Origin of the sequence: Acinetobacter sp. TG2027 (genome assembly GCF_000302435.1) — a bacterium.
In the GTDB taxonomy this organism is placed as follows: domain Bacteria; phylum Pseudomonadota; class Gammaproteobacteria; order Pseudomonadales; family Moraxellaceae; genus Acinetobacter; species Acinetobacter pittii.
Window position 1 is genome coordinate 173,014 of the sequence record NZ_AMJN01000040.1, and the last position, 115,343, is coordinate 288,356.

A 115,343-nucleotide genomic window follows, 5' to 3' on the forward strand; every position below is an offset into this window, starting at 1 on the left:
AAAACCTATCGATAGAAAAAATTGAAAACGGTGAAGTGTTATGAAAATTGCCATTATTGGTTCGGGTATATCTGGACTTTACGCAGCTTGGAGATTGTCAGAACAACATCAAGTCACTGTGTATGAAAAAAATAACTATTTTGGCGGTCATACTGACACTCATGAGCTAGAGATAGAAGGCACTAAAGTCGCGGTAGATAGTGGTTTTATTGTGTTTAATGACTATAACTATCCGTTATTTACCGACATGCTTAAAAAATTAGGTGTAGAAACTCAAAGCAGCGATATGAGTTTTTCGGTGAATAATCTGGTCAGTGGACTTCAATATAACCCTTCAAAAAAATGGTCGCTTTTTGCCCGTCCGCAGAACTTTTTAAACCGAAAATTTCTGCAAATGCTCTCAGATTTGCTGCGTTTTTATGATGACAATAAAGATATAGATGTGGCGGATATCGATCCTAATTTATCGATTGAAGAGTATTTGGACCTTCACAAATATAGTCATGAGTTTCGTTATGAACATCTTTACCCGATGTGCGGTGCCTTATGGTCGGCACCCGTTGAGCAGGTAGGCCAAATTCCATATCGATTTGTCGTGAGCTTTTTTCAGCATCATCGCATGTTGCAGTTAAAAGAGCGGCCGCAATGGCAAACGGTTAAACATGGTTCAGCAAGCTATATTCGTGCTATTCAAAAGAATTGCCGATCCATTGAGTGGAAATTTGCAGAAGTAAAAGCTGTGAGCCGTTCACCAGAAACAGTTCTAATCGAAACCGTTGAAGGGCAAGAGCAATATGACTGGGTGATTTTTGCGAGCCATGCTGACGATAGCCTAAGTTTAATTAAAGATGCGTCGGAGCTTGAACAAGAAATATTAAGCCAATTTGGTTATCAAGATAATCGAATGGTGGTTCACCGTGATCTTTCAATTATGCCAAAAAGCCGTTTGCAGTGGGCAAGCTGGCATGTACATGTAACACCAAAATCTCAAGTTCAAAACGATGAGTCCGACATACATTATGGTTTTACCTACTGGATGAACAATTTGCAGAATTTATCCTGCGCTACTCAGGTTTTTTGCACTTTAAATCCGAATATGAAAATCAAAGCCGAAGACATTTTGGTTGAGCGGCAATACCGACATCCCGTATTTGATGCAAAAGCGATTCAAGCTCAATCTCGTTGGCACGAAATTAATGGGCAAAATCGGACTTCGTTTTGTGGAGCATATTGGGGCTGGGGCTTTCATGAAGATGGTGCCCGTAGTGCAGCACGTGTTGTTGAGCAACTCTTAGTGTTATAAGAATAAGTAAGGAGCTTTCAAATGTTATTAAATAAACTTGCTATCGCTCCTGCACTTATTCGTCATCGGCGTTATAGCCCTAAACCACATGAGTTTAGATCGACCTTAAATTATTTATGGTTCGATCCAGATCAATTAGTTGATATTACAAAAGATTGTTCACTCTGGTCGACGGATCATTGGAATGTATTAAAGCTATCTAAAAATGATTTTTTAAATATGTATAGCGGTTCTATAAGGGATAGAGTAGAGAAAGCGATACTGCAAAATAATCACTTACATCTTCGGCCAGACTGGCAAATTCGAGTCTTGGCTTTGCCTCGTTGTTTAGGTTTTCGGTTTAATTCGGTCGTATTTTATTTTGTTTTAAATAAAGCCGGAAAACCGCTCTTTATTCTTAGTGAAATTACCAACACTCCATGGAATGAACGAAAACTCTATATACATGACTGTATAAAACAACAAAGTCAGGTGGGTGATTATCAGAGTTTTGATTTTAACTTTGAAAAATCATTTCATGTTTCGCCGTTCATGCCCATGCAGTTAACTTACCGTTGGCGATTTAGTTTTTCAGATCAGCAGAATGTCATTCACATGCAACTTTTTGAAGAGCAAAAACAAGTCTTTGATGCCACTATGCGCTTTGAGCTTGTGCCCATCACATTTCCTTCACAGCAATATCGATATGCTCTTATAAACAGCCTAGCGCCTTTTAAAATGTTGTTTTCAATATATTTAGAGGCATTTAAGTTGTGGCGAAAAAAAGTTCCATTTTATCGTCATCCTAAAAAGATCAAGGTAGATAAGACATGATAAAAACATTTCTTTATGGTGAAGATGACTCACTACCGTTACTGCTCAAGAGTCTTCTCAAACTACGTCATGGACAGATCACTTTTCAGGGCGCGTGGAATGGGACGGTCGGTGAAGTTTCAGACTTACATGCTGTGATTGAAGTTCACAATCCTTTATTGATGGATCTCATTTTAAAAAATGGTGTTTTGGGAGCAGCAGAAGGCTACATCCGTGGTGACTGGAGCAGCGAGCACCTTGTCGAGTTGATTCAGATCTTGGCACGTAATCGAGCTGTATTGGACCAAATCAACCAGAATGTTATTGTTCAAGCGAGCCAGTTTTTTCTTAAAGCGTGGTATCAAAATCGAAAGAACTCTATAAGTGGTAGCCGTAAAAATATTGCCGAGCACTACGACTTAAGCAACGACTTTTTTAAATTATTTTTAGATCCGTCTTTAATGTATTCGAGCGCCGTTTTTGAAAATGAAAACATGACTCTCGAAGAAGCATCTGATTTAAAAAAAGAGATCATTTGTAAAAAGTTAGATTTAAAACCGCTAGATCATTTGGTTGAAATTGGAAGTGGGTGGGGTGGTTTTGCCATTTATGCAGCTCAACATTATGGCTGTAGAGTAACCACCATTACCATTTCACAAGCTCAATATGATGAAGCCATTACTCGTGTAAATGAAGCTGGCTTGGCACATCGAATTGATGTGCAACTTAAAGACTACCGTTTGCTCGAAGGTAAGTTCGATAAGCTGGTTTCAATTGAGATGGTTGAGGCGGTTGGTGCGCAATATTTATCGACATACTTTGATCAATGTAAAGCACTCTTAAAACCGAAAGGTTTGGCATTTATTCAAGCCATTACCATTGAAGATTTCCGATATAAAAAAGCATTAAATACAGTTGATTATATTAAGCGCTATATTTTCCCGGGTAGCTTCATTCCTAGCATAAGTGTATTAACTCAAACCGCCTCTGAGAGTGGTTTAAGGTTAAAACATTTAAATGATATTGGTTTAAGTTATGCACAAACACTTCATCACTGGCGAGCGCGTTTTTTAGCAGCGCGGGAACAAGTATTGGCTCTAGGTTTTGATGAAAACTTCATTCGCATGTGGGATTTTTATTTATGTTATTGCGAAGGTGGTTTTAAAGAAGGCGTGATAAGCAATGTTCACTTGTTGTTTGAAAGTACCAGCTACTAAATCAAACAGCTCAAGTAAGGAGACTGCTCATGTTTTGGAATTTACTGATTCTAGATTTAATGATCATGTTGCTGAGCTGGCTACTTGCCACTCTAAATGGCAGAGCTGGAATTGTAGATGCTGCATGGAGTTTCTGTCTGGCAGTAAACATTATTGTGTCTTCTTTACTCATTTCAGTTGCCCCAGTTGAAGTGCGTCTTTTTATCGGTATTTTTAGCGGCTTATGGTTTTTAAGATTATTTTGGCACCTGTTAAGACGTTATCAATCTGAACAAAAAGAAGATGGACGTTACGCGAGCATGCGTAAAGCGATGGGTAAGTTTCAGCATATTGGCTTTTTATTCTTTTTTATCTTTCAAACACTTTTAGTGCTTTTGTTCTTTTTGCCGATGTGGGCGCTACTCAATGTAGAGGCAACTGAATGGAGTAGTGGATATAAAGTCGCTTTAGTAATTGCAGCTGTCATCATGGCAATTGCTTTCATTGGAGAACAACTCGCTGATCAGCAATTATACCGATTTAAATTAAATCCAGATCATCATGGCAAAACGATGGATCAGGGTTTATGGCGTTATTCACGTCACCCCAATTATTTTTTTGAATGGTTACACTGGTTTGCCTATCCAATTATTGGTTTAGCAGCAGGCCAATATGTATTGTGGATTTATCCGTTACTGATGTGGCTATTTTTATATTACGTCACGGGTATTCCATTTAGTGAAAAACAAGCAATTAAAAGTCGCGGTCAAAATTATCTTGATTATCAACAAAAAACATCAATGTTTATTCCGCGAAAACCCAAAAAATAGGTGCGCATATGGATTTTATTGTTCATCAGTCTTTGAAAATTGTTGAAAGTGGTGTGATTCCAGATCATGCAATTCGAGCTGCAATTCGTGCTTTAAGTAAAAAGCGCTTAATCCAAGAAGGCCGTTATGACCCTGAACAAGGGGCACAACGCTACATGGATGTGCATAATATGCTGAAGAAGAGCGAAATCGCCGTTGAAACGGATAAGGCAAACGAGCAGCACTATGAATTGCCGACCGAGTTTTTTCAGGCGGTGCTTGGAAAAAGATTTAAATATAGTGCGTGCTATTTCCCGACTAAAACGACAACTTTAGATGAGGCAGAAGAGTTGGCTCTTCAGCTTTATTGTGAAAGAGCACAACTTAAAAACGGTCAACAGATTTTAGAGTTAGGCTGTGGCTGGGGTTCTTTAACTTTGTGGATGGCAGAAAACTATCCACGCTCACAGATTACGGCTGTTTCAAATTCTGCAACGCAGAAAAAGCATATTCTTCGGCAAGCAGAGTTAAGGGGTTTAACCAACGTTGAAGTGCTTACCTGTGATGTGAATGTACTCGACTTAGACCAAGACACGTTTGATCGTGTTGTATCGGTTGAAATGTTTGAACACGTCCGTAATTACCAACGTCTTTTTGAAAAAATTCAGGGCTGGTTAAAGGCAGACGGCTTACTTTGGTGCCATATTTTTTGCCATCGCTTTTTACATTATCCTTTTGAAGTGAAATCAGATTATGATTGGATGTCCAAGTATTTCTTTACTGGCGGTTTAATGCCTTCGACTTCGACTTTTTTGCATTTTCAAGAGCATTTAGAGTTGGCTCAACAGTGGCAGTGGTCGGGTGAGCACTATATGAGAACGGCAAATGCTTGGCTTGATAACATGGATAATCAAGAAGTCGAACTGAAGCCCCTGTTTAAAAAAATCTATGGAAAAGATGCCAATATTTGGTGGCAACGCTGGCGTATTTTCTTCATGGCTTGTGCTGAGTTATTTGGTTTTGAGCAAGGTCAAGAATGGGTCATTGGTCACTTTTTATTTAAAAAGCGATCATAGTAATTTCTATAGCCTATCCCGGCGATAAAGATATGATAAAAAATCGACATGATGGCAAAGCGAGTCATCCATTAGCCCAAATGTTCAATCGATATTACTGGTTGCAGATTGGTCTGATTGCATTATCGATCGTGGTCGGGTTGGCTTGTAGTGCTTGGGTGATTAAGGGTTCTTTACTTAAAACCGCTTTAGAACAGGAAATGGAGCATTACTGGTTACGTATAGAACGTAACCCAAATGCAGACTTACCAGATACCAAAAATTTATATGGATATCGGTGGAATACACAGGTCGCGCCTCAACCTTTTCGGGGCATGCATTTAGAAAGTGGCGTGCACCGAGTATTCGTTGATGGTAAAGAACGAATGACGGTCTATGGTGAGCGTAATGGTCAGCATGTTCTGTTGGTATTTGGCGAAAGCAATGTTAATAAGCTGATCTGGTTATTTGGTCTTGCTCCCCTCATGTTCAGCTTATCTGTTTTATATAGCTTTTTGTGGTGGTCAAACCGAAGAGCAAGACGCTATTTTTCCCCGATTACGCGCTTAGCGAATGCTTTAGAAAATATTGATTGGGCACATCAAGATACTCAGGCATCTCCTTTTAGAGATATTAATACCAATGGCAACATGGAAGCCGAATATCTCAAACAAGCTTTAGAAAAATATCATCAGGTTTTAAGTGATTTTATCCGACGCGAAAGAGAATTTACTGGAGATGTGAGTCATGAGTTACGCACTCCGCTCACGATTTTGAAAGGTAATGTGCAACTGTGTCAGGCGAAATATGGAGACGATAAATCTTTAGTCCGTCTTCATAACACAATTGAAGATATGCAGCTGCTCGTTGATACCTTACTTGCGATTGCACGTAATACGGTACAGAGCTTGCCATCTGAGAAAAATTTATTATCGAAAACGGTAAAGGATCTTGTTGAAAGTTTAGAAGCGGTAAGTGCAGGTAAAGGGATACAGATTAATATTCAACCTGATGTTTCTGAACAGCCGCGTTGGTTATATCCTTCGATGACTCAAATGGTTTTAGGTAATATTTTACGTAATGCGCTGAACTATTCTCAAGGTTCACAAATCGACATTATTCAACAAAAAAACAGCCTAATTATTGCAGATAACGGAATTGGAATTTCTTTACCTAACGATGTGAAAGTGCAAGAGCTCAGCGATTCACAACTTTCCTTAAAGGCTAAAGGTCATGGCATTGGTTTGCAATTGGTACAAAAGCTTTGCAAGCAATTAGGATGGAGAGTGGAGCTGTTTGATCGACAATATTATTTAACCACTCATCCTGAACTCGATTTGGAGCCAACCACAGGCTTAATTGTTGTGGTCTATTTAAGTTAAGTCGCGGAATCTTCCAAAGCAATTTTTAAACCGACACCTGCCACTGTATGTAATAGCTTTGGGTCAAAAGGTTTATCAACCATTTTTCTTAAGTTATAAATGTGACTGCGTAACGCATCACTTTCAGGCTCTTCGTCACCCCATAATTCCATCATCAGTTCTTGCTTGGTCACCACTTTTGGAGACTGGCGCATCAAAATTTTTAATAGTTTAAATTGAATAGGGGGTAACTCGATATTATTTCCGGCACGAACCACGGTTTGAGTTGCGCTATCAAGAATTAAGTCGTGAATTTGAATTTTATGGTGAGTAACTTCGCCAGCTGCTCTTTTTATTAATGCACGAATCCGCATTACTAGTTCATTAAAATCAAAAGGTTTTACCAAATAATCATCTGTTCCAGCAGTAAAACCTTTAAGTTTGTCATCTAAAGTATCTCTTGCTGTGAGCATAAGAACAGGAATATCAATGCCTTGTTCAGTGCGTAGCCAGTTGCATAGGTCATAACCCGAGCCATCGGGCAAATTTATATCGAGCAACAAAAGATGATAATGCTGAGATTTGAGAAAAGTTCGTGCAGCATCTAAATTACGTGCATGATCGACAACATAACCATGCACTTCAAGAAATTCGCAGACCGTTGCTGCAAGTTCAAAATGGTCCTCAACCATGAGGATAAAGTGATTACCCATGAGATTTTATTAAGCCATTAATTTAATAATTGTTGTTTTAATTTAGCATTAAACGGTTCACTACCAAACCAGATTTTAAAATATTGATTTGCATTCGGATTGTTCAAAGAACCGAGTAGCTTCTGGTTTAATTTCAGTTCTAGTTTTTGATTTTCATGTTGATAGTTGAGACTATAAAGATCTCCACTCTTAATTGGCCTATATAGTTCATTAATATGATTAAGCGGAGATTTCGCATCAAAGCCGCTAACATTTTTCTTCAAAAAGTGGGTGGCTGCGCGTTTAAATGCCCACTCGGGAATATCGCGGTTATAGCTAAAGTCCATTTTGATGCTTTGGCTTTGCCAATTTTTTTGGCAATCTTCAGCAAAGTAACTGACATTTCCCACCTTTTTACTCGTAACCATTAAAGGTGCTGAACGGCATTTTTTTAGTTCAGCCGCATTCGCTTGAGATACGATTAAGATTCCTAGAAATATCAAGATTCGACTTTTTTGAACGGCAATATCCATTTATATACTCCTCCAAATATTGGTAAAGAACGGTAGAGGCCATTCGCTGGATCCCAATAATCTTGCTGGAAAATAATTTTTTGTTGTTCATTAATCTTAATCTGACTAATTCCATAAGAAGCCATCGTTTTTGAACGACCTAGCATTTTAAAGTCATAGGACATGTACCAATGGATATAGGCTGTATCTTGGTGATGAGTTGCACTAATGAGTTTTACCGTGACATTATTCACTCGGGCATTCATGCCTTCAAAATGCTTAATCAGATCTTTCTTTTGAGAGAACTGCGAGAGTGTATCGTTGATATAGAGCTGATCAGCGTAAAGATTGCTAGCATTATTTACAAAAGAAGGAGTGCCGAGCGTATTAAATGCAGCGACAAAACGATTGCCGACATCTAGCGCCTGTTGGTCATCTAATTCTATACCAGTAATTTTTTGTTCAGCTTTGCCATAGTCACCTGAGTAACTAGGCACACTTTTACACGCCGTTAAACCTACCAAAATAATCAACCCTAGGGCTGTAGTTATAATTTTCATGTCGATATCCAAGCCAACTTTATAAGATCAAATTAAAGAGCTGGTCGTGAATTTTGCGTGAATTCTTATGTTTTATGATTTGGGTTTAATGGAGAGCGTTTTCTGTTTTGGAAATTTAATAAACTAGGTTTAATCAACTTAAAAATTTCTATCGACTTCACAGCGTTTAAGATTAATAAATAAGATAAGCAAGAAAAAATTTAAGAAAGCAATTTTATTCTAGCTGCGCTTTACCCATAAGAGATATAGATAAGTTCTGCATAAATAGAAGGGTTCAATAATGAAAACAATCGGCTTATTAGGTGGAATGAGTTGGGAATCGACAGCGCTTTATTATCAGCAAATCAATAAAATGGTTCATTGTAAATTAGGAAAATTGCACTCAGCTAAGGTCATTATTAATAGTGTTGATTTTGAAGAAATAGCAGCCTTGCAAGCGAAGGGTTTATGGCAAGAAGCTGGCGCATATTTAGCTGAGCAAGCACAAAATTTAGAAAAAGCAGGGGCAGATTGTATTTTGGTGTGCACTAACACCATGCATAAAGTTGCTGAGCAGATTGAAGATTCAATTACCATTCCTTTCTTACACATTGCTGATGCAACGGCAAAAGAAATTTTGAGTCAAAATATTGGTAAAGTTGCACTGTTAGGAACAGCTTTTACAATGGAGCAAGATTTTTATAAAGCTCGATTGCAGCATTATGGAATTGATGTTGTTATTCCAAATGAAGCCGACCGAAAGACAGTTCATCGCATTATTTATGAAGAACTTTGTTTAGGTGTGATCAACCCAGATTCTCAGCAAAAGTACATTGCTATTGTAGAAAGACTCATAACTGAAGGCGCCCAAGGCGTTATCTTGGGTTGTACTGAAATTTGTATGTTAATTGGTGAGCTTAAATTCTCGGTTCCTTTATTTGATACTACAGCCATTCATGCAAAAGAAGCAGTCAGTTTTAGCTTAAATGAAAATAAAAATTCTCATAGCACCAATTTAAATATATCTGCTGCAATTGCTGGGAATACTGTTTAGCAATATTTGGAATATCCTTTGTCATTAAACGTTAAGCTTGTGTCGTCAAATGTAAAGTGGCCCATATCCTAACTGTTGTAATTTTGGTTATTGCTTTTATAGGCACTCAATAAAAAACCAAAATATGGAATAGGACATGACGTTGACGAAAGCTATACGTTTCTATGGAACAGGAACGCCAGAAGTATTGTGCTATGAAGATGTAGAAGTAGGAGATCCAAAAGCAGGGGAAGTACGCCTACGTCATGTGGCAGTCGGTTTAAATTATGCCGATACATATTTTCGTAATGGAACTTATCAAATTCCAATGCCTAATGGCATGGGCGTCGAAGCATCTGGTGTTATCGAAGCTTTAGGTGAAGGAGTAACTCAGCTTAAAGTAGGTGATCGAGTTACCTATACAGGTTTTTTAAATACGTTAGGTGCATATAGCACCCACCGTCTAATTCCAGCAAATGCTTTAATTAAATTACCCGAAGAAATTTCTTGTGAAACAGCGGCAGCCATGACCATGCGAGGGTTGACCGCTGCTTATTTAATGCGCCGTATTTATGACTTTAAAGCGGGCGATTCAATTTTATTACATGCAGCCGCAGGTGGTGTTGGGCTGATCGTTTCTCAATGGGCTAAATTACTTGGCTTGACTGTTATTGGTACCACATCTTCAGAAGAAAAAGCTGCCGTAGCGCGAGCTCATGGTTGTGATCATGTCATTAACTACAGCCATGAAAATGTTGCTGAGCGTGTACGTGAGTTAACAGGCGGCGTGGGTGTAAATGTCGTTTTCGATAGTGTTGGCCAAGCCACTTTCATGAGTTCATTAGACTCTCTCAAACGCCGTGGTTTGTTGGTCTGCGTAGGAACAGCGTCTGGTCCAATTCCTGCTTTTGATCCGGTATTACTCGTCGTGAAAGGCTCTTTGTTTGTCACACGTCCAGCTTTAGCAGATTACATTGCAGATCCTGCTGAGAAGAAAGAACTGGCAAATGAATTATTTGATCATGTTCGACATGGACGAATAAAAATTGAAATTAATCAGCGCTATGAGCTAAAGGATGCCGTACAAGCTCATCGTGATTTGGAAGCACGTAAAACAATAGGTTCATCAATCTTTGTAATTTGAAGGGATTTCTTATGCAAATTGAACAGTTAACTTGCAATATTGGTGCAGAGCTCAGTGGCGTCAAACTTGCTGATGCGATTTATGATGATGGATTATTTGCTGAAATTCGCACACAACTACTTAAACACCGTGTGTTGTTCTTGCGAGATCAGCACTTAACCCGTCAGGATCATGTGGCATTTGCAGAAAAATTTGGACAGTTAGAAGATCATCCTGCCGTAGGCAGCCATCCTGATCATCCGGGTTTGGTGCAGATTTATAAACATCCGGAAAGTCCCGTCGATCGTTATGAAAATGCTTGGCACAGTGATGCAAGCTGGCGCAAGGTTCCACCGATGGGATGTGTGCTGCACTGTGTTGAATGCCCACCAGTGGGTGGCGATACCATGTGGACCAACATGGTGATGGCCTATGAGTCTTTACCCAACGATATTAAGGATAAGATTGCTGACTTACGCGCTTATCACAGCATAGAAGCGAGTTTTGGTGCGGCTATGCCACTTGAAAAACGCTTGGACTTAAAAGCAAAGTTTCCCGATGCTGAGCACCCAGTGGTACGTACTCATCCTGAAACTGGCGAGAAAATTTTATACGTCAACGCGTTCACAACTCACTTCAGTAACTATCACACCAAAGAGCGAGTCAGATTTGGACAAGATGCCAATCCGGGCGCAGCTGAACTACTGCGTTACTTAATTTCTCAAGCCTATATTCCTGAGTTTCAAGTGCGTTGGCGTTGGAAGCCTAACAGCATTGCCATCTGGGATAACCGTAGCACACAACATTATGCAGTCATGGATTACCCTCCTTGCCACCGAAAAATGGAACGGGCCGGCATTATTGGTGACGCAACCTATTAAGTCTATAGGTTAATAATTTTATCTAATTGAAAATTCTAAAAAATATATGAGGAGATGCACATGCAATTCTTTGACGACTCATTGCACCCAGAAAATATGGAAAAAGTGGTGATCACGGTTGCGCCGTATGGACCCGAATGGATGCCAGAAGACTTTCCCGAAGATATTCCAGTGACCATGGATGAGCAAATACAAAAAGCGGTTGAGTGCTATGAAGCAGGCGCGACAGTGCTGCATTTACATGTCCGTGAGCTTGATGGCAAAGGCTCTAAACGCTTGTCAAAATTTAACGAACTTATTGCAGGGGTTCGTGAAGCTGTGCCTGACATGATTATTCAGGTGGGTGGTTCGATTTCATTTGCACCAGAGAGTGAAGGTGAGGCAGCTCTATGGTTAAGTGATGACACCCGACATATGTTGGCTGAACTTACACCAAAGCCCGATCAGGTTACGGTGGCAATTAACACCACACAAATGAATATTATGGAATTGCTCTATCCTGAATATTTAGAAGGAACATCATTGGCATATCCAGCGACTCAAGCAGCATATGCAGAGATGACTGTGCCTGCAGGGCCTGCATGGGTTACCGAACATATTAAGCGCTTATGTAAAAATAATATTCAACCGCACTTTCAGTTAACGGGTATGCATGGGCTTGAGACGCTAGAACGTATGGTGCGTAAAGGGTTGTACATGGGGCCGTTAAACTTAACTTGGATTGGAATCGGTGGCGGTTTTGATGGTCCAAATCCATTTAATTTCTTTAATTTTATTCATCGCGTACCTGATGGATGTACTTTGACATCAGAATCTTTGCTCAAAAATGTATTACCTTTTAATACGATGTCGATGGCAATGGGTTTACATGCCCGTGTGGGTAATGAAGACACGATCATCGATCATCAAGGACGCCGTTTTTCATCTGTAGAGCAAATTAAGCAAACCGTTCGGATTGCCCATGAATTAGGCCGTGAAATTGCCTCAGGAAAAGAAGCCCGTGAAATTTATCGTATTGGGGTGCAATACAACAGTATTGAAGAAACCCTAATCGCAAATGGTATGGCACCCAATCGTAAAGCAGGGCAAAAGGGCGTGCCGCAACGTAACTAATGTGACAAGGTCTAACGGAATTTAGACCTCAAATGTAGTGCAGCTTATTCGCTTTGTTTTTAAAAGTGCGTTGCTGCACTAGCTAAATAGAAATTATAAAAAATACAAGGAGGTCGTATGAATGCCCATCAGTATTCAGATCAGATGAGCGATGTTGATACGTCAATCAGTATACCTCGTCGTTACGCATGGCTTGTTTTTGCTTTGACATTTGGTTTGCTCATTTCAGATTATATGTCACGACAAGTCTTAAACGCAGTTTTTCCTTTACTTAAAAATGAGTGGTTACTCAGCGATAGTCAGTTAGGTTTGCTCAGTGGCATTGTCGCGTTAATGGTGGGTTTATTGACTCTGCCGTTGTCATTAATGGCAGACCGTTTTGGACGAGTTAAAAGCTTGGCCATTATGGCGACGTTATGGAGTTTGGCGACTTTAGGATGTGCACTGGCTGAAAATTATGAGCAAATGTTTATTGCTCGTTTTATGGTTGGTGTGGGTGAAGCTGCTTATGGCAGCGTTGGAATCGCGGTGGTTGTGGCTGTTTTTCCACGAGAAATGCGTGCAACACTCGCCAGTGCTTTTATGGCAGGTGGCGTATTTGGCTCATTTTTGGGTGTGGCTTTAGGTGGTGTACTCGCACAGCATTTCGGTTGGCGTTGGGCATTTGGAGGAATTGCTTTATTTGGTCTCATTTTGGCCTTTCTATATCCAATTTTAGTGAAAGAAAACAGAATAAACGCAGCACCTCAAAATAAAATTCGTAGTAAAACCCAGCACATTAAAAGTCCTTTAAAAACTTTATATTCAAGTCGTTCAGTCATTGCCACTTACATTGGGAGTGGTCTGCAATTATTTGTTGGTGGCACAGTGATTGTCTGGATGCCGAGTTATCTCAATCGCTATTACGGCATGAGTACCGACAAGGCAGGCGTGATGGCAGCGGTCATTTTGCTATGTAGTGCAGTAGGCACAATTCTATGCGGCATGTTGTGTGATTATTTGGGCCGTAATTGTCCAGATCGTAAGGTCAGTTTAGCGATTACATACTGCTTGCTCGGTTGTGTTCTTTTATTAATTGCTTTTGCTATGCCTGTGGGACGTAACCAGTTACTTCTCATCTGCCTCGGAATGTTTATTGCCCTAGGAACCAATGGGCCATCTAGTGCCATGGTGGCCAATCTCACACATAACTCAGTTCATGGCTCTGCATTTGCAACACTCACCTTAGCTAACAATTTTCTTGGTTTAGCTCTTGGTCCTTTAGTGGTTGGCAAAGTATCTGATGTGATTGGTTTACATAGCGCATTTCAACTCATGCCATTGGTCAGTATTGCAGCTGCAGCCGTATTTTTTTATGCCAAACGCCATTATCACAAAGATATCTCACGCTTTGAGCAGCAAGCAATAACTGAGCTTAAAAATCATTCAGGTAACCAAATACAAAAATGCGGGATGAATAACAAATGATGATTCGGCAATTACACATTGATGTATTTTTTGACTTTATTTGTCCTTGGTGTTTGATCGGAAAACGTCAGTTACTGATCGCTATAAATAGATTTTATCAGCTTCACCCCAAAGTCAAAGTTGTCGTGCACTGGCGAGGTGTTCAGCTTATACCTGACTTAGCTGTTGAAGGGGTACCGTTTCAAACGTTTTATTTGAAACGGTTAGGTAGCTTGACAGCAGTTCGTATGAGACAAGAACAGGTCAATAAAGCTGCAAATAAAGTTGGGCTCAAGATCGATTTTGAGCAAATTAAACGAATGCCAAATACGGCCAAAGCTCATCGCTTATTTGATAAAGCTTTAAAGATAGGAACTCCTGAGCAGTGCAATGCGTTGTTAGAACAACTCTTTGCTGCATATTTTTATGATGGGTTAGACATCGGAAATACCACCACTTTATACAAAATCGCCAAACGCTGTGGTTTCCCGCGTGAACTGATCAAAGATTTGCTTATTCAAGATCATCAAGATTTTATCTCTGCAAGTACAGGAGGTAATGGCGTGCCTTACTTTATTTTTAATCGTGCTTCTGCCTTGGTGGGCGCGCAATCAGCAGATGCACTTTATCAAGCGATGCAAGAGGCAATGCTGGCACAAGGAGAGTTGATATGACCAACCGATTTCAAGTGCCTTTTGAAAAAATTCCAAATTCAGGTGAGCGGGCTTTTTTTAAAATTGGAGATAAAACTCTCGCACTATTTAACGTTGCGGCTCAATTTTATGCAATCGATGACAGTTGCCCTCATCAGGGCGCATCGCTATTTAGCGGACGTCTAGAAGGACGAGTGATTCAGTGCTGTGCCCATGGTCTACGTTTTGATTTAACAAATGGCTGTTTAGTTAATTCTTCTTTGCTCAAAGTTGCAACCTATCCCGTAGAAGTGATCGAGGACAAGATATTTATTGTGATGGGCTGTGGGGAAAATCATGAGTAGTTTAGTTTTGAAAAATTTTTCCCAGCGTACAAGAGAATTAGCACCAGGCTTTGTGGTCAGTTCGGTCGTTGCTGCGGCTGCCTGTTTTTTATCAGAGCACTATGGCGCGCCAGTCATGTTATTTGCTCTGTTACTCGGCATGAGTGTAAATTTTTTAGCGGCTGAAAGTAAATGTAAGGTTGGCATCGAGTTTACCGCACGTAGTGTGCTGCGGATGGGCATCGCGTTACTCGGCATGCGTATAACTTTAGGACAAATTACCGCACTAGGTTGGCAACCATTTGCGTTAGTTATCACTTTGGTTGTTGTCACAATTACAGTTTCTGTTATTGCCGCTAAAATTTTAGGCTTCCAAAAACTATTTGGCATGCTCACTGGTGGATCAACGGCAATCTGCGGTGCCTCAGCCGCACTGGCGCTATCCGCTGCTTTTCCAAATCATCCGCAAAAAGAAAAGGCGACTTTGTTTACCGTGATTGGCGTGTCGGCACTTTCAACCTTTGCAATGATTGTCTATCCGATGATTGCGAAGTGGCTAGAGTTATCGCCACAAGCGGCTGGTGTGTTTCTTGGTGCTACGATTCACGATGTGGCGCAAGTGGTCGGCGCTGGTTATAGCATGTCTACCCAAACGGGGGATACGGCGACTGTAGTTAAACTGATGCGTGTGGCAATGCTGCTTCCAGTAATCGTTTGTGCAGCCATGATTACCCGTATACAAGGTGCTGATTCAACTGGGGAGCGGCCACCATTACTGCCTTGGTTTGCTGTTGGCTTTCTACTACTCGCTTGTATTAACAGTACAGGATGGGTGCCTGCTATGGTTCAAAATGGAATCAATGATTTATCACGCTGGTTTTTAGTCATTGCAATTAGTGCTTTAGGAATGAAAACTCAGTTAAAAGAATTAGCATCGGTCGGCATTAAACCGATTCTTTTAATGATCGGCGAAAGCATCTTTTTAGTGGTATTGGTTCTTGGACTTATGCGCTTGTGGTTTTAATTTTACAAATTAAATTTTTAAGGAAGTTATGGAATAGTTCTCCAGCTTCCTTATGTTTTAAATGACTTTATTTGGCTTTAAATAAAGAGAAATTAATTGAGCAGGGCTTTATTGTGACTACGCCACATATTCGGTGACATACCAAATTGGCTAATGAACCAACGCGTAAAAGAACTCGGCATTGAGTAACCTAAAATATCAGACACTTGAGCAAGTGAATAATTTAGATTTTTTAAATAACGAAATACGAGATCTTTGCGTACTTCATTCATTAAATCACTAAAACTCGTCTGAGCTTCTTCTAATCGACGTTGTAAAGTCCGTACGTGAATACCATGTGTTTGAGCGACTTGATCAATCGTAGCGCGGCCCATTGGCAAAAGAAGATAAATACTTTTACGAATATCAAAAATCATGGTCGATTCATTATTATTCTGCAAAATATCTAAATAACGCTGTGCATGGTTAGCCATCGCCAGATTTGCTTGAGGGTTTGTTGTATCAAGTTCGGCCGCCGTACAAACAATACCATTAAAGTCACTACCGAACTCGAGCGCACAGCCAAAAATCCGCCGATGCAAAGTTAAATCACTGGGCGGGTTATGAGTGAAGTGTACACTTAACGGCCGCCATTTTTGCATCATGAGTGCTGCACAAAAACGATGGGTGATTCCTAAAGCAAGTTCCGTCGCTTGGCGACTATATCCGCAAGTTGTTGTTACAACTTCTTCTCGAATAACTACTGTATCGTCAATTTCTTCTATATATATTTCAAGTGAGTTATTGAGTAAATTCCTGTAACGAACAATCGTTTGCAGCGCTTCTCTCAAAGTATATTGGTAACTTAATAATAGGCTCAGTTCACCAAAATCCGCGATTTCGCGTTGCTCTGCCATATGTAAACCGAAAACATCGCAATTACTCATTTGGGCTGAGTCTTCAAGCAAGGTAATGGCTTTATCTACAGGAATACGTTGTTTAAGATCATTCAATTGAGTTTGGCTAAGCCCAACACGTGATAATAAATGGTAGGGATTTAGATCTAATTGCTGAGCAACTGCCAAATAATTTTTTAAAGAGGCGGTATGCGCAAGAGGCACCATTTTATTATCTCCTGTTCTTAATCAGCCATATTCCTTACAGCTCATATCTAGTTATAACTAAAATATCCACATTACAAAAGCTTTTATTTAAGCGCCTAATCGTGATGTCTATTTAATTTTAAACCTGTTCTTTTAATTCATTTGTAATTACAAAAACTATTTTAATTAATTTACGAACTTTTAAAAAGATGTGTCGTCAAATGAAAAGTCTGTGACGTCTTATGTACACCATTAACTGAAATGAGCCTTTATTGTGAATGGAGTTTTATAAAAATTCTTATGCATCCTAGATGGCAAAATTCACAGGCGTCGAAATGGAAAAAATACAAACCAAAGCAACAATTTTAATTATTCCGGGGTTACGCGATCATGTTCCCGAGCATTGGCAAACGATTTTAGAAACAAAGCTAGCAAAGGTTCGTTCTGTACCACCTGTGCAAACCAATAAACTCAATTGTGAAAATAGAGTTGCTGCTATTCAGGCACAACTCGAACAAATACAAGGGCCTGTCATTTTGGTCGCACACAGCGCTGGTGTGCTGATGACAATACACTGGGCTGCAAAATATCAACGACCAATTCAAGGAGCTCTACTTGTGGCTCCACCTGACTTAAACGAAAGCTGGCCAGAAAATTATCCAAGCCCAACTGTACTTCATCAAGAAGGATGGAGTCCTTTACCAGATCAAGAACTACCTTTTCCCAGCATTTTGGTTGCAAGCACCAATGACCATTTAGCTCGTTATGAAGCTGTCAGTGAAATGGCAGAAAAGTGGGGTAGTCGACTCGTAAATTTAGGTGAAGTGGGACATTTAAACCCTGCATCTGGCTTTGGCTATTGGCCTTTAGCTGAACAATTCATTCAACAGTTAGATCAGGTCGAACAACCAGCCTAGTGCAAAAAAATACCTGCTTATGTAAACCATTTAAAGCCAATGGATGGCTTTGAGTAATAAGCAATAAATAAAAAAATCATATTTATAGGGAGATAATATGATGGGTCAGTACGTCTATTTAAATCTAAGAAATAATCATGTTCTATATATTCAAAAAATAGGTGTTTCATTAAGCCTAATTTTATTCATGTCTAAAGTGAACGCAGAGAATTTTGATATTGATAAAGATTGGAAGTTCGATACAAAAACGACATTAAGCTTAGGAGCCAGTTGGAGTACGCAAGATCCATCCGTTTCATTACTTTATCGGCCTGACGCAAACAAAATAGGTAAACAAGGCGCTAGCATTGATGTGAATGGTGATGATGGGCGTATGAATTTTAGTAAATATGATGCCATTTCACAGATCATCAGAGGCATAACCGAAGTTAAGCTAAATGGAAAACAGCAGGGTGCGGTCATTAGCACTAAATACTGGTATGACCATGCCTATGAGACAGGGCACGGAGATTTTAAACCCTTTAATGATTCAGCGTGGCCAAGGCTCGCAAAGTTCAAAGGTATCGATTTATGGAATGCCTATATATGGAAAGATTTTGAATTAGACGATGGAAAAAGCATCAATTTAAAATTAGGCAAACAGACTTTAAATTGGGGGAAATCTCAGTTTTTTCAAAACGGTTTAAATTCGGTGAGTGCTTTTGATTTTGCTGCAATTAACCGACCGGGTGGTGATGCAAAAGAAAGAATCATTCCAACCGAAATGTTTTCATTCGACACAAGCATTAATAAAAATTTGAAAATAGAAGGGTTCTATCAATTTAAATTTAGACCTTCAGTTGTTGATGGTAACGGAACTTTCTTTGAGATTTCAGACTTTGTGCCCGAAAATGCAGGTCCTGTTCTGATTGCTGGAGGTGGAGATAAATTATCCGATACCGCAATTCGTTTACGTACCTATATTCCACGTGCAGAAAGTAGAAAAGCAAAGGATAACGGCCAATATGGTATTGCTTTAAAACAGACATTACCCAGTTTAAATAATACTGAGCTAGGTATTTACTACGCGAACTACCATAGCCGTAATGCAAACTTTGATGGAACGGCTGTAACAGCAGCAGGACCTGAATATTTTAATACCGCGAGTTATTTTTCTATCTATCCTGAAAATATCAAAATGTTTGGATTAAGCCTGACTGGGAAAGTTGGAACAACAACCATTTTTAGTGAATTAACCCACAAACCTAATCAACCTTTGCAGCTAAACGGCACAGACATTGTCTATGCTCAAGTGCTATCAGAAGGAACACCATTTGCGCCGCCGGGAAAAACTGTTGAATTAGGTCAATATATTCAAGGATATGTACGCTTACCAGTAACACAATTTTCGGTTGGAGCAACTGACAGCATATTCAATATTTTGGGTGCAAATTCGCTGACATGGTCTACAGAGTTTGCCTTAAACCATATTGCAGATATTGGTAATAATCGGATTGGCCGGACAGGCGCATTTGGTCGTAGTGAGCTTTCAACAGGTGCTTATAATCCTGAAACAGGTGAGTTTAAATGTACGCCGTATGGTACAGCTCATCTTACCAATGCAGAAATAGACAATTTAAATGAACGCTTTTGTAATAAAAACGGTTTTTTTAATGAATGGTCATTTGGCTACCGATTACGTGGCGCATTAAATTATCAAGATATTTTACCCTCTACCGTGATTACGCCAAGTCTTAGTTTTAGACACGATGTTTATGGATATAGCCAAAACTTTCAAGAAGGGCAAATGAGTGTAACTGCGGCTTTATCTATGACTTATCAGCAAAAATATACAACAGAGATTGCCTATAATAACTTTTTTGGTTCTAATGAATTTAGCACGATAGATGATCGAGATTTTGTATCATTAACATTTAAAGCTAATTTTTAGTTCAATTATTTTATAAAAAATATATAGAAATAATCGTTATAAAAGAGATTTAGACGTGGAGGATAACTTTTGAAATTTAAATCAAAAATTGATTGGTGGCTTTTACTCATATTTATTGTTGTCACTGCCAATATCGTTATGAAAATTTATGAAGCAAATTATCATTATTCTTTAGCTTCAAATTTTCCGCACCTCGTCATTTACAGTTTAGTCATTTTGGTTATTTGGCTTCCCATCTTTAATACCTATTATCTAGTAGAAAACAACACCTTAATTATTAGGAGTTTAGTGTTTCGATGGAAAATTAATATTAATGATATTACTCGCATAGAACCTACTCATAATCCACTTTCCTCTCCAGCATTATCGCTAGATCGGCTTAAAATTTATTATATGAAAGATGGCAGAGTGGCTACAGTAATGATCTCGCCAAAAGATAAAGAGGGTTTCTTAAATATTTTACGCAATAATCCTAACGCCAAGTATTAATGTGTAGTTGATAAATAGAGTCTTTTAAATATCTAGAAAACACTAGTTATGTATTAAAATTTTGAAAATATAGACGGTAATCCTTAGTTTGGTTAAATAAATAAACTATAAGTCTCTCTTCTAAAGCATTAATCTGTGCTTATTGCGAAAAAATAAGAAATGGAGATAAAAGATGCTTACACGTTTTTTAATGCCAATTTTAGGCACTACAGTTGTAGTTCTTGTTGCAGGATGTGCTTCATCCTCTCAATATCCAATTACTGATAGTTATGGGCCAGACCCAAAACTTCCTGAACCTAAATCAAGCCTATTACCAACTGTTAATATAGCTCCAGCAGAAGGCTGGCCGAGTGGGGTAATGCCAAAACCAGCAGAAGGTTTAAAGGTCAAAGCATTTGCCAAAGGACTTGAACACCCACGTTGGCTTTATGTATTACCAAATGGTGATGTATTGGTTGCTGAAACAGATGCTCCGCCTAAACCGGAAGACAGCAAAGGTATTAAAGGTAAAATCATGACTTTTGTGATGAGGCGTGCAGGCTCATCTCATCCGAGCGCAAACCGTATTAGTTTACTTCGTGACACCAATGGAGATGGAGTCGCTGACCAGAAAACGGTATTTCTTCAAAACTTAAATTCTCCATTTGGTATGGCATTGGTAGGTAATAACTTATATATCGCCAATACGGATGCACTAGTACGTTTTCCTTATCAAGAAGGGGAAACTCAAATTACAGCCAGTGGAACCAAAGTATTGGACTTACCGGGTGGTGCTTTAAACCACCACTGGACCAAAAATGTAATTGCTAATCGCGAAGGTACAAAGCTCTACATTACTGTCGGTTCTAACAGTAATGTTGCTGAAAATGGTTTAGATCAAGAAAAAGGTCGTGCACAAATTACAGAGTTTGATATTGCAAGTGGTCAGTCTCGACCATTTGCAACAGGACTACGTAATCCTAATGGTATGGCTTGGCAACCTCAAAGCGGTAAACTTTGGACAGTGGTTAATGAGCGCGATGAAATCGGTAGTGACCTAGTACCCGATTATATGACTTCGGTTCAAGACGGTGCTTTTTATGGTTGGCCTTATAGCTACTATGGTCAACATGTAGATGTGCGAGTAAAACCGCAAAATCCTGAAATGGTTGCTCGTGCAATTAAACCCGACTATGCACTAGGCAACCATACGGCTTCTTTAGGCCTTGCATTTTATGCAGCCGAACTGATGCCACAATTTAGAGGTGGGGCATTGATCGGTCAGCATGGTTCTTGGAACCGTAAACCTCACAGTGGTTATAAAGTCATTTTTGTACCATTTAGAAGTGGTCAGCCTTCTGGTCCACCGCAAGATATTTTGACTGGATTCCTCAGCGATAAAGGCAAAGCGTATGGTCGCCCTGTGGGTGTAGCAATTGATTTCTCAGGTGCTGTGTTAGTTGCAGATGATGTGGGCAATACGATTTGGCGCGTTTCGCCAGTTGCAGAGACAACTTATGAGAGTCCAACCCAGCAATCCATTAGTATTTCAGTGACTCAACCTTAAAAAGGTTGGACAAAATAGGTTTATTTTATGCAAATATTACGGTTATCTGATTACCCTCAATACAAAGAAATGGCTGCACAGTGGTTTTCTGAAAAATGGCAAATCCCTGTGGAAGCCTATCTTGATAGCATTCAGATTTCCATTGATCAAAAGCATGCTATTCCACAGTGGTACATTGTTTTAAATGAAGATAAGCATTTAATTGCTGGAGCAGGAGTCATTGATAATGACTTCCATGAGCGTAAAGATTTAACACCAAACTTATGTGCTTTATTTGTAGAAGAGAACTATCGAAACCAAAATATTGCAAAGCACATTTTAGATTTTATACGTGAAGACTTGAGTAATCAGGGCATCCAAACACTTTATTTAATAACAGACCATACCGAGTTTTATGAAAAATGTGGTTGGCGGTTTTTAATGTTGGTAAAGGATGAGGAAGGCGAGATGGTACGTATGTATGTAGCAGATACTTTTTAATAGAATTTAAAGAGCATCTATAAAAAAATAGCCTCTATAGAGGCTATTTTTTGTAGGCTTATTTACTTTTAAAGTTTTTAAAAATCAGAAGAAGCGCGACAAACGATAGTAAAATAATAAAACTAATATAACTATTTGCTGTACTCATCAGCCCAATTTTCCCAACAAAATAGCCAGCTAAAATTGCAGGAATACTAAATGCTAAATAACTTTCAACAAAAAATGCAGCCATAAGTCCTGCGCGTTCCTCTGGTAAAGCTAGAGGCATTACTGTGCGAATCGCACCCATAAAAGCTGTACCAAAACCCCCCCCGTAATAATAGAACCGAGAAATAAAACTACTGCACTTGTAAGATTAATTGCTAAAAATAAAATGGTTGAACCAATAGCAATTGAAAGAGTACCGGTTAATAAAATACGGTAATTTGTCGACTTTCTAAGTGTTAATATACCGGCTGCGCCTGAGAGTGCTAGCGCTATAAACATGACACCGTTTAGCCATGCCGATGAAGTATGGAAAATTTTTGCCAGTAAAGAAGGCATAAGTGATAGGAAGAAACCACTGACCATCCAAAGAGCAATATTAATCGGACTAATACTCAATAAAGCACTTTTTGTTTGTGGAGGAATAGCCATATTGGGTTTTAAAGAGGCAAGTGCACCCGATCTTTTTTGGGCTGTTTCAGGAGTAAAAAAACTTAAAATGAGTTCACAAATAAGAAGAAGACATAAAAATTCAAAAACAAGCTGTAAGGGTTGGGTAGAGAATTGCAAAATAGAACAAGTTAGAAATATACCAACAGCCATGCCGACCATTGGTGCGATACTATTAATAAGCGAACCCTGAAGCTTACTAAAATCTAAAATTGCTGCGCCTATAGCCGAGACAGCAAGCCCTGTTGCGATTCCTTGTAAGCCCCGTGCAATAAATAACATCGAAACATCTGAAGCAAATAAGAAAAAGCTCATCGAAATAATTTGCAGAAAAATGGCTGCAATAATGACAGGACGGCGTCCAATATAGTCAGACAAAGAACCAATAATCAGTAATGAACCCAGCAGAGTAAAAGCATAAGTTGCAAAAATTAAAGTCAAAGTGACAGGTGAAAATTGCCAAAGCTGTTGGTATAGACGATAAAGTGGAGTCGGTGCACTAGACGCCGCCATAAAAGTCATGAGCGTGATTGTATTAAGTGTCAATGCACTTGTACTATCTAACTGAAAAACTGATCCAGACCGTTTTGAACTTGAATTGTTCATATAAGATGAATAACATAAAAGCGAATATTTAGCTTTTATACATTATTTTCACACTAAAGCAAATCCTTAGCTTTAGTGTATTTTGTATATAGATATAAATATTTATAAATTTTTTGATCCCTTTACAGAGTTTATAAATGGCAAAAGTTGTTACTGGCTTACGTCCTGGTGGTCGTAGTGAAAGAATTCAAACTGCGGTACATCAAGCGGTAAAAGAGCTTCAAAAAACCTTAGAGCAGACCCAAATTACCATACCTATGATCGCTCATGAGGCAGGAGTAACACCTTCGACAATTTACCGCCGTTGGGGCGATATTAATCAGCTATTTTCAGATGTAGCCCTAAATGAACTTAAACCTGATAAGGAACCAAAAGATTTAGGTTCATTTCAGCTGGATATCACTGCATGGATTGAACAATATTTTGAGGAGTATTCTTCTGAAGTTGGCCAAACATTATTGCGTGATGTGCTATATACAGCCGACTCTTCAAATGCGAGAAAATGTGAAACCCTAATTATTCAACAACTTGATATTATTCAAGCCAGAGCTAAATCGCGTAATGAAATCACTATAAATAATGAAGAAATTATCGAAGCTGTTATTGCCCCTATGCTATTTCGCATCTTATTTACTGAACGTACCTTAAGCTTAGATTACGTCCATATTTTATTGGAACAGTTATTTAACGCTCCCTAATTTGAATTAATTTATCAAAGCCTATTAGTGGATTTTTTTAACAAGAACAAGACACTTTATCTTGTTAAAAAATTATATATCAATTTTTCTTATTATTTTTAAACTAAATTTTCATAATTTATAATTTACATGTTTTTTATAAAATCATTTATTTAATAAATATTGTGCCTGTATTAGATAATTAAACTTCTACAGACATTTTTGTGCATGTTTTTACTTAAAATATTAAGATTAAATAATGCTTTATAGCAAATTTTGGTTGTTTTTTTATTTTTTAAAATTAGAAAATTAAAATGATTTTATATAATTTATTGCATGATTATTGAATTTGACATTTTTTAAATTTATAACACAGGCCGTTTTTTATTCTTTACAATGGCTTTTCCTTGATAAAGCAGCTTGTGGTGCACGCTTTATATTTTATTTTTTTATCCCCATCGAAAAGGTATTTAGATAATGGATTTCAATACCCTTGACCAAGAAACGGTACAGAAAAAACAGAAGTTTCACCAAATTTTGTATGTACAGGTCATCTTTGCAATTATTTTGGGCATTTTAATTGGTCATTTTTACCCAGAACTTGGCGAAAGTTTAAAACCGCTTGGTGATGCATTCATCAAGATCGTTAAAATGATTATTGCTCCCGTCATCTTTTTAACCGTTGTTACAGGCATTGCCAGTATGACAAACATGAGCCGAGTTGGCCGTGTAACTGGTAAAGCTATGCTTTATTTCCTTACCTTCTCAAGCTTGGCGCTTGTGGTTGGTATGATTGTGGCAAATATTATCCAACCAGGTAAAGGTCTTAATATTGACCCCGCTACCTTAGTCAACGACAAAGTAAATACTTACGTTGAAAAGGCGCATGCAACAAATATTACTGACTTCTTCATGAATATTATCCCGCAAACTCTAGTTAGCCCTCTGGCAGGTGGCGAGATTTTGCAGGTTCTGTTTGTGGCGGTGTTATTTGGTATTTCTTTGGCTGCATTGGGTGACCGTGCACGTCCAATTACCGACTTCTTAAATAACTTAACAGCTCCAGTTTTTTACCTTGTTGGTATGTTAATGAAGCTGGCTCCAATCGGTGCTTTTGGTGCAATGGCTTTTACCATTGGTGCGTATGGAATCGAATCAATTGGTAATTTATTACTATTAATTATGACGTTCTATATTACAGCAGTGTTGTTTGTCATCGTGATTTTAGGAGCAGTAGCCCGTTACAATGGCTTCTCAATTATTCATTTAATCCGTTATATCAAAGATGAACTTTGGTTAGTTTTAGGAACAAGTTCTTCTGAAGCAGCTTTACCATCTTTAATGGATAAAATGCAAAAAGCAGGTTGTGAAAAATCGGTGGTAGGTTTGGTGATTCCAACAGGTTATTCATTTAACCTCGATGGTACAAATATATACATGACTATGGCGGCTCTGTTCATCGCACAAGCATGTAATGTTGACTTATCAATTAGTGAACAAATTGCATTGCTTCTTGTCGCAATGGTAAGTTCTAAAGGTGCAGCAGGGGTGACTGGTGCAGGCTTTATTACTCTGGCTGCAACTCTATCGGTTGTACCGGCGGTTCCTGTAGCAGGAATGGCTTTAATTCTTGGTATTGACCGTTTTATGTCGGAGTGCCGTGCATTAACAAATTTAGTTGGTAATGCTTGCGCAACAATTGTTGTAGCACGATGGGATAAAGCTTTAGATAAAGATCTTTTAGATAAAGCTTTAAAGAACCCTAAAGCAGAATAATCTTATAAAAAATCTGTAGCTAAGGGCAATTTGGGAGAGTAGCCCCGCTACAGATTTTTTGTTTAATATCTAAGAATATATTTTAATTAAACCATTCTAAAGTTCTGCAATATTACTTATCTTTCAAAAAAGACAATACTGTAATTAAAATCGAGCCGTAAAAAATTATGCTTTTAAGTGATCTTCAAACTCTTCACCTAATTGCATCGCTAATGAATTACCTGCTAAATCACAGGTCACTAAACCATATTCTTTTTTAAAACTAAAAGTAAAACCTTTTCCATCAGCAAGATTTTTAACTGAATACCCTAACTTTTCTAACCAAATACGAAACGCAATCAAATTTTTAGCTTTAACAACCTTTTTCACGTGAGAACTCCTTCTATCCGTGGCATTACATCTTATTTATTAATAGGGTTTTAATTAGATTTTTTAAAGGGGGAAAACTTTGTTTTATTTTGCAACTTGTAAAAAAAGTAAGATAGAGAAAGAACAGTTTTCATTTTTATAAAAATATGGAGGTGTTATGTAACTAAAAAATAAATACTTTTTATTTAGTGGATTGTTTATTGGCGTGTTTTTAAGAAAATATAAATTTGAGGGAATTTTTAAAAAGATGAATAAATATGAAGATAGTAAATGTAAAAAATAATTACGATCAACGCGCACTATGCAAAAAGATACAGTTCTTAAAATGGAACTGTATCTCTTAAAGGAGAAGCTTTAACTTTAAAAGTTATCTTTAAGTGCACGTAAATGAGCAAAGTCTTCAGCACTTTCTGCACGAAGAAAAGGATTGGTGGCTAATTCTAGTTCAATCGTACTCGGAAGGGTGATTGATCCTTTCTTACGTAGCTCACGAACTTCTTCAGCTCGTTCAGATAAGGCGTGGTTATGCGGCTCTACCGTTAAGGCAAATTCGGCATTTGAAAGCGTGTATTCATGCGTACAATAAACTTTGGTTTGTGTTGGTAGCGCTGCTAAACGACTAAGTGAGTGATACATTTGTTCAGCCGTACCTTCAAATAATCGTCCACATCCCATTGCAAACAAAGTGTCACCGCAGAATACAGCTTCTAACTCTTCAATAAAATACACAATGTGCCCTAAGGTGTGACCTGGGGTCGCGATAATCTCTACTTTTAAATCATTAAATTTTAAATGATCGTCATGTTGTAAGGGGTGAGTAATTCCCGGAATTTTTGAGAGCTCATCACGTGGACCATAGACAGTAATATTTTGGGCAGCCGTTAAATCTGCTACACCACCGATATGGTCTTTATGCCAATGAGTGAGCCAGATTTGTTTTAAAGTGAGTTGATGATTTTGACAAAATTGAGTCACAAGATCAGCTTCTGTTGGGTCAACTGCAACAGCCTCTTGGGTTTCAGTATCTTCTAAAATCCAGATATAGTTTTGGAGGGCATTCTGTACATCAATAAAATGAATTCTATAACGCATTGTTTTATCCTAAAACCAAATCCAAAGAGTAAGTAATCGCTGTTTTTGATAATAACAGAAAATGGTATTAAGCCACTCACTCAACCTTTTTATGAAAATGATGTATATAAAACAAAAAAGCCCCCATTTAGGGAGCGTTTTATATGAGTAATTTAACGGATCTTAGAGAGCCAGTTACCTAGCGTCTGTACAATCTGTACTAAGAGCAATAGAACAATTACTGTTAAAATTACAACGCTTGTATCAAAACGTTGGTAACCATAAGAGATTGCTAAGTCACCAATACCACCTGCGCCCACTGCACCAGCCATTGCTGTTGCACCAATCAAACTGATTGTCGCTGTTGTGAGGTTTAAAATGAGTGAACTGCGTGCTTCTGGCAAAATAAAGCGGTAAATAATTTGCCAAGGTGTAGCACCCATCGCCTGAGCAGATTCAATAATTCCTTCATTTACTTCGAGTAGGGAAGTTTCAATAAGACGTCCCATATATGGACCAACGTAAATTGTTAAAGGAACGATCGCTGCCCATGTACCAATTGAAGTACCTACCAACAACTTGGTAAGAGGAATCACTGCAATAAGTAAAATAATAAATGGGAGAGAGCGTAACGCATTTACAATTGGGTTGAGTAAATGATAGACGAATCTATTTGGCAAAATACCTTCTGGGCGAGTTACAAGCAGGATAACCCCTTGAATGAAACCCCAAATACCACCAAATAACAGCGCAAAAAACACCATGTGAAATGTTTCTTGTAGAGCTGTTACAAACTGGTCAATTGAAAGAGAACTGTGCCAGAAAGGTTGAGTAAGTTCAGTTAACCACTGTACGATTAAATCTCTCATACTTGATCTCCTGATTGAACTACACTCACTTCATTTTTCTCTAAAAACTCGATAGCTTGTTTAATCAACTGAGGCTCACCTAGAAGCTGTACAAACATTTGACCAATGACAGTACCGTTAATTTCAGTCATGTTAGCGAATAAGATATTTAAACTAATATCAAATTGTTTAATCAGTGACTGAATTACAGGTTCTTGAGCAGAACGGCCCAAAAACTGTAAACAGTAGATGCTATGGTGATGCTGATTTTCGAGTTGATTTAAAATATTCACAGGCAACTGTTGATGTAACACAGTTTGAATAAAGTTTTTAGTCGTCGGATGTTGAGGATTACTAAAGATATCAATCGTTGAACCTTGTTCAATGACTTTACCAGCTTCCATCACAGCTACATGATCACAAACAGTTTCAATGACATCCATTTCATGGGTCACCATAACGATTGTGATTTTTTGCTCTTGATTGATTTTCTTGAGTAACTCTAAAACAGACTTGGTTGTTTGCGGGTCTAGGGCAGAGGTTGCTTCATCACACAAAAGAATTTTTGGATGATTTGCCAAAGCACGAGCAATACCGACACGTTGCTTTTGGCCGCCAGAAAGTTCATCAGGATAAGCATCTTTTTTATGCTTAAGATCAATGAACTCCAATAACTCATTTAAGCGCTTTTCACGTTCTGCTTTATTGTAATTCAGCAGACGCATTGGCATTTCGATATTTTCAGCAACCGTTTTGGTTTGTAGCAAATTGAAGTGCTGAAAAATCATACCAATATTTGCACGTTCCTGACGTAATGAACGCGCATCCAAAGCAGTGAAGTCCTTTTGATTAATGATAACCTGACCTTCATTTGGTCGTTCAAGTAAGTTAATCAGGCGGATTAAAGTACTTTTACCTGCACCACTATAGCCAATAATACCAAAAATACTCCCTTCAGGAATTTCCAAATTAATTTGGTCCAGAGCTCGTATGGTTTGGCCTTTAAGCTGATAGTGCTTTGAAATGTTTTTAAATTGAATCATGTTGTCAAAAACTATGCTAAAAAGAAAAAACAGGCAAAGAGTCTTTGCCTGTTTCGCGTTGCAGCTATTATATTACTATTTAGCTTCCGTGAGGTAGCTGATTGGCTGATTCACGTCAACTTTTGTACCACCAAAGTGTTGTTCAACGTATTTTTTAACAGCTTCAGTGTGGTATAGCTGACCAACTTTCTGAAGAATTGGGTCATCTTTGCGAGATTCAGCTGTTGCAAGGATGTTTACATTCAGTTTAGTGCTTTGGTCAACAGGTTCATAGTAGATAGAATCTTTAAGTATGTTTAAACCACCTTCTAAAGCTAACGTATTACCCAAAACAATTGCATCAACTTCATCTTTTACGCGTACAGCTGTCGCCATTTGGATTGGTTTGATATCAATTTTTTTACTGTTATCGATAATATCGCTTGGTGTGCCTTTAGCAGGGTCGAAGTCAGCTTTAAGTTTAATTAAGCCAGCACTTTGTAATAACAATAATGCACGAGCTTCATTCGCAGCATCATTAGGAATTGCAATGCTTGCACCTTGTTGGAATTCTTCTACTTTTTTATGTTTACTTGAGTAGATCCCCATTGGCTCAAGATAAGTTGTAGCAACTGGAGCAATTTTATCTTTATTTGATGCATTGAAAGCCACCAAATATGCATAAGATTGGAATGCATTTAAGTCAACTTCTTTATTTGCTACAGCTGTATTCATTGCAACATAATCAGTGAAATTTTTCACCTCAAGCTTAACACCAGCAGCTTTAGTTTCTGGTAAAGTCGAAATATAACGCCAGATATCAGCGTCAGAACCAGTTGAGGCAATAACCACAGTTTGAAGTTGTGATGAATCACCACTCTTTCCAGCTTGTGGTTCACTTTGTTGTTTACCGCAAGCTGCAAGTAATAGCACAGACACGCTTAAAAAAAGACTGATCAGCTTTTTCATGTAAAAAAAGTCCTGATTAAGAGAGATATCAACTATTTAGTTGGCTCTCTAGAAAAGAAAATGAGTTTTGTTGTCACGTCACAAAGTTTTGAATGCTAAAAGTTATAGCTTTTAGCTCTTTTCTAATTCCTCAGATACTTGTTTTACCGTTTTTGATCTGTACTAAATAAAACTATTTTCACAACAGTTCTATCATGAGTTGACAGTCTTTAAGCGATTTCTAAAAGTATTTAATGTTAAAAATAAATATTATCCCTAACAGAATTAGATGATGAGCCTCAATATTTAAAGGCACAATAACTTTGTGGAAAGTTCCAACGCTTTATCTAATCATATCAATAAAAACATATTCAATATAGTGGACATGTTTCGATCTTATTGATTGGAAGTGAATAAAAATTGGAGTTTATATAAAATTTTCTGATAAATAAGAATGAAATATAAAAAGCCCTCTTTAATAGAGGGCTTTTTATCAGTTGAGAGTTTTTTACTCAGCTTTTTCTCGTGCAATTGCGCGATAGCCAATGTCACTACGATACTGCATACCAGTAAAGGTCACTTGTCCGCATACTTCAAGTGCATTAATTTGTGCTTCAAGCACGCTGTCGCCTAGCGCAGTTACACAAAGAACTCGACCACCAGAAGTCACGATGTGACCATCTTCACGAGTTGCAGTGCCTGCGTGGAAAATTTTAGTATCTTCAGGTGATTGTCCAATACCTGAAATTACATCACCTTTGCGTACGCTATCAGGATAGCCTTCGGCTGCAAGTACGATACCGATTGACTTACGTTCATCCCATTCAGCTTCTTTTGGTAAATTGCCAGCAATACCAGCTTCTACCAATTCAACAAGAGATGACTTTAAGCGCATCATGATTGGCTGAGTTTCAGGATCACCGAAACGACAGTTGAACTCGATCACACGCGGTTGACCTTGTTCATCAATCATTAAGCCAGCATATAAGAAACCAGTGTAGACATGTCCGTCAGCAGCCATACCTTCAACAGTCGGACGCATGATTTCAGTCATAACACGTTCGAAAATTTCAGAAGTTACCACCGGAGCAGGAGAGTAAGCACCCATACCGCCAGTATTAGGACCTTGGTCACCTTCAAAAATACGCTTGTGATCTTGTGAAGTTGCCATTGGTAAAATGTTTTTACCATCAATCATACAAATGAAAGAAGCTTCTTCACCCGCTAGGAACTGTTCAATTACAACACGTGAACCAGCATCACCGAATTTGTTGCCTGCAAGCATGTCATCAATTGCTGCAAAAGCTTCTTCGTTGGTCATTGCAACGATTACACCTTTACCAGCAGCAAGACCGTCTGCCTTAATTACAATTGGTGCACCATTTTTTTCAACATATGCTTTAGCTGCATCAACTTCCGTAAATACTTCATAAAAAGCAGTTGGAATGTTATGACGCTTTAAAAAATGTTTAGCAAATGCTTTTGAGCCTTCAAGCTGCGCAGCATATTGAGTTGGTCCCCAAATTTTTAGACCTGCTTCGCGAGCAGCATCTACCACACCATTCACTAAAGGTGCTTCTGGACCAACAATAATAAGTTCAACATTATTTTCTTTAGCAAAAGCGATAATTGCAGGGTTGTCTAAAATATCAAGCTGAACATTAACGCATTTGTCTTCAGTTGCAGTTCCCGCATTTCCCGGTGCAACGAAAACTTGAGTAACTTTGGTATCTTGCGCGATTTTCCATGCCAAAGCATGTTCACGACCACCACTACCTAAAACTAAAATATTCATTTTTAATTTGTTCCTTAACTTTAATCCTTTTCATCCCCCTCTATTCCTCAAGGTGGAGTTTAGCTCCATTATTGTGGAAAACCCTCCTGAATGAAAGGAGGGTTAGGGAGGACTAAATTTAAATTAGTGGCGGAAATGGCGCATACCAGTGAACACCATTGCAATACCAGCTTCGTCTGCTGCAGCGATTACTTCTTCATCACGCATAGAACCACCTGGTTGAATGATGCATTTAATGCCAGCTTTAGCAGCATTATCAATACCGTCACGGAACGGGAAGAATGCATCAGAAGCCATTACAGCACCTTCAACAACCAAACCAGCATGTTCAGCTTTAATGGCAGCAATACGCGCTGAGTTAACGCGACTCATTTGACCTGCACCTACACCAATAGTTTGGCGGTTTTTAGCATAAACAATTGCGTTTGATTTTACATATTTTGCAACTTTCCAAGCAAAGATAAGATCATCAATTTCTTGTTCAGTTGGCGCACGCTTAGTAACTACTTTAAGATCATCTTTAGTGATCATACCCAAGTCTTGATCTTGAACAAGTAAGCCACCATTTACGCGTTTATAGTCAAGTTGCGGTGCACGTGCATCAATAGCAGGTAACTCGCCACATACTAAAACACGTACATTTTTCTTAGCGCCAGTTACTTCAAGTACGCCATCAGCAATACTTGGAGCAATAATTACTTCAACGAATTGACGCTCTACAATTGCTTGAGCAGTTGCAACATCTAATTCACGGTTGAATGCAATAATACCGCCAAAAGCAGATTCTGGATCAGTCGCATAAGCTAAATCATAAGCAGCTTTAATGCCGTCTAAAGAAACCGCAACACCACAAGGGTTAGCATGTTTCACGATCACACAAGCTGGTTTTGCGAATGATTTAACACATTCAAGTGCAGCATCTGTATCTGCAATGTTGTTATAAGACAATTCTTTGCCTTGTAACTGTTTTGCAGTAGAAACTGATGCTTCTTTTGCATTAGCTTCGACATAGAAAGCAGCCGATTGATGTGGGTTTTCACCGTAACGTAAATCTTGTGCTTTGTTCAATTGAGTATTGAATGTACGAGGGAATAAGTCAGCTTCACCTTCGGTCTTACCAACGCGAGCGCCTAAGTAAGAAGCGATCATGCCGTCGTATTGAGCTGTATGTTCAAATGCTTTAACTGCTAAATCAAAACGTGTTTCATAAGAAAGTGAACCAGCAGTTTTTAATTCATTAATTACAGTGTCGTAATCAGAAGCATTAACTACAATACCTACTGAAGCATGGTTTTTAGCAGCTGCACGAACCATTGTAGGACCACCGATGTCGATATTTTCGATTGCATCAGGAAGAGTACAGTCAGGTTTTGCAACAGTTGCAGCAAATGGATAAAGGTTTACAACAACAAGATCAATCGGATCGATGTTGTGTTCTTCCATAACTGCTTCATCTAAACCACGACGAGCAAGAATACCGCCATGAATTTTTGGATGTAAGGTCTTAACACGACCATCCATCATTTCAGGGAAGCCAGTATGTTCAGATACTTCTACAACCGCGATATTATTATCTTTAAGCAACTTATATGTGCCGCCTGTAGATAATAGTTCTACCCCTAGAGCTGCAAGGTTTTGAGCAAATTCGACAATTCCTGTCTTATCAGATACAGAAATCAAAGCACGTTTAATAGTCATGATGTTTAATTCAACAATTTCAAGTCTACGGATTAAAACCAATAAGCATAAAAAAATGCCCACGACGTCGTGAGCATTTTATCATTTATTCACTCATTAAACCGTGAGCTTTTAACTTTTTACGTAAAGTGCCACGGTTGAGTCCAAGAATTTCTGCAGCACGCGTTTGATTACCACGTGTATATTCAAGAACTACAGATAAAAGAGGTTTCTCCATTTCTGCTAGCACCATGTCATATACCTGAGATGGTTGCTCACCTTGCAATTGTGCAAAATAATGGCGAACTGCGCGATCCACGTGGATGCGAAGAGCAACATCAGATTGTGCAGTAAAAATAGGAGATTTGCTATTCATGCGAGTTAATCCGAAAATCAAATACTAGCTTGGGTAAAGTAGTATATAAATGTGGTCTAAAAATACGGAGTCCTGTTTTAGATCCTAAAACAGTGACTCTAAAACATAAGAACAATTAGCTTGCCATATTTCTTCGTATTGAATAAAAAATAAGCGTAACAATAATTAAATATTTGTTACAGCCCCCTCAAAAACAAAAAAAGTTAGGCTATGCGCTTAAAGTAGAAAAGCACACATGCTTAACAGTATTTTTTTTGGATTGAGAGCGAGGAGTATATGAGTCAAAGCTTTCGTGGCGCGTATCATACCATTGTCTAGGAAAAAGTGAGCAAATTAACTGCATTTTTTTTATTTTTTTTTTCACTTTTTTTACATTTTAGGGGTGGACAATTTCTAATCGATAATTTACTAGCCTTTTTTTGCTTTTGTTTAGCTCAAATTCGAATCGGAAAGGGGTATTTGATGGAATACGTTGAATACCCCTTAAGTTTTCAATTAGATATTGTTGAGGAGTTAATATGATTTCCTCTGTTTTGTCTGGCTCTGTTGCAAAAATCAACTTTAGATTAGGAAGCTCAATACTTTTATCATTTTGGTTGAGCAATATGCCTGAGAACTGAGTATGGTTTGCGTCGATTTTGCGGACTTTTAACTTTTCTATATAGATAAGTTGATAAAGTTCTGCTGATTTGTTGCAGTGTAGTATTTGGCAAACGTAATTAAAAGCATGGCTAACGGTTGGGCTTGCATGCATGAGCTTAGGGTTAAACCAGAGGATTTGAAACGTAAAGACTAAAATTAAAATAAGGTTGGCAGAGCTCCAGAGCGTATAGTAAAGCCAACTATGCTTTTTATTGTTTTCTTGTTCTTGTGGGGATGCCTGCTCAGCTAAATTAAGGTTTGGTAGAGCATTAATAGGTTCGTTGTGAAAGTAATTTAAGTTGTTGAGATAAGTTAAAAGATCAATATTAGAATTTTCTACTTTTTGATCAAAGATATCTAATACATGAGAATGCGTCATATATCTTGTTTGTATTGAACCATTGGTTAGAGTCGTTGAGTTGACCATAACTGGCTGTTCAATATTGATTAGATGGGTTAAGGCATTAAAGCTTGAATTACATTTTGGGCAACAAACCATACCCTGAGCGACAGTCAATTGAGTAAGAGATACTTTATAAACTGTTAAACACTTAGGGCAGCGGGTTTGTTTTTCATTCATGAGTTAAAAATCTCAATTTATTGTTTTACGTTTTCCTGAAATGCGACACCAGTTTTCTTCGCGCTTTTCGACATCTAATATATCAAAAAATTCAGAATAAACACGTGAAACATCAGCAACTTGCTCTTCAATCACACCAGCAAGTGCGAACTCGCCCTCAGATTTGATTAAATTTGCAAATTCAGGCGCAAGCATCATTAAAGGTCCTGCTAAAATGTTTGCAACTAAAACGTCGGCTTGTTTAGGTTTGAATTCTTGATCAAACTCTTCAGGAAGACCTACATATAGTCGATCTAATACACCATTGAGCTCTGCATTTTGTTTTGTTGCTAAAACAGCTTGCGGGTCAATATCTGTGGCATATACTTTTTTTGCGCCTAATAATAAAGCTGCTACGCCTAAAATGCCTGAACCACAGCCATAATCAATCACGATTTTATCTTTAACGTCAGTTTTACCCAGCCATTGTAAGCATAGGAAGGTACTTGCGTGATTACCTGTACCAAATGCAAGACCTGGATCTAACTTAATGTTAGTTGCGTCTGCTTCTGGTGGCTCTAGCCATTCAGGCACGATCCAGAACTTTTCCCCAATCTGAATTGGCTCATAGTAATCCATCCACGCGCGTTCCCACACTTGATCTTCAAGTTCTTCATGACGCATAGGAACATCTGGAAGTTGAGCTTTTAAGAAAGCTTCTAAAGTGTCGACATCAATTGGGTCTTGTTCGTCTTGTTGATAGATGCCTGTCACAATAACTTTGTTCCATAAAGGTGTTTCACCCGGTAATGGTTCAAGTAAAGCCTGATCTTCAGCATCATCCAGCGTTACGCTTACCGCACCTAGAGACATTAAAAGTGTTTCTGTGAACTCAACTTGTTCTTGATCAACGGTAATGTGTATTTGTAACCACTTCACGAAAAGGACCTAAAAATTTTATTTAAAGGCGTATTGTAGCGGACTAGACCATTTTAAAAAAGAAAGCGGCCCATCTTTAATGGACCGTCTTTGAAAATACTGATGAGATATAGCGGAAAATAAATGACTTCTTCTATACCTATGTCAAAACAGATTAAGGAGCAGGGGCCTTAAATTGTAACTTGCCATTTTCGTTTGGTTGGCAAGTACCGTTAAAGGTTACACCGTTGTGATTGTATGAAACCCATTCACCTTGCTGTTTTTTTGCACAGACTCGAATTTGTTTTTGCGTTTCGGCTTTGCTCGTGTCAGCAGCATGGGTAAAAGTTACGCCTGAAAAACAAATTAGAGATGCAGTTAAGATTTTTAACATGGTCGTTTTCATTTTGTATTCCTTCTCGTTGCGTTAATTTTAAAGTCATAGAAGTGCTGTACATTTTTTATTCTAAGATGAATTAATTTTAAAAACATTCACTTTGTATTGAATTCATGAAACAAAATGTCAAACCATGTGGCATAGCGTAAATTATGTGAAGACAATTTTGTAATTATGTACATCAATAAGCAGATAATTTTGCTATAATGTTCCGTCTTTTTTTTCTGGTGTTTTTGTACTCATGCACTATCCTAAAGTTTATGATGTTATCGTTATCGGTGGCGGTCACGCAGGTACGGAAGCGGCCCTTGCTGCTGCGCGTATGGGACGACAGACTTTGCTTTTGACCCATAACATTGAGACTTTGGGCCAAATGAGTTGTAACCCAGCAATTGGTGGTATTGGTAAGTCTCACCTAGTCCGTGAAATTGATGCACTTGGCGGTGCAATGGCTCTGGCTGCCGATAAAGGTGGTATTCAGTTCCGTATTTTAAATTCGCGTAAAGGTGCAGCTGTGCGTGCAACACGTGCTCAAGCTGACCGTGTTCGTTACAAAGCTGCCATCCGTGATACTTTGGAAAATCAAGCAAATCTTGATATTTTCCAGCAAGCAGCTGATGACCTGATTGTTGAAGGCGATACCGTTAAAGGTGTTGTTACCCAAATGGGTATTCGCTTTGATGCTAAAACTGTTGTGTTGACTACAGGCACATTCTTGGGTGGTGTCATCCACGTTGGTTTAGAAAAATCAAGCGGTGGTCGTGCGGGAGATCCTCCTTCTATTGCACTTGCTCAACGTTTACGTGAATTAAAATTACCAGTGGGACGTTTAAAAACCGGTACTCCACCACGTATTGATGCACGTTCAGTTGATTTTTCAGTCATGATTCCGCAGCCGGGTGATTTCCCATCTCCAGTGATGTCATTCATGGGTGATGCTTCTATGCACCCTGAACAAGTAAACTGTTATATCACGCATACGAATGAAAAAACCCACGATATTATTCGTGGTGGTTTAGACCGTTCACCAATGTACACTGGTGTTATTGAAGGTGTAGGTCCGCGTTACTGTCCATCAATCGAAGATAAGATTCATCGTTTCGCTGATAAAGACTCACATCAAGTATTCTTGGAACCAGAAGGTCTAGATACACATGAGCTTTATCCAAACGGTATTTCGACTTCTTTACCGTTTGATGTTCAGTTCGAGCTTGTACGTTCAATCCGTGGTATGGAAAATGCCCATATCTTACGTCCAGGCTATGCAATTGAATATGACTATTTCAACCCGCAAGCTTTGAAATTTACACTTGAAACTAAAGCAATTAATGGCTTGTACTTTGCTGGTCAAATTAATGGTACAACAGGTTACGAAGAAGCTGGTGCCCAAGGTTTACTTGCAGGTTTAAATGCTGCGCGTCGTGCGTGGGAGCAAGAAGAATGGACGCCTAAACGTGACCAAGCTTACATGGGTGTGTTGGTTGATGACCTCATTACGTTAGGTACTAAAGAACCGTACCGTATGTTTACCTCACGTGCTGAATATCGTTTGATGTTACGTGAAGATAATGCGGATCAGCGCTTGACTTCTATTGGTCGTGAACTTGGTTTGGTTGATGATGTTCGTTGGGCTGCTTATTGCGAGAAAATGGAAGCGGTTGAGCGTGAAACCTCTCGTTTACAACATTTATGGGCAGCACCAAATAACCCTATGGGTAAAAAATTCGTTGAAATGACGGGTGCTGATTTGAGTAAGGAATGTAGTGCGATTGATTTGCTCAAGCGCCCTAATATCACCTTCGGTCAAATTGCTGAACTTACTGGTTCTGAAGTTTCAGAACAAGTGGGTGAGCAAATTGAAATTGCTGTGAAATATGAAGGTTACATTAACCGTCAGCATGAAGATGTTGCTCAATTAAAGCGTCTTGAAGAAACTAAAATTCCTGCCGATTTTGACTATGATGTCGTGTCTGGATTGTCACGTGAAATCACGCAGAAGTTAAAAACAGTTCTTCCAGAAACTTTAGCTCAAGCAAGCCGTATTCCTGGTGTTACACCAGCAGCAGTTCAACTTGTAATGATCACAATTCGTAAGAATAATATGATTAAGAAAACAGCTTAATCATTTAAATGTACAAAAAGCCCAGTTAAGACTGGGCTTTTTTATTTTCTGTTCAAAAAATATATGTAAACTTCCTAAGGAAGAAAAGAGATTTTGCTTCCTTTTTTTCTTATTTCACATATTTTAAGCCGCCAGTTATATTGAATTCACGTTCAAACAAGAGGGCTTTAACCATGACAATGAAATCAATTCGCTACAATGGATATGAAATGGCATGCCAATGCTCATGTTCAAAATAGCGCAAAAGAAAGAGCAGATCAGTTTTGATGGGGGAGAACACATTGATCTGAAAACAGTAAAAAAATAAGAACAATATAAAATTAAGAAAATTATAATTCAAAATCTAAAGAGAACCTTATGGTTCTTTTTTTTATATCTACTTACTATCAGTTTCAATTTCACGTACAGCGTTGTGTACTTGAACTGGCTCAATATGCAGTAATTTCTTGCCAAAACTACGTAGCCACCATACTAGTTGAGATGTAAAAGGTACGGTTGCTGAAACTTCTACAATATTTTCTTCAAGCGGAGTAATTGTTTGGTCTTTACTTAACTGACTTTCATAAAAGGTTTTCGCAGTTTGCTCTGTCATAGTTAGGGTGAGCTGAATTGATTCAGTTGGCTGGTTGTAGTCCACTCTAAAGCCTAAAGCCCCTGAATCAATATAATGATCAATATCAAAATTAACTGGATGCAGTGCTCGGCTGTCTAATACTTTTGCTGATTTAAAACGGTGCAGAGCAAATGTTTGCACTTCAGTTTTGTCATGTCTTGTGCAAATTAAATAAATGACTGCACCTTTTTGTACCAAAGCCAAAGGATTTAAAACATAAGTTCTGTCTTCACCCTGATTGACCCGTGCCCGATAAACACACTCAATCTGTTTGTCTTGTAGTAGACCTTCATAAATTGCCTGCTGAGCGGCACGATCCACTACAGGTGGAATAAGAGGTTGACTTGCCGGAACAATACGTACACGGTTAATCCACTGTCTCACATTATTTTGAGTAGAGAGACTACGTTTGGCCAAATCGAACCATGGTCCCATCTCATCAAGCAGGCTCGGAGGAAGGAGGTGCTTAAGGTGCTCCTCAACCATCATAAAGGTTACCGCTTGAGAACTTGTCATGTGAGGTAAGCTTTGAATAGGTGCATCTGATTGCCACCGCCAGCCTTGAGGTACGGCTTTATTGCTCTCTATCGGAAAACGCTGAGCAATTTGATTTAAGTCACGCTGAATAGTCCTTAAACTAATATCAATACCTTCACGCTCAAGCATTTCTTGCAATTCTCGAGTCCCGATCCATTTGCCGGTCGGTAGGCGAGACAAGATCTGCCATTGGCGATATAAACTATTCGAAGTTTCTTTTTCTATTACAGACATAAGCGTAATACATCTATATCCAATTGCTTTGGTGTCAACACAATAAAAAAACTTTACAGATTTAGCAAGTTTGCCAGATTCAGTTTATAGCCCATTGAGCAAACGATGATAAGATTTAGAAGAAAGTTATAACAATGATGCCGTACAAGTATTACAGATATATAAGTGGCACTGAAATTGCTTATTTAAAAATGAAATATAGATAAATGATAAGACGAGGTGGTTATGTCAGAACAAGAGCATGAATTACATTTAGACAATGATTTTTTTATACAAGAGCAGACAACAACAGCACTCATTAACTCAACCTCTTTTTTAGAACATATTTCTGTGCAAACCAATCTCTTTGAGCAACTCAAATCACAGTTCTTTAATGAGATGCTTGATGATGTAACGTCAAATGGTGCAGCTTCTAAAAAAATTGAACAATGGTTAAGCATCCGTACTTTAGATGAGTTAAAGGAGTTAAATACTCAAGCAAAACAGCATTTTCTTTATCATGGGATTACTTTTAATGTTTATGGCGATAAAGAAGGAACGGAGCGCACTATTCCTTTTGATTTAATTCCAAGAGTAATCGAGAAAAAACAATGGGAAAAAATTGCCTCAGGCTGTGCACAGCGTGTTAAAGCATTAAATTATTTCCTAGATGATATCTATCATGGACAACATATTTTAAAAGAACAAATCATTCCTGAAGAACAAATTATGGGAAATGACGCTTTCCAGCCCCATATGCTTAAACATTCTTTAAAGGGAAAAATTTATTCACAAATTAGCGGGATCGATATTATCCGTGATGGTGAAGGGGAGTTTTTTGTATTAGAAGATAATTTGAGAACACCATCTGGGGTGTCTTATATGATTGAGAGCCGAAATATTAGCCAGAAATTAATGCCTGAGCTATGTACAGCCAATAATTTACAGGGGATTGAGCATTATCCAAAACTTTTAAAAGAAATATTGCAAGAAAATTCTTCTGCAGATCAACCTTTTATTGTGGTGCTAACACCAGGGCGTTTTAACAGTGCTTATTATGAACACGCTTTTCTAGCGCGTGAAATGGATGTGCCATTGGTTACAAATCGGGATTTATTTGTAGAAAATGATCAAGTATTTGTCAAAACTATCCGTGGGCGTCAAAAAGTAGACGTAATTTACCGCCGTTTAGATGATGACTTTCTAGATCCTTTAGCATTTCGACCAGACAGTGCTTTAGGTGTAGCAGGTCTTATGTCTGCTTATTTACAAAAAAATGTTGTGATTGCAAATGCACCTGGAACAGGCGTGGCTGATGATAAATCTATCTATCCTTATGTAGATCAAATGATTCAATATTATTTAGATGAAACACCAATTCTAAAAAATGTACCCACTTATCAGTGCCGTAAAGAAGAACACTTAGACTATGTACTTTCTAATCTTGATCAATTAGTCGTTAAGGAAGCACAAGGTTCGGGCGGATATGGCATGTTGATTGGACCTAAAGCAAGCTCATGCGAAATTGATGACTTTAGAAAAAAATTGATTGCGATGCCTCATATGTATATTGCACAACCTACCTTAGCTTTATCTGTCGCTCCAACTTTAACGACAGGCGGGGTGACTGAGCGTCATATTGATTTGCGTCCATTTGTATTGAGTTCACCTTATCGTACAGAGATTGTGCCTGGAGGCTTAACACGTGTGGCCATGCAGGCGGGTTCTTTAGTTGTAAATTCGTCTCAAGGTGGCGGTATAAAAGATACATGGGTTGTTGAAACATTACATTCCTGATTGTGGGTTAAAGAGGAACTTTATGGTTTTACTCAATTCGAGTGCGCATCAAATATATTGGTTGGGTCGATATTTGATGCGAGTTAAATTTGCAGCCTCTCATTTACCCTTTACAGAAGATGAGAAAGCAATAAGATTTGCAGCAGCATTTGGTTTGGTTATAGAAAATGCTGAATTACTAAATCACTATATGTTAGACAAGAAGCAAACATTTTCATTACTGAACCAGCTCATTATTGCTAAAGATAATATTCAGGAACTAAGAGGTATTTTGTCATCACATGCTTATGCAGAATTAAATAATGTGATTAATACGCTTCAAGCTCAACCTGATGCATTGAGTAAAGCAGTCGAACAATGCACACGAATACTAGAAGCGGAACATGAAGATGTTCGTTTATTTTTGCATTTAGGCCAAAAAGTAGAGCAATTTGATATAGAACTGCGTTTTGGAGAAGATTTATCCGTTCTCATATCAGAGCTAGATACTGTGGTACAACGGCTCGCTAATTTGAATTGGGAAAATATAGATGAAAATTGGCAAGTACTAAAGCAGCAACTTACGTGGGACGTTTACTATAATTTTACACAGCAGTTGGAAAATATGTTTGAGGGCTGATTATGAAATTGATGGTTAATCATCAAACGCATTATAGCTATACTGAAACTGCTCGGAACAGCATTCAGTATATTAAAATGATGCCTCAAACATCGCCTCATCAACATGTTATGAATTGGGCAATTAGCGTGCCAGGTGATAAAACAATAAAGAGAGATATATTTAACAATGTATGGATGACGGCTAGTCAGCGTTATCCATATCAACATCTTACATTTATGGCCCAAGGAATTGTTGAGCTTCAAAATGTAGAACTAGGTTGTGTAGATCTCTCTACACCTACAAATTTGTTTTTGCAGATGACAGGTGCAACTCGATGTGATTCGGAAATGTTGGACTTTGCCAAAAATATTGTAGTGGCCAAGGACCGACAGCATATTGCGTTATTAAGCGAATATATCTTGCACAAAATACTTTATCAGCCTGAAAGTACTTCGGTTCAGACAACTGCGATTGAAGCATTTCATGCGGGTCAAGGTGTATGCCAAGATCATGCTCACATTTTAATTGCGATGTGTCGTGCGCTACAATTACCTGCACGTTATGTCTCTGGTTATCTATTTGATCAAAACTATCCGCACCTGGCCAGTCACGCTTGGGCGGAGGTATTTTTAGAAAATCAGTGGTATTGTTTTGATGTAAGCAATCAGTTGTTTACACCCAAACATCACATCTACCTTGCAGTAGGTCGTGACTATCTCGATGTGGCACCTATTCGTGGCGTAAGAGAGCAAGGTGGAGTTGAGAATATGATGTCTGTGGTTCAAGTGTTGGCATGTTGAATGTAAAGAGAATGAAATGACCTATTGTTGTGCGCTAAGATTGGAGCAAGGTTTGGTGTTTATTAGTGACACAAGAACCAATGCAGGAGTTGACCATATTTCTGTGTTCCGAAAACTGCATACTTTCGGCGTTACCGGAGAACGTTTTATCGCCTTGCAAACTGCAGGTAACTTAGCAACAACACAAGCTGTTATAGGTCATTTGCAAAATGCCCTGACTTTGCAGCAAGAGCCTAATCTATATAGTGTTAATACGATGTTTGAGGCGGCTGAACTAATTGGCAAAACCTTAAAAACTGTTTTAGAGGATATTAGTTCGGACACCCAAGAACAAATGAATTATGCCTGTAGTATTTTGGTGGGTGGGCAGATTAAGGGTGGTGACATGCAACTTTATAATGTTTATCCACAAGGCAATTTCATTTGCGCAACTACAGATACACCTTATTTTCAAATAGGTGAGAGTAAATATGGGAAGCCTATTCTGGATCGAGCTTTATATTATGCAATGCCACTAGATGATGCATTACGTTGTAGCCTGATTTCTTTTGATTCGACTTTGCGTTCAAATGTTTCGGTTGGCTTACCACTTGATGCATTGGTCTACATTAAAGATAGCTTTGTTATTCCCATGGGTAAACGAATTACCGAAGATGATCCTTATTTCTCACAGATTAGTAAACAATGGTCAGATACTCTTCGTCGGGGATTACAGGAAATGCCAAAGCCTACAGATGATTACTGGCGATAAATTTTGAATGTTTAAATAAAAAAATCCAAGCATGCTTGGATTTTTTTATATTTTATTATTTAAGTGCTTTTACGAGTGGGGCGATTACTTAAGCGACAGAGTAATTCATATCCTATCGTTCCGTTTGCATCCGCAACATCATCAACTAAGCGATGTGGACCCCAGAGTTCAACTGGAGTGCCTAATTTTACTTTCATGCCTGTCACGTCGATTGCAATCATATCCATACTCACTCGCCCTACAACCGCACAGGGTTGTGTATCAATAGCGACATAGTTTTGTTTAATATAAGCTCGTGGATAACCATCACCGTAACCTATAGAAACAATCGCGATATCCATTGCTTGCGTAGCGCAGAAAGTTGATCCATAACCGACATGTTCATTAGTTTGAATATGATTGAGTGCAATCACTTCTGCTGAAAAAGTCATCACTGGTTTTAAGTCAAGATCATAGACTGTTTGATCTGCAAAAGGCGAGGCGCCGTAAAGCATGATACCCGGACGAACATAATCAAAATGTAACTCTGGCCATTTATAAATAGCAGCAGAATTACAGCAAGAAGCTAACACTGGATCACAAGCTTGTTTAACTTGTAGAAATTGTTGTTTTTGTTGCTCGTTAAGTGGATGGTCTACATCTGCATTTGCGAAATGCATCGCAAGTACACAAGTAAATCCTTCAGATTTTAAAGTCTTAATAACTTCAATAATTTCTGGATTTTTAAAACCTAACCGGTTCATCCCACTATTAAGTTTAACCCAGACTTTTAAGCCTTGGCTGATGTATGCTTGTTTGTGTTTAATCAACCATTCAAACTGTTGTTGATGGTGAATGACACATTCAAATTTTTGTTTAATCGCAATTGGTATTTCATCTTCAGAAAATACCCCTTCAATTAAAGTAACAGGTTGTTGAAATCCGAGTTCACGGATTTCCAGACCTTCTTGTAGGCAGGCGACACCAAAGGCATCTGATGCATTTAAGGCTGCTAAACAGTCTTTGATTCCATGTCCATAAGCATTGGCTTTTACCATACTTACAATTTTTGAATTTGTTGCAAGTTGTTTGACACGGTTTAAGTTATATTGAATTGCATTGCGGTCAATATAAACTGTTGCTTGGCGCACCCTCATTTACTCCTTTGGGCTAGAGATAGAGCTTATTCTTCATCATCATATTGGCTGTAATACTCAGGAGAGAGATTACTAAATCGAGTATATTGACCTTCAAAAGCAAGACGAACTGAACCAATTGGACCGTTACGCTGCTTACCAATAATAATCTCTGCAGTGCCGGCTTCTTTTGACTCTTTGTTATAAACCTCATCACGGTAAATAAACATAATTAAGTCGGCATCCTGCTCGATCGCTCCGGATTCACGTAAGTCGGACATTACAGGGCGTTTATTTGGACGGTTTTCCAGACTTCGGTTAAGCTGGGAAAGTGCAATAACAGGACATTGCATTTCTTTCGCTAATGCTTTTAAGCTACGTGAAATTTCCGAGATCTCGCCTACACGGTTATCACCCATGCCCGGGACTTTCATGAGCTGCAAGTAATCGACCATGATGCAACCGATTTTACCATCATGCATTTTGGCAACACGACGAGCACGGGCACGAAGTTCAGTTGGAGGTAGGGCTGATGAGTCATCAATATATAAATGCATTTGCTGAAGCTGCAAAATTGTACCAGTCACCTTGGTCCATTCATCTGCATCTAAATTCCCCGAACGTAAATGTCCTTGATGGACTTTACCCATTGCGGAAATAAGACGCATCGCAATCGAGTCTGCTGGCATCTCCATTGAAAAGACCAGAGCAGGTAACTTATTATATTGCAAAACACTCTCAACCAGATTCATGGCAAAAGTAGTTTTACCCATCGATGGACGTGCAGCAACAATAATTAAGTCACCAGGTTGCATACCAGATGTTTTGTTATCAAGTTCTAAGAAGCCTGTCGTTAAACCTGTAATATTGCCATCTAATTTTGAAAGCTCATCAAGCTTACTAATTACGTCTGCGGTAACAGAACTAATAGATTTAGGACCAGCATCTTTTTTATTGTTATTGTGCTGTTCTGCTAATGAGAAAATACTTGTTTCAGCTAAGTCTAAAATTTCACTAACACCGCGGCCTTTCGTGTCATAAGCATTTTGTAAAATTTCAGTACTAACTTTAATCATGCTACGAAGCGTAGAAAATTCTTTAATTTTAGTGGCATAAGTTTCTAAGTTATAGAAACTTGAAGGTGAGTCAGCCATGAGCTGCATTAAATATTCTTCGCCACCGATAGCATCAAGTAAATTTTGTTTTAAAAGCCAGTCACTTACTAAGACAGCATCATAGGGTGAGTTTTCTTGTGCTAATTTCTCGATTGCACGAAAAATATATTTATGGCGAGTCGCGTAAAAATCATTTTCTTTGAGTACATCGTTAACTTGTTCGAAAGATTCGGCAACTGTCATCAGGGCTGCTAGAACAGCCTGTTCAATAGCTAAATTGTGTGGGGGAGTGCGAAACTCTTTAAGTTGGCCTGATTCACTCGTTTTATTTTCTGTTGGAGATGAAAGCGCTAAAGAAGTGGCATTCGCCTGAGACATAATTAGACCTGATGATAAAGAAGGGTGTACACAAAGAGGCTGTAAAGCCGAGAACTATCTTAAAACAAAATTAAATAAACTACCTAATTAAAAAACCAATTAAACTGAAGAACTGATCAGGAATTAATATATCTTATTTTAAAATTTGAAACATAAAAAAAGAGCATGCAAAAGCATGCTCTTTTTTTTGATGAGAAATTACTCAGATACGATAGTAACGAGAACTTCTGCAACAACATCATGGTGCAATTGGATTGCGATGTTGAATTCACCAGTGTGACGAAGCGCGCCATTTGGTAAACGAACTTCTGCACGGTCAACTGTAAGACCAGCATTCGTTAATGCGTCAGCGATGTCACGAGTACCGATAGAACCGAAGAGTTTACCTTCGTCACCAGCTTTAGCAGTGATAACGATGTTAACTTCATTCAATTGTTCAGCACGTGCTTGAGCAGCAGCTAAAACTTCAGCTTCTTGCTTCTCAAGTTCAGCACGACGAGCTTCAAAAGCAGCAGTGTTAGCTTCAGTAGCTGCAACTGCTTTACCTTGAGGGATAAGGAAGTTACGGCCGTAACCAGCTTTAACTGATACTTTATCGCCTAATTTACCAAGGTTCTTAATGCGTTGTAATAAGATAACGTCCACAGATCACCTCACTTATGGTTGTCAGTGTACGGAATCAAAGACAAATAGCGAGCTTGTTTGATAGCAAGTGCTAATTGACGTTGATAACGAGCTTTAGTACCAGTGATACGGCTAGGAACAATCTTGCCGTTTTCAGTGATGTACTGTTTTAAAGTGTCGATATCTTTGTAGTCGATGTACGCAACATTCTCAGCTGTAAAGCGGCAGAACTTGCGACGACGGTAAAAACGTGCCATTGATGTTCTCCTTATTCAGCTTCTTGAGCAACTTGCTGTGCTTCTTCGCGTTGAGCTTTACGCGCACGCTTTTCTTCAGCACTCTTAGCAAGCAATGACTCTTCAGTGATTGCGTGTTCACGACGGATGATAAGGTTACGAATGATCGCGTCGTTATAACGGAATAATTCTTCTAACTCATCAAGCGTAGTTTGACCACATTCAACATTCATAAGAATGTAGTGCGCTTTGTGAATTTTGTTAATTGGGTAAGCCAATTGACGACGGCCCCAATCTTCTAAACGGTGAATTTGACCTTCAGCTTCTTTGATCTGAGAGATATAGCGTTCAACCATACCTACAACTTGATCGCTTTGGTCTGGGTGTACCAAAAGTACGATTTCGTAATGACGCATTGTCAGCTCCTTACGGTTTAAACAGCCTCTAATAAAAAAATTAGAAGCAAGGAGTCATAACTTAATAAGTTATGTCGCAAAAATTGCGAAGGCTGAATTATAGGTAAAAGTTCGACTAAAAACAAATCTTTTGATCAGAAAAGTAAAACTTCTTTGCTATAAGGAGGAAATCCTCTCTTGTTTAAAAGAGAGGAAGATTTGGAGCAGGGGATTGATAGGTAAAGCTAAAGCTCAAACTTAACAGGGTAATTAATATGACCGAGTACAGGAAAAAACGTTTAGCCCACAATTGATCATTTTCGGCTTTAAATCCAATAACTGATAAATATAACCAATATGCAGTCAAAGCATTAAAAGTAATTAAAAAGAATACATTGGTATAGCCAAAACAATATAACCCATTCAAAACAGCTGCAAATAATAGGATATAGATTACACATTCAATTTTCGTACGATAAATAGAACGTGCTACAGGCAAAATTGGAATTCCCGCATTCTTGTAATCATCAAAACGATAAATTGCAATTGCCCAAGAGTGAGGCATTTGCCATAAAGCGTATGCTAAAAACAAAAGCAAGGCTGCCACATCAAATTGATGAGTTACTGCTGTATAACCAATAACAGGAGGGCTCGCTCCGGAGATACTACCAATGACGGTTTGATGGATTGAGGTGCGTTTGGTCCACAAACTATAAAAACCGACATAGACAATAAAACCAATCATTGCAAACAAAAATGCATAACCATTTACACCGAACCACAAAATGCTAAAACCAATTACTCCAAGCACTAATGCATATATCAGCGCAACAGTAGGAGAGATTGTTTTTTTAACTAGTGCGCGGTTTTGTGTGCGCTGCATCTTTGTATCAATATCTTGATCTATAACATTATTAACCACACAACCAGAAGCCACAACTAAAGTTGTCCCAAGTAGGGTGAGAAGTAATAATAAGATGTCTATAGAGCCTTGGGCGGCTAAGAAAAAGCCGCCCAAGGTGGTAATGAAATTACCGAAGAGAATTCCTGGTTTAGTCAGGAATAGATATTTTCTCAACATGACAATCAGTTTAGATCATCATATTGTAGTGAAGGTAATTCATAATCCACACAGAACCGATTAAAAGTACGGCGATACATAAGATTGTGTAGATGAATGCAATCATATTCCAACGTTGTTCAGATGATGTATTCATGTGTAGGAAGTACACAAGTTGTACAAGAACCTGAGCAACCGCAGTGATTGCAATCACTGTAACTAAAAGACCACGACTGAAACCACCCGCCATCACCATCCCGAAAGGGATGATGGTGAGGATAACAGAAAGGATAAATCCAACAGTGTATTGCTTAAAGTTACCGTGTGACGCACCAGCAGCATTATGCTCATGACTACTCATTAGAGAACTCCCAGTAAGTAAACGACGCTGAATACACAGATCCAAACGATGTCAAGGAAGTGCCAGAACAAGCTTAAGCAAGCAAGACGACGTGTATTCGGTAAAGTCAAACCTTTAGTTTTGATTTGATACATTAATACTAGCATCCACACTAAACCAGAAGTTACGTGGATACCGTGTGTACCAACCAAAGTAAAGAACGATGATAAGAATGCACTGTGAGTTGGACCATGGCCTTCATGTACAAGGTGATGGAATTCATAGACTTCCATTCCAATGAACGATGCACCAAAAAGGAATGTAATAAATAACCAAGTGATAACTTGATTTACATTCTTTTTATAAGATGCAAGTACAGCAAAACCAAAGGTTACCGATGAAATCAATAAGGCAAATGTTTCAGTTAACACGAAGCCTAATGAGTCATGGAATAGGTCATATGCGCTTGGAGTGCCTGCTGGAACATGACTGCTTAATACAGCGAACGCAATGAAGAGTGATCCGAAAAGAATCAAGTCACTCATCAAGTATGTCCAGAAACCAAAAACCGTTAAGTCGGTATCATCATGTTCATGATGACCGTCATGGCCGTGGTTGTCGTGATGAAGTACTTCAGCCATTTCCTTAGTCCTTCTTCAAGTGTTTTTCAAGTAAAGCATAGCGTTCGTTTTCAATACGCTCAACTTCAGCAGCAGGAACGTAGTAGTCAACATTCTTAGTGAATGAGCTTACGATCAAGCTAACAACAGCTGCAACGAATGAAACAACAACGAGCCACCAAATATGCCAGATGAGTGCAAAGCCAAGAAGAGTAATGAACATTGCAATGACAAAACCAGCAGCACGATCAGTCGGCATGTGGATGTCTTCATATTTAGTGTTACGTGCGTATGCTACACCATTTTCTTTGTCAGTCCAGAAACGGTCGATACCGCTTGCATCTGGTTCATGTGCAAAGTTGTAGAATGGAGCAGGGGAAGAGGTCGCCCATTCAAGCGTACGAGCATCCCATGGATCGCCAGTAAGGTCCATGTTGTCTTTGCGTTGTAAGAAACCAACGATGATTTGCATTAAGAAACATGCAATACCAATCGCAACAAGAACAGCACCAAATAATGCAATCGCAAGGTACGGATCCCATTCAGGGTTGTCATATGTATTCAAACGACGAGTCATACCCATGAAACCAAGGATATAAAGTGGCATGAATGCAAAATAGAAACCGAAGAACCAGAACCAGAACGCAGCTTTACCCCATGCTTCGTTGAGCTTCCAACCAAACATTTTTGGCCAGTAGTAAATGATGCCGGCAAACATACCAAACACCACACCACCGATAATTACGTTATGGAAGTGAGCGATCAAGAATAATGAGTTGTGTACCAAGAAGTCCGCAGGTGGAACAGCCATAAGTACACCAGTTAAACCACCGATACCGAATGTTACAAGGAAGCCAAGCGTCCATAACATTGGAGTAGTAAAGGTGATGCGACCTTTATACATGGTGAATAACCAAGAGAAGATTTTCACACCAGTAGGAATCGCAATAACCATGGTCATGATACCGAAGAACGCATTAACGTTCGCACCTGCACCCATGGTGAAGAAGTGGTGAAGCCATACAACAAACGCAAGAACAGTAATCGCGATAGTTGCATACACCATAGACTTGTAACCGAACAACGCTTTACGAGAGAAGGTTGCAACGATTTCTGAGTATAGACCAAATGCTGGTAATACCAAGATATATACTTCAGGGTGACCCCATGTCCAGATCAAGTTCACATAAAGCATTGGGCTACCGCCAAGCTCATTTGTGAAGAAATGGAAGCCGAAGTAACGGTCTAGAGTAAGCATTGCAAGTGTACCTGTTAATACAGGGAATGATGCAATGATTAATACAGCCGTACAAAGTGAAGTCCACGTGAAAATAGGCATGTCCATTAATTTCATGCCAGGTGCACGCATTTTGATGATGGTAACGAAGAAGTTAACACCAGATAAAAGCGTACCTAGACCAGAAACCTGAAGTGCCCAGATATAGTAGTCGACACCTACACCAGGAGAATATTGAATGCCAGATAGAGGAGGGTAAGCCATCCAACCAGTCGCAGCAAATTCACCTAATACAAGTGAAAGCATCATCAAACCAGCAGCACCAGCGAATAGCCAGAAGCTTAAAGAGTTCAATAATGGGAAAGCAACGTCGCGAGCACCAATCTGTAAAGGTACAGAGATGTTCATCATACCTACAACGAGGCCCATTGCTACGAAGAAGATCATGATTACACCGTGTGCGGTGAAGATCTGGTCGTAGTGGTCAGGATGTAGATAACCTTCGCCGCCGCCTTTAGCGAGGAAAAGTTGTAAACGCATCATGATCGCATCGGCGAAACCACGCAGAAGCATGACAACAGATACGATGATATACATGATACCAATTTTTTTATGGTCTACCGTAATAAACCACTCATTCCACAAATATCCCCATTTTTTGAAATAGGTGATACCGCCAAGCACTGCAATTGCACCAATTGCCATAAGGACCATGGTGACAAGTACGATTGGCTCTGTCGGGATAGAGTCCCAACCCAGTTTACCAAAAATCATATCCATGTCTTATTCCCCTTGAGCAGCGTGTTCAGCTGCAGCATGAGTGTCAGCTGTTGCGTGTTCAGCAGAGTGGTCAACACCATGATAGTTACTCATATAGTGGTTGATAATTGTTTCAAACAATTTAGGCTCAACAGTAGAGTAATAAGTCACAGGGTGTGGCTTAGTCGGGAACGGTTTCATAGCTTCAGCTTCAGCAACTGCTTTTTCATCACCAGCAGCTTTAGCACGATTTACTAAATGCTCGATCTGATGCTTAGAACGGTTACCATCACGTAAGGTTGCCAATTCAGCTTGGTCAAGCGTAGTTTTTTGAACTGCTTCTGGGTTAATGGTTGAACCATTACCTGCTTTAACCGCTGCTACCCATTCGTTGAATTGTTGCTCTGTAACACTATGCGCCTTGAAACGCATTTGAGAGAAACCGTAACCTGAGTAGTTAGAAGAGAAACCACGATATACACCAGTTTCATTTGCTAACAAATGAAGGTGAGTTTGCATACCTGCCATTGCATAAATCTGGCCGCCTAACTGTGGAATGAAGAATGAGTTCATTGTAAAGTTAGAAGTGATTTTAAAGCTTAACGGAGTTTTTTCAGGGAAACGTACTTCGTTAACTGTTGCAATGTTTTGTTCAGGATAAATAAAGATCCACTTAAACTGTTCAGCAATAACTTGAATAGTTAAAGGTGCTTTATCTGATTCTAAAGGACGGTATGGGTCATACTTGTGGGAACCCCACCAAGTTAACCAAGCTAAAATACCAATAATAATGACAGGGATACCCCATACTACAACTTCAATTGCAGTTGAGTGTGCCCATGTAGGTTTATAGTCTGCATCTTTATTTGACGCGCGATATTTCCAACCAAACCATAATGCCATGATGATTGAAGGAATCACCACAAGTAACATTAAATAGATCGCAGTCATCATAAGGTCACTTTGACCTTGACCAACTGGACCTTTAGAGTTTAGAAGTACCATATCACCACCACACCCAGTCAAAAGTGCGGCAAGCGTTGATAAAGACAATACAGCTAAAATCGTTTGTCTCATTTTACAACCTCGGTGAAGAGTCCCATTCCCTAATTAAATATGGGATAGCGATTAAAGTGTCGCATGATTGAGAACGCTAATCCTTAAATTTAGACTTCTCAATTATATGACACCGCTACGTTGTAGGGCATTATGCCTCATATCGACAAACTAAGCTATACATAAAGTAGGCTGAAATAATTGTTTTAAAACCCGATTTTTTTTGTAGGGTATCTAATTTCAATAGAGCTTTTATTTAAATATCAACTCACTATAGAAAAAAGGAGGCGGGGTGCCTCCTCTTTTTTTAGACATTAAATGAATGAGTCATTCACTATCATTTGATCACTTTTGTTCTTGCAATTTTGTCATGTAAAGCTTGTCGCTTTTGTCCTAATGCAAAAGCGTAGTCAATAATTGTACTGATCGGCATAAACAGTAAGTTTAATATGATAAAAACAATACTTCTTAATAAGAAGATGCGAGTTAAATTAACCTTGCTATTGTCCTCAGCATCTACAATTTTAATTCCAACGATTTTCTTGCCTATACTCTGACCAAACTTTGTCAAAAGAACGGCTTGAATTGCAAGCATAATTACGACGTAAAGAAGCATTGAATGCCAAGCTTCTATTGGAATTAAAGTAAAAAGTTGTTGTTGCAATTCTGCAGCTTTAGTCGATGCGACTTCGGCAGATTGCATCTGTTTTTGCAGCTCGAATAATTGCTTATATTGAGCTTCATTAAAGAAAAAAGAAGGAATTGCAGCGATTGGTAACCAAAGCAATAAATCAATAATTTTTGCTAAAGCCCGAGCCGGAATAGACGCAAGTTCATGAACTTTAGGTTCTACACGAATTTGACGAATAGTTTCATTAGTTGATGTATTCGTGTTTATTGTAGGTACAGAATAACCGATAGGTTGATATACAAGTTTACCTTGGGTTAATTCTCCTAAAGCTTTCCATTCTGTCATGCCTTCATGCCAAGCTAAATCAGTTAACAAAATTTGTTGGCTAGCCAACATTTGATTTACTTGTTCTAAAGTATAAGGCCCAGCTTGTTGATTATTACGTGCCAAGTAAATTTGCATAAATAAAAATTCTCTATTCTAAAGATGAAAAAAGACCCACGGATGGGCCTTTTTTTATAACATATTAGATTTGCTTGATTTTTTCTTCAGCAAGGAAGAACCATGTATCTAAAACTGAGTCTGGGTTAAGAGAGACAGATTCGATACCTTGTTCCATTAACCATTTTGCAAGATCTGGATGGTCTGAAGGACCCTGACCACAGATACCTACATATTTACCTGCTTTACGGCAGGCATGGATTGCCATTGAAAGAAGAGCTTTAACAGCTGCATCACGTTCATCAAATAAGTGTGAAACAATACCTGAGTCACGGTCAAGGCCTAACGTTAACTGAGTTAAGTCATTAGAACCAATAGAGAAACCATCGAAGTGCTCTAAGAATTGTTCAGCTAACAGAGCGTTAGTTGGTAATTCGCACATCATGATTACTTTTAAGCCGTTCTCACCACGTTTCAAACCATTTTGTGCAAGTAATTCAATAACACGTTTCGCTTCAGATACTGTACGTACAAAAGGAATCATGATTTGAATATTGGTTAAACCCATTTCATCACGAACTTTCTTAAGTGCGCGACATTCTAATTCGAAACAATCACGGAAGTTATCAGATACATAACGGCTTGCACCACGGAAACCGAGCATTGGGTTTTCTTCTTCAGGCTCGTATAACTTACCACCAATTAAGTTTGCGTATTCGTTTGACTTGAAGTCAGACATACGAACGATAACTGGCTTGTCACCAAATGCAGCAGCAAGAGTCGCAATACCTTCAACCAATTTTTCAACATAGAAATCTACAGGTGAAGCATAACCCGCTGTACGAGTTAAAACCGCAGCACGAGTTTCACGAGGTAGGCTGTCAATGTTGAGTAGGGCTTTAGGATGCACACCGATCATACGGTTAATGATGAACTCAAGACGAGCAAGGCCAATACCTTCGTTTGGAATTTGAGCAAAGTCAAATGCACGGTCAGGGTTACCTACGTTCATCATAATTTTGAACGAAAGCTTAGGCATAGATTCGATTGAGTTGCGTTGAACTTCAAAATCTAAAGCACCTTCGTAAATGAAACCTGTATCACCTTCAGCACAAGAAACAGTTACTTCCTGACCATCAGTTAATACTTCTGTTGCGTTACCACAACCTACAATCGCTGGTACACCAAGTTCACGTGCAATAATTGCTGCGTGACATGTACGACCACCACGGTTAGTGATAATTGCAGCAGCACGTTTCATTACCGGTTCCCAGTCAGGATCGGTCATATCTGATACAAGAACGTCGCCTTCTTGAACTTTGTCCATTTCTTTAATTGAGTTAACAATACGGACTTTACCAGAACCAATACGTTGACCAATTGAACGACCTTCACAAAGAACAGTACCTCTTTGTTTGAGAAGGTAGCGTTCCATAGTGCCTACATTTTGGCGGCTTTTTACAGTTTCAGGACGAGCTTGAACAATATAAATTTGACCGTCATCACCGTCTTTTGCCCATTCGATGTCCATTGGCGCACCGTAATGCTGCTCAATGATAAGCGCTTGTTTAGCTAACTCTTGTAACTCATGGTCATTTAAAGCGAATTGTTGACGGTCTTGTTTTTCAACATCAACCACAACAACAGATTTACCCGCAGAACCTTCTTCACCATAAATCATTTTTTGGTGTTTAGAGCCAAGGTTGCGACGTAAAACAGAATGTCTTCCTGCATTTAATAATGGTTTAGATAAGTAAAACTCATCTGGGTTAACGGCACCTTGTACAACCATTTCACCTAAACCGTAAGATGCAGTAATAAATACAACATCACGGAAACCAGATTCTGTATCAAGTGTAAACATTACACCCGCAGCGCCAGTTTCAGAACGAACCATACGCTGAACACCCGCTGAAAGTGCAACGATGTCATGATCAAAACCTTGATGCACACGGTAAGAAATTGCACGGTCATTATATAAAGAAGCAAACACTTCTTTAATCGCAATAAGTACGTTATCAATACCGCGAATATTCAAGAAAGTTTCTTGTTGACCCGCGAATGAAGCATCTGGTAAATCTTCAGCAGTTGCAGATGAACGAACGGCAACCGCGATGTCAGGGTTGCCGTTAGAAAGTGCTGTAAAAGCGGCGCGAATTTCTTGTTCTAAGGTTGCAGTGAGTGGAGTCTCTACAATCCATTGACGAATTTTAGCGCCTGTTTCTGCAAGAGCATTTACGTCATCGACGTTGAGTTGAGCAAGTTCTGCTTGAATTCGAGCGTTAAGACCACTTTGGTCTAAGAACTCACGATAGGCAGCAGCAGTAGTTGCAAAGCCACCAGGTACCGATACACCAGCATTTGATAAATGGCTGATCATTTCACCCAAAGATGAGTTTTTCCCACCTACGAGTTCGACATCGTGTTTCCCTAATTTTTCTAGACCGATTACGCGCGCTTCCAAAGTTTTCACTCCACTTTTGCAGTATTAATGTCTATCTTGGCATGAAATTATAAAAATAAAGTGCTTAGTTGAGAATTATACTAAGCGACAGTCATGTAAGATCAGTTTACTATAAAGATTATATAGCACTAAGACAAATGTTTAAGGAGAATTTTAATGTCAGAAAGTAAACAATTTAAGCGGAGTGTTTTTTTTATTTCTGATGGAACTGCAATTACTGCCGAGACTCTTGGACATTCGTTATTAGCACAATTTCCCAATGTAGATTTTGATATTCACATCATGCCGTATATTACAACTGAAGAGGCGGCAATGGATGTGGTGGTTGAGATTAATCGATGCCAAACCAAAGACGGTTGCCTACCTTTAGTATTTGATACTTTAGTCGATCCGCATGTGCGAGAGATTATTAATACGGCTAAAGCGGTTAATCTGGATGTGTTTGAAGGTTTAATTAGTAAACTTGAACAAGAACTTGGAACACCACCAACAACATTGGTCGGGCAGACTCATGCTGTAACCGATTCTGAATATTATAAAGCCCGTATCGATGCTGTTCATTTTGCGCTTGATAATGATGATGGGGCACGTACTCGTCATTATGATAAAGCGGATTTAATCCTAATTGGAGTTTCCCGTTCGGGTAAAACACCGACTTCTATTTACTTATCTCTTCAATTCGGTATTCGTGTTGCGAACTACCCATTAACTGAAGAAGATTTAGATGATAACCGTTTACCAGCAGTATTAAGAGCTCATCGTAATAAATTATTTGGTTTGATGATTGATGCTGAGCGTTTGGTCGCAATTCGTAGTGAACGTAAAGCGAATAGTCGTTATGCAAGTTTTAGCCAATGCCAAATGGAGCTAAGAGCAATTGAAGGGATTTATATTTCAGAAGGCATTAAATATTTAAACGTGACCGAAATGTCGATTGAAGAGATTTCAACTCGTATTTTACAAATGACGGGATTAAAACGTCGTATTGGTTAATTTAATCAATTGTTTATTTTAACCATTCAATTTTTGTATATTAATTTATAGCTAAGTTGAATGGTTTTTTTAATATATATCACAGAGAAGAATTAAAGTTTTATATATAAAACTAAATATTATTAAATAGTTCTTATTGGTTATAAGCCCGTAGTTATTTTGAAACTTGTTTGTAAATTTAAATAACACTATTGAAAAGAAGTGTATGTTTTTTATTACGCATAAAACTGGTAATTCTTTATTTTTTATAAATATTTTAGAAAAGCATTCATGAAAAATCCACAATTTATAAAATGTTAAATAGATCACACTTTTTTGTGTTATGTGATTGGTTTTTGATTTTAATTATAATTTCCCACCTCGATATGGGACTATCCGATTATCAAAATGCTAAAAAAATGTGTTTTTTCATTGGTATATATCTTGCCTCTTAATTTATATGCTGCTCAAGTAGATGAATTGCGAGAGCAAGCTATTCACACTTACAAAACTGGGCAAACTCAACAAGCAATATTGCAACTAGATCAATTGCTAAATAAATACCCGCATGACCAAAAATTACTAGCTGATTATTTAGTTGTCATGTCAAGTGAAAAAAGAGATTTATTAACCTTTTCTCAGCATTTAGCAAATATTAATTATGTGAATTTTCCAGAATATGGGCAGCTACCATTAATACGTAATTTTCGTGATTTTAAACACTTTAAAAATGCAATTGAGTGGTCGAATAAATTTAATATTCAAAAGACATCTGATGGGCAGATTTTATTAGCGGTTCTATATGCTGAGGCTAAAGACCCTGTAAATGCTAAGGTGCATTTATCAGGTATTAAGAGTAAAAATCTTACAGCTGATCAATTTGTTCAAATTGCTTATGCATATCGACTCATTAATTCACCTGTAGATGCTTTATCTGCAATCGAGCAAGCTTATCAACAACAACCAAAATCTTTTGCGGTTTTGCAAGAATATAGTTACGACTTGGCGGCTGTAGGCGCTTATAAAAAAGCTCAGCAGTTGCTGCTTGCCAGCGATAAAAATGCGCAAACAGAATCGTTACAACACTGGTTAAAAGTCAGCGAGTTTTCTCAACGTGTAAATAACGCAATTACTCGCTATAAATATTTGAATCGGGAAGGCATGTCGGACAGTGAAGGCTTTGCCGAGCTTGATGCTGTGTTGAAACAAGGTGAGCAAATACAGCCTTTGATTCAACCGTCAGACCCTAATTATTTAAGATTTCATTATGACTATTTATATGCGTTGGACTTCCGTGGGCGTAGCCGTACGGTATTAGATGAATTTACTAAATTAAATGTACCGTTAGAAAAGCTACCGGCTTATGTACGTCATGCGATTGCTGATAGTTATTTAGCTGAAAGACAACCGAAGCAGGCTGAACTCGCTTTTAAAACCTTACTTACCGAAAAAAACTACTCAGATATGACGGTATATACGGGGCTTTATTATTCTTATATTGAACAAGAAAAATATAAACAAGCTGAACAACTTTTGAATGAAGTTGATCGATTGATTCCTACATATAAATATAGTCAAGCCAAAGGGGTGGATAAATCAAGCCATCCTGATCGTGATGATTATATTGCTTTACAAGGCATGCATTTAGCTTATGCAAATCATTTGGATCAATCAGAAAAGCATTTTCAAAAACAAGTAGATCTTGCACCTGCTAATGAAGGTTTAATTAACAACCTTGCTCGTGTTGAGCGCTGGAGAGATAAACCGTTACAGGCGAAGCAAACAATTGATCGTTTAAATGGCTTAACGCCAGTTGCTAAAGATACACGTATTAATCAAATGCAAAATGCTCAGGCTTTAGGAGATATTCCTGAATGGCGCAAAAGTACAGAAAGTCTTTTGCAATATTATCCTGAAGATAGCGGTGTAGTTAAAAGTCGAAAAGAGTTGGATGATCGTGATAAAGCAACCATCTCGCACTCAACGACTTGGGGCCAGAGTAAAGCAGAAAATAGCGATTCTGTGAGTGGGCAAAATGGCTTAAAAGATCGAGAAATGGAAACTCGTGTTAATAGCCCTTGGATTAAAGATAATTATCGTCTATTTGCTTGGCATCAAGATCGTTATGGTGAATACCGTTTTGGTGATGTGCATGACCAACGTTATGGTGTTGGTGCTGAGTGGCAAGCAAACCGTAAGGTATTCTCGGCAATTTTGTCGCAAAGTACAGATGGTAGCCAAGCAGGTGTTCGTCTTGATTGGTCGCAATGGTTAAACGACCACTGGCAATATCAATTGCAATATGACAGTCAGGCTAATATTCCATTACAAGCAATTGATGCTGGTGAGGATGGACAAGCTTACCGTGCTGCTTTGACATGGCAAAAAGATGAGTCACGCCAAATTGGAGCGAGCTATGGCTTAACCGATATAAGTGACGGTAATAAACAACAAGAATTTTCTACTTTTTGGCGTGAGCGATTATTTGATGCGCCTCACCATATTACTTACGGAACCGTTCGTGGATTTTATGGCAGCAATAGCCAAGATCAGACTGCTTACTTTAGCCCAAGCAATCATTACAGTGCCGAGTTGAATTTAAGCCATGACTGGGTCACTTGGCGAGAGTACGAACGCTCATTTAAACAACATTTTGAAGCTGGAGTAGGGCTATATAAACAAGCAGATTACTCAGCTCGACCAACATACTCTTTGCAATATCAACATCAATGGCAGCTCTCACGGACTTGGCAACTTAATTATGGAATTGGTTGGCAATACCATCCATACGATGGTCATGATGAACAACATACCTACGGTATTTTCGGATTTGAAGGGCGTTTTTAATGAATAACATGATGTCAAAAATGTTGAGCTGTGTGTTTGCCTCAACATTATTACCCGTACAATTTGCCTATGCCCGCATTGAAACTGAACTACCAAAAAATCATACGGTTTCGTTAACTTTTCATGATGTGCGAGATGACGTGCTTAAGGAAGGGGACCGTGATGTTTATGCGATTCAGACCAATAATCTGGCACAGTTTCTCGATTGGCTTAGCCAGTCGGACTGGAAACCGATTCGCTTAAAAGACATTGAAGAGGCGCGTAAGCAAGGTAAAGAATTACCTCATAACTCTATTTTACTGACCTTTGATGATGGTGCTTTAAGTAGCTATAGCCGAGTATTTCCTTTACTGAAGCAATATAAAATTCCAGCAGTTTTTGCTCTTCCAACAAGTTGGTTAAATGGTAATACAAAAGCGGGTTATGAAGCCTATGGTCAAGGTAACTTGGTGAACTGGGCTCAAGTTCGTGAAATGCAAGCATCTGGGTTAGCCGAGTTTGCAAGCCATAGCGATGATTTACATCATGGGGTACTAGCCAATCCTCAAGGCAATGAGCAACCTGCTGCAACTTCTTATGCCTACTTAAAATCGCAATCACGTTATGAAACCGATGCGGAATATCAACAGCGCATTTTGCAGGATTTAAAAAAATCTTATGCAGTTTTAAAAAAAGAAGTAGGGGTTAATCCTAAAGCAATTATTTGGCCTTATGGCGCCGTGAATGAACAGTTAGAAAAGCTAGCACAACAGGCGGGTTTCCAGTTTTCATTCAGTTTGGGACGTGATGGTATGAATCGCGTGAGTGACTCAACTTTTAAGCGTAGCTTAGTCATTGATAACCCTACAGCCGAACAACTGACAGAAGGCATGTTAAATATTCTGAGCTTTGAAGAGTCAGATTTATTTAAGCAATCGCGTCATTTTGTGAGTATGGATTTAAAGCACTTAGCAGCACAACAAAATGCTCAAACTGATGAAAAACTTGGGCAGTTGTTATCAAAATTGTATAGCTTAAAAAACAACGCTTTAATCTTAAAGCCTTTGGAAGACAAAGATGGAGATGGGCAATATGATGTAGCTTATTTCCCTACAAATAAAATGTCTGTTCAACAAGATATTTTAAACCGTAGTTTATGGCAGGCTCAAACTCGCGCAGGCCAATCGGTAATATTAGAGTTGCCTGCTTATCCGCAAAAAAATAAACCATTTTTAACTGTAGATTTAGCTAAAGATATTGCGCGTTTTAACAGTAATTTAAGTGGTATTCAGCTTAATGCAGGATCATCTTTAAATTGCGCAATGCAAAAAATAACAGTGCAAGAAAGTTGTATTGAGCAATCAAAACAGCTCGAACAACTGAGTCAACTGACTAAAAAAGCGGTAAAACCTTATTTAAATATGAGTAATCAGGCGCAGTTTAGTTTATTGCTTACACCTGATTTAGATCATGTGGAAAATCTACCTGAGCTTATAAAAACACTTTTAATGCAACATGACTTAGTCAATTTGAAGTTTGATGTGATTGGTAAGAAAAAACAATTTAATCAGTTGTTAAAGCTATTAAATACACTTGATGAAAATGATAAGCAAAGAATAATGCTGACTTTAGTATTACCAGAAAATTCGCAAAAAAATGCTTGGGAAGAGGTTCAGCAAGGACTATTTTCTATTCAGCGAGTAGGAATCCAGAAATTCGGTATTGATGGCTATGACTTTGAAAAATCAAAAGATGTTCATCAATATTTATATAATCCGCTTAGTCTGAATGCTAGCCCTGTGATGTATCAGCCTTTTGCTGGATTGGTAGAGGGGAAAAAGTAATGAGGGTATTACTCGATATTCTGTTTGCTTTTGCCTTTTTATATCCCTTACTGATGGCTTGGACATGGATGGTAGGGGGACTTTGGTTTTTCTTTAAAAGAGAATACCGCGAACAAGCGCTTCCTGAACCTACAGGTGAAGGATGCAGTATCATCATTCCGTGTTTTAACGAAGAAGCGCAAGTACGCCAAACAATTCGTTATGCGCTACAAACCAAATATCCTAATTTTGAAGTCATTGCTGTTAATGACGGAAGTAGTGATAGGACCGCCGAAATTCTAGATGAATTGTCAGCGCAAGATTCACGACTTCGGGTTGTACACTTAGCAGAAAATCAGGGTAAGGCCGTAGCTTTAAGATCGGGAGTACTGGTTAGTAAATACGAATATCTTGTTTGTATCGATGGAGATGCGTTGTTGCATCCGCATGCGGTACTTTGGTTAATGCAACCATTTATTAACTTCCCGCGAATTGGTGCTGTAACAGGTAATCCGCGAATTTTAAACCGATCTAGTATTTTAGGAAAATTACAAGTTGGTGAGTTTTCTTCGATTATTGGTTTGATCAAACGTGCACAACGTACATATGGTCGTATTTTTACTGTATCTGGTGTGATTGCAGCATTTCGTAAAACCGCACTGGTTCGAGTCGGGTTTTGGTCTGACGATAAAATTACCGAAGATATTGATATTTCATGGAAGTTACAGCTCGACCATTGGGATATTCAGTATATTCCGCAAGCACTTTGTTATATCTATATGCCTGAGACATTTAAAGGTCTATGGAAACAGCGTCTTCGCTGGGCGCAAGGTGGGGTAGAGGTTCTTATAGAATATATTCCACAAATGTTCAAACTGCGTGTTCGAAGAATGTGGCCGGTCATGATTGAGGCGCTAGTCAGTATTATCTGGTCTTATGTGATGATCATGATCTTCACGCTATTTTTTGTTGGATTATTTGTTGAACTGCCTCAGCAATGGCAGATCAAAACGCTTATGCCACAGTGGTACGGTATAATATTAGGCGGAACATGTTTGATCCAGTTTTTAGTGAGTTTGTGGATTGATCATCGTTATGACCGAGGACGTTTTTTTAGAAATTACTTTTGGGTGATTTGGTACCCGTTATTTTTCTGGCTACTGACTTTGTTTACAAGTGTTGTTGCGGTACCAAAAACTTTATTTAACACAAAAAAACGTGCTCGTTGGGTAAGTCCAGACCGAGGCTTCCGTGGAGATAACCCATGAAACTTGAGGAAAATAAGGATATAGAGACTTTAGATATCCCTGAATATATTGATCAGCCGGAATATGTCAAAAATAAAACAGCAAACTATACATTACAAACCATTGGCTGGATTTGTTTAATGTGGCTGCTTTTCCCATTGGTTTCACTGTTTTTATGGGTTTTTGAAGGTCACTTAATTTATGATTACGTCTGGGTAGACCACTTATCAGAAGTTAAGACCTTATTACATTTAGCATTAATGATCGGAATTAGCGCGCTTATTTTAATTTTATGGGCAAGTTATAACTGGATTAGGTTTAGTGGTGAGGACCGACGTGCTAAGGCACCTAATAGTTCTGTAGAATTATTAGGTGCCCAATTTTCAGTTACTTCCGACATGCTAAATGATTTGCAAGAAAAACAGCGCATCATTTTGCATTACGATGATCATGGTAATTTGCAAAAATATGAGTAAATAAAAAAGCATGGCCTAAAACCATGCTTTTTTACTTTTATGGGATTGCTCTGATAATAATATCAACAGGTTGTTCTATACCATCCATGCTGTGAACAGATCTATTGGTAATTTTAACAATTGGCCATGTTTGCAATTTACAGTTGGGTTTCTGAAGTGCTGCATAATAACTGTCGGATTTAAAAAATACTTTTTTGGTGGTTGCAGTATTGGGAGTCAAAAGACGCTTAAGCCATGGTTCGTTTACTTGAGTTTCTAGAAAACGTAGTGCCAGAATGCTTTTAACACGATTATTAAATAACCTGCGGTTTTTGATAATAAGTGGGTGGGTAATTAACTTATGCGTACCCATCTGACTATGGGGCAAAATAAAATGAGGAGTGATTTGGAAGACAGTCACAAATTTTGCTTGCTGACAGATTTTTTCAAGATGAGTCACGCTATCTTGATTTGTACCAATAATCGCGACAGATGAATGTGAAAAGTCAAAATCTTTAATTGACGTTGAGGAAATCACTTGACCAGTAAAATCTTCGAAATCTTGAGAGATATTCTGAAAAATTACTGATTTTGAAGTGTTATTTTTAATATTAATACTCATTTTCCAAAAGTCCTTTTGGTTTTTTAAATCATGATGTTTTTATCGTTTTAATATAAATAACCAAGCAGGAAGTTGGGGTAAAGTCTTTTCAGATAGATGGTCATCCCATACTCGAAATCAATTCAAGTATGGGAGCTTGAAGTAGAGTTTAATGTTCTGTTTTTACATTCATGAGCTGTGTAAAGCTTTCTAAACGTTTAGCTGTATCGTATACATCACATGTAAAAATAAATTCATCAACATCATACGTCGCTAATAACTTTTGTAAGCCAGAGCGAACAGTATCTACAGAACCAATTTGCGCCATTGCATAGAAGTTTTCGACAGAAAGTTGTTCTGCTGTATTCCATAATCCCTGCATTGATTCAACTGGTGGTTTCAGCTTTAAGCTTTCTCCACGAATTAAACCTAATACGCGTTGGTAGGCACTTGTTGCTAGAAACTGTGCTTCTTCATCTGTATCTGCTACAACAACAGGCACACCCATTGAAACATATGGCTTATCTAGATACTCAGAAGGTTCAAAGTTCTTCCGATAAAGTTGAATCGCTTGACCTAACATACGTGGGGCAAAATGGGATGCAAATGAGTAGGGAAGTCCAAGTTTTGCCGCGAGTTGTGCACTAAATAGGCTAGATCCAAGTAACCAAACAGGAACATGGGTGCTTTGCCCTGGTGTTGCAATAATTTTTTGTTCTGCTTGAGGTACATCGAAATATTTTAAGATTTCGGCAACATCTCGAGGAAACTGATCTTCTGTTTCTTGATGGCCACGACGTAAAGCTCGCATGGTGAGTTGATCTGTACCGGGAGCACGGCCTAAACCAAGTTCAATACGATTTGGATATAAAGTAGCAAGCGTCCCGAACTGTTCTGCGACAACTAAAGGGGCATGGTTAGGAAGCATAATTCCCCCTGAACCTAAGCGAATATGCTGTGTATGTGCTGCAATAAAACCGAGTAAGACAGCGGTAGCTGAACTTGCGATTCCATCCATGTTGTGATGTTCAGCAAGCCAGAAACGTTCATAACCTAGTTTTTCTGCATGTTGTGCCAATTCTAATGCGTGACGTAATGAGAATTCGATGGTTTTATCATTACGAATAGGAGCAAGTTCCAAAATGGAGAACTTGGTATCTTGAAGTGATCGCATGCGATATTCTCGAATAAGGATATATCGAAATAATACGATATATAGGGTGTGATGTATATCGTTTTTTTTCGATATTAATTTTTAGCTATAAACAAAAAAGCACCCGAAGGTGCTCTTTTGTTTTATCTGTGAATTAGCGGTTTTTATACCAACCACGGTGTAAGCCATTGTCATGGCGACGGCTACCACCTTTATAATAACGACGGTCACCATCGTAATATCTGCGGTCATCACGATCGTAACGATCACGGTCATAACGGTCATCGTAGTTACGATCTTCAGCAACTTTACGACCTAATGCAGAACCACCAGCTGCACCTACTGCTGCACCGATGTATCCACCGTTGGTGCCGCCCATATTTTTGCCGACTGTATAACCAGCACCACCACCTAAAGCACCACCAATTGCAGCTTCTGTACGATTACGACGATCACTTGCTGCAGCTGCACCACCAGCCCCACCTAAAGCAGCACCGATTGTTGCACCTGAGGTACCACCAATACTTTTACCAATCGCAGTACCCACTACACTACCTAAAGCAGAGGTTGCAGCAACACGTGTGCCATTGTCAGCATGTGCAACTGTTACCATAGAAGATGTTGCAATTAATGCACTAGCCAACCAAATATTCATTTTCATCGTACAACTCCATGTCCTTTTTACTGGAAGGACAGTTATCTTTATCTTGCGGTAAATGTAATAAAAAATTTCGTGATAATTATGGAGAACCCCAAGGGTGATACAAGTGTTTTGTGTCTGTTTGTAGTGTTTGTATTAATTTATGGATAAATCATGAGCATACGAAATATGAGTGTATAACTTCATCACAACAAAAAAGCACCCGAAGGTGCTTAAAATTGTTTCATCAGCTTAATCAGTGATGACGACGGTGCTTTTTCTTCCAGTGCTTAGAAGATCTGTCTGCATCACGGTCTTTAGAGATTTTATTACCCAAAGCAGAACCACCCGCAGCACCTAAAGCAGCGCCTACATAACCACCATTTGTACCGCCCATGCTTTTACCAACCGTATAACCAGCACCACCACCTAAAGCGCCGCCAATCGCAGATTCAGTACGGTTACGACGATCGCTTGCAACAGCTGCACCACCAGCACCACCTAAAGCAGCACCAATTGTTGCGCCAGATGTACCGCCCATGCTTTTACCAATTGCAGTACCTGCTACGCTACCTAAAGCAGAAGCGGCTGCTACATGTGTTGTATTGTCAGCATGTGCCACAGTAACCATTGAAGTTGCTAGAACAGCGCTACATAACCAAGCATTTAATTTCATTTTTGACTCCGTGTCCCTAGTTGCAGGACCCTATATCTTTTGTTACGGCAAATGTAACAAAACACTTCTCCCCAAATATGGAGAACCATCTTTTGATTATTGCAGTTTAGTGTCTGGTTTGTATGTTTTCTATTAAAATAGAATATTTAATACTCATATAGATAAATTAAGCTTTATTTAGTTTTGAAGGGGTTAGTCACGATCAGAACATAGAAAATTTATTAAAGCTCTTGTCGCAGACGACATATGTTTATGTTGTGCGTACAGTAAAGAAAAGGGCCGTGTGTGACCTGCATAACCCTCAAGTAGGGGCTGCAATTTTTCTTGCCGGATCTTTTCATTAACAATAAAGCTATAAGTCTGACATATTCCTAATCCACTTTCAGCAAGAGAAACTACTCCCAAAATATCTTCTTTTACTAAAATCCGATTTGATGGTATCCATTGAATTTCATTATCACCATTTTTAAAAAACCATGGAGTGACCTTACCTGTGCTCGGTAATTCAAAGGCAATACATTGGTGATGGTTTAAGTCTTCCAAGGTTTGAGGAACACCCATACGTTTTAAATATTCGGGTGAAGCAACAAGTTGAAGAGGGGCAAGCTCCAAAGGTCTGGCAACCAGAGTGCTATTAGGAAGCTGACCTTGACGAATAGCTAAATCAAATCCTTCCGCAATTAAATCGACGTTTCGATTAGAAATACTGACTTCTATTTGAATATCTGGATATTGCAAAAGAAATTTTTATAGTAATTCTGGAAGGCGATAGTGTCCGTAGGTGGTGGGTACACTTAATTTAATTTTGCCGGAAATTTGCAGTTGCTTACCTTGAATAGCACGCTCTGCATGGTCAATTAACTGAAATGCATGTTGCATCTTTTCATAATAAAGTTGACCAGCTTCAGTCAGGCTCAAATGACGAGTTGTTCTTCTAAAAAACTGAATGCCAAGTTTTTTCTCTAGCCGCGTAATTGTTCTACTAATGACTGAAGGAGTTGTTGCTAAATAAATTGCAGCTGCACTAATAGAAAGCTTCTCAGCGACAATTAAAAACACTTCAATATCGGCAAGATGGTCAAATTGACGTGACATTTAGTCCTCAAACGCAAAAAAGATTTGCAAAGGTGGTTGTTTATCTACCTAATTGGTAAAAATAGAATATATCCATCCAAAATATAAATCCAGCAAATGGTTGGAATGAAGGTCGAATGATGAAATCTCTAAATAAAATAATGCTTGCAGTAGTTACTGCTTCAGCAGCATTCAGTGCAAATGCTGCTCATGTGTTAGTTGTGTTGTCTGATGAAGCCCAATTAGAGCTGAAAAAAGGCCATATTTTTAAAACTGGTTTTTATTTAAATGAATTGATGCAACCTACAAAAATGCTTTTAGATGCAGGCCATACAGTAACTTTCGCTACACCAAAAGGGAAAGCTCCAACCTTAGATGAATCATCGAATAATGTGATGTATTTTAACCAAGATGAAAAAGCATTAAAGCAATATGCAGATTTATTGCATGATCTAAAATTAACATCTGCTCAAGATTCTCCAGTTGTGAGCCTATCTCGTATTGAACAAATTGGTGTGGGTCAGTTTGATGCTATTTATATTCCAGGTGGGCATGCACCTATGCAAGATCTATTAAAAGATAAACAACTTGGAAAAGTACTTACAGCTTTCCATAAAGCTGGTAAACCTACTGCGTTGGTCTGTCATGGTCCTATTGCATTAATGTCTACTTTACCTAATGCCTCGGAAGTAGTTGGTCAACTCGAACAAGGCAAGCCAGTAAAAACTGGTGAATGGATTTATAAAAATTATCGAATGACGGTGATTAGTAATCAGGAAGAAGAGCAGGCTAAAGCTTTATTAAAAGGTGGAGAAATGAAGTTTTATCCACAAACGGCTTTACAGTCACTTGGCGCTAAGTATCAAAGTAATACCACTGCGTGGACTCCAAACGTAGTGGTGGACCGTGAACTTATTACAGGACAAAATCCAGCGTCGGCTGTTTTGGTGGGCAAAACCTTATTAGAAAAATTAAAATAAGTAGGCTGGCAAGAGGTTTTTTAAACAAAGCCTCTATTGTCATATAGAGGGAAAATATAACTTATTATTTTCTACAGAACAGCCAAATTATAGGCAAGTAATAAATCTTATTCGAAATCATTATATTTATACGCCTCTACTTATTGGGAAAGTTGATGAATTGGCTGATTATATATGTCATTTAAGCAGCATAATCTGTAAACTATGCGCTATTTTTACGATTTTGCTTATCTTCTATACTTACATAGCGTTCGATAAGCTTTTTGGACTTTTGAGATATTTCCTCTTATGAAAGCGTCACTCCGTTTACGACTTGATCAACTCTGTGATCGATATGAAGAACTTACTGCATTGCTTGCAGATGCTGAAGTGATCTCCGATAACAAACGTTTCCGTAAATTGTCTCGTGAACATAGTGATTTATCTGAAATTACCGAAGTTTGGGGCAAATACCGTCAAGCAGAAGAAGATATTGAAACTGCTGAAATGATGAAGTCGGACCCAGACTTTAAAGATATGGCAGAAGAAGAAATTCAAGCCAATAAAACATTGCTTGAAGAATTAGAAAGCCAGCTCAACATTTTGATGATTCCAAAAGATCCGAATGATTCTAATGCGGCTTATTTAGAAATCCGTGCTGGAACAGGTGGTGATGAAGCTGCGATTTTCTCTGGTGATTTGTTCCGTATGTACAGCAAATATGCCGAGACACAAGGCTGGCGTATTGAAGTCCTTTCTGAAAATGAAGGCGAGCATGGTGGCTTTAAAGAAGTTATTTGCCGTGTAGATGGTGATGGTGTGTATGGTCGCTTGAAGTTTGAAAGTGGTGCTCACCGTGTACAACGTGTGCCAGCAACTGAATCACAAGGTCGTGTGCATACATCAGCTTGTACAGTTGCGATCTTGCCTGAAATTGATGTTGATACTAACGTTGAAATTAATCCTGCAGATTTACGTATTGATACTTACCGTGCATCAGGTGCGGGTGGTCAGCACATTAACAAAACCGATTCAGCGGTGCGTATTACTCACATTCCAACTGGTACAGTCGTTGAGTGCCAAGAAGAACGTTCACAGCATAAAAACAAAGCTAAGGCGATGGCATTGTTAGTATCGCGTTTAGAAAATGCTAAACGTGCGGCAGCAGATGCCGCGACTTCTGAAATGCGCCGTGATTTGGTTGGTTCTGGTGACCGTTCTGAACGTATCCGTACTTATAACTACCCACAAGGGCGTATGACGGACCATCGTATTAACCTAACTTTATATAAGTTAGATGCCATTATGGAAGGTGATTTGACTGAATTGCTCGATAGCTTACATCGTGAATATCAGGCAGATCAGCTTGCGATGCTTGCACAGGAAAATGGCGGCTAATGAATATTGCTCAAGCGCTTGCAATTCGTGGTGAGACTGACAGTTATGAACGGCAAGAAAATGCTTGGTTACTTGAGCATTTTCTAAAAATCAATTCGCTTGAATTAAAGTTTAGACTTGAGCAAGAGTTAACTGCCCAACAAGAGCAAGATTACTTGGCTGGTCTTGAACGTATCCAAAATGGTGAGCCTTTAGCTTATGTGACGGGTTCACAGCCATTTTGGACACTCGATTTAAAAGTAACGTCTGATACTTTAGTGCCACGACCTGATACTGAGGTTTTAGTTGAAACTGTTTTAAATCTAAATTTGCCAAATACTGCAAATATTGTTGATTTAGGAACGGGAACAGGTGCAATTGCGCTTGCATTAGCAAGTGAACGTCCAGATTGGCAAGTCACGGCAACTGATATTTATGCGCCTACTTTAGAAGTCGCAAAAGAAAACGCACAAGCACATGATTTGCAACGTGTGAAATTTGCTTGCGGTGCTTGGTTTGAGGCACTTGAAATACAAAAGTTTGATTTAATTGTTTCTAATCCGCCGTACATTGACCCTGAAGATGAACACATGCAAGCTTTGGCTACAGAACCACGCCGTGCATTGGTTGCAGATCATCAGGGACTGGCTGATATTGAAATTATTATTGCTCAAGGGAAAAACTGGTTAAAACCGCAAGGCTGGATTGCACTAGAGCATGGTTATGATCAGGGACAAGCTGTTCGAGATATTTTCACAGAGCATGGTTTTAGCCAAATTAAAACTATTCAAGACTATGGCCAAAATGATCGAGTCACTTTGGCATGCTGGATTTAAAATTACCTTTGTAGTGTATCTCGCCAACGTAATAACCAGTTTTCGATAAGTTTCATTAAGGTATCGGTTATTTTACCCAATAGCGCCAATAAAATAATTGCAATGATAACAATATCAGGTCGAGACGTTTCTCGGCCATCACTGAGTAAATAGCCAATCCCTTGAGTGGCTGCAATCAGTTCAGCTGCAATCATAAACATCCAAGACAAACTTAAGCTGTTACGTAAACCCGTTAAAATGCCTGGAGATGCTGCCGGTAAAATAATAGATATAATCCGCTGAAAAGCATTAAGCCGATAAACTTTTCCAACTTCAATGAGCTTTTTATCTACATTATGAATTGCTGCAACTGTATTGGTATAGGTTGGAAAAAATGCTCCGATTGCAATCAATGTAATTTTAGAACCTTCATCAATTCCTAACCAAAGTAATAATAAAGGGATCCACGCAAGACTTGGGATCGATTTAATTGCTGAAAAAGTTGGTTCTAAATATGCTTCTGCTTCTTTACTTAATCCAACCCAAATTGCAAAAATTAAACCTAAACCGATTCCTATAATAAAGCCCAACAGAACACGCCATGTACTAATATAAATATGGGCAAATAGATCGCTATGAGCTAAATCTAAAAAAGATTGCCATAAACTAGACGGTGCAGGGAGTAGATAAGCATCGATATAGCCATTTCTGACTAAAAACTCACAAGCCGTTAAAAAGATGAGTGGAATGAGTAGCGCTTTAAACCACCGTGTAAATTTGTGGTTTAGATGCTTTTTCTCAGATTTTAAAGCCTGCTGAGCTAAGAAGTGATTTAGCTCAGCTTTGTTAAGTGAATCACTCATATACTATTTCACGACTTTTTGAGCAAAACGTGGGTCTAGCAACTGATCAACCACTTGATTGACGTTAGTACCTTTTCTAACCAAATCCTCTTCAGTCAAAATTTTCCCAGAACGTTTTAGCGCTTGTGCTTGAGTTGCTGATGGAATGCTTTGATCGAAGTTGGTTCGGCTCAGTTGTAGTTTAGCCACAGGTAGAGGAAGTTTTGATTCTTGAGCTAAAAGTGCTGCCACTTTATCTGGATTGGCTTTTGCCCATTTTCGGGCTTGTTCATAGGCTTTAATAACGGCCTCTACCGCTTCAGGGTTTTGCTTTGCAAAATCTTCTTTAACGCTCAGTACACTATAGCTATTAAATCCAACATTACGATAAAGCAATTTGGCACCCGATTGAATTTGAGCAGAAGCCATTAATGGATCAAGTCCAGCCCAAGCATCTACTTGGCCACGCTCTAATGCAGTTTTGCCGTCTGGGTGTTGTAGATGAACCAGTTGTACATCACGTTTACTCAAACCGACTGTATCTAGTGCTTGTAGTGTAAATAAGAAAGGATCGGTTCCTTTGGTGGCTGCAATTTTTTTACCTTTTAAATCTTTTAGGCTTTTAATTGGTGAATTTTTTGTGACAACAAGCGCGGTCCATTCCGGTTGGCTTTGTACATAAACCGTTTTAATTGGACTACCATTCGCTCGACTTAATACAGCAGCTAATCCAGCGGTAGAAGCAAAATCGATACTATTACTGTTGAGATATTCTAATGAGCGGTTACTACCTTGACTAAAAACCCATTTAATTTGGGTATTTGGCAGTGCTTTTTCGAGAAGTTTTTGATCTTTAACGACTAAACTAGTTGGTGCATAGTAAGCATAATCAAGCTTAAGCGTAGTCGGAATTGCTGCAAAAGCAGATGAAGCAAATACAAACCCCAATGTTGATGCCAACAAAGTCTTTGGTAGAGAAAATTTTGATTTTAAAGACATGATAAAAATAAAACCGAAATGAAATAGGAGATCATCCTTTCACGTGTTTAGAGGCTTATGAACTTAGTTATTTTGATTTATAAATCAGTTTGAAAGATAAAAGTTTGAATAAAATTATAAATCACTGTTTTTATGACTATTATCAAATTTTAAATAATGCATTTATCTGAAATATTGAATTTAAAATACATAAATATCATAAGCTTAAACTCTAACGCCTTAAGCTTCATTCGATGTATATGTTATTGCTTGTGTCCAGTTAAATTATCTCGATATGCACCTGGGCTGACGCCAGTCCATTTTTTAAAAGCACGGTGAAAGGCACTTGGGTCATGGAAGCTTAAATCTTCACTAATATCTTGAATTGAGTCATTCGTTTTGCTTAAGCGTTGAACAGCAATATCACAGCGGATTTCATTTTTAATTTGTTGATAGCTTACACCTTCATGTTTCAGTCGACGTTGAACGGTGGCTTCTGAAATATTGAGTTGCTGAGCTACATCTTTGAGTTCGGGCCATTGTGCAGGGTGGAGTTTCAATAAATGGCGACGAATAAGTACACTTAAGGCATTTTCATTTTTAAAGCGAACTAAAAGATTTTGCGGAGTTTGCTCTAAAAAATCATAAAGCGCTTTTTTATCTTTCTTAATTTTAATATCTAAATAGTGGGCATCGAACTCAACTCGATTTATCTCAGCATTAAATTGAATATCTTCACCAAAACGAACGAAATAGTCCTGAATATCTTGAGGTTTAGGACAACGTACCATAATAGTATTTAAACCAATTCGCTGGTCTACCAACCAACACATAAGTCCGTGCACTAATATTAAAAAGGTTGCGTAGGTAAACATGCGTTTAGGCTGTTCACGATCATGAATCACTAAATAAGCTTTGTCTTGCTCTCGAATGAGTTCTCCATGCATGTCATCTAGAACAAAGTTAAAAAACTTCAAAATATCGTAGAGTGCTTTTTCTAAAGTTTCAGCCGTACTGACGAGTTTAGTCAGTAATTTATAGCTTCCACGACGCATGGGGTGGCTATCCATCCCAAAAAACTCATCGTTCATGGCATTGGCAAGCTCTATCCACAATTGGGCATAGGTTGTAACAGGCACACGTGCCTTTGGCGACATCAGTAATTCAGCGGGGATGCCTGCTTTATTTAGAATTATTTGTGTATTTAGGCCTTTGGCATAAGCCGCACTCAGTGCTTCATGTACTAGTGCAATCGAAATTGTGCCTTTACTTAAAGAAGATTGGACAACCATGTCAAAGACTCATATTTTCTTCATATATTTCAAGTGAAATACTGCATATTTAAAATTTGGATTGATCAAAAGCTGCAAACATTTTGAGGCTTTTTGAAATTGTATCGGAAAACAACAACTTTTACTCTCACTACTAAGTTTAAAGAACATTTCTATAGGACATTACACAATGAAAATTCAAGGGAAACATTTCGTAATTACAGGTGGTGGGTCTGGTTTAGGTGCTGCAACAGCTGAGTATTTAGTCCAGCAAGGTGCTTCAGTTACCTTGGTAGACATGAATACAGAAGCAGGCGAGCAACAAGCAAAACAGTTGGGGCCAAAAGCTGACTTTGTAAAACTTGATGTGACCGATGAAGCTGCTGCTGAACAGTTCTTTAAAGATGTGTTGACAAAACATGGTCATTTGCATGGTTTGGTGAACTGTGCCGGTATTGGCCCTTCTGCGAAAGTGGTTGGCCGTGAGGGCGTTCATGACTTGGGATTATTTGCAAAGACTTTAAATATTAATGTTACAGGTACATTTAACATGCTGCGTTTTGCAGCAGATGCAATGAGTAAAAACACGGTTGAAGAAGGTGAAGAAGATCGTGGTGTAATTGTTAACACTGCTTCTGTTGCCGCATTTGATGGTCAAATTGGTCAGGCTGCGTATTCTGCATCAAAAGGCGCTATTGTTGCGATGACATTGCCGATTGCTCGTGAGCTTGCGCGACATGCTATTCGTATTATGACCATTGCACCGGGAATTATGGAAACCCCAATGCTTAAGGGTATGCCACAAAATGTACAAGATGCTTTGGGGCAAATGGTGCCGTACCCATCTCGTTTAGGAAAACCAGAAGAGTTTGCTCGTTTGGTGGCACATATTGCTGAAAACTCTTACTTAAATGGTGAAGTCATCCGTTTAGATGGTGCAATTCGTATGGCAGCAAAATAATAAAAATAAGGATGCTGAAATGATCTTAAATGCTGAACAAAGTATGGTTCAGGAGATGATGCGGAATTATGCGCAAAATCAGTTAAAACCAACTGCTGCACATCGCGATAAAACTCATGAATTTCCAGCTCAGGAACTCAAAGATTTAGGTGCACTAGGCGCTATGGGGATGACCGTGCCCGATGAATGGGGCGGTGCCGGAATGGACTATGTATCTTTGGTACTCGCAATTGAGGAAATTGCCGCAGGCGACGGTGCTATTTCCACCATCGTCAGTGTTCAAAATTCCTTGATTTGCGGCATTACACTGGCGTACGGTTCGGATCAGCAAAAACAAACCTATTTGCCAAAATTTGCCTCTGGCGAATGGCTGGGATGCTTTTGTTTAACTGAGCCACATGTCGGTTCCGATGCAAGCGCGATTTTATGTAAAGCCGAGCGAGATGGCGACCATTGGGTGCTTAATGGCGTAAAACAATTTATCACCAGTGGTAAAAATGCCCAAGTGGCTTTGGTGTTCGCGGTCACAGATAAACAAGCTGGTAAAAAAGGTATTTCGTGCTTTCTTGTACCCACCAATACACAAGGTTACTTGGTGACTCGTATTGAAGACAAAATGGGTCAACATGCTTCAGATACAGCGACCATTACTTTTGAGGACTGCCGAATTCCTTTAGAAAATTTGGTGGGGCAAGAGGGTGAAGGTTATAAAATTGCATTATCTAATTTGGCAGCTGGACGTATTGGTATTGCAGCTCAATCGGTAGGTATGGCAAGAGCGGCTTTTGATGCAGCGGTGCAATATGCAAATGAGCGTAAAGCTTTTGGAGTCGAATTAGTTCAGCATCAGGCGGTTGGTTTCCGTTTAGCCGATATGGCGACCCAGATTGAAGCCGCGCATCAGTTGGTTTTGCATGCTGCAACTTTAAAGGATGCGGGATTACCTTGTTTAAAAGAAGCCTCAATGGCAAAGCTATTTGCATCTACTATGGCTGAGCGAGTATGTTCGGATGCAATCCAGATTCATGGTGGTTATGGCTACGTGAGTGATTTCCCTGTAGAGAGAATTTATCGTGATGTTCGTGTAAGCCAGATTTATGAAGGTGCTTCTGATATTCAACGCTTGGTGATTGCTCGTGAAGTGGCTCAAGTTTAAATATTAGATTTTTAAAAAATGTCGTTGACTGCAAAAAAACCGCAATTGTTATGCGGTTTTTTTGCAATTAAATGAATCTCGCTTTTTAATGATTAAATTTGGGCTTTGACTTCCTCACCAATCAAATAAAAAGTTCCACCTGCAATATAGTGCAGGCTACGAAGTTCTTTCGGCGCATCTTGAAAGTGCCAGTGCCCATCTCTAAAAACGCGGCTATCTGCCCATGCACCTACAACAGAACCAATAAATAAATCATGAGCTGATTGGTTATGGGGTTCTGGAATAAGTTTACAGACAAGCCATGCAATGCAACCTGATACAAGCGGGCTGGTAAGGCCTTCTTGATAGAATAGCTCAACACCGCAATGCTCAAGTTTTTCTGGATCATCCAACTTACTAATGGTTCCAAGTTGATGAGTCAGATCGAGCTGTGCATAGCAGGGAACTTGTAGTGTGAAATAGCCACTTTGCTCAACGAGTTGTCGGGTTTTAGTGCTTTTGTCGAGAACCACGGACACTTTAGCTGGTTTGAACTCTAAGGCACATGCCCAAGCGGCAGCCATCACATTGCGGTCATCACCATGTTGTGCAGAAACAAGCACAGTTGGGCCATGATTTAATAAACGATAAGCTTTTTCTAACTCTACAGGTGCAATATATGATTGCGTCATATTTAGCCTAAGTAATAAAGAAAATTGATATTTCTATTGTTGCAGAAAGCTTGATAGATGCAATGTTGGTAAATAAGCTTTATTAGAATAAAAAAGTTGTTTCTATTTTATAGCTTTCATAATAACGAACTTAGTCATAAAATCATTTCGCTTCTAAGTGAAAGGATTAACGTGTGACCGAGCTTCAAGATATCGATTTTGTAGAGTTAAGTGATGAAGAAATGCATCTCTATAGCCGTCAGATTTTACTTGATGGATGGGATATTGAAGCTCAGGAAAAACTCAAACTTGCTAATGTACTGATTGTTGGTGCTGGCGGAATAGGATGTAGTAGTGCAGAGCTACTAGCGCGAGCAGGGATTGGGAAAATTACACTGATTGATGCAGATACGATCGAGATAAGTAATTTACAACGACAAATCGCATTTGGTCATGAAGATGTTGGTCGCTATAAAGCAGAAATTCTAGCTAAACGGTTACAGAAAATTAACCCTTATATCTGTGTTGAATACTACAACGAACGTTTAGACGAACATAACATTGATAGACTTGTTGAACACCAAGATGTGGTTTTAGATGGCTGTGATAATTTTACAACTCGCTATTTGGTAAACGCAGCTTGTAAGAAACATCAAGTCGCATTAATTAGCGCTTCAGCAATTGGTTTTCAGGCGCAAATGTTCATGGTTGAAGGAGATTCAGCTTGTTATGAATGTCTTTTTCCGAAAGAACAGCATAGCAATGAAGGGCTGCGCTGTGCAGAGTCAGGGGTACTTGCAACTACTCCTGTAATGATAGCGTCATTACAAGCACATCACACTTTGCTGTATTTAGGTCTAAATCGTGTACCTTTAAAGCAGAAACTATTATTGTGGGATGGTTTAAATATGACACAACGTATTGTTAGTTTTGATAAAGATGTAAATTGCCCACTTTGTCAGGCAAGCTAATCAGTAAATTAAACAAAATTTGCTACACTCAACCTGAATGATTTGGTTTTGAAGAAATATGAAAAAAAATATTTTGTTTGATGGGCTGCGTTCAGTCGCCCGCATTGGTGAAACAGCAGTGGTTGCGGCCAAAGCTGGAATTAAATACGCAACTGAAAAACCAAGTAATGCCAAACTCATGCGAGAGACTTTTGAGTCACTTGGTTCAACTTATATTAAGCTTGGTCAGTTTATTGCGAGTACGCCATCGCTTTTCCCACGTGAATATGTAGAAGAATTTCAAGGTTGTTTAGACCAAACACCAACACTACCATTTAGTTATATTCAAGGTGTGCTTGCATCTGAATTTGAAGGGCGCGATTTAAGCCAGATTTTTAGCTATATCGATGAAAAGCCATTAGCTTCTGCATCAATTGCTCAGGTTCACGCAGCTAAACTGACGACAGGTGAAGATGTTGTTATTAAAGTACAAAAGCCTGGTGTTGAAACCATTTTATATACAGACTTAAGTGTAGTGCATTGGGCTGCCAAGTTGCTTGAACGTGCAGTACCAAAGATCAAATTCGCAGCTCTTTCTGAAATTGTAGATGAAATTAAAAGCCGTATGGTCCGTGAAGTCGATTTCATTGAAGAAGCACAAAACCTAGATGATTTTGTGGAATATCTTAATATTTCACAAAATAAAGCAGCGACAGCACCTAAAGTTTATCATCAGTTTTCTACACGCCGTGTCTTAACTATGCAGCGTTTATACGGTGTGTCTTTGACAGACTTTAGTGTTGTAAAACAATATGCTAAAGATCCATCGCAAGTACTGATTACTGCCATGAATACATGGTTTGGTAGTCTTATGCTGTGTAAGAGTTTTCATGCTGACTTACATGCTGGGAACCTAATGTTGCTTGAAGATGGGCGTATTGGTTTTATTGATTTTGGTATCGTCGGCCAGTTAAAACCTGAAGTTTGGACTGCATGTATTGCATTTATGGATGCCTTACAAAAAACTGATTATCAGGCAATGGCTGAAAATATGCTGAAAATGGGTATGACCCATAACAAAATTGACGTTCAGGTGTTGGCTCAAGATCTAGAACGTTTGTTTAATGGCGTATTAATGGCCGATCCGCAACAGATCTTGTCTTCAAATCCAGCCGATTTAAATGACATCATGATGGATATGGTAGGTGTAGGCGAACGCCACGGGATTAAATTCCCACGTGATTTTGCTTTATTATTTAAGCAAATGCTTTATTTCGATCGTTTTATGCGCGTACTCGCACCATATACTGATATTTATGCAGACCAGCGTTTGAAAATGGTTCAAAATATGGAACCTGCTTCGTTGTTAAAGCACTAAGGTCAGTTTAAATTTATGGATGCCATTATTATTGAAGGCTTGAAAGTTGAGACAGTGATTGGCTGTTTCAACTGGGAAAGACAAATCATTCAACCTTTAATGTTGGATTTAACCATCCATAATGATTTGAGCCGAGCAGCAGAGTCTGACAAGCTTGAAGACACTCTCAACTATGCGCAGATTTGTGAGTTATCGGCTCAAACCATTCAACAAGCCAAACCTGAATTAATCGAGCATGCAGCACATCTGGTTTTACAATGTTTGTTTGAAACCTTTCCATCAATTGAAAAAATTACCATAACCATCCGTAAGCCAGCCATCATTGCAGAAGCAAATGCTGTAGGAATTCGTCTTGAACGCACCAGAAACAATTTTTGCGCTCGCTCTAGCGAGTAATTTAGACGCAGCACAACACTTTACTTTTGCTTATACGCAATTAGCAACTTTGGGGAAAGTGCAGTTTTCATCTGTTTATCAAATTCCATGCCGAGATGGTATTGGAGATGATTACTGGAACTCAGCGTGTCTATTAAAAAGCACCTTATCATCTGAACAAATTGAATCTTTTTTAAAGAAACTTGAGTCAGATTCTGGGCGTGTTCGACCATCACATCATATTTCTTTAGATGTAGATTTGATTGCATGGGGAAGTGATCTGGACCATATGCAATTTAATTCTAAAAAGCTACCTTTGGCACTCGATGTAAAAATTCCTTTATATGAACTTTGGGATTGTGAAACCTTAAAGGCTGATAGCACACTTTATCCAGTCGTTAATTTTAAAGTTTAATGCCTTTCAAACTAAATTTTACGCAAACTTTACGCGGGTTTTGACTTCTTCAATAGAGAATTTACGGGCATTTTATCGATACTGAAATTCACTAAATTAGTATTATTTCAGGACAATAAAGATGCTTATAAATTCTCAAATGCGCATCTTGCATCAGTCTGGCATTGTCTTATGCGGACTTAAAACAAATGATATTTCTTCATCTCTCCTTATTTCCAGCTTGGCAAATCAAGCCAAGGGATATAGAGGAGAATAGCCATGTTAGAACTTATACTTGTTTTATTTATTGCTATTTTTCTAGCATGGTGCCTCAGTAAATATCTATCCAAAGTGATGGCAAATCAGCCGATGTGGGGTGATGGATTATTTCGCTGGATTGAAAATCCTGTATACCGCTTATTAGGTGTATTTCCACAACAACAAATGAATTGGAAACAATATTCTCTAGCATTTGTTGTGAGCTGTATTTTTCTTGCAGTGGCTATTCTTGCTATTTTTATGACGCAAGCATGGCTACCATTAAACCCAAATCATGCACCAAATATGAGTTGGGATTTAGCGCTACACACTGTTATTTCATTTTTAACAAACACCAACCAACAGCATTATTCTGGTCAGGCTCAGTTATCTTATTTGTCGCAAATGACAGGTATTGTGGGGCTGCAAGTCATTACTCCAATGATGGGGCTGGCTTTGGTTGTTGCGACATTAAGAGCTTTCTTTTATCAGCGTCCAAGCCATATTGCGGCCGATGTTGCCGAACAGCCAGATCAAATTTTAATTGGTAACTATTGGGCGGATGTAATTCGTCCTACAGTTCGCTTTTTGCTTCCACTCTGTTTTGTCTGGTCATTGTTGCTTAACAGCCAAGGCGTGCCAGCAACTTTCCAAGGTGGGCCAGAAGTACAACTTATTGATAAAGCCGATAGCGTTGAAACTCAAAAAATTCCTTTAGGACCAGTTGCGCCAATGGTGGCGATTAAGCAATTAGGTAGTAACGGTGGTGGTTGGTACGGTCCAAATAGTTCTGTGCCTTTAGAAAATCCAACACCATTTTCTAATTTACTAGAAATGATTGCGATCTTACTTATTCCAATCACAGTCATTTTTATGGTCGGGCATTTTACCCAGCGTAAAAAGTTTGCCTACTTTGTGTTTGGTAGCATGCTTTTCATGTCGATTATTTCAGGTGCAGCGGCTGTCTGGTCTGAGAGTATGTCATCGACAGCATCTCAGCTTGCTGTAATGGAAGGTAAAGAACAACGTTTTGGACCAGCCGCATCAGCAGTTTGGGCAGCGTTTACTACACAGGTAAATAACGGCTCGGTCAATATGATGCATGATTCTTCTGCACCGCTTACCGGTTTAGTCGAACTCATTAACATGCTGATTAATGCCATTTGGGGTGGTGTGGGCTGTGGTCTGCAACAGTTTATGATTTATCTGTTACTCGCAGTATTTATTGCAGGTTTAATGACAGGTCGTACCCCTGAATTGTTTGGGCGCAAGATTGAAGCGGCAGAAATTAAGTTGCTCGCGATTATTATCTTGATTCAACCTTTAGTCATTCTTGCATTTACCGCATTAAGCCTCAGCATTCCAAGCATATCTGGAATTAGTAATCCGGGACCACATGGCATTAGCCAAGTGTTCTACGAATATGTCTCTGCATTTGCCAACAATGGTTCAGGTTTTGAAGGTCTTGGAGACAACACTGTATGGTGGAATGTTACTTGTAGTATCACTCTACTGTTAGGACGTTTTCCCACCTTAATTTTGCCATTAATGATTGCAACACGTTTAGCAGCAAAAAGAAAAGCACCCGAAACAGCAGGTAGTCTTCAGGTTGAAACTCCAACCTTTGCTTTAACGCTGATTACGATTGTTGTGTTGCTTACCTTATTACAATTTATGCCAGTTCTTGTCCTTGGGCCTATTGCCGATCAACTTTTGTTGGTTAAAGGCTAAGGAGGCGAGTGAAAATGAATACACAAACTCATGTAAATAGCCATAAACAAACCATGGCAGTGCCAAATTTTGAAGTTTGGAAAAATGCATTTGTGAAACTGCTACCGCAGCATGCAATTAAAAACCCAGTGATGGCAATTGTATGGCTTGGAACAGTGGTTACAGGCATTAGTACAATCTTAGGTTACACCACGCTGTTATTTGGTTTAGTGGTTACAGCAATTCTGTTTATTACCATTTTATTTGCTAACTATGCCGAAGCTGTTGCAGAGGCTAGAGGCCGTGGGCAGGCATCTTCATTACGTGCAGCAAGAGAAAATTTAACGGCTCGAAAGCTTAACTCATTAACAGACCGTCAAGCGACTCAAGTTGCAGCGACCGAACTTCATTTAAATGATTTTATTGAAGTACATGCAGGTGAACTTGTTCCAGCTGACGGTGAGATTGTAGAAGGCTTTGCAACTATTAACGAATCGGCTGTTACAGGTGAGTCTGCACCTGTGCTACGTGAAGCTGGAACAGACCGTTCAGGTGTTATTGGCGGAACCAAAGTTCTTACAGATCGTATTGTTGTGCAAGTGACTGCTGAATCTGGTCAAAGTTTCTTAGACCGTATGATTGCTTTGGTTGAAGGCTCAAATCGCCAGAAAACTCCGAATGAGATTGCGCTTGGCTTCTTGTTAATGGTAATGACAATCACGTTTTTAATTGTCGTGATTAGCTTGCCATTTATTGCCAAGTATTTGCATATTGAACTTGATCCAGTCGTGCTCGTGGCGTTATTGGTCTGCTTGATTCCTACAACCATTGGTGGCTTGTTACCTGCGATTGGTATTGCGGGGATGAACCGTGCACTCAAAGCTAATGTTTTGGCAAAATCAGGTAAAGCTGTCGAAGTTGCGGGCGACATTGATGTGCTTTTACTCGATAAAACAGGAACGATTACTTATGGTGACCGTCAAGCGACCTCTTTTTATCCTTTAACTTCGGTAACCGAGTCTGAGTTGAGAGCTGCTGCTTGGGTAAGTTCACTTGCCGACCCAACACCAGAAGGGAAATCGATTGTTAAGTTAGCAAAAGAGCAAGGGCTAAAACAACAAGAACCTGAGCAAGCCGAATTTATCTCTTTTAGTGCTTCTACCCGAATTTCTGGTATGAATTTACCGAATGGTGACCAAATTCGTAAAGGTGCATTAGATGCAATCTTGAAATTTGTAGATGAGGATTATTCTCAAGATTTAGAATTAAAAGCGCGTGTTGAACAAGTTGCCAAAAAAGGAGCAACACCTTTAGTCATCGCTAATCAACATCATGTGTTGGGTGTGATTGAACTCTCAGATGTGATTAAACACGGCATTAAAGAACGTTTTGCTCGTTTAAGAGAAATGGGTATTAAAACCGTTATGGTTACAGGTGATAACCCATTAACTGCGGCCGCGATTGCTGCTGAAGCTGGTGTAGATGATTATATTGCCGAAGCAAAACCAGAAGACAAATTGGCTTGTATTCGCACCGAACAACAACAAGGTCGTTTAGTTGCAATGGTCGGTGACGGAACCAACGATGCACCAGCATTAGCTCAAGCCGATATTGGCTTAGCGATGAATTCAGGTACACAAGCTGCAAAAGAAGCTGGCAATATGGTCGATTTAGACTCAGACCCAACCAAACTACTTGCTGTGGTCGAGATTGGGAAACAGCAGCTGATTACCCGTGGCGCTTTAACAACATTTTCGTTGGCAAACGACGTCTCTAAATACTTTGCCATCTTGCCTGCATTGTTCGCTGCTGCGATTCCACAAATGCAAGTATTGAATGTAATGCATTTAGCAAGTCCAAACAGCGCGATTTTATCTGCATTAATTTTTAACGCGATTATTATCCCGCTATTAATTCCAATCGCACTACGTGGCGTGAAATTTAAACCTTCAACGGCAACTCAGTTATTACGTCGAAATATGTTGATTTATGGAGTAGGCGGTGTGGTTCTGCCATTCATTGCCATTAAAGCGATTGATGTAGTGATTGTTCAATTATTTGGTTTGTAATCTGGAGTTTGAAATGAAAACTTATGTACAAAATTCAGAAGCAAATTTGGGTCAGACCTTAAGAGCATCTTTGGGATTATTAATTTTTACCTTAGTTGGCTGTGGCGCTGCTTATAGTGCGATTGCTACAGGTGCGGGACAGATGTTATTTAACAATCAAGCGAATGGTAGTTTGATTGAAATAGATCATAAAGTTTTAGGGTCAAAATTAGTTGCTCAGCCATTTGTTGGAGAGGCTTATTTTCATCCACGCCCTTCAGCAGTCGCTTATGACCCGATGGCGATGGCAGGTACAAACTTAGCTCGTACTAATCCTGAATTACAGCAACAAATTGATGCTCAGATTCTTGCGGTGAAAAAACAAGATCACACAGGTAATACACCGATTCCAAGCGATTTAGTGACTAAATCTGGTAGTGGTATTGATCCGCATATTAGTCCTGAATCTGCTCAGTTACAGGTTGCTCGAGTGGCTCAAGCTCGTGATTTAGGCCCTAAGGTTGTGGAAGAGCTTTTGCAAAAGTATGTTGAACCGAAGCAGTTTGGTGTACTAGGGCAAGCTCGTGTTAATGTATTACAGCTCAATATTGCTTTAGATCAATTACAATCTACACATTAACTTAAAAATAAAGTTATTAGTTTACCGGATGATATCAAGTGCAAAGCAATCGCGAAAATCAGGCTGAGGCCTTATTAAATCATGTCAACAGATATCAAGCCGGTCGACTAACGGTCTTTCTTGGTGCGGCACCTGGTGTAGGAAAAACTTATGCCATGCTCGCCCGCGCCAAAGAATTATTTCAACAGGGCACAGATGTTGTTGTTGGTATTGTTGAAACCCATGGAAGAATCGAAACTCTAAAAATTTTGGAAGGGTTGCCTCAGATTGCTAGAAAAGAAATGCAATATCAGGGGCATATTTTAGAAGAAATGGACTTGGATGCTATTTTACTTAGGCATCCGCAAATCGTTTTGGTTGATGAATTGGCTCATCGCAACGTCCCAAATAGTCGTCATGAACGACGGTGGCAAGATGTTAATGAGTTGCTAGATGCTGGTATTAATGTATTTACCACTATAAATATTCAACATTTAGAAAGCCTGAATGATGTGGTCTACCAAATTACGGGCATTCGAGTAAATGAAACGGTACCAGATCGGGTATTTGACCGTATTCGAGATATTCGCTTAATTGATTTACCCGTCAGTGAGCTCATTGAAAGGCTCCACCAAGGAAAAGTCTATGTGCCAGAGCAAGCAAATCTGGCATTACAAGGCTTTTTTAGCATTTCAAATTTAACGGCATTACGTGAACTGGCAATGCAATGCGTTGCTGAGCATGTCGATTCAGACTTAAAAGAGAGTTATGCCTCAAAGGGTTTGAAATCTATATCATTACAAAATGAATTGATGATTGCGATAGATGGGCAAGGCTCTTCTGAATATTTAGTAAGGGCAGGTTGCCGTTTAGCGGAACGTAATGGTGCTACATGGACGGTGGTGAATGTTGCTAAAAGTCTGGACTTTGGACAGAGTTCAGTTAGTTCTTATAAAAAAGAATACATTGAGATTGACCGCGCCTTTGAGTTGGCTCGACAACTCGGTGGTCGAACCGAGGTTTTATATGGGCATCGAGTTGCGTCAGTGTTAATGGATGCCGCCGTTGACCGAGGAATTTCCAATCTTGTCATTGGTAAAAGTATTTCACCGTGGTGGTTAAAGTTATTTAAGAAAAATTTAGCTCAGCAATTATTAAATCAAGAAAACTCGATTGCTTTAACCATTTTGCACCCAGAACAGGGCACTAAAAAGATTAATCAGCTCGAAAAACCTTCATTTTTATCATTAAAAGAAAGCATTTTTGTTTTAGCTGTGACGTGCGGTAGCATTTTTCTAGCTCACTTCGCCGAAGCTCTATTTGGTATTGAAGACTTCTCTGTCATCTTTATTATTTCTGTTTTAATTGTTGCAACTAAAACTCGAATGTTAGCTGCCGTAGTGGCAGCCTTAATATGTTTCTTGGCCTATAATTTTTTCTTTATTGCACCGCGTTATACCTTTCAGATTTCAGCACACCAAGGGGTAGTCACCGTTGTTGCTTTTTTTGCAGCAGCTTTAATTGCTGGCCGTTTAGCTTCTCAGTTACGCCAGCAAGTTTTGTCTTTAAAAGCTGCGAATGCTTACACTACGGTAATGCAAGACTTGGCGCGTAAGCTTTCTAGTGCAGTAAACCTTGAAGAAGTCATGCAAACAGGACGTATGACTTTAGAAACACAACTTCAAACTAAAGTGTGGATTTCTATTCGAGATAAGGTAATTTCATCTGATATTGAGCTAAATGATAAAGAAAAAGTAGCCGCAGAATGGTGTTTGAAACACAAGCAGCCATGTGGACGTTTTACCGATACTCTTAGTCAATCAAACTGGTGGTTTTTACCTCTTTTAGAACAAAAAAATAGCCTAGGTATTGTGGGAATTTACTTTAAGGATGAAGTGGTTTCCTTAAATTTTGAGCAAAAGAAACTGACTGAAAGTGTAATTGAGTATATTGCACAGGCAGTACTTCGAACCCAATTGGTGAATGAGCTTGAACAAGCAAAAGTCACCAGTGAAACAGAGCGCTTACGTTCTGCTTTATTATCTTCGGTATCGCATGATTTACGCTCGCCACTCGCTTCTATTATTGGGGCAGCAGACACACTTGCCAATTTTAAAGCTGAAATGTCAGAACAAGACCAGCAAGATTTACTTGAAACAATTCATTTGGAAGGTGAGCGCTTAGACCGTTATATTCAGAACTTGCTTGATATGACCCGTTTGGGACATGAAGGCTTATCTCTAAAAAGAGACTGGATTGGGGTAGATGAATTAATTGGTTCGGCAACCCGCCGTTTAAAGCGTTATAAACCAGATACACAAGTGGTCGTTCAGTTACCTGAGCAACAAATTAGTTTATATGTTCACCCAGCACTGGTAGAACAAGCTATTTTTAATGTTTTAGAAAATGCCGCAAACTTTTCACCTCCAGATGAACCAGTCATGATTCGTGCTCATCTTGTGTCAGAAGATGAAGTAAAAATTGAAATTGAAGATAGAGGAGCGGGAATTCCTGAAGACGAAAGACATCGTATTTTCGATATGTTTTACACGATGGAACGAGGAGACCGTGGAAAGTTTGGTACTGGTTTAGGACTTACAATCGTAAAAGCGATTATTGGTGCTCATATGGGTACAATAGAAGCATTTTCAGGGCGCCAAAATAAAGGTACTTTAATTCAAATCAGATTACCCATTCACCCAGTAAAAGAATAAGTTGTAAATTCATGATAAGTTCCGAAACCTCGCCTGTAGAAACACGTATTGTGATTATTGATGATGAGCCTCAAATTCGTAAATTTCTAGACATTGCTTTAAGAACTCAAAAATACAAAACCACGCTCTGCGAAACGGGTTACAAAGGCCTAGAGGCTTTGGCAACCCAAGGGGCTGATTTGGTTATTTTAGACTTAGGCTTACCCGATTTAGATGGAAAAGAAGTGCTTCAAGAATTACGTAGCTGGTCGAACGTTCCCGTTATTGTGTTATCTGTACGTGCTGATGAATATGAAAAAGTTACTTTGCTAGATGCTGGTGCAAATGACTACATGACCAAGCCTTTTAGTGTGCAAGAGCTTTTGGCGCGCATTCGTGTCATCTTAAGAAATCAACCAATCCAGCAAGAAGCACATATTTATGACGATGGTTATCTTAAAGTCGATGTCATGCAACGTTTAGTTTGGATCGAGCAACAACCAATTACTTTAACTCGAAAAGAGTTTCAACTTTTGACGTTATTAATGCGCTATCAAGGGCAGCTTTTAACACAACCACAGCTCTTAAAAGAACTATGGGGGCCAACCCATCAGGAAGATACTCACTATTTACGTATTTTAGTGGGCAAGTTACGTAGTAAACTGGGGGATAACGCGATTCAGCCACGTTATATTGCTACTGAACCAGGTGTTGGGTTACGTTTTTTAGCTAAACAGAAAAATCATTAATTAGATATAAAAAAAACCTTAGGGTATTTCTCCCTAAGGGTTTGCAAAGTGGTTTATAGTTTTTTTGCTCTTTTTATTTATATATCCCAATGTTGTTCTGCTTCAGTCATTTGACTGTAAATATTTTGATATTCAGCCTGTTTAACCATGTACCAATGTTCTACAAAGTCTGCCCCTAAATACCCTTTTAAAATAAGACTTCCTTTAAATATTTTTAAGGCTTCCGGCTGATTGTTAGCTAATAAAATGTGCTCATCTTGAAATTTTAAAAGATGTGCAGGTTTTGGTAGCGGTAACTTATGAGATAAGCCATAAGACGCGCCCGCTAAAATAGTCGCTGTAACGAGATAGGGGTTACAGTCAGCTCCAGCAACACGATATTCTAAGCGTTGATTTTGTACATCTGAGCATGGAATTCGGATTGCAACATTACGATTATTGGTATCCCAATTGGCTTCTAATGGCACGTGATGACCAATTTTAAAACGTCTATAAGAATTAATATTAGGCGCTAAAATCGCCATAGATGCAGGCATTAACTCAATGAGTCCGCTAATCGCGCTGAGTAATTTGGTAGAAAGCTCATCTTTTTCTTCTTCTGAGCTAAATATATTTCCATGGTATTGATTAAGCATACTCATATGAAAATGCATGCCACTACCAGCTTTTGCCAAGTTCGGTTTCGCCATGAAACAAGCAGTTAAGTCATGTTTTCTTGCGACTTGCTTTACAATTCTTTTTAAAGCATGAATTTGATCGCAGAGTTTTAAAATGTCATGGCTGTGTTGAAGATTTAATTCGTATTGTCCAGGGGATGATTCCGCAACAATTGCGGTAATTTCAATAGATTGAAGTAGGGCTGCTTTCTCAACTTCATCTAGGACTTGCTGATAGTTATTTGGCGCATCTATATCAAAACATTGGTTTTCTGAACATGTCTCGAATTGATGCTGAGGTGAGAAAAGGTAAAACTCTAGCTCGGCAGCCATGACAGGGAAATAATTATTAGTATGTAACTGATTTAATAATTTTTTTAATATATTGCGTGGTTCATAGCGACAGTCTGAACCATCTTCTTCTTGCATGGATAGGTAAAGCTGAGCATTTAATTCTGGGGATAAGGCACTTGGTTGCAAGCTGCCTAAAATGGGTAGGCAAAGTCTATCTGGTTCACCAATATATTTTCCCAAGCCTGTTTCTTCAATCACTTTTCCATCCAGACTCATGGCATAAACAGAAAGAGGAAAATAACATCCATTAGATAGATTTTTCAGACTCTTAACGTCAATACGTTTGCCACGAATATGCCCGTTTAAGTCGTGCAGATAAATATCAATGTGCTGAGTGTGTGGATATAAGCTTAAATATTCATCAACTTCTTTTAAAAAAAGATCTGATTGGAAAGTACCAGATTGTGTCGGAGGAATAAAATTATCTGATATTTTAAATGCCTTAAAGTGAGGATCTTTTAAGTTTAAATTTGGGTAAATAAGTGTACTCATTATAAAAAACCTTGGTGGTTATTTAGCTAAAATCCTAACGTAGCCTTTGAAGGAAATCGCGTAAAAAAAGAGTAAAGATGGTTGAACAATATTTTATGAGTAATTTGATTTTTTATATTTATAATCAATATATTGAGTCTCATGTTTATTATCAATTTTTAAAGTAAAATTAGCGTATAAGAGCAGTCGGCGCATTATAAAATTCTACTGATTTCTCTTGTTTAAATTAAATAAAACTAAAAATTTAAGCTTCTCATTTGGTGAGATGGTCAAACTGCTTTAAACTTAAATGCTTATCCAGTTAAACATTTATTTATAAATCTTGAATTGAGCAAGGCTTATATAGCACATGTACTGGAATTTTATTTTTTGCGTTTTTTAATTTTATTTTTGAGTTTTCTTAATATGAAAAATATCGGTTTAGCCATTTTAGCAATCAGCCTTTCAGGTTGTGCTGCAATGAGCGTAGAAGAATGTAAGACTGCGAATTGGCCATTAGTGGGTGAGAAAGATGGTTCAAAGGGATCTTCGCCACGTTTAGATCAATATTATAAAGCGTGTGGAAAAGCCAATATTGTTCCAGATCAAAAGTCATATGAACGTGGATATAAAGAAGGCTTAGGGTATTATTGCCAGCCATCAAATATTTTTTATAACGCTTTAGAGGGTAACGGCAATATTAATGTATGCCCAATCGAGCAGCGTAATCGTTTAAGACCTTATTATCGAGCAGCTTCCGATTACTACAATGCAAAAAATGAATATGACCGTTATGATGAAAAGTTTAAGCAATATTCTAATAATGCTTACAACGAAAAATTAAAGCCAGAAGAGCGCGAACGCTATCGTAAACTTTTAAGAGAATTACAAATTGATCGTGACCGTATTAACAGAAACTATTGGAATTCAATTCGAGATATCGAACGTTTCAAATATGATCACGGCTTAAAATAATATTTAAAACAGGATTGATCCGAATGAGATCAATCCTTTGGTTTTTAAAGATAATAACTCGTTTTTGTCATTAACTTTGAAATAGCAGTCATCGTAATTTTTACTGCATATGGTAATTCAACACCGCCTGCTTCAAGTGCAGTATGACGGTGATGCAATTCATCTTCATTCATTTGCTCTAAAATTTTACGAGAACGTTCATCTTGAGCGGGTAACTGGTTCAAGTGATCTTGTAAATGCAGACTAACCTGACGTTCAGTTTCAGCAACAAAACCTAAGCTATATTTATCACCTGCAATACCGGCAAGGGCACCCATGCCATATGACAACCCGTACCAGATTGGGTTTAACAAACTTGTATGACTGTTTAATTCTTTTAAACGATCTTCACACCAAGCTAAATGATCTTGTTCTTCAATCGCTGCTTGTTGCATTTCTTGGCGTACATTTGGCAATTTCGCCGTTAAGGCTTGCCCATGGTACAGTGCTTGAGCACATACTTCACCACTGTGGTTAACACGCATTAAACCTGCGACATGGCGAGCATCTTCTACACCAAGTTTTGTTTCTACTGTTTCAGATGGATTTTGACGCTGTGCTGCTGTTGCACCCGGAACAAGACTACGCAATGCCTGATCAAATGAGTTAATAAGTTGATCAATTCCAGTATAGTGGCGCATAAATTAGTCCTCTAAAGAAAGGTGGGCTGTGGCAAGCATTGGTTTTAGTCTAGCGAGAAGCCAGATACTAAAGATTGCACTAAGTACAGCTGTAATAATAAATAGTATTTTAATATCAATTTTTAAAACACTTAAGATTAAGATTGAAAAAATTGCAGAAGAAACCATAAAAACGGCATTTAGGATGTTATTCGCTGCAACAACACGTGCACGATGTGAACGTGGTGAATAAGCCTGCATCATGGCATATAGGGGAACAATATAAAAACCGCCACTAATACCCAATAAAGTCACAGCAATCATGACATGGTAGTAAACCCAGCCTTGGGTAAAAACGTCTTTTAAGGTAAGCAATGCTCCGGTTCTTTCTGGTACAAAAGCTAAACTGGCAGCAAGGTAGAGCGCAAAAACAGTAAGGCCAACTGCACCAATCGGCACCATTTTAATATTAATTTCTGAACCACCAATTTTACGGCAAAGAAGAGAACCCACACCAATACCGACTGAAAAGAAAGTCAGTAACAGGCTAACGACATTTTCTGATGCATGAAGGTTTTGCTGGGTAAGCTGCGGAATTTGAGTTAAATAAGTCGCGCCATAAAACCAGTACCATGAGTTGCCTAGCAAAATTGTGAATACTAGCGGTAAGCTTTTGGCATATTTAATGGTTTGAAAGCTGGTACGGATGAAATTCCAGTCAATCTTTAAGTCAGGTGCAGCAACTTTTTGCGGCAAAATGAAGCGACTAAATAAATAGCCTATGCAAGCAATAGCCACTACGGTGATACTAATCCACAATAAATTACCATCTGATGAGGCAATTACGGCGCCACCTAAGATCATCCCGAACAAGATCGCCATGGATGTGCCGGATTGAAATAGCGCATTACCGGACATTAACTCGTTCGGTTTTAAGATTTCAGGCAAAATTGCGTATTTAATCGGGCCGAAGAACGTCGAATGTGTACCCATCAAAAATAAAGCAAAAAGAAGTAGCCATAAGTTTCCTAACAGGAAACCTGCAGTACCGATGAGCATAATGATGATTTCTAAAATTTTAATACCACGGACGAGTTGAGATCGTTCGTATTTGTCGGCGATTTGTCCAGCTGTGGCTGAAAAAAAGAAATATGGCAGAATAAACAAGAGGGCTGCCAAATTATTAAGAGTACTTACGGGAGCAGATTGTTGCTGAATCCATCCATAAGTAATCACCAATAATAAAGCTTGCTTAAAAACGTTATCATTTAATGCGCCAAAAAACTGGGTAAAAAACATCGGTACAAACCGACGTGAGGTCATCAGGTGCTCATCTTGTTTCATCATGTGCAAACTTCATTGTGTTTTATAAAAAAATGTGACCGAGTGTTAATTTGCATCGAAAACCATGTATGATATTTTTAACGCTTGATTAAATGAAAAATCAATGGTTTTGAGTGAGTTTTACACTCACATTGGTGCGTTTTATTAAAAAATAAGTCTAGAGTTTTCTATGCCTTCTAAAATTAAGTTTAAACAGTCAACTCTCTCACATTCTATGCATTTAATTTTAAAAATGCAGGGCATTCCTAAACTTATTTGTAGCAGCTTGTTGTTAAGCGTTTGCGTAACGCCAAGTTTTGCTCAAACTTCTGTTGAGAATAGTTCATCAACAACTTTAAACCAGACAGTATCTGATGAGTCAACTGAACAATCAGCTCAGGTTAACGAGCAATATACTGCTCCAGTTACAGATATCGCTACACTTGTAACCCAAGCTCAGCAGCAACAAGATAGCTTGGCTATATTGCAACAACAAGAACAATTTCCAAATCAAATTGATGAATTTAAGCCAATTACTCTTGATAATCTTGAAGATTTACCCGATATGCCTGTTGATCAAAACATGGCAAATGAAATTTATAGGGTAGCGGAAGAAGCGAAGAATGAAGCACAGAACTTTCAAAATGGAACTCAGAAACTCCCTGAAGTTACTGTAAGCGATGCAACTCAATCTGAATTAAATCAAATTAATCAGGCACCTGTAAATATTGATCAGCTTATGCAAGAGATTAAGTCTGATAGTAAGATTGTAGTTGAAGCCAATGAGACTGGAAAAACACTGCCTGAATTGACACCAGAGGCCGAAGAACCACCTGAGCAAGCTGGTTTCTTTAAGCGTATTTTAAATAAAGTACGTCCACCGCGTGCAATTCCGATGGAACAAGTACCGCGTATTAGCGCAGAGGTAGAAGGTGCTTCAGATGTGTTAGCTAAAAATATTAAAGGTAAGTTGTCAACTTTTACTCAAGAATCTTTTGAAGACTTTAATGCTGCTTTACCTCAGCTTAGAACATTAAGTAATCAGGCTGCTCAAGCTGTTGGGTACTATAATGCTGAGTTCCGATTTGAAAAATTAAGTCCGAGTCGTGTTCGTGTCAGAGTGACACCAAATGAACCAGTACGAATTAATGAGCAAAATATTGAGTTTACAGGTCCAGGCGAAAAGCAGCCGCAATTTCAGGTTATTCGCTTAGTTCCTGATCAAGATGTGGGTGATATCTTTAATCACGGTTTATATGAAACCACTAAAACCCGTATTGTCGACGCAGCATCTGATAACGGTTATTTTGATGCTTATTGGCGATTGCATGATGTAAAAGTAAGTCAGCCAGAAAATAAGGCCGATATTAATTTACGCTACGAGACAGGTGAGCGTTATAAATTAGATAAGGTCGAGTTTCGTATGAGCGATCCTTCGAAACCTTTGCCATTAAATCAAAATATCTTAGAAAGTATGGCGCCTTGGAAAGAAGGTGATGACTATGCTTTCTGGCGTGTAAACGTGCTCGCGAATAACTTAACCAACTCGCGTTATTTTAATTACACCTTGGTTGATAGCATTAAACCAGATCCAATTGAAAAGCCACTTGAGCTACCACCAGATTTACAAGCTTTGGTGGATGAGCAAAATATTGATGTTGATGAGTCTAATTTACTTTCACCAGAACAAAGACAACTTGCAAAAGCTCGTCAATTAGCTACCTCCAATAAAGAAGTTACGCAAAACGTAGTCGATGAAAAACAGTTTGCTGGAACACAAAATGCAAAACAGGCAGAGCCTCAAACTGCGATGTTGCAAAGCGCCGCAGCTCAGCATGATGAACAGGAAACTGAACAGGATCGTTTACAAGCTCAAGCACGTGAAACAAAAAGAATTCCAGTTATTGTGACTTTAAATGCTGACAAGCTAAATAGTTTGGAAACTGGTATTGGTTATGGAACCGATACGGGGGCGCGTTTACGTAGTCAATATCGCCGTTCTATCGTAAATAAATATGGCCATTCTTTTGATGCCAACTTAGAAGTTTCTGAAATTCGTCAATCGATTGATGGTCGATATAGTATTCCCTATAAACATCCGTTAAATGACTATTTCAATATCGTTGGCGGTTATGAGCGTGAAACACGGGATGATATTGGTCCAGATGTAAGCCTGTTAACCGAATCTGCTGTCGTGGGCGGGGAGCGCGTAATCAAACGTCCATTAGGAAATTGGCAGCATACTATTGGTGTTCGTTATCGTTTAGACCGTTTGACCCAAAAAGGTAATGTTGATATTTCTGAATTACCAGATGCTTTTAAAACAGCTGCATCTGAGCAAGAAGCATTATTGTTTAGTTATGAAACATCTAAAACCTCAAGTAATACACGTTTAAACCCAACAAAAGCTTTTAAACAAACTTATAAATTAGAATTAGGCAGCGAGAGTTTACTGTCAGATGCCAATATGGCAATTGCGAGTGCAGGCTGGAGATTTATTTATTCTCTAGGTGAAAATGATGATCACCAATTCGTCGGAAGATCTGACCTCAGCTATATCTTTACAGATGATTTTGACAAAGTTCCATACAATCTTAGATTCTTTACGGGTGGTGACCAAACAATTCGTGGATTTGACTATAAAAGTCTTTCACCAGAAGTAGATGGATATAAAATTGGGGGCCAAGCTTTAGCTGTAGGCTCTTTAGAATATAACTATCAGTTCAAAGACGGATGGCGAGCAGCTGTTTTCTCTGACTTTGGTAATGCTTATGATAAAGATTTCAGTAATCCAGCAGCTTATAGCGTTGGTGTCGGAATTCGCTGGAAGTCTCCAATCGGCCCAATCCGTTTAGATGTAGCTTCGGGTATTTCAGATGAGAACCATCCGATTCGTTTACATTTCTTTATAGGCCCACAACTTTAAAAATAAAATTTTATTAGGTTTATTTTATGGCGGAAGTAGAACAGCAGCCCACTTCGGCACCAAGCTCTCCTAAGAAGAAGCGTCGCATTTTGCGTAGCTTCTTGCTGACGATATTGATCATATTGTTATTATTGGCTTCTTCGTTAGTCATCATGATGTCAACGGACCGCGGAAGCCGTTTTTTATTAGATCGGGTTTTAGAAGCTCAGAAAATAATTAAATATGAATACGAAGGCGGCAACTTATTGCGAGGCATTATTCTCAAAAATGTGTTGGTGCAATTAAAAGATGTCGATGTTTCATTAGATCGAGCTGATGTAGGCTTAGGATGGCGTTCTTTATTATTAGAAAAAGAAGTGCATTTAAGCCATGCAGATGTACGCAACTTACGTATTATTAATAAAACTCCGCCCTCTGGTAAACCGTTTGAATTTAAACCAATCAAATTGCCATTTGTTTTACGTATAGATGAAGGTGATGTTGATCATTTAGAAATTAAGTTGGCAACCTCAGATGTAAGTTTTCATGACGTTCATTTGCAGGATGCACTTTGGTCAGAGACCAAACTGGAATTTGAAAAATCTAGTATGGATATGGGCTATCTTTCAGTCCATAACGCAACAGGTAAAATGGATTTCAGTGGTAAATATCCATTAGATGCCACAGCAGATTTAAGAATCCCATCTTTAAAAAGTCTAAATATTCAAAATATTAAAGTGGCTGCTCGGGGAAGTTTAGATACTATAAAAGCTGGGGTTGCAACAACCACTCCTGATCTATTAACAGGTTGGGTAATATTGCATCCTGTTCGCGATGAAGTTCCAATGCAAGGTGAACTATTATTAAAAAACTATCATTTACCTTTGCTACAAGAACAAAAACTATTTGCAAAAAATGGTGTGATCAAGTTTCAAGGTGATATTAAACAGCTTAATTTGGCACTTGATACAGATTTAAAGGGTGAGAATTTACCTGAAGGTCAGTATAACGCTTTAATGAATACTGATTTAGTTCATCAGCTTAATATTACCGATTTCAATGGCCAAGTTATGAAAGGTGCCGTTAATCTTAAAGGTCTGGTGAATTGGAAAGATCATGTGACTTGGGACATCAAAGGTCGTTTAGATCGCATTAATCCTAAAGACAAAGCGATTCCTCAGGTGGTTCAAGACTTCTTACCGCCAAGTTTAGATGCTGCTATTGCTTCAACTGGTTCTTTGGAAAAAGGCACAGAAGTATTTGCTAACGTTGATTTTGACCGTTATGAGTCTTGGAAACTCAAGCTTAATCAGGCGCCTGAAAAAAATAATAAACCTCAACCAATGCTCATGAATGTGGCGTGGGCGAATATAGACCGTGCAATGCCTTATATTGGATGGTTAAGTAGTGATAATGGTCAAGTCGATTTAACATTACGTGACGGTCAACAAGATATTAAGGTTGCTACAAAAGTATATCAGCATGAAAAAACTTTATTGCCAGCAGGACAATATCTAGCCAACCTGAATGTTAAAGATAATATCTTAAATGTTCCTACTTTTAGTTTTGCTGCTGAAGAAGGTAGCTTAACAGGTCAGGCTAAAGTTCTATTACCTACTGAAAAACGTCAGCTGGCTTGGAATGCTTTATTAAATGCAAAAGATTTTAATCCGCAAAGTATTCATGCAGCAGCGCCGGTCAATCTATTAAACGGTTCGATTAAGGCAAATGGTTTCGCTAAACCAAACCAGCAAATTATTCAGTTTGAGAAAATTGATTTAACTGGTCGATTGGCTCAAGCAGGTCAAGAAACTGTAAGTTTAGGTGGAAAAAGTACAGCAGCATTATTATTTCATGATGTTAAAGCTGGTGGCGGCTTTAAAGGCTTTGCGGTTAATTATGACGGGTCTTTAAAAGCCTTAAAACAGGCAAATGGTTTGTTGAAGTTTTCTATAGCGGGTACGCCAGATTTTATTCGAATTAGCCAATTACAACACGATGGTGTGGCTGGAAAAATCTATGCTACTGGTTCTGTAAATTTAAAAGACCGCATTGCATGGGATATTAATAGTTCATTAGTACGCTTTAAGCCTCAATATTTTGCCTCAACTGTTAAAGGTGAAATTTCAGGAAATCTGAAAACTCAAGGGGTTTGGTCTGATCACTTGAAGCGAATTAATATTCAACAATTGAATCTTGCAGGCTTTTTAAATAATAAACCTGTTCGGGGTAAGGGTAATCTATCTCTATTGATGGATTCTAATCAAAATGGCTTTTTACCTCAGCAATTTGAAGCGAATAACTTATTTTTAGTGTATGGACAGAACCAGTTACAAGCTACTGGCAATGCACAAAATCTAAAAATTAAGCTGAATGCGCCAGCACTCTACGAGTTATATCCAGGACTGCGCGGACGAGCTTATGGTGATTTGAATGTTCAATCACAACCACGTTTAAAAGCAACAGCCAATATTGCCGTAGATAATTTTGCTTTTAATACACTCGTAAGTGTGAAGAGATTGAGTATTCAGGGTGAGCTTCCAACATCGGAAACAACACCGACTCAATTAACCGCAAAATTAAATAATCTGCGTAGCGGAAATAGAGAAATCCAGTCTGCTGAAGTGAATTTGACAGGAACAAGAAAAGCACATTTATTGAAAGTGCTTGGCAATAATAGTGTTTCCAAGTTCTATGTTCAGTTGGCAGGTGGATTTAATCAAAAGAATGATTGGTTAGGTCAAATCCAAAAAGGAAGTTTTGATTCACGACGAATTCGTCTGGCACAAAATCAAAATGCTCCAGTAATTTTTTCTTCTGCGAAATCTGAGCTATATGTGGGCCAACATTGCTGGCAAAGTACCAATAGTCAGCTCTGTTTTGATCAGCCTGTCCGAGTGAGTAAAGCACGAGGGAATATTTCCTTTGTAACTCAGAACATGGACTTAAGTGATTTCGCGGCATTTATGCCAGAAGGCTTAGCGATGACCGGACAATTAAATGGTTACGCTAAGGCATCGTGGGTAAATGGTGGTAATCCAAAACTTGATGCACGTTTAATTACGCGTAAAGGTGAAATCGGTTTAGCTGCTGAAGATCCACAAGACCCCGCAACTACTCTGGCTTATGATGAGTTAGGGGTGATTGCAAAAAGTGTATCAGAGGGGCTGTTATTCCGTGTTGATGTTAAAACACCTGATATTGGTACGGGTTATGCGAACGTTATTATCAACCCATTCCAGTCGTCAATGCCAATGCATGGTGAAGTGGCCTTTAATGATGTTCAATTAAAAGTCTTGAAACCATTTATCCAAGATGTTCGCTCAATGAGTGGGACGCTAGCCTTGGCTGGTAAAGTCAACGGTACATTAACTCAACCTCAGTTTACTGGTGAAATGCGTCTGAAAAATGGTGCGATCAGTATGATTTCTTTGCCAGTAAATCTAACTAATGTGCAGGTGTATTCATCAATTCGTCAGGATATGGCAACAATTGATGGAGCATTTAATAGTGGGCAAGGTGTAGGCTTGCTTAAAGGTAGTTTTGAGTGGAAAGATGCGCCACGCCTTCAATTAAATCTTAAAGGTGATAATTTACTGGTACGTCAAGCACCATTAATTACCGCAATTGCCAATCCCAATCTGACACTTGATATGTATCCTTTCGATAAGCGGTTAAGCTTAAAAGGATCTGTAGATGTTCCTCGTGCACGTATTTCAATGCCAGAAACAACTGCTCCAATCATTAATACGTCATCAGATGTTCGCATCGTGCGTCAAGGTCAAGATCCACTTGCAATTTTACGGGCCGCTAAACCTTGGGATATTCGAGCTGACATTTCTGTTAATATTGGAAAACAAGTTATCTTCCAAGGCTTTAACAGTAATATCCCGTTAGTTGGTCGTCTCAACTTAAGCCAACGTGGTTATGAAACTGCAATGAGAGCTAACGGGGCGATTGGTGTCAGCCAAAAAGTGAAAATCGAAGCCTATGGACAAAGTCTAGACTTGAACCGAGCAATTGCCCGTTTTAATGGACCATTGGCTAACCCGACTTTAGATATCGATGCGAATAAAAATGTTCAGGGAAGTATGGTTGGCGTACGTGTTACAGGTACTGCGACATCACCAAACATTCAGGTCTATAACGATGCAGGCTTATCTGAGCAAGAAGCATTGAATGCGCTTGTGACTGGTCGTATTAATGAAGGTTCGAGTGGCTTGAGTAATGCAGAAGGTTTTAAATCTGATGTAAACAACACCATTGCAGCTGCAGGTATTAGTATGGGCTTGGGTGGTACACGTGCTTTAACTAACCAGATTGGACGTACGTTTGGTTTGAGCGGCCTAGCTTTAGATGCACAAGGTACAGGTGATGATACGCAAGTGAGTTTAACGGGTTATATCACACCAGATCTGTTTATTCGCTATGGTGTTGGGGTGTTTACTCCTGTAAACAAACTCACTTTACGTTATCAAATGAATCGACGTTTATATTTAGAAGCAAGTCAATCTCTAGAAAGAGCAATCGATCTTTTCTACAACTGGCGCTTTTAGTTAGTTGAAACCAATAATGAATGAATTAAGAGCTCACTATTGTGGGCTTTTAATTTAATAACACCTTCATAACATTTAAAAAAGTTGAGTATTTATCATCTAAAGTATCGCTTCTCTTAAGAGTAAGGAAGCCTTGGATAGGTATTGATTAAAGAAAATTCACTTGAAAATTGCTGTTTTATAAATTAGTTTTCAGAAACATTAAATGAAATTAGATTGATATACCTTGTTGATAAATGCAAATAAGGTGGGTTTTTTCAAGGATATAGTAGTGAATATAGATACTTATGTTGAAATTAAAAATGGCAAGGAAAACGATATCAACGTTAAATATCGTGGCCTAATTCAAAAATTAACAGCAACATTGTCATTGACGCTCTTGTCATTTGGATGGTGCTCCACCGTAAATGCTGCACAACAACAAATTGCTTTAGTAGGAACATGGACATCAATTCCTAATGCACCGCTTGCGCAAAAACCAAAACAAGCCAGTGAAGGTTTGTACCAGCTTCAAGTGAATAGCGATGGAACTTTAACTCCTGTTAAAGTGTTGAAAATGAAAAGTCCTTCTTGGATTGTGAAATCGAAAGATGGCCGTTTTGCATATACCACTAATGAAGAAAACGAAGGTGCGGTGACCGCATTATCTATTCAAAACGGAAAGGTGGAAGTGTTGAACACAGTGGATAGTCATGGTGGACATCCAACACATGCAACAATCAGTTTAGATGGTAAGTTCCTGTTTGTGTCGAACTATTCAGCGTTCGATAAAGGCCGTGGTGGTGTGGCTGTTTTGCCAATTTTACCAAATGGCCATTTGGGTGAAAAAGTACAAAATATTATTTTTGAGGAAGGTTCTGGCCACGTTAAAGGTCGCCAAGAAAGTGGACATGCTCATTCCACAACTTTTAGTCCGGATGGCAAGTATTTATATGCTAGCGATCTTGGAAATGACAAAGTCTATGCATTTCGTTATAACCCGAACAAGGCTCAGCCACTTGAAGCGGATACCAACCGCGATGTAACTTTTACACATGGTTCTGGCCCGCGTCATATGGTCTTTTCACCAAATGGTAAACATGCGTATGTTACCGCAGAAATGCGAAGTGAAATTGTGACATTTAATGTGCAAGATGGTCATTTGAAAAAAGTGGCTGAGCTAAAACTAATCCACGAGGATAAAACACCTGAATTTAAGAGTGCGAGTGGAATTATCCTTAGCCCAAATGGTAAATATGTGATTGCTGCCAATCGAGGTGCAGACAACAAACTTTTAGTATTTAAAATCCAACAGAATGGATTGCTAGCTAAGCCAGTTGTTTATAAAGCGAATGGTATTGAACCACGTGCTTTCTCATTCGATGCAACTGGTAAATACCTATATGTAACCAATGTTTATACTAATAATATTAGTTTATTCCGTTTTGATGCAAAAAATGGCACCTTAAAACCAGCTGGTGATGCAGCAAAAATATCAACACCTACGGATATTAAATTCTTTAATTAATCCAAAACATGAAACTGACCTTTCTAGCGCTTAATACAAAAAACCGAGATTTTGTTATCTCGGTTTTTTATAGCAGTTTTGGCAAAAACGATGATTTTCCGTATGATATGGACAGCAATAATTAGTGTAGTGAAATGATGAAAAAGATTTTATTGGTTGCAATGAGTTTGCTCTTTGTTGGTTGTTCGGAAAAGAAACCATTAACACCAGAAGAGCAGTGGCATGGCTTTTGTACTAGCGTAGGAAATGCTGCAAGAAGTATTGTTTTTGATCGTCAGCAAGCAATTGGAAAAACTCAGGCAGTTGAGCATGCAAATAAGATTGAAGATGAGATAACTAAAAAATTCATTCTTAATGTTATTGAAAAAGTTTATGCAATTCCAAAAGAAGAACTGACAAAAGATCCTCAAGCAATCCAAGAAAAAGTTAGAAAGCAAATGATGGATGAATGTTTGGCAACCCCTCATGACAAAATGCCAAAATATAAATCATTCTAATTGTGGATGAGGTTATTGAATTTTCATCTGGCTGAAGCTCTTTTTGCTTAAAAATAGCTCAATTTTGCCCAATATGCTCATTATTTAAACACAGGTATTTAGATACAAAATAATGGGCATCACGGAGAAACACCCCCCGCTCATTAACTTTTACCTTGAACTCTAGTAAACTTTTGTAGTCCATATTACTTGTGAAGCTTTTAAGAAAGCTGGAATTTGCAAGTAATTTTTCAAAAAAAGAGGAATGAACACCGTGCTAGAAGCTTACCGCCAACACGTTGAAGAACGTGCCGCACTCGGAGTCCCACCGAAGCCACTTGATGACGCTCAAACAGCTCAGCTTGTTGAACTATTAAAAAATCCACCAGCAGGCGAAGAAGCGTTCTTGGTAGATTTGCTTGAAAACCGTGTTCCTGCAGGTGTTGACCAAGCAGCTTACGTAAAGGCAGCATTCTTGGCAGCGATTGCAAAAGGCGAAGCAACTTCACCACTCGTTTCTAAAGAACGTGCAGTTTACTTACTTGGCACTATGCTAGGTGGTTATAACGTAGCACCACTTGTTGAACTTCTTGACAATGCTGAACTTGCAGGCTTAGCTGCTGAAGCATTAAAGAAAACTCTTCTTGTATTTGATGCATTCCATGATGTAGCAGATAAAGCAAAAGCTGGTAATGAAGCTGCTAAAGCTGTTTTACAATCTTGGGCTGAAGCAGAATGGTTCACTAGCCGTCCTGACGTTCCGGAAGAAATCAAAATCACTGTGTTCAAAGTAACTGGTGAAACAAACACTGATGACTTGTCTCCAGCTCAAGATGCTTGGAGCCGTCCAGACATTCCATTACACGCAAATGCAATGTTGAAAAACGAGCGTGATGGTATCAACCCTGAAAAACCAGGTGAAGTTGGTCCATTAAGCCAAATTAAAGAACTTATCGCGAAAGGCAATCAAGTTGCTTACGTTGGTGACGTTGTTGGTACAGGTTCAAGCCGTAAGTCTGCAACTAACTCTGTTCTTTGGTTCTTTGGTGATGAACTTCCACACATTCCAAACAAAAAAGACGGTGGTGTGTGCTTAGGTTCTAAGATCGCTCCAATTTTCTTCAATACTATGGAAGATGCAGGTGCATTACCTGTAGAAATCGACGTTGCTAACATGAACATGGGCGACGAAGTAGTATTGAAAATTGACCATGCTGCTGCAAAAGTAACTGCTTTTAAAGATGGCGTACAAATCTCTGAAGCAGATCTTAAAACTCCAGTACTTTTAGACGAAGTACGTGCGGGCGGTCGTATTAACTTGATCATTGGTCGTGGTTTAACTGCTAAAGCACGTGAAGAACTAGGTCTTGCACCTTCTACATTGTTCCGTACTCCAGTACAACCTGCTGACACTGGCAAAGGCTTCACACAAGCTCAAAAAATGGTTGGCCGCGCATGTGGTTTACCAGAAGGTCAAGGTATCCGTCCAGGAACTTACTGTGAACCTAAAATGACTACAGTTGGTTCTCAAGATACGACAGGTCCAATGACTCGTGACGAGTTAAAAGACTTAGCATGCTTGGGCTTCTCATCTGACTTAGTGATGCAGTCTTTCTGTCACACTGCTGCGTATCCAAAACCAGTTGACGTAACAACTCACCATACATTACCTGACTTCATCATGAACCGTGGTGGTGTATCTTTACGTCCAGGTGACGGTATTATCCACTCTTGGTTAAACCGTATGTTACTTCCAGATACAGTAGGTACTGGTGGTGACTCACATACTCGTTTCCCAATCGGTATTTCATTCCCAGCGGGTTCTGGTCTTGTTGCGTTTGCAGCAGCAACTGGTGTTATGCCACTTGATATGCCTGAATCTGTACTTGTTAAGTTTAAAGGTAAAATGCAACCTGGTATCACTTTACGTGACCTTGTACATGCAATTCCTTACTACGCAATTCAAGCGGGTGATTTAACTGTAGAGAAGAAAGGTAAGAAAAATATCTTCTCTGGTCGTATCCTTGAGATCGATTTATCAGAAATGGAAAATGACTTGACTGTTGAGCAAGCATTTGAACTTTCTGATGCGTCAGCTGAACGTTCTGCTGCTGGCTGTTCAATCACACTTTCTGAAGAGAAAGTTGCTGAATACCTACGTTCTAACATCACGATGTTGAAGTGGATGATCGCAGAAGGTTATGGCGATGCACGTACACTTGCTCGTCGTGCTGAAAACATGCAGAAGTGGTTAGATAACCCAAGCTTGTTAAAAGCTGATGCTGATGCTGAATACTTAAAAGTTTACGAAATCGATCTAGCTGACATCAAAGAACCAATTCTTTGCTGCCCGAATGATCCAGATGACGCGAAACTTCTTTCTGACGTTCAAGGCGACAAGATTGATGAAGTATTCATCGGTTCTTGTATGACTAACATCGGTCACTTCCGTGCAGCTGGTCAGTTACTTGACAAAGTACCTGGTGGTTCATTGTCTACTCGTTTATGGTTGGCTCCACCAACTCGTATGGACGAGCACCAATTAATGGAAGAAGGCTTGTATAACATTTATGGCCGTGCTGGTGCACGTACAGAGATGCCGGGCTGTTCATTATGTATGGGTAACCAAGCACGTGTAGCGCCGAACACAACTTGTGTATCGACTTCTACTCGTAACTTCCCGAACCGTTTAGGTCAAGGCGCAAACGTTTACTTAGCGTCTGCTGAGCTTGCATCTGTAGCTGCGGTTCTTGGTAAATTACCAAGCCCAGAAGAATATCAACAGTACGCGTCGCAAATCGACAGCGCTTCTGCTGACATCTACAAATACTTAAACTTCGACAAGATGAGCGAATATACTAAAGAAGCTGATCAAGTTGATACTAAGAAAATCCAAGCTGCTCAATTGACTTAATACGTCGATTTAGTACAAAAAAGGAGCTGATTATTCAGCTCCTTTTTATTTTAAATGAGACTTTGTACATTATTAGACTTAGAAAATAATAAATAGATCAAATTTTATTTAATGAAAATGTAAAAATAAATATTACTCTAGATATTAAATTGATTTTTGTTTTAAAATATTTGAACGAACTTGAAAATAATTAAAAAAAATATGAGTATTTTATATAGGGAACTTAAGAATGCTAAAGACAATTGTTGAATTTAAATTTGATGATTATCAATTATATGACCAAAAAACTTATGCTGATGAAGGTAGTATTTTAGTTCAAAAAACTGAAGATATTGCACAATATATTTTTAGTATATTAAAGAATAGATATCATTTAAATGTAGAGTTATATAGTGAAAGCTGGGGGTGGGAAATTGAGATTCCCTTAGCTGAAATAACAATGTATCTCGGAATTAGTGTTTATGAAGAATATAGTAATGGATTCGCAATTTTTATTTCTCCAAATACTCCGATTTTAAGAAAATTCCTATTTAGAAAAATTGATATTACTCATCATATTATGGTGTTGCAAAATTATATAAATATTATTTTAAAATCACATCCAGGCATCTACGATGTGATGTGGTGGGAAGAGAATGAATTTCGATGTGTAGCCACGAATTGATGAAAAAATTAAGGCTTAAATCTTGGGGTAAGTAAAACAAAAATTGTTAGAGACGATATTGGTGAATAGAGGCGATGAGCTTACTATATCTACAATATTAAGTGGTCAGATCAATATGCATAATTCAGCTTGGAAGGGATTACGTAAGTTTTTTTATAATAATCTTCACAACCATGACTATGAAACGACGGTAAGTAAATGCATTAACTATTTTTTAGTTATTTTAATTATTGGTAACGTTGCTGCTGTTTTATTAGAAACAGTAAATGATTTGTACTCAAATTATCGTATTTGGTTTGACTACTTTGAGAATGTTTCAATCGCAATTTTTAGTATTGAGTATTTATTAAGGTTGTGGAGTGTTGCAGATCGAGATACGACACAATCCGCATGGAAAACCCGCTTGAATTGGATGAAAAGTGGGGAAGCAATTATTGATTTGATGGCAATTTTGCCAGCTTACCTGAATTTCTTTGTACGAATCGATCTTCGTATGCTTCGGATTTTACGTTTACTTCGTTTATTAAAATTAACACGCTATTTCATCTCACTACAGATATTGTTATGTGTGATTAAACGCGAGAAGGGATCTTTTCAAGCAGTTATCTTTATTTTAATTATCATGATTATTATGACTGCTTCTGGAATTTATGTGGTTGAAAACAAAGCTCAGCCAGAAGCTTTTAGTTCAATACCTAAATCTATGTGGTGGGCAGTGGTTACCTTAACTACAGTGGGGTATGGCGATGTCACTCCTGTAACTAGCCTAGGGAAGTTATTAGGGGCGCTTATTACTATTTTGGGTGTAGGTATTGCAGCATTACCAGCTGGTATTTTGGCGTCTGGACTTGCAAATGAGCTTAATCAACGGAATCAGAGACTAGAGCAAGAGTTTCGTGAGTTACTTCAAGCACGAGGTATTGATATTTTACATGATGAAATTGAAATAGAGCGGGTCCGTCAAAAAGTAGGATTGCCAAAAGAGCAAGCGCATAACCTGATTATTCAAATTATGCGTGAAAAAGTATTAGAAGAAGAAGAGTCGGTTCGAGAGAAAAAATGTTATTGCCCACACTGTGGTGGAAAGCTAACTGATTAGAAGTAATAAGTTAGCCTTTTCTTTCATTAAGCTTTTTTGCTGGCTTTTTCTACTGCAAATGCGATAAGTAAAATGATTAGACCGCCAAGGCTTAAAACAAAACCTACCCAGATTGGAGCGGTCCAACCCATTTGGTGACTGAGTACCCAGCCCCCTAAAAATGCACCTAATGCATTGGCCATATTAAATGCAGAGTGGTTGAGTGAGGCAGCTAAAGTTTGGGCATCACCTGCAACATCCATTAGACGAGTTTGTAATGCTCCGCCTAACCCCATTACCGTGAGACCAATTAAAAATAAAGATGCGATGGCAGTATAGATATTACTCATTAAGAAACTGGCAACAACAAAAGCGATAGCTGAGCTAATTAACACACCTACTATAGTTTTGTTGAGGTTCTTATCTGCAAGCCATCCTGCCGCTAAACCACCAATAACCATACCTATACCCCAGATAGCTAAAGCAATAGGAACGATTTGGATATTAACTTCTGTGTATTCAGTCAAAATTGGTGAGACATAGCTATAAACTGAAAACATGCCTCCAAAACCGATTGCACCCACTGCTAGTGTTAACCACATATTGATATTTTTAAGGCCAGCTAATTCAGTTTTTATACTGGCAGTAGCTTGAACTGGGATATTGGGTACAAAGAAGCCAACAGCAATTAAAGTGACGAAAGCAATAGTTGCTGAAAACTCAAAACCTGCTCTCCAGCCAAAGTTTTGACCTAACCAAGTTGCTAAAGGAACTCCAATGACAGTTGCGACTGTAAGCCCCATCATCATTTGGGCGACTGCAGAAGCTCTTCTTGACGGACCCGCTAGTTCAGCTGCAACTAACGCACCGACTCCAAAATATGCTCCGTGTGGTAAACCTGCAATGAAACGTGAGACTAAAACAGTTTCAGGTGTATGAGCTAAAGCAGTACAGGCATTCGCAACACCATAAAAAAGCATTAAGCCGAGCAATAAAGTTTTCCTAGGTACTTTAGCTCCAAGAATTGCGATGATAGGAGCACCAATAACTACACCCAATGCATAGGCACTAATAAAGTGACCAGCTTCAGGTACTGTAATATTTAAATTATTTGCAATTTCCTGAATCAGTCCCATTGCGACGAATTCAGTGGTTCCAATACAAAAACCGCCTACAGCGAGTGAGAAAATTGCTAAAAAGAGAGAGTAATGTTGAGGTGTGGAAAGAGGAGGTTGCGGGGACGCCATAATAAGTTAAGGGAAGACACAAAAAAGAGAAGTATAAGGGAAAAGAGAACAGAATAATAAAAAACTAAAATATTGAGGGAATGATTATATATTCAAATGAAGTAAATTTAAATTTTATATAGATTAATTCATCGAAAAACTTTTAAAAATTATATATGATTACCGCGTAATACTTTAAGCATTACAACAATTTGTATAAATATCTAAAAATAGAGATGCTAAAACGTGAGAAAATTATTTATTACCTGCCTTATGGGTGTGGCTATGTTATCTATGCCTGGTTGCGCAGTATTTATGGCGGGTAATCAACCAAGTAAAAAAAATTTAAATGTTCTAAATCCAGGCAGTTCTCGTAATTATGTGATTGCCGAGTTTGGTGCGCCTGTACTTTCAGAATACCGTGATGGAACACGCGTTGAGATCTATACTTTTCAACAAGGTTATTCAAAGTGGGTGAAAGTCGGCAGAGCTTTTGGTCATGGCGTAGCAGATGTGGCTTCAATCGGTCTTTGGGAAGTATTTGGGACTCCGACAGAAGCATACTTTAATGGTAAAGAAACTTCATACGAAGTATCTTACGGACCAGATGATTTAGTAAAAAGCTATAAGCTAATTGATTTCGAGCAAACATTTCCAAAGATGAAGCAGCAATAAAATCAAATTAAATAAGGAAAGACCTTCGGGTCTTTTTTTGTATAAAATTAAATTTATTAATGATAATAAGAATTATTTTTATTTGTGTATACTGTATCCGCTTATATTTTGTCTGAAATTTTTAACTTTGCGTACAACAGGATTTTGTAATAATGAATAGATTTCTAATGACGTCACTTGCATTGATATGTACAACAGGCTTTGCTCACGAACCTTATGTAGCTCCTGTAGCTTATAAAACTGAACAAACTCAGGTGCCCGTAATTGCTGGTTATGCGGAAGAAGCATTAAATAGTGAATATGCTTTAAAAGATGCTAAGCTTACTGTACTCACACCTAAAAATGAGCTTAAAACTGTCAATTCAGAAGTCCTGCATAAGTCTGCTACTGTTTTTGATGTAGAGTTACCTGAAGAAGGCACATACATTGTTCAAACTCAGGCGAGTTACCCTTTAAAATATGTATATGACCAAAAAGCATGGCATTTATTTTTTGATATGCCAGCTGATAAAGCTCCACCGAAAGCAGAACGTGAATATTTGATTCCGACTGACCTTAAAACAAAAACAATTAAAACAGAACAAGTAACACGTGAGTGGATATTGCAGAGTTATCTTTCTAAAGGAAAAGTTTCAGATATTCAGCTTCCGAATACACCGATTAAAGTTAGTTTCTCTGTACATCCAAACCAGATTAAAGCTGCTCAACCTGTTAAATTAACCATAACTGAAAAAGGACAACCTTTAGCTTATGCTGAAGTGAATTTAAGAGAAAAGGGTGCAACTGACAAGCAAGCGCAGCAGTTTAAGGCGGGAGGCAACGGTCAAGTCGAACTTACGTTTCCAAAAGCTGGAGAGTACCTAGTAGAAGTAACAGCTCCTCTAAATTTGAAATTAAAACCTAAAGATCAGAACTATACGATTATTAGCTTAAATGTTTTATCGCAATAGTTTTTAGTATTTTAAAAAATAGGTCTTTATTAGGCCTATTTTTAGTTTTCATATTCTTACTCATTAAAAAAACTTCATTAAAACGTTTAATTTCACTTTAGTTTCAGAGGAAACAAAAATTCATTGCAAGTAAAAGATAATGAAATAAAATTCATGTTGAGACAAACTAACTAATTTTATGTTAAAGTGAATAAAATTCATTAATAAAGATTTGTCGAAAGTTTTATGGAAAAGCAAAGATGAGCTTTATCCATTTATAGATAAATCTGTTTTTTAGGCTTGGGCCCATGTTAGAAATACGCCACCTTAAAACTTTAGTTGCTTTACGTGAGCATGGTTCATTAGTTTCGGCAGCAAATGACCTTTGTTTAACGCCATCTGCTATTTCTCATCAATTAAAAGAATTAGATCATTGGTATGGAGTAGAAGTAGTTAATCGTCGAAGTAGACCTGTTAGTTTTTCTAATGTTGGACAGCGTTTATTAAAATTGGCTGATGATGTTTTACCACAAATTCAGATTACACATAGTGATATCACACGTATTGTGCATGGACAGACAGGTAGAATTATTTTTTCATCGGAATGCCATAGTTGCTTTGACTGGTTAATGCCTTTATTAAATCAGTATCGCCAGCAATATCCTGACGTCGATTTAGACTTTGCTTCGGGGTTTGAAGCTAATCCACATGAACTCTTACAAAATGCAGAATTTGATTTACTGATTACAGCTGACCCAATTGCTTTAAAAGGAATTGAGTATTTTCCGATTTTTGAATACGAATCACGTTTAGTCTTATCAAATACGCATCCTTTGGTACGAGCTGAAAATATTACAGTTCAAGAGTTGGCCGAAGAAGTTTTAATTACTTATCCTGTTGATAAGCACCGTTTAGATATCATGTCTAAACTTTTCATTCCTGCGAATATTCAGCCTAAGCAAATACGAACAACTGATTTAACACAAATGCTTATTCAGCTTGTTGCAAGTGGACGAGGTATTGCTGCTTTACCTGATTGGGTAGTAAATGAATATGAACAAAAGGGTTGGGTCACAAGTCGCCGTTTAGATTGTGTTTCTCCTACAGGTTTAAGACGAACTTTATATGCGGGCTACCGAACTGAAGAAAAAGAGAAAAGTTATTTTGAAGGATTTTTAAAGCAGTTAGAAAAGTTCTCTTTAAAACGAAACGCTTATTATTCTGGCTAAAACAAATAATTTAGCCTAATTGTTCAAAAGGTGCTTAATTGCACCTTTTTTATATCGACTTCTTATTTACCAATAAATAAAGAGAGTAAGCCTGCTGCAATCAGAGGACCGACTGGTACACCACGAAGTAAAGCAACACCAGCAACCGTACCAATCAGTAAGCCTGCAACTACGTCAGGTTGGCTTGACATTAGTTTTACTCCACGACCACCCAACCAAGCGACTAATAAGCCAATTGCAATAGCCAAAAGTGATTTAAAACTAACAAATGACTTTAAAATACTCTCCCCACTGAGCTTCCCACTGGCAATGGGAGTAAGTACACCAATCGTTAAAATAAGAATTCCTAAATTAAGACCGTGAGCTTGAATATAGGGGAAAAACTCATTTAATGGTGTGATTTTAACGACAATCAATACACCTGCTGCAATAGTTACAGCTGCATTTTGACTTAATAAGCCGCAGACAAGCAGAACGAGTAGAACAACTAAATTAACATCAAATTGGGCAAGCATGGCGAGCGGAGGGCATTATAAATAAATGGAATTGTATAATATTTAAGAGTTGGAATGTGAAAGCTTTAAAAGATACAGCTGATTTCAGCTCTTCTTAATTAAAAGTTGAGTGTATATCTCTCAATGATAAGGAGTTTTAATTTTTGGTTACGCTTGGAAACAATGTTATATAAATTAACAAGTTAAAAAGTATAGTGTTTAAAAATTATGATATAAAAATAATCATTACTCATGAGTACGGGATATTTTTATGGACATTATAGATATCAAGATCAAAGATCAGTTTGATAAGATTCATGATGCAAAAGCACAACTAAAGAAAAATTTAGTGCAACATGAAAATGAATCTTTAAAACTAAGCCAACGAATTGAGCATATTATTGTTGATAATGAAATTATTTTGCCTACTACAGAATTATTATTTGAAAGCGAACAGAACGAAAATATTTATCGAGTCGTTGAAGAGTAAGGGTGCGAACTAGTTCAAGTAGATGAAAACAGTAGCGAGTAGTGTTTAGTAAAAAATGGAAACTACGTTAAAATAACAGCTTAGTTCTAATGAGAAAACTTCATGCTGCTGGAAAAAATTTTACAATCACAAGGGTTTGGTTCTCGTAAATATTGTCAGCAGTTAATAAAAAACGGATCTGTAAATATTGATGGAGAGGTTGTAAGTGACCTTAAAAAGCAATTCTCTCCAGAAAATTTAGAATTTTCTCTTTTTGGGGAAACTTATCAATATCGAGAAAAAGTTTACCTTGCGTTAAAGAAACCGAAAGGTTTTGAATGTTCACACCAACCTCACCATCATCAAAGCGTATTTAGCCTTTTACCCGAAATTATGATTCAACGTGGTGTGCAAGCCATTGGCCGTCTAGATCAAGATACAACAGGCTTACTTTTACTTACCGATGATGGTAAATACCTTCAAGCTTTAACTCATCCCCGTAAACATGTGCCAAAGGTTTATCATGTTACGACTATAGATCCAGTTACACCAGAGCAAATTGAAATGCTGAGCCAAGGTGTGAGCCTACATCAAGAAAAAGGTGTTTTCGCTGCAACGGATGTAGCGATATTAGAAACGCATCAATTAACCATGACGATTCATCAAGGTGTTTATCATCAAGTAAAAAGAATGATTGCAGCTGTGGGAAATAAAGTAGAAGCATTACACCGCCATCAAGTCGGGCAATTGGTTTTACCTGAACTTGAAGATGGAGAATGGGTTTATTTATCTGAACAACAAAAACAGCTCGCTCAAAATATCATTTGAGAAAACAATGGAAGGTTTGGAACTCACTATCTCGAATAAATCCCATTTGTTCATATAGGCGATGAGATTCATGATTGTTACTTTGAGTTTCCAAACTAATCCGCAAAGCATTCTCTTGCTTTGCAAATAAGATTGCTGTATCGATTAGCTGTTTAGCAGAACCTTGACGACGAAAAACGGGCGTAACATATACATCATCTAAAATATAGTAAGTGGAACAAGCAACTGAAGAAAAACCTAAATAGAGTAAAATAAAACCCGTAATTTTATCGTCTTTAATATGAATGAAGAACACACTTTCTCTATTCTCAAAACGTTGTTTTAGGAAGTGAAGGGATTCATTAAAATTAGAAGAGGCCCCATAAAATTGGCGATATTCATCAAATAAAACGGCGAGTTGCTTTAAGTCTTCAAAAGTCGCTCGTCTAACGATCATTTGGCACTCCTTGTAACTTATCATTATGTTTTTACAAAGAGAGCATAACGAAAAAAAGAGCTTTTTGACGTTAAAACTTGTTTATAAATGCAACAGTGTTAAGTTTTGTCGCTTTCACCAAGAAGTGCATTAAGTTCTTCAAATAGATCTTCATGGTCATCATCTTCAGCTAAAGTTGATGAATTTTGGTTTAATGAAGATGCTTTTGCTTTTCTCAGTTTTAATAATTGTTCCATATTAATATTCTGATTTTCGATCGCAAAAGGAATAGATTTAGTTAATACGACCTGTTTAAAAAAAAGTCGTACTGCTTGGGCAGGGGTAATTCCCAGTTGTTTAAAAACAGCAAAAGCCTGCTTTTTTTCTTGGGAGTCAAGTCGAACCTGATAAACTTCTGTTTTTCGCATGAATAACAAAACCAAATGATTTTAATTTTTAGGAATTTATTTTAAACCATCGCAATGTAATTTCAATGCTTTTTGGCATAAAAAATAATCTTTTTGTCATTACGGTTACATTACAATGTCAATTCAAACTCAGAATTAAAAGACATTCCCTCCTTTGTAAGGGGGTCTGTAAATGAAATATGCTTAGCCAGAAGCTGTAATGGTTCCGAGAAGTCATCCTCAGCTTTGTGCTGAACTACGGGATAAAATGGATCATTTTTAATCGGAATTTCTAAGTAATTAAGATGCACGCGAAGTTGGTGCTGTTTGCCCGTTGTAGGAGTTAAGCGATATTTTGCCCAAATCTGGTTATGCTCGATAAGCTCAATATAAGTCTCGGTATTTATTTTTGCATTTTCTATAACTTGCATAGTGTAAAAAGGATGACCTTTATCTAAATGCAAGTGTAATGTCTGAGGAAAATTTAAATCTTTTTTATAAGGTGCAACAGCGTGATAAATTTTATTGACTTGGCGCTCTGCAAATAATTGTTGGTAAATTCCACGCGACTCAACCCGTTTGCAAAATAGAACAACACCAGCAGTTTCACGATCTAGACGATGAATAGGGGTTAAAAATTCATTTCCTGTTTGTTTTTTTAGACGGACTAAAAGCGTTTCTTGAACATATTGTCCAGTCGGGCTAATAGTTAAAAAATGGGGTTTATCGACCACTAGTAAATCATCATTTTCAAATAAAATTTGATGCTCAAAAGGCACATGTGGTTCATATGCAAGAAAGCGATAATAAAAAATATGGGTGTTGCCGACATATGGACTGGTTACAGTTAATTTGTCCCCATTTGCTGCATATATAAGACCGTCTTGAAATCTTTGTTCCCATTCTTCAGTTTTAATATGTGGAAAGTGACCACAGAGATACTCATAAATAGTTTGGGCATCTGTTTGCACAGGAAGATAGACTTGACTCGCGCTTACTCCATCAATCATAGGTGGCAAAAAATCGTTCGGACTAGACATAAGAAAGTGTGAATATTTAAGAAAATTGATATAAAAAAAGCCAACTTCTAGGGCTTAAGTAGGCTTTTAAGGCAGGGCAATGTTATCATATCGATTATTTTGAATCATGTTATGTGTGCTATGTCGTATTCATTGAAATTGGTCTTAAATCATGAAGAAGATACTGAGCGTCTAGCTCGAGCTTTGGCGCAGCATGTTCAGTCGGGTGTAATTTATTTAATTGGGGACTTGGGCGCGGGTAAAACCACACTTACGCGCTATTTCTTACAGGCTTTGGGCCACAAAGGCTCTGTTAAAAGTCCAACTTATACGCTTGTTGAGCCGTATAAAATTAATGATAAAGAAATTTTTCATTTTGATTTATATCGTTTGAATGATCCCTACGAACTTGAATTAATGGGAATCCGTGATTATTTAGATATCACAGATGCATTATTTTTATTTGAATGGCCTTCTAAAGGTGGTGATGAGATTCCACAAGCGGATATCATCATTGACATTCAAAAGTCAGATGATGAGTTGACTCGTTTAGTAACGTTAACTTTACCAACAGAAAATTTGTACCAGACTTTGCAGGAACAGCTTCATGACTGATGAAAAGCTAACACAACGTCGTATTCATACATTAGACGCAGCGTTAGCGAACCAGATTGCAGCAGGTGAGGTGATTGAGCGCCCTTGTTCTGTGGTCAAAGAATTATTAGAAAACTCAATTGATGCAGGTGCAACTGAGCTGATTGTACGGATTGCTCAAGGTGGTTCGACTTTAATCGAAATCATTGATAATGGGCATGGTATTCATCCGGATGATTTGGCACTTGCTGTCATGCGTCATGCCACAAGTAAGATTAAAACCGCTGAAGATTTACATGCGATTGTGAGTTTGGGATTCCGTGGGGAAGCC

105 protein-coding genes and 2 pseudogenes (2 of these 107 only partly in view) are annotated in these 115,343 nt (G+C 38.5%); 61 read left to right on the forward strand and 46 right to left on the reverse strand.

Annotated elements, in window-relative coordinates:
• The 7 genes in view from B806_RS0110475 to B806_RS0110505 are tightly spaced (at most 32 nt apart) and all read left to right on the forward strand, a layout consistent with a single transcriptional unit that may run on beyond the window.
• Positions 1-44, forward strand: partial view of an acyl-CoA desaturase gene (locus tag B806_RS0110475; protein ID WP_017403002.1) — the 3' end only. Its footprint begins 928 nt before the window's first position; only the last 44 of its 972 coding nucleotides appear in the window; its start codon lies off the left edge, out of view; its stop codon occupies positions 42-44.
• Positions 41-1,303, forward strand: coding sequence for an FAD-dependent oxidoreductase (locus B806_RS19775; RefSeq protein WP_017403003.1), 1,263 nt, complete (start codon positions 41-43; stop codon positions 1,301-1,303). Before B806_RS0110475 ends, B806_RS19775 begins: the two co-directional genes overlap by 4 nt.
• 21 nt (positions 1,304-1,324) lie before the next feature.
• Positions 1,325-2,116, forward strand: coding sequence for a DUF1365 domain-containing protein (locus B806_RS0110485; RefSeq protein ID WP_017403004.1), 792 nt, complete (start codon positions 1,325-1,327; stop codon positions 2,114-2,116).
• Positions 2,113-3,312, forward strand: a complete 1,200-nt coding sequence (locus B806_RS0110490) for a cyclopropane-fatty-acyl-phospholipid synthase family protein (RefSeq protein ID WP_017403005.1) — start codon at positions 2,113-2,115, stop codon at positions 3,310-3,312. The genes B806_RS0110485 and B806_RS0110490 overlap by 4 nt, the downstream gene beginning before the upstream one ends.
• A gap of 29 nt (positions 3,313-3,341) precedes the next feature.
• Complete coding sequence (locus B806_RS0110495; RefSeq protein ID WP_017403006.1) at positions 3,342-4,121, forward strand: DUF1295 domain-containing protein; 780 nt, start codon at positions 3,342-3,344, stop codon at positions 4,119-4,121.
• Positions 4,122-4,129: 8 nt separating this feature from the next.
• Positions 4,130-5,176: a cyclopropane-fatty-acyl-phospholipid synthase family protein gene (locus B806_RS0110500; RefSeq protein WP_017403007.1), complete on the forward strand. Its 1,047-nt coding sequence runs from the start codon at positions 4,130-4,132 to the stop codon at positions 5,174-5,176.
• 32 nt (positions 5,177-5,208) lie between these two features.
• Complete coding sequence (locus B806_RS0110505; RefSeq protein WP_017385482.1) at positions 5,209-6,537, forward strand: HAMP domain-containing sensor histidine kinase; 1,329 nt, start codon at positions 5,209-5,211, stop codon at positions 6,535-6,537.
• Here the strand turns inward: B806_RS0110505 and B806_RS0110510 are convergent.
• Genes B806_RS0110510 through B806_RS0110520 form a run of 3 tightly spaced genes read right to left on the reverse strand, consistent with a single transcriptional unit; the run spans position 6,534 to position 8,280 of the window.
• Positions 6,534-7,229, reverse strand: a complete 696-nt coding sequence (locus B806_RS0110510) for a response regulator transcription factor (RefSeq protein ID WP_017385481.1) — start codon at positions 7,227-7,229, stop codon at positions 6,534-6,536. The two genes, B806_RS0110505 and B806_RS0110510, sit on opposite strands and share 4 nt — an antisense overlap.
• A gap of 17 nt (positions 7,230-7,246) precedes the next feature.
• Positions 7,247-7,741, reverse strand: a complete 495-nt coding sequence (locus tag B806_RS0110515; RefSeq protein WP_017385480.1) for a chalcone isomerase family protein — start codon at positions 7,739-7,741, stop codon at positions 7,247-7,249.
• The gene (locus B806_RS0110520) at positions 7,708-8,280 is read right to left on the reverse strand and encodes a nuclear transport factor 2 family protein (protein ID WP_017385479.1); all 573 of its coding nucleotides are present in this window, start codon (positions 8,278-8,280) and stop codon (positions 7,708-7,710) included. Before B806_RS0110520 ends, B806_RS0110515 begins: the two co-directional genes overlap by 34 nt.
• 280 nt (positions 8,281-8,560) lie before the next feature.
• On the opposite strand from B806_RS0110520, the gene B806_RS0110525 reads away from it, so the two are divergent.
• The 8 genes from B806_RS0110525 to B806_RS0110560 all read left to right on the forward strand — a co-directional run bounded on the left by B806_RS0110525 (position 8,561) and on the right by B806_RS0110560 (position 15,855).
• A complete protein-coding gene (locus B806_RS0110525; RefSeq protein ID WP_017385478.1) occupies positions 8,561-9,313 on the forward strand; it encodes an aspartate/glutamate racemase family protein in 753 nt (250 codons plus the stop codon).
• 136 nt (positions 9,314-9,449) lie between these two features.
• A complete protein-coding gene (locus B806_RS0110530; RefSeq protein WP_017403008.1) occupies positions 9,450-10,436 on the forward strand; it encodes a quinone oxidoreductase in 987 nt (328 codons plus the stop codon).
• An 11-nt stretch (positions 10,437-10,447) separates the two neighbouring features.
• Entirely contained in the window at positions 10,448-11,296 is an 849-nt protein-coding gene (locus B806_RS0110535) for a TauD/TfdA family dioxygenase (protein WP_017385476.1), read from the forward strand.
• A 60-nt stretch (positions 11,297-11,356) separates the two neighbouring features.
• Positions 11,357-12,409, forward strand: coding sequence for a 3-keto-5-aminohexanoate cleavage protein (locus tag B806_RS0110540; RefSeq protein WP_017385475.1), 1,053 nt, complete (start codon positions 11,357-11,359; stop codon positions 12,407-12,409).
• 117 nt (positions 12,410-12,526) lie between these two features.
• Positions 12,527-13,876: an MFS transporter gene (locus tag B806_RS0110545; protein ID WP_017385474.1), complete on the forward strand. Its 1,350-nt coding sequence runs from the start codon at positions 12,527-12,529 to the stop codon at positions 13,874-13,876.
• On the forward strand, positions 13,873-14,529 hold the full coding sequence (locus B806_RS0110550) for a DsbA family oxidoreductase (protein WP_017385473.1): 657 nt from the start codon (positions 13,873-13,875) through the stop codon (positions 14,527-14,529). Before B806_RS0110545 ends, B806_RS0110550 begins: the two co-directional genes overlap by 4 nt.
• A gap of 14 nt (positions 14,530-14,543) precedes the next feature.
• A complete protein-coding gene (locus B806_RS0110555; protein WP_075383678.1) occupies positions 14,544-14,852 on the forward strand; it encodes a Rieske 2Fe-2S domain-containing protein in 309 nt (102 codons plus the stop codon).
• Positions 14,845-15,855, forward strand: a complete 1,011-nt coding sequence (locus B806_RS0110560) for a putative sulfate exporter family transporter (protein ID WP_017385471.1) — start codon at positions 14,845-14,847, stop codon at positions 15,853-15,855. The genes B806_RS0110555 and B806_RS0110560 overlap by 8 nt, the downstream gene beginning before the upstream one ends.
• Positions 15,856-15,947: 92 nt before the next feature.
• On the opposite strand, the gene B806_RS0110565 is transcribed toward B806_RS0110560, so the two are convergent.
• Complete coding sequence (locus tag B806_RS0110565) at positions 15,948-16,958, reverse strand: AraC family transcriptional regulator (protein WP_017385470.1); 1,011 nt, start codon at positions 16,956-16,958, stop codon at positions 15,948-15,950.
• A 290-nt stretch (positions 16,959-17,248) separates the two neighbouring features.
• On the opposite strand from B806_RS0110565, the gene B806_RS0110570 reads away from it, so the two are divergent.
• The 5 genes from B806_RS0110570 (at position 17,249) to B806_RS0110590 (ending at position 22,299) form a co-directional block, all read left to right on the forward strand.
• Positions 17,249-17,854 (forward strand): alpha/beta hydrolase, encoded by a 606-nt coding sequence (locus tag B806_RS0110570; protein WP_017385469.1) that lies wholly within the window; start codon positions 17,249-17,251, stop codon positions 17,852-17,854.
• A 100-nt stretch (positions 17,855-17,954) separates the two neighbouring features.
• Positions 17,955-19,784 (forward strand): DUF1302 domain-containing protein, encoded by a 1,830-nt coding sequence (locus B806_RS0110575; protein WP_079380966.1) that lies wholly within the window; start codon positions 17,955-17,957, stop codon positions 19,782-19,784.
• A 69-nt stretch (positions 19,785-19,853) separates the two neighbouring features.
• Positions 19,854-20,273, forward strand: a complete 420-nt coding sequence (locus B806_RS0110580; RefSeq protein ID WP_017385467.1) for a PH domain-containing protein — start codon at positions 19,854-19,856, stop codon at positions 20,271-20,273.
• Between the two features lie 172 nt (positions 20,274-20,445).
• Complete coding sequence (locus B806_RS0110585; RefSeq protein ID WP_017385466.1) at positions 20,446-21,819, forward strand: sorbosone dehydrogenase family protein; 1,374 nt, start codon at positions 20,446-20,448, stop codon at positions 21,817-21,819.
• A gap of 27 nt (positions 21,820-21,846) precedes the next feature.
• Positions 21,847-22,299 (forward strand): GNAT family N-acetyltransferase, encoded by a 453-nt coding sequence (locus B806_RS0110590; RefSeq protein WP_005073564.1) that lies wholly within the window; start codon positions 21,847-21,849, stop codon positions 22,297-22,299.
• A gap of 58 nt (positions 22,300-22,357) precedes the next feature.
• Here the strand turns inward: B806_RS0110590 and B806_RS0110595 are convergent.
• Positions 22,358-23,559, reverse strand: a pseudogene (locus B806_RS0110595) (MFS transporter).
• A 137-nt stretch (positions 23,560-23,696) separates the two neighbouring features.
• Between B806_RS0110595 and B806_RS0110600 the strand changes: the two are divergent.
• Both B806_RS0110600 and B806_RS0110605 read left to right on the forward strand, forming a co-directional pair.
• The gene (locus B806_RS0110600) at positions 23,697-24,257 is read left to right on the forward strand and encodes a TetR/AcrR family transcriptional regulator (protein ID WP_017385464.1); all 561 of its coding nucleotides are present in this window, start codon (positions 23,697-23,699) and stop codon (positions 24,255-24,257) included.
• A 456-nt stretch (positions 24,258-24,713) separates the two neighbouring features.
• On the forward strand, positions 24,714-26,012 hold the full coding sequence (locus B806_RS0110605) for a dicarboxylate/amino acid:cation symporter (RefSeq protein WP_002119617.1): 1,299 nt from the start codon (positions 24,714-24,716) through the stop codon (positions 26,010-26,012).
• Positions 26,013-26,177: 165 nt separating this feature from the next.
• On the opposite strand, the gene B806_RS0110610 is transcribed toward B806_RS0110605, so the two are convergent.
• The 11 genes from B806_RS0110610 to B806_RS0110660 all read right to left on the reverse strand — a co-directional run bounded on the left by B806_RS0110610 (position 26,178) and on the right by B806_RS0110660 (position 36,643).
• The gene (locus B806_RS0110610; protein WP_002119766.1) at positions 26,178-26,381 is read right to left on the reverse strand and encodes a hypothetical protein; all 204 of its coding nucleotides are present in this window, start codon (positions 26,379-26,381) and stop codon (positions 26,178-26,180) included.
• Between the two features lie 360 nt (positions 26,382-26,741).
• A complete protein-coding gene (gene gloB, locus B806_RS0110615) occupies positions 26,742-27,473 on the reverse strand; it encodes a hydroxyacylglutathione hydrolase (protein ID WP_017385463.1) in 732 nt (243 codons plus the stop codon).
• A gap of 152 nt (positions 27,474-27,625) precedes the next feature.
• Positions 27,626-28,321, reverse strand: a complete 696-nt coding sequence (locus tag B806_RS0110620) for a methionine ABC transporter permease (protein WP_002119707.1) — start codon at positions 28,319-28,321, stop codon at positions 27,626-27,628.
• Entirely contained in the window at positions 28,318-29,343 is a 1,026-nt protein-coding gene (locus B806_RS0110625; protein ID WP_002119636.1) for a methionine ABC transporter ATP-binding protein, read from the reverse strand. Before B806_RS0110625 ends, B806_RS0110620 begins: the two co-directional genes overlap by 4 nt.
• Positions 29,344-29,418: 75 nt before the next feature.
• Complete coding sequence (locus tag B806_RS0110630; RefSeq protein WP_017403010.1) at positions 29,419-30,291, reverse strand: MetQ/NlpA family ABC transporter substrate-binding protein; 873 nt, start codon at positions 30,289-30,291, stop codon at positions 29,419-29,421.
• A 487-nt stretch (positions 30,292-30,778) separates the two neighbouring features.
• A complete protein-coding gene (gene purD, locus B806_RS0110635; RefSeq protein WP_005073571.1) occupies positions 30,779-32,065 on the reverse strand; it encodes a phosphoribosylamine--glycine ligase in 1,287 nt (428 codons plus the stop codon).
• 123 nt (positions 32,066-32,188) lie between these two features.
• Entirely contained in the window at positions 32,189-33,763 is a 1,575-nt protein-coding gene (gene purH / locus B806_RS0110640; protein WP_025465553.1) for a bifunctional phosphoribosylaminoimidazolecarboxamide formyltransferase/IMP cyclohydrolase, read from the reverse strand.
• 85 nt (positions 33,764-33,848) lie between these two features.
• A complete protein-coding gene (fis, locus tag B806_RS0110645) occupies positions 33,849-34,118 on the reverse strand; it encodes a DNA-binding transcriptional regulator Fis (protein WP_001086304.1) in 270 nt (89 codons plus the stop codon).
• A 376-nt stretch (positions 34,119-34,494) separates the two neighbouring features.
• Positions 34,495-35,340 carry a zinc-ribbon and DUF3426 domain-containing protein gene (locus B806_RS0110650; RefSeq protein WP_017385462.1) on the reverse strand — a complete coding sequence of 282 codons (846 nt, stop codon included), beginning with the start codon at positions 35,338-35,340 and terminating at the stop codon, positions 34,495-34,497.
• 12 nt (positions 35,341-35,352) lie between these two features.
• Positions 35,353-36,258, reverse strand: coding sequence for a 50S ribosomal protein L11 methyltransferase (prmA, locus tag B806_RS0110655; protein ID WP_002119634.1), 906 nt, complete (start codon positions 36,256-36,258; stop codon positions 35,353-35,355).
• 154 nt (positions 36,259-36,412) lie between these two features.
• Entirely contained in the window at positions 36,413-36,643 is a 231-nt protein-coding gene (locus tag B806_RS0110660; RefSeq protein WP_000859008.1) for a hypothetical protein, read from the reverse strand.
• 232 nt (positions 36,644-36,875) lie between these two features.
• On the opposite strand from B806_RS0110660, the gene mnmG reads away from it, so the two are divergent.
• Positions 36,876-38,756, forward strand: a complete 1,881-nt coding sequence (mnmG, locus tag B806_RS0110665; RefSeq protein WP_017385460.1) for a tRNA uridine-5-carboxymethylaminomethyl(34) synthesis enzyme MnmG — start codon at positions 36,876-36,878, stop codon at positions 38,754-38,756.
• 376 nt (positions 38,757-39,132) lie between these two features.
• Here mnmG and B806_RS19940 read toward each other — a convergent pair whose 3' ends face one another.
• Positions 39,133-40,140 (reverse strand): WYL domain-containing protein, encoded by a 1,008-nt coding sequence (locus B806_RS19940; protein WP_017385459.1) that lies wholly within the window; start codon positions 40,138-40,140, stop codon positions 39,133-39,135.
• Between the two features lie 225 nt (positions 40,141-40,365).
• On the opposite strand from B806_RS19940, the gene B806_RS0110680 reads away from it, so the two are divergent.
• From B806_RS0110680 to B806_RS0110695, 4 genes are read left to right on the forward strand one after another with little or no spacing between them, the layout of a single operon-like run.
• On the forward strand, positions 40,366-41,916 hold the full coding sequence (locus B806_RS0110680) for a circularly permuted type 2 ATP-grasp protein (RefSeq protein WP_017403012.1): 1,551 nt from the start codon (positions 40,366-40,368) through the stop codon (positions 41,914-41,916).
• A gap of 22 nt (positions 41,917-41,938) precedes the next feature.
• Complete coding sequence (locus B806_RS0110685; RefSeq protein ID WP_017385457.1) at positions 41,939-42,535, forward strand: alpha-E domain-containing protein; 597 nt, start codon at positions 41,939-41,941, stop codon at positions 42,533-42,535.
• Between the two features lie 2 nt (positions 42,536-42,537).
• Complete coding sequence (locus tag B806_RS0110690; protein WP_017385456.1) at positions 42,538-43,317, forward strand: transglutaminase family protein; 780 nt, start codon at positions 42,538-42,540, stop codon at positions 43,315-43,317.
• A gap of 16 nt (positions 43,318-43,333) precedes the next feature.
• Complete coding sequence (locus tag B806_RS0110695) at positions 43,334-44,068, forward strand: proteasome-type protease (RefSeq protein ID WP_002119721.1); 735 nt, start codon at positions 43,334-43,336, stop codon at positions 44,066-44,068.
• 59 nt (positions 44,069-44,127) lie between these two features.
• Here the strand turns inward: B806_RS0110695 and alr are convergent, their stop codons facing one another.
• From alr to ppsA, 12 genes are all read right to left on the reverse strand, one after another.
• Positions 44,128-45,198, reverse strand: a complete 1,071-nt coding sequence (gene alr / locus B806_RS0110700) for an alanine racemase (RefSeq protein ID WP_017403013.1) — start codon at positions 45,196-45,198, stop codon at positions 44,128-44,130.
• Positions 45,199-45,230: 32 nt separating this feature from the next.
• Positions 45,231-46,676: a replicative DNA helicase gene (gene dnaB, locus B806_RS0110705; protein ID WP_002119718.1), complete on the reverse strand. Its 1,446-nt coding sequence runs from the start codon at positions 46,674-46,676 to the stop codon at positions 45,231-45,233.
• Positions 46,677-46,874: 198 nt separating this feature from the next.
• Positions 46,875-47,321: a 50S ribosomal protein L9 gene (gene rplI, locus B806_RS0110710; protein WP_000382591.1), complete on the reverse strand. Its 447-nt coding sequence runs from the start codon at positions 47,319-47,321 to the stop codon at positions 46,875-46,877.
• Between the two features lie 8 nt (positions 47,322-47,329).
• Entirely contained in the window at positions 47,330-47,557 is a 228-nt protein-coding gene (gene rpsR / locus B806_RS0110715) for a 30S ribosomal protein S18 (RefSeq protein WP_000090661.1), read from the reverse strand.
• Between the two features lie 11 nt (positions 47,558-47,568).
• Entirely contained in the window at positions 47,569-47,952 is a 384-nt protein-coding gene (gene rpsF, locus B806_RS0110720; protein WP_002119610.1) for a 30S ribosomal protein S6, read from the reverse strand.
• 181 nt (positions 47,953-48,133) lie between these two features.
• Entirely contained in the window at positions 48,134-49,012 is an 879-nt protein-coding gene (gene cyoE, locus B806_RS0110725; protein ID WP_002119614.1) for a heme o synthase, read from the reverse strand.
• A 10-nt stretch (positions 49,013-49,022) separates the two neighbouring features.
• Complete coding sequence (locus B806_RS0110730) at positions 49,023-49,352, reverse strand: cytochrome o ubiquinol oxidase subunit IV (protein ID WP_000094534.1); 330 nt, start codon at positions 49,350-49,352, stop codon at positions 49,023-49,025.
• The gene (cyoC, locus tag B806_RS0110735; RefSeq protein ID WP_002119759.1) at positions 49,352-49,972 is read right to left on the reverse strand and encodes a cytochrome o ubiquinol oxidase subunit III; all 621 of its coding nucleotides are present in this window, start codon (positions 49,970-49,972) and stop codon (positions 49,352-49,354) included. The genes B806_RS0110730 and cyoC overlap by 1 nt, the downstream gene beginning before the upstream one ends.
• A gap of 4 nt (positions 49,973-49,976) precedes the next feature.
• A complete protein-coding gene (cyoB, locus tag B806_RS0110740; protein WP_005068497.1) occupies positions 49,977-51,968 on the reverse strand; it encodes a cytochrome o ubiquinol oxidase subunit I in 1,992 nt (663 codons plus the stop codon).
• A gap of 3 nt (positions 51,969-51,971) precedes the next feature.
• A complete protein-coding gene (gene cyoA, locus B806_RS0110745; RefSeq protein ID WP_002119579.1) occupies positions 51,972-53,024 on the reverse strand; it encodes a ubiquinol oxidase subunit II in 1,053 nt (350 codons plus the stop codon).
• A gap of 316 nt (positions 53,025-53,340) precedes the next feature.
• Complete coding sequence (locus tag B806_RS0110750; protein ID WP_002119677.1) at positions 53,341-54,096, reverse strand: RDD family protein; 756 nt, start codon at positions 54,094-54,096, stop codon at positions 53,341-53,343.
• A 64-nt stretch (positions 54,097-54,160) separates the two neighbouring features.
• A complete protein-coding gene (ppsA, locus tag B806_RS0110755) occupies positions 54,161-56,548 on the reverse strand; it encodes a phosphoenolpyruvate synthase (protein WP_005803576.1) in 2,388 nt (795 codons plus the stop codon).
• Positions 56,549-56,695: 147 nt separating this feature from the next.
• Between ppsA and B806_RS0110760 the strand changes: the two genes are divergently transcribed.
• The 5 genes from B806_RS0110760 to pgaD all read left to right on the forward strand — a co-directional run bounded on the left by B806_RS0110760 (position 56,696) and on the right by pgaD (position 63,883).
• Positions 56,696-57,532 carry a pyruvate, water dikinase regulatory protein gene (locus B806_RS0110760; protein ID WP_016145814.1) on the forward strand — a complete coding sequence of 279 codons (837 nt, stop codon included), beginning with the start codon at positions 56,696-56,698 and terminating at the stop codon, positions 57,530-57,532.
• A 387-nt stretch (positions 57,533-57,919) separates the two neighbouring features.
• Positions 57,920-60,358, forward strand: coding sequence for a poly-beta-1,6 N-acetyl-D-glucosamine export porin PgaA (gene pgaA / locus B806_RS0110765; protein ID WP_017403014.1), 2,439 nt, complete (start codon positions 57,920-57,922; stop codon positions 60,356-60,358).
• On the forward strand, positions 60,358-62,181 hold the full coding sequence (pgaB, locus tag B806_RS0110770; RefSeq protein ID WP_017385453.1) for a poly-beta-1,6-N-acetyl-D-glucosamine N-deacetylase PgaB: 1,824 nt from the start codon (positions 60,358-60,360) through the stop codon (positions 62,179-62,181). Before pgaA ends, pgaB begins: the two co-directional genes overlap by 1 nt.
• A complete protein-coding gene (gene pgaC, locus B806_RS0110775; RefSeq protein WP_005073596.1) occupies positions 62,181-63,428 on the forward strand; it encodes a poly-beta-1,6-N-acetyl-D-glucosamine synthase in 1,248 nt (415 codons plus the stop codon). Before pgaB ends, pgaC begins: the two co-directional genes overlap by 1 nt.
• On the forward strand, positions 63,425-63,883 hold the full coding sequence (gene pgaD, locus B806_RS0110780) for a poly-beta-1,6-N-acetyl-D-glucosamine biosynthesis protein PgaD (RefSeq protein ID WP_017385452.1): 459 nt from the start codon (positions 63,425-63,427) through the stop codon (positions 63,881-63,883). The genes pgaC and pgaD overlap by 4 nt, the downstream gene beginning before the upstream one ends.
• Positions 63,884-63,920: 37 nt before the next feature.
• On the opposite strand, the gene B806_RS0110785 is transcribed toward pgaD, so the two are convergent.
• The 5 genes and pseudogenes from B806_RS0110785 to B806_RS0110805 all read right to left on the reverse strand — a co-directional run bounded on the left by B806_RS0110785 (position 63,921) and on the right by B806_RS0110805 (position 68,027).
• Positions 63,921-64,484: a hypothetical protein gene (locus tag B806_RS0110785; protein WP_005073599.1), complete on the reverse strand. Its 564-nt coding sequence runs from the start codon at positions 64,482-64,484 to the stop codon at positions 63,921-63,923.
• A gap of 148 nt (positions 64,485-64,632) precedes the next feature.
• Positions 64,633-65,637, reverse strand: coding sequence for an LLM class flavin-dependent oxidoreductase (locus B806_RS0110790; RefSeq protein ID WP_017403015.1), 1,005 nt, complete (start codon positions 65,635-65,637; stop codon positions 64,633-64,635).
• A gap of 133 nt (positions 65,638-65,770) precedes the next feature.
• Positions 65,771-66,277 (reverse strand): hypothetical protein, encoded by a 507-nt coding sequence (locus B806_RS0110795; protein ID WP_002119687.1) that lies wholly within the window; start codon positions 66,275-66,277, stop codon positions 65,771-65,773.
• Positions 66,278-66,512: 235 nt separating this feature from the next.
• The gene (locus B806_RS0110800; RefSeq protein ID WP_005068514.1) at positions 66,513-66,932 is read right to left on the reverse strand and encodes a glycine zipper 2TM domain-containing protein; all 420 of its coding nucleotides are present in this window, start codon (positions 66,930-66,932) and stop codon (positions 66,513-66,515) included.
• Positions 66,933-67,124: 192 nt separating this feature from the next.
• A pseudogene (locus B806_RS0110805) lies at positions 67,125-68,027 on the reverse strand (LysR family transcriptional regulator).
• 119 nt (positions 68,028-68,146) lie between these two features.
• On the opposite strand from B806_RS0110805, the gene B806_RS0110810 reads away from it, so the two are divergent.
• The 3 genes from B806_RS0110810 (at position 68,147) to prmC (ending at position 71,178) form a co-directional block, all read left to right on the forward strand.
• Positions 68,147-68,986, forward strand: a complete 840-nt coding sequence (locus B806_RS0110810) for a type 1 glutamine amidotransferase domain-containing protein (protein ID WP_031944461.1) — start codon at positions 68,147-68,149, stop codon at positions 68,984-68,986.
• A 288-nt stretch (positions 68,987-69,274) separates the two neighbouring features.
• Positions 69,275-70,363 carry a peptide chain release factor 1 gene (gene prfA / locus B806_RS0110815; RefSeq protein ID WP_017385449.1) on the forward strand — a complete coding sequence of 363 codons (1,089 nt, stop codon included), beginning with the start codon at positions 69,275-69,277 and terminating at the stop codon, positions 70,361-70,363.
• Positions 70,363-71,178, forward strand: a complete 816-nt coding sequence (prmC, locus tag B806_RS0110820; RefSeq protein WP_017385448.1) for a peptide chain release factor N(5)-glutamine methyltransferase — start codon at positions 70,363-70,365, stop codon at positions 71,176-71,178. The genes prfA and prmC overlap by 1 nt, the downstream gene beginning before the upstream one ends.
• A gap of 2 nt (positions 71,179-71,180) precedes the next feature.
• On the opposite strand, the gene B806_RS0110825 is transcribed toward prmC, so the two are convergent.
• The 3 genes from B806_RS0110825 to B806_RS0110835 all read right to left on the reverse strand — a co-directional run bounded on the left by B806_RS0110825 (position 71,181) and on the right by B806_RS0110835 (position 74,269).
• Positions 71,181-72,020 (reverse strand): ABC transporter permease, encoded by an 840-nt coding sequence (locus B806_RS0110825; RefSeq protein WP_017385447.1) that lies wholly within the window; start codon positions 72,018-72,020, stop codon positions 71,181-71,183.
• A gap of 3 nt (positions 72,021-72,023) precedes the next feature.
• Entirely contained in the window at positions 72,024-72,998 is a 975-nt protein-coding gene (locus B806_RS0110830) for an aliphatic sulfonate ABC transporter substrate-binding protein (RefSeq protein WP_017385446.1), read from the reverse strand.
• Between the two features lie 242 nt (positions 72,999-73,240).
• Positions 73,241-74,269 (reverse strand): AraC family transcriptional regulator, encoded by a 1,029-nt coding sequence (locus B806_RS0110835; RefSeq protein WP_017385445.1) that lies wholly within the window; start codon positions 74,267-74,269, stop codon positions 73,241-73,243.
• A gap of 169 nt (positions 74,270-74,438) precedes the next feature.
• Between B806_RS0110835 and B806_RS0110840 the strand changes: the two genes are divergently transcribed.
• Positions 74,439-75,209 (forward strand): 3-hydroxyacyl-CoA dehydrogenase, encoded by a 771-nt coding sequence (locus B806_RS0110840; RefSeq protein ID WP_017385444.1) that lies wholly within the window; start codon positions 74,439-74,441, stop codon positions 75,207-75,209.
• A 19-nt stretch (positions 75,210-75,228) separates the two neighbouring features.
• Complete coding sequence (locus tag B806_RS0110845; protein ID WP_025465949.1) at positions 75,229-76,365, forward strand: acyl-CoA dehydrogenase family protein; 1,137 nt, start codon at positions 75,229-75,231, stop codon at positions 76,363-76,365.
• Positions 76,366-76,457: 92 nt separating this feature from the next.
• Here B806_RS0110845 and B806_RS0110850 read toward each other — a convergent pair whose 3' ends face one another.
• Positions 76,458-77,036 (reverse strand): flavin reductase family protein, encoded by a 579-nt coding sequence (locus tag B806_RS0110850; protein WP_017385442.1) that lies wholly within the window; start codon positions 77,034-77,036, stop codon positions 76,458-76,460.
• 173 nt (positions 77,037-77,209) lie between these two features.
• On the opposite strand from B806_RS0110850, the gene B806_RS0110855 reads away from it, so the two are divergent.
• From B806_RS0110855 to B806_RS0110895, 9 genes are all read left to right on the forward strand, one after another.
• Positions 77,210-77,986 (forward strand): HesA/MoeB/ThiF family protein, encoded by a 777-nt coding sequence (locus B806_RS0110855; protein WP_017385441.1) that lies wholly within the window; start codon positions 77,210-77,212, stop codon positions 77,984-77,986.
• A gap of 58 nt (positions 77,987-78,044) precedes the next feature.
• Positions 78,045-79,343, forward strand: coding sequence for an AarF/UbiB family protein (locus B806_RS0110860; RefSeq protein WP_002119658.1), 1,299 nt, complete (start codon positions 78,045-78,047; stop codon positions 79,341-79,343).
• Between the two features lie 15 nt (positions 79,344-79,358).
• Positions 79,359-79,739 (forward strand): dihydroneopterin aldolase, encoded by a 381-nt coding sequence (gene folB, locus B806_RS0110865; protein WP_017385440.1) that lies wholly within the window; start codon positions 79,359-79,361, stop codon positions 79,737-79,739.
• Positions 79,696-80,133, forward strand: a complete 438-nt coding sequence (locus tag B806_RS0110870) for a 2-amino-4-hydroxy-6-hydroxymethyldihydropteridine diphosphokinase (protein ID WP_000993393.1) — start codon at positions 79,696-79,698, stop codon at positions 80,131-80,133. The genes folB and B806_RS0110870 overlap by 44 nt, the downstream gene beginning before the upstream one ends.
• 258 nt (positions 80,134-80,391) lie before the next feature.
• Complete coding sequence (gene kdpA, locus B806_RS0110875; protein ID WP_017403016.1) at positions 80,392-82,101, forward strand: potassium-transporting ATPase subunit KdpA; 1,710 nt, start codon at positions 80,392-80,394, stop codon at positions 82,099-82,101.
• 8 nt (positions 82,102-82,109) lie between these two features.
• Positions 82,110-84,149 (forward strand): potassium-transporting ATPase subunit KdpB, encoded by a 2,040-nt coding sequence (kdpB, locus tag B806_RS0110880; RefSeq protein WP_079380963.1) that lies wholly within the window; start codon positions 82,110-82,112, stop codon positions 84,147-84,149.
• A gap of 13 nt (positions 84,150-84,162) precedes the next feature.
• Positions 84,163-84,768 (forward strand): potassium-transporting ATPase subunit KdpC, encoded by a 606-nt coding sequence (gene kdpC, locus B806_RS0110885; RefSeq protein ID WP_017385437.1) that lies wholly within the window; start codon positions 84,163-84,165, stop codon positions 84,766-84,768.
• A 38-nt stretch (positions 84,769-84,806) separates the two neighbouring features.
• Complete coding sequence (locus tag B806_RS0110890) at positions 84,807-87,461, forward strand: sensor histidine kinase KdpD (RefSeq protein ID WP_017385436.1); 2,655 nt, start codon at positions 84,807-84,809, stop codon at positions 87,459-87,461.
• An 11-nt stretch (positions 87,462-87,472) separates the two neighbouring features.
• Positions 87,473-88,189, forward strand: a complete 717-nt coding sequence (locus B806_RS0110895; RefSeq protein WP_017385435.1) for a response regulator transcription factor — start codon at positions 87,473-87,475, stop codon at positions 88,187-88,189.
• A gap of 77 nt (positions 88,190-88,266) precedes the next feature.
• Here the strand turns inward: B806_RS0110895 and B806_RS0110900 are convergent, their stop codons facing one another.
• Positions 88,267-89,691 (reverse strand): glutamine synthetase family protein, encoded by a 1,425-nt coding sequence (locus tag B806_RS0110900; RefSeq protein WP_017403018.1) that lies wholly within the window; start codon positions 89,689-89,691, stop codon positions 88,267-88,269.
• Between the two features lie 405 nt (positions 89,692-90,096).
• Between B806_RS0110900 and B806_RS0110910 the strand changes: the two genes are divergently transcribed.
• Positions 90,097-90,645, forward strand: a complete 549-nt coding sequence (locus tag B806_RS0110910; protein ID WP_017385432.1) for a DUF2799 domain-containing protein — start codon at positions 90,097-90,099, stop codon at positions 90,643-90,645.
• A 44-nt stretch (positions 90,646-90,689) separates the two neighbouring features.
• Here the strand turns inward: B806_RS0110910 and coq7 are convergent, their stop codons facing one another.
• Both coq7 and B806_RS0110920 read right to left on the reverse strand, forming a co-directional pair.
• The gene (coq7, locus tag B806_RS0110915) at positions 90,690-91,325 is read right to left on the reverse strand and encodes a 2-polyprenyl-3-methyl-6-methoxy-1,4-benzoquinone monooxygenase (protein ID WP_017385431.1); all 636 of its coding nucleotides are present in this window, start codon (positions 91,323-91,325) and stop codon (positions 90,690-90,692) included.
• Between the two features lie 3 nt (positions 91,326-91,328).
• Complete coding sequence (locus tag B806_RS0110920) at positions 91,329-92,651, reverse strand: MFS transporter (RefSeq protein WP_017385430.1); 1,323 nt, start codon at positions 92,649-92,651, stop codon at positions 91,329-91,331.
• 166 nt (positions 92,652-92,817) lie between these two features.
• Here B806_RS0110920 and B806_RS0110925 point away from each other — a divergent pair, with 166 nt between their 5' ends.
• The 7 genes from B806_RS0110925 to B806_RS0110955 all read left to right on the forward strand — a co-directional run bounded on the left by B806_RS0110925 (position 92,818) and on the right by B806_RS0110955 (position 106,748).
• Complete coding sequence (locus B806_RS0110925) at positions 92,818-95,553, forward strand: autotransporter assembly complex family protein (RefSeq protein ID WP_017385429.1); 2,736 nt, start codon at positions 92,818-92,820, stop codon at positions 95,551-95,553.
• A 26-nt stretch (positions 95,554-95,579) separates the two neighbouring features.
• Entirely contained in the window at positions 95,580-100,088 is a 4,509-nt protein-coding gene (locus tag B806_RS0110930) for a translocation/assembly module TamB domain-containing protein (RefSeq protein WP_017403019.1), read from the forward strand.
• 271 nt (positions 100,089-100,359) lie between these two features.
• A complete protein-coding gene (locus tag B806_RS0110935) occupies positions 100,360-101,595 on the forward strand; it encodes a lactonase family protein (RefSeq protein WP_017385427.1) in 1,236 nt (411 codons plus the stop codon).
• Between the two features lie 134 nt (positions 101,596-101,729).
• Positions 101,730-102,092: a hypothetical protein gene (locus B806_RS0110940; RefSeq protein WP_017385426.1), complete on the forward strand. Its 363-nt coding sequence runs from the start codon at positions 101,730-101,732 to the stop codon at positions 102,090-102,092.
• 253 nt (positions 102,093-102,345) lie between these two features.
• Positions 102,346-104,985, forward strand: a complete 2,640-nt coding sequence (locus B806_RS0110945) for a bifunctional aconitate hydratase 2/2-methylisocitrate dehydratase (protein WP_005068571.1) — start codon at positions 102,346-102,348, stop codon at positions 104,983-104,985.
• Positions 104,986-105,214: 229 nt separating this feature from the next.
• On the forward strand, positions 105,215-105,649 hold the full coding sequence (locus tag B806_RS0110950) for a hypothetical protein (RefSeq protein ID WP_017385424.1): 435 nt from the start codon (positions 105,215-105,217) through the stop codon (positions 105,647-105,649).
• A 115-nt stretch (positions 105,650-105,764) separates the two neighbouring features.
• The gene (locus B806_RS0110955; protein WP_017385423.1) at positions 105,765-106,748 is read left to right on the forward strand and encodes an ion transporter; all 984 of its coding nucleotides are present in this window, start codon (positions 105,765-105,767) and stop codon (positions 106,746-106,748) included.
• A 26-nt stretch (positions 106,749-106,774) separates the two neighbouring features.
• Here the strand turns inward: B806_RS0110955 and B806_RS0110960 are convergent, their stop codons facing one another.
• Positions 106,775-107,974 (reverse strand): MFS transporter, encoded by a 1,200-nt coding sequence (locus B806_RS0110960; RefSeq protein WP_017385422.1) that lies wholly within the window; start codon positions 107,972-107,974, stop codon positions 106,775-106,777.
• A gap of 225 nt (positions 107,975-108,199) precedes the next feature.
• Between B806_RS0110960 and B806_RS0110965 the strand changes: the two genes are divergently transcribed.
• The 3 genes from B806_RS0110965 (at position 108,200) to B806_RS0110975 (ending at position 110,786) form a co-directional block, all read left to right on the forward strand.
• Entirely contained in the window at positions 108,200-108,628 is a 429-nt protein-coding gene (locus B806_RS0110965; protein WP_017403022.1) for a hypothetical protein, read from the forward strand.
• Positions 108,629-108,780: 152 nt separating this feature from the next.
• Positions 108,781-109,578, forward strand: coding sequence for a DUF4198 domain-containing protein (locus tag B806_RS0110970; RefSeq protein ID WP_025466691.1), 798 nt, complete (start codon positions 108,781-108,783; stop codon positions 109,576-109,578).
• Positions 109,579-109,865: 287 nt separating this feature from the next.
• A complete protein-coding gene (locus tag B806_RS0110975) occupies positions 109,866-110,786 on the forward strand; it encodes a LysR family transcriptional regulator (RefSeq protein WP_002122195.1) in 921 nt (306 codons plus the stop codon).
• A 62-nt stretch (positions 110,787-110,848) separates the two neighbouring features.
• Here B806_RS0110975 and B806_RS0110980 read toward each other — a convergent pair whose 3' ends face one another.
• Positions 110,849-111,301, reverse strand: a complete 453-nt coding sequence (locus tag B806_RS0110980; protein ID WP_017385419.1) for a DUF441 domain-containing protein — start codon at positions 111,299-111,301, stop codon at positions 110,849-110,851.
• A gap of 250 nt (positions 111,302-111,551) precedes the next feature.
• On the opposite strand from B806_RS0110980, the gene B806_RS0110985 reads away from it, so the two are divergent.
• On the forward strand, positions 111,552-111,770 hold the full coding sequence (locus B806_RS0110985) for a hypothetical protein (RefSeq protein WP_017385418.1): 219 nt from the start codon (positions 111,552-111,554) through the stop codon (positions 111,768-111,770).
• 102 nt (positions 111,771-111,872) lie between these two features.
• Complete coding sequence (locus tag B806_RS0110990; protein WP_017385417.1) at positions 111,873-112,577, forward strand: 16S rRNA pseudouridine(516) synthase; 705 nt, start codon at positions 111,873-111,875, stop codon at positions 112,575-112,577.
• On the opposite strand, the gene B806_RS0110995 is transcribed toward B806_RS0110990, so the two are convergent.
• The 3 genes from B806_RS0110995 to B806_RS0111005 form a co-directional block, all read right to left on the reverse strand.
• On the reverse strand, positions 112,570-113,013 hold the full coding sequence (locus B806_RS0110995; protein ID WP_017385416.1) for a GNAT family N-acetyltransferase: 444 nt from the start codon (positions 113,011-113,013) through the stop codon (positions 112,570-112,572). The genes B806_RS0110990 and B806_RS0110995 overlap by 8 nt on opposite strands.
• A gap of 98 nt (positions 113,014-113,111) precedes the next feature.
• Positions 113,112-113,420 carry a type II toxin-antitoxin system RelB/DinJ family antitoxin gene (locus B806_RS0111000; protein WP_002122138.1) on the reverse strand — a complete coding sequence of 103 codons (309 nt, stop codon included), beginning with the start codon at positions 113,418-113,420 and terminating at the stop codon, positions 113,112-113,114.
• A gap of 110 nt (positions 113,421-113,530) precedes the next feature.
• Positions 113,531-114,439 (reverse strand): pseudouridine synthase, encoded by a 909-nt coding sequence (locus B806_RS0111005; RefSeq protein ID WP_017385415.1) that lies wholly within the window; start codon positions 114,437-114,439, stop codon positions 113,531-113,533.
• 120 nt (positions 114,440-114,559) lie between these two features.
• Here B806_RS0111005 and tsaE point away from each other — a divergent pair, with 120 nt between their 5' ends.
• Together tsaE and mutL are read left to right on the forward strand one after the other, a co-directional pair.
• A complete protein-coding gene (tsaE, locus tag B806_RS0111010; RefSeq protein ID WP_005068599.1) occupies positions 114,560-115,033 on the forward strand; it encodes a tRNA (adenosine(37)-N6)-threonylcarbamoyltransferase complex ATPase subunit type 1 TsaE in 474 nt (157 codons plus the stop codon).
• Positions 115,026-115,343, forward strand: the 5' end (the start) of a protein-coding gene (gene mutL, locus B806_RS0111015; RefSeq protein ID WP_017385413.1) for a DNA mismatch repair endonuclease MutL. It continues 1,632 nt past the right edge of the window; 318 of the gene's 1,950 nt are visible here — the first part of the coding sequence; it begins with the start codon at positions 115,026-115,028; the stop codon falls past the right edge of the window. The genes tsaE and mutL overlap by 8 nt, the downstream gene beginning before the upstream one ends.

Coding starts and splice junctions, on each gene's coding strand:
- B806_RS0110520 (WP_017385479.1), bottom strand. CDS start 8,280: ATGAAAATTATAACTACAGCCCTAGGGTTGATTATTTTGGTAGGTTTA.
- pgaD (WP_017385452.1), top strand. CDS start 63,425: ATGAAACTTGAGGAAAATAAGGATATAGAGACTTTAGATATCCCTGAA.
- B806_RS19775 (WP_017403003.1), top strand. CDS start 41: ATGAAAATTGCCATTATTGGTTCGGGTATATCTGGACTTTACGCAGCT.
- B806_RS0110830 (WP_017385446.1), bottom strand. CDS start 72,998: ATGTCTTTAAAATCAAAATTTTCTCTACCAAAGACTTTGTTGGCATCA.
- B806_RS0110605 (WP_002119617.1), top strand. CDS start 24,714: ATGGATTTCAATACCCTTGACCAAGAAACGGTACAGAAAAAACAGAAG.
- purD (WP_005073571.1), bottom strand. CDS start 32,065: ATGAATATTTTAGTTTTAGGTAGTGGTGGTCGTGAACATGCTTTGGCA.
- B806_RS0110650 (WP_017385462.1), bottom strand. CDS start 35,340: ATGAATGAAAAACAAACCCGCTGCCCTAAGTGTTTAACAGTTTATAAA.
- B806_RS0110680 (WP_017403012.1), top strand. CDS start 40,366: ATGTCAGAACAAGAGCATGAATTACATTTAGACAATGATTTTTTTATA.
- purH (WP_025465553.1), bottom strand. CDS start 33,763: ATGACTATTAAACGTGCTTTGATTTCTGTATCTGATAAGACAGGAATT.
- B806_RS0110485 (WP_017403004.1), top strand. CDS start 1,325: ATGTTATTAAATAAACTTGCTATCGCTCCTGCACTTATTCGTCATCGG.
- B806_RS0110625 (WP_002119636.1), bottom strand. CDS start 29,343: ATGATTCAATTTAAAAACATTTCAAAGCACTATCAGCTTAAAGGCCAA.
- B806_RS0110930 (WP_017403019.1), top strand. CDS start 95,580: ATGGCGGAAGTAGAACAGCAGCCCACTTCGGCACCAAGCTCTCCTAAG.
- B806_RS0110525 (WP_017385478.1), top strand. CDS start 8,561: ATGAAAACAATCGGCTTATTAGGTGGAATGAGTTGGGAATCGACAGCG.
- B806_RS0110860 (WP_002119658.1), top strand. CDS start 78,045: ATGAAAAAAAATATTTTGTTTGATGGGCTGCGTTCAGTCGCCCGCATT.
- B806_RS0110835 (WP_017385445.1), bottom strand. CDS start 74,269: ATGGTTGTCCAATCTTCTTTAAGTAAAGGCACAATTTCGATTGCACTA.
- B806_RS0110620 (WP_002119707.1), bottom strand. CDS start 28,321: ATGAGAGATTTAATCGTACAGTGGTTAACTGAACTTACTCAACCTTTC.
- B806_RS0110910 (WP_017385432.1), top strand. CDS start 90,097: ATGAAAAATATCGGTTTAGCCATTTTAGCAATCAGCCTTTCAGGTTGT.
- B806_RS0110600 (WP_017385464.1), top strand. CDS start 23,697: ATGGCAAAAGTTGTTACTGGCTTACGTCCTGGTGGTCGTAGTGAAAGA.
- B806_RS0110495 (WP_017403006.1), top strand. CDS start 3,342: ATGTTTTGGAATTTACTGATTCTAGATTTAATGATCATGTTGCTGAGC.
- B806_RS0110990 (WP_017385417.1), top strand. CDS start 111,873: ATGCTGCTGGAAAAAATTTTACAATCACAAGGGTTTGGTTCTCGTAAA.
- B806_RS0110695 (WP_002119721.1), top strand. CDS start 43,334: ATGACCTATTGTTGTGCGCTAAGATTGGAGCAAGGTTTGGTGTTTATT.
- cyoB (WP_005068497.1), bottom strand. CDS start 51,968: ATGGATATGATTTTTGGTAAACTGGGTTGGGACTCTATCCCGACAGAG.
- B806_RS0110690 (WP_017385456.1), top strand. CDS start 42,538: ATGAAATTGATGGTTAATCATCAAACGCATTATAGCTATACTGAAACT.
- pgaC (WP_005073596.1), top strand. CDS start 62,181: ATGAGGGTATTACTCGATATTCTGTTTGCTTTTGCCTTTTTATATCCC.
- gloB (WP_017385463.1), bottom strand. CDS start 27,473: ATGCGTTATAGAATTCATTTTATTGATGTACAGAATGCCCTCCAAAAC.
- B806_RS0110995 (WP_017385416.1), bottom strand. CDS start 113,013: ATGATCGTTAGACGAGCGACTTTTGAAGACTTAAAGCAACTCGCCGTT.
- B806_RS0110590 (WP_005073564.1), top strand. CDS start 21,847: ATGCAAATATTACGGTTATCTGATTACCCTCAATACAAAGAAATGGCT.
- B806_RS0110960 (WP_017385422.1), bottom strand. CDS start 107,974: ATGGCGTCCCCGCAACCTCCTCTTTCCACACCTCAACATTACTCTCTC.
- coq7 (WP_017385431.1), bottom strand. CDS start 91,325: ATGCGCCACTATACTGGAATTGATCAACTTATTAACTCATTTGATCAG.
- B806_RS0110900 (WP_017403018.1), bottom strand. CDS start 89,691: ATGAGTACACTTATTTACCCAAATTTAAACTTAAAAGATCCTCACTTT.
- B806_RS0110685 (WP_017385457.1), top strand. CDS start 41,939: ATGGTTTTACTCAATTCGAGTGCGCATCAAATATATTGGTTGGGTCGA.
- kdpC (WP_017385437.1), top strand. CDS start 84,163: ATGAAAACTTATGTACAAAATTCAGAAGCAAATTTGGGTCAGACCTTA.
- B806_RS0110515 (WP_017385480.1), bottom strand. CDS start 7,741: ATGGATATTGCCGTTCAAAAAAGTCGAATCTTGATATTTCTAGGAATC.
- B806_RS0110970 (WP_025466691.1), top strand. CDS start 108,781: ATGAATAGATTTCTAATGACGTCACTTGCATTGATATGTACAACAGGC.
- B806_RS0110500 (WP_017403007.1), top strand. CDS start 4,130: ATGGATTTTATTGTTCATCAGTCTTTGAAAATTGTTGAAAGTGGTGTG.
- B806_RS0110505 (WP_017385482.1), top strand. CDS start 5,209: ATGATAAAAAATCGACATGATGGCAAAGCGAGTCATCCATTAGCCCAA.
- rpsR (WP_000090661.1), bottom strand. CDS start 47,557: ATGGCACGTTTTTACCGTCGTCGCAAGTTCTGCCGCTTTACAGCTGAG.
- B806_RS0110550 (WP_017385473.1), top strand. CDS start 13,873: ATGATGATTCGGCAATTACACATTGATGTATTTTTTGACTTTATTTGT.
- mnmG (WP_017385460.1), top strand. CDS start 36,876: ATGCACTATCCTAAAGTTTATGATGTTATCGTTATCGGTGGCGGTCAC.
- B806_RS0110925 (WP_017385429.1), top strand. CDS start 92,818: ATGCCTTCTAAAATTAAGTTTAAACAGTCAACTCTCTCACATTCTATG.
- B806_RS0110565 (WP_017385470.1), bottom strand. CDS start 16,958: ATGGTGCCTCTTGCGCATACCGCCTCTTTAAAAAATTATTTGGCAGTT.
- B806_RS0110845 (WP_025465949.1), top strand. CDS start 75,229: ATGATCTTAAATGCTGAACAAAGTATGGTTCAGGAGATGATGCGGAAT.
- cyoC (WP_002119759.1), bottom strand. CDS start 49,972: ATGGCTGAAGTACTTCATCACGACAACCACGGCCATGACGGTCATCAT.
- prfA (WP_017385449.1), top strand. CDS start 69,275: ATGAAAGCGTCACTCCGTTTACGACTTGATCAACTCTGTGATCGATAT.
- B806_RS0110850 (WP_017385442.1), bottom strand. CDS start 77,036: ATGACGCAATCATATATTGCACCTGTAGAGTTAGAAAAAGCTTATCGT.
- B806_RS0110535 (WP_017385476.1), top strand. CDS start 10,448: ATGCAAATTGAACAGTTAACTTGCAATATTGGTGCAGAGCTCAGTGGC.
- B806_RS0110545 (WP_017385474.1), top strand. CDS start 12,527: ATGAATGCCCATCAGTATTCAGATCAGATGAGCGATGTTGATACGTCA.
- rpsF (WP_002119610.1), bottom strand. CDS start 47,952: ATGCGTCATTACGAAATCGTACTTTTGGTACACCCAGACCAAAGCGAT.
- B806_RS0110895 (WP_017385435.1), top strand. CDS start 87,473: ATGATAAGTTCCGAAACCTCGCCTGTAGAAACACGTATTGTGATTATT.
- B806_RS0110785 (WP_005073599.1), bottom strand. CDS start 64,484: ATGAGTATTAATATTAAAAATAACACTTCAAAATCAGTAATTTTTCAG.
- B806_RS0110560 (WP_017385471.1), top strand. CDS start 14,845: ATGAGTAGTTTAGTTTTGAAAAATTTTTCCCAGCGTACAAGAGAATTA.
- dnaB (WP_002119718.1), bottom strand. CDS start 46,676: ATGTCTCAGGCGAATGCCACTTCTTTAGCGCTTTCATCTCCAACAGAA.
- B806_RS0110730 (WP_000094534.1), bottom strand. CDS start 49,352: ATGAGTAGTCATGAGCATAATGCTGCTGGTGCGTCACACGGTAACTTT.
- B806_RS0111005 (WP_017385415.1), bottom strand. CDS start 114,439: ATGTCTAGTCCGAACGATTTTTTGCCACCTATGATTGATGGAGTAAGC.
- B806_RS0110840 (WP_017385444.1), top strand. CDS start 74,439: ATGAAAATTCAAGGGAAACATTTCGTAATTACAGGTGGTGGGTCTGGT.
- B806_RS0110570 (WP_017385469.1), top strand. CDS start 17,249: ATGGCAAAATTCACAGGCGTCGAAATGGAAAAAATACAAACCAAAGCA.
- B806_RS0110760 (WP_016145814.1), top strand. CDS start 56,696: ATGTCAGAAAGTAAACAATTTAAGCGGAGTGTTTTTTTTATTTCTGAT.
- B806_RS0110790 (WP_017403015.1), bottom strand. CDS start 65,637: ATGCGATCACTTCAAGATACCAAGTTCTCCATTTTGGAACTTGCTCCT.
- fis (WP_001086304.1), bottom strand. CDS start 34,118: ATGAATAGCAAATCTCCTATTTTTACTGCACAATCTGATGTTGCTCTT.
- B806_RS0110810 (WP_031944461.1), top strand. CDS start 68,147: ATGAAATCTCTAAATAAAATAATGCTTGCAGTAGTTACTGCTTCAGCA.
- tsaE (WP_005068599.1), top strand. CDS start 114,560: ATGTCGTATTCATTGAAATTGGTCTTAAATCATGAAGAAGATACTGAG.
- kdpA (WP_017403016.1), top strand. CDS start 80,392: ATGTTAGAACTTATACTTGTTTTATTTATTGCTATTTTTCTAGCATGG.
- B806_RS0110530 (WP_017403008.1), top strand. CDS start 9,450: ATGACGTTGACGAAAGCTATACGTTTCTATGGAACAGGAACGCCAGAA.
- B806_RS0110585 (WP_017385466.1), top strand. CDS start 20,446: ATGCTTACACGTTTTTTAATGCCAATTTTAGGCACTACAGTTGTAGTT.
- B806_RS0110800 (WP_005068514.1), bottom strand. CDS start 66,932: ATGAAATTAAATGCTTGGTTATGTAGCGCTGTTCTAGCAACTTCAATG.
- B806_RS0110510 (WP_017385481.1), bottom strand. CDS start 7,229: ATGGGTAATCACTTTATCCTCATGGTTGAGGACCATTTTGAACTTGCA.
- cyoE (WP_002119614.1), bottom strand. CDS start 49,012: ATGTTGAGAAAATATCTATTCCTGACTAAACCAGGAATTCTCTTCGGT.
- folB (WP_017385440.1), top strand. CDS start 79,359: ATGGATGCCATTATTATTGAAGGCTTGAAAGTTGAGACAGTGATTGGC.
- B806_RS0110795 (WP_002119687.1), bottom strand. CDS start 66,277: ATGAAAATGAATATTTGGTTGGCTAGTGCATTAATTGCAACATCTTCT.
- pgaB (WP_017385453.1), top strand. CDS start 60,358: ATGAATAACATGATGTCAAAAATGTTGAGCTGTGTGTTTGCCTCAACA.
- B806_RS0110540 (WP_017385475.1), top strand. CDS start 11,357: ATGCAATTCTTTGACGACTCATTGCACCCAGAAAATATGGAAAAAGTG.
- B806_RS19940 (WP_017385459.1), bottom strand. CDS start 40,140: ATGTCTGTAATAGAAAAAGAAACTTCGAATAGTTTATATCGCCAATGG.
- B806_RS0110940 (WP_017385426.1), top strand. CDS start 101,730: ATGATGAAAAAGATTTTATTGGTTGCAATGAGTTTGCTCTTTGTTGGT.
- B806_RS0110750 (WP_002119677.1), bottom strand. CDS start 54,096: ATGCAAATTTACTTGGCACGTAATAATCAACAAGCTGGGCCTTATACT.
- B806_RS0110955 (WP_017385423.1), top strand. CDS start 105,765: ATGCATAATTCAGCTTGGAAGGGATTACGTAAGTTTTTTTATAATAAT.
- B806_RS0110985 (WP_017385418.1), top strand. CDS start 111,552: ATGGACATTATAGATATCAAGATCAAAGATCAGTTTGATAAGATTCAT.
- B806_RS0110630 (WP_017403010.1), bottom strand. CDS start 30,291: ATGAAAAAGCTGATCAGTCTTTTTTTAAGCGTGTCTGTGCTATTACTT.
- B806_RS0110490 (WP_017403005.1), top strand. CDS start 2,113: ATGATAAAAACATTTCTTTATGGTGAAGATGACTCACTACCGTTACTG.
- prmC (WP_017385448.1), top strand. CDS start 70,363: ATGAATATTGCTCAAGCGCTTGCAATTCGTGGTGAGACTGACAGTTAT.
- cyoA (WP_002119579.1), bottom strand. CDS start 53,024: ATGAGACAAACGATTTTAGCTGTATTGTCTTTATCAACGCTTGCCGCA.
- B806_RS0111000 (WP_002122138.1), bottom strand. CDS start 113,420: ATGCGAAAAACAGAAGTTTATCAGGTTCGACTTGACTCCCAAGAAAAA.
- B806_RS0110920 (WP_017385430.1), bottom strand. CDS start 92,651: ATGATGAAACAAGATGAGCACCTGATGACCTCACGTCGGTTTGTACCG.
- B806_RS0110950 (WP_017385424.1), top strand. CDS start 105,215: ATGCTAAAGACAATTGTTGAATTTAAATTTGATGATTATCAATTATAT.
- B806_RS0110825 (WP_017385447.1), bottom strand. CDS start 72,020: ATGAGTGATTCACTTAACAAAGCTGAGCTAAATCACTTCTTAGCTCAG.
- B806_RS0110660 (WP_000859008.1), bottom strand. CDS start 36,643: ATGAAAACGACCATGTTAAAAATCTTAACTGCATCTCTAATTTGTTTT.
- B806_RS0110975 (WP_002122195.1), top strand. CDS start 109,866: ATGTTAGAAATACGCCACCTTAAAACTTTAGTTGCTTTACGTGAGCAT.
- B806_RS0110575 (WP_079380966.1), top strand. CDS start 17,955: ATGGGTCAGTACGTCTATTTAAATCTAAGAAATAATCATGTTCTATAT.
- pgaA (WP_017403014.1), top strand. CDS start 57,920: ATGCTAAAAAAATGTGTTTTTTCATTGGTATATATCTTGCCTCTTAAT.
- B806_RS0110980 (WP_017385419.1), bottom strand. CDS start 111,301: ATGCTTGCCCAATTTGATGTTAATTTAGTTGTTCTACTCGTTCTGCTT.